Here is a 112310-nt window from a genome sequence, read left to right on the forward strand (position 1 = left end):
CTCGAGCGCCGGATTTCCCTGCAGCATCAGGTAAAGCGCCGGCAGCATCACGACCAGGCCGAGATTGTAGACGCCGTAGTGGATCATCGCCGTCCTGCGGGCAGCCTTCGCCGGGTTCAGCGCATAATAGCCGCCGAATATTGCACTGGTGACCCACCCCAGCAGGTTGATGTGCGCGTGAGCCGGAAACGCGCCGTGATCGCCTGAAATTGCCATCTGCAGGCCAGCTGCAATTCCCAGAATAAGAAAGACGATGGCTGTCTTGAAAAAAAGCTCCGAAACCTTAGGCATGTCATTCCCCCAAACCCGTTTTGCCGCCGCATCATGCCCTGGTTCCGGCGATCTTGCCAAGGGGACCGTCGGGCCGGCGGCACCATTTGCCGCCGGCCTGACGGCCCGTCGGCAGCCGGCCGCCGGGCCTGGCCGGTTGCGAGTCCAGCCGGCAAAAAATATGCGCTCACCCTAATTTAATTGCAATATCACCCGCCAGGCTTCCATGTCGTTCTCACTAAGGAAGTCCTGCACAATCGTGGTGCCATACGCGCCAAAGGCCTGCCCGTCAGTGTTCCAGCAAGGCCTCGCCGAACTTCTCCCACAGCTGCGCGCAATCTGTAGCTCTGAGGCTGGGGGTTCCGAGTGGGCCATATCTGATGACGGCGGCGTGAACATCATAGCCAACGATAGGTGCATTGGCGACAAAGTGGATAGCCTCGCCCAATCGGCGAGAGCCAATTGGCGCATCGGTTTTGTTGGTGATGTCGAAGACACCACGAATATCCGCTTCCTGGTTCCTGGCTGCCAAAGCAGCCGCCATTTCCCTTTCGTGCATCATCGAAATCTCTCCGATCGGTCTAAGTCTAAGAACCGCGGCTTGTGCCGGTCCGGCAGCTGACAACCGGCAAATCGAAGTGCCTTTTGCAGCATCTCGATTGGCTCTTGCTGCGAGCCACTCCGCCCGCTGCCGCGGCAAGCCGATAAGGCAACTGCCAGCGAAATCCGCAGGCACGTCCACGGTCGCATCAAACACGGCCCACGTGCCAGTCGGTTCCTGAACGGGCAAAAACCTCATAACAGCGCCTGCTAATATACTATGCCGACTGTGAGGACGAGACTTTTTCCTGCATCCACTAAACGAATGAGAGATGGTGTCGAAGTGCCGGGCGACGCTCGTCGAAAACAATCGTCTGCGACATCGCCAGGATCGGAGATGGGCCTGAGCCGGCCGCATTTTGGGAGTCGCCGCAAGGGACAAGCACAAGACGCAGCACACAAACGCGGCCAAATGTTCATCCACAATCGCGATTTCGTTGCGGATAGATGGTCTCGCCGCGCTTCAGCATCGCCACGAACGCCGCGATCTTCTTCTTGCGCCCGGCTTCGGTCTTCATGTTGTGGATGCGGAAGGCGAGCGCGAAGCGGTTTTGCCCGCTGAGCTTTGCCAGCATCTCTTTTGCCCTGGGCTCGGCGTCTATTGCCGCTTGGAGGTCGTCGGGGATCTTCATCTCCTTGCCGCTCTTGTAGGCGCGCGCCCAGCGGCCGTCGGCCTTGGCCGCATCGACCTGCCTCAGCCCGTGCTCGGTCATCCGGCCCTCCTCGATCAGCCGGGCGACATTGTCGACATTGATCTGGCTCCAGGTGCTCTTCTTGCCGCGCGGGGTGTAGCGCTGCAGATAGCTTTTGCCGTCGAACGCCTTGCGCACCGCGTCGATCCAGCCCCAGCACAACGCCACGTCGATGGCTTGCTTCGGCGTGATCGACGGCAGCCCCGAATCGAGCTTATGGATCTTGATCCAGACTTCGTCCTCGCTGTCGTGATGCTCGCCAAGCCAGGCATGGAAGCTTTCGGCATCCCTGAACTCGCGCACCTTGGCGGGGTCAACCTTCACGGGCGCCATCAGCCGATCCGCCGGTGACCCAGGCGCGTAACGACGCCGAACCGCGCCCTCATATCAGCTCCAAGTCCGATATCCGCAGGCCTGTTGATTCCCGCCGGCACGCATTCAGCCCGCACGATTGGGCGTGCCGAGGACATGGGATTTCCGGCGGCAGCATGACGCCGTCGAATGTCTGCATGAACATCGCCGCCGCAAAGAACGCGTCTCTTCGGTGGCGTCGCTGTGCCAGCCGAGCCGCTTGCCGGACTCGATCTCGTAGACAATGACCGGGGACTGGGTGGTGCCGTGCCCGCCGTAAACCGCGAAAGCGCCGGCCCATTTGACCGACGGATCGTCCACTGCCCAAACCGGCGAACGTTCGAGCCTGTCAGATGCGACGACTGCTGTCATGGCTTCGTTCCTCTCAGCGAATTGCGAACACGAATCTAGATGATTTTTCTAGTCTGCGTCAGCAAAACTGGCTGGCACCATTCCCTCGCCTACTGCGCGTGACGATTTGTCGGACCGCGATCCGACCTATTCTACTCTCGGGCCGGATCACTGGGCCGATTCCCCAATGCAACCAAGCCTTTACCCTTTAGCCACTTTTGAGTTGCCCCTGCGTTGCGTTCGTGGTCCGGTACAACCAGGGCGCTCAATGCGGCATTCGGCAACGGTCGCCTCACCGACCGTCAAGGCAACACACCGTCGAGCCAACACAGGAGATAGCAATGGGCATTTTCGACAGTATCAAAGGTGCGATTTTCGGAAACGCGGTTGCGGCCGAAGCGCCGCCGGCGCAACCGTCTCCCGCGCCTGCTTCGAGCACGGCCACCCAGCCGACGGCGCCTACCCGATCCGCCCCGGCTGCAACCCCGGCTCCGGCCGCGCCGGCCGCGCTGTCCTCTGCCCCGGACATCGCTGCCATTCTCGACAAGGCCGTGGCCGCGAAGGGGCAGAAGCTCAACTGGAAGAATTCGATCGTCGACCTGATGAAGGCCCTGAATATCGACAGCAGCCTTGGCGCCCGCAAGGAGCTTGCCCACGAGCTGAACTACACCGGCGATATGAACGACACTGTAACGATGAATCTGTGGCTGCACGACGCACTGATGAAAAAGCTGGCCGAGAATGGCGGCAAGCTTCCGAGCGATCTGGCCGCCTAGAGTCACAAGACAAGCAATTCCAGGAAAACCTGTGAACGGTTCCGGCCGGAGTTGCGTCACAAAAAAGACAGACCGATTCGGCGTTTGCGGGAAACGACGAACCGTTCCAGTCCTGCCCGCACCGTGGTTCTTGCTGCGCTGGCTTTCGGCCGCAACCGAGCAGACCACACTGCCAAGCATCAGACTGCCGGTAAATAAAATTGAGACCGATCCCGGCCGCCGGGATTGGGCCTATGGCGAAGTCGCATGGCACAAAAGCGCTGCCACCTCCCGCCCGGACTGCCTCCCGCAAAACCGACGATTTCGGTCGCTGCCCACGCGCTGGTAGGACCACCATTTTGCTGGCGAAACGCGACGTTCGGCGTATCATTCTCCCCGGAGAGAGTTCATGGTGGGAGGAAGCCGATGAACGTGGTGCAGAGGGTGACTGTCGCCGACTTGACGGCCCAAGAGCTTGTTTCATCTGCGCTTTCACGGTTCGGTGCCGGCGACACCATATCGACGAGGGCGATGCTGGACATCGTTCGCAGGACGGCCCCGGCCTGCGGCAACAGTGACGACGATCTGGTCGAGCTTATCGTCATGACGGCCGTTGGTAGGACCATGGGCGTCGTGTTCGACCATCGGTCCCAATAAAACAATCTGGAACGAACATCAGGCTGCGCCCAGGAGCAGTGGCGGGCGGTTGGCAGCGCCAAAGAGGCCAGCCTGTTTGTGCATGAAGGCCGGCCTGGCACGAAGCCCCTGCTTTGAACAAAACCGCTGCTCATGCCGGGTCATGCCCGAAGGCGGTATTGGGCGGCACGCTCGAAGGAACTCGCTGAAATCTTGCCCGTTATGCTCTCGTCGAGATGAGGAGAGCTGCCATGGCCGACGACAAAACCAAGACCGACAGTCGCGACCGCTCACGAGTGGCGGGCGGCGAAGACTACGAGGTACGTCACTTCGCCGAGGAAGCGGGCATTACCCCGGATCAGGCACGCACGCTGATCAAGCGCCACGGCACCGACCGCAAGGTGCTGAACGAAATCGCCGAAAGCATAAGAGCGTCGTAATGGCTGACAAGAAAACCGCAATGGCCGACCGCAAGACGCGCGATCCGGACGAAAAGGAGGCTCTGCGCCTGGCCGAAACCACCGACGTTTCGCCGAAGCAGGCGAAGGATCTGATGCGCAAACACGGCAAGGACAGCCAGAAGGTCGAGAAGGAAGCCAAGAACTTCAAGGCCGAGGGCTGAGCCGCCGAGCCGGTTGGACGCGGCACAGGGTTGTGGCCGCAATCCTGCAGCTTATCGGTTTTCTAACAAATTCGGCCTATCCCTTCCGCTATCGCGGCTCAGGGATGCCATATGCGCGGGATATCTGGTGAGGCGAAGCCGTCGATAGGCGATATACGGCATGTGAGGTTGGTATTTTGCCTGCTGGCGGCGGTCGTGATGGCGGCGGCGCTCCTCGCCTTTGCCACCTCCCTCCTGCAGGATCCTGATAGCTGGTGGCACATCAAAGTCGGCATGGATATCCTGGCAAGCCGCACATTCCCCACCGTCGACGTCTATTCCTACACTTTTGCCGGCCAGCCATGGATCGCCAAGGAATGGCTTAGTCAGCTTCTCCTTGCAATTGCCTTTGAAGCCGGCGGCTGGAGCGGCGTGGTGCTGCTGGCGACTGCAGTAATAGCGCTCACGATCTTCTTGACGTCGTGGTATCTCAGCGCGTGGTTGAAGCCGACGCTGGCGATAGGACTGACGCTGGTTCTCGCGCTCTTGATCGGGCCAATCTATGTCGCCCGGCCGCACATCTTTACCTTGCCCATCATCGTCGTCTGGACCGCCGGTCTTTTCCAGGCCGCACGCAACGAGAAAGCGCCGCCTTTGTGGCTGCTGACGCTGCTTTGCCTGTGGGCCAATCTCCATGCCACCTTCACCTTCGGTTTCGTCATCGCCGCCTTCGCCGGCCTCGATCTCGTCATGCGCACGCGCTTGTCGAACCCCCGGCTGCTGGCCAAGTGGATCGCTTTCGGGCTGCTTTGCCCGCTGGTCAGCCTGTTCAATCCCTATGGCGTCAAGGCCATACTCGCCACGTTCACGGTGGCCTATGGCAATGAGGCGGTGCCTTACATTGCGGAGTGGCAACCCTTCGACGCCTCGCGGCACACCCTCCAGGAGGTGGCCCTGCTGGTGGCGTTTTTCGGGCTGCTCGTGTCGAGATTGCGCATTGGCTGGGCCAAGGCGCTGTTCCTTGTCTTCACGCTGCACGCCTATCTCACCCACATACGGTTCATGTACTTGTTCTTTCTTCTTGTCCCGGTGGTCCTTGCCGTTGAGGTCGCGCAACAATATCCAGCGCTTTCAGCCGAGAAATGGGCGGCGGAAAGGCGCGACGGACTTGAACAATTTTTCGCACGGCAATTTTCCAGGATTTGCGCTGGACTTGCCGTTTTGCTGGTTTTGGCGGCTGCCGCCTTCACGACCTATCCGGTCGCGCCGAACCAGAAGACCTCGGCCAGGGACGCACTGGCCTTCGCCCAATCCCATAATCTGTCGGGCAATCTGCTGAACTCCTACGATTTCGGCGGTACGCTGATCTTCCATGGCATCAGGACGTTTATCGACGGCCGCGCGGATCAGCTCTTCCTGAATGGCTTTACGGAAACGGATGAGCAGACTGGGCACAGCCGGGGCAAGCCGATCCTGAAAGCCCAACTGGAGAAATATACGATAGGCTGGGCATTGTTGACCGCCGACGACCGCCGCATTCCGTTCTTTGACGAACTGGGCTGGAAGCGGGCCTATGCGGACGACTACGCGGTGATCTACACCCGCGCGGACTGAGCCCCGGCAGCTTCGCGCGCCGGTGTGCACATCCCTCCTGAAGCTGTGGCCAGCGCCGAGGCGGCCCGCAGACGCTCGCTGCCTACGTCAACGCGACGACGCTCGAAGGCGCGCAACAGACTATTGCGGTCGGGCCGGTCGCTTCCCAGGTTGCCATCAAGATGCTCGGCACCAATGGCGGCGGTTTCTTCAACGCCAATGCAGCACATCCCTTCGAAAATCCCGATGCAATCTCCAACCTGATCCAGATGGTGACGATCTTCGCCCTCGCGTGGCGTTGACCGATGGCTGCTCGATCTCGGTCTGCCCGGCATGAGCGGGCATGAGCTGCTCCGCAAATGGCGGGATGATGGCCTGGACATTCCCGTGGTTATTCTTTCCAGCCGCACTGATGAGGCCGGCATCGTCTCGGCCCTCGAACTCGGCGCCGACGATTATGTCACCAAGCCATTCGGTATGAACGAGCTTGTCGCACGCATCCGCGTCGCGCTTCGCCACAAGTTCCAACAGCAGGGTGAGAGACCGGTGTTCCAGACCGGCGACCTCTCCGTCGATCTGGTGAAGCGCATCGTCAAGGTCGAGGACAAGGAGATAAAGCTCTCGCCGAAGGAATATGACATCCTCCGCATCCTCGTACAGCATGCCGGCAAGGTTCTCACCCACCAATTCCTGCTGAAGCAGGTCTGGGGCGATTCCACCGACGTTCAATATCTCAGAGTCTACGTCCGGCAGATCAGGCAAAAGATCGAAAAAACGCCCGACCAGCCCCGCTATATCACCACCGAGACCGGCGCTGGATACCGGCTGCGCGAAGTCGATTGACGCGACGAGCATCCGAAGCCGAAATGCCTCTTCCAATCTGCTTCAAGTCAGCGGCGGCCATGGTGTCGCCGGACAAAAGCCCTATATTAAGGAAAGATCGGTTTTGTGCGGAATGAATGGATGTCACGGCTTCGTCTATTGACGTTTTTAGGGTCGGCAATGCTGACTTCGGCGATGCTGTCGGGCGTAAATCCTGCTGCATCGGCACAGGTCGTCAGTCCCGCCGACCGCAACGTGTTGATCCAGCAGGACCAGTTGCAGATGTTGGAGAACAGGCTGCGGCGGCAGCAATATCAGCAGCAGCAACAGCAGTACCGTGCCCAGGATCGCCAAATCCCAACACCGGAACGGCAGGAGGTGCCGCAGATGAGGCCAACTTGCCAGTTGCTGCCGTCGGGGAGCGGCTTTGTCAGCACCTGCCGCTGACGACAGCCCTTTCATTTATTTAGCCGACTTATATATTGTGGAAACCGCTCCGCTTGTGCCCCATTGAAAGCGGCCGACTTTGCAACGCTGCCCTTGCCGTTTGGGCACCGCCTCGACTGGATTATCGAATGGCAGCCAGCAAGAAGAAGGTCGTACGCAAGGCAAGGAAGGGCGCCCGGATTCGCCAGGTCGCGGCGATTCCGTTTCGGCTGAACGAGCATGGCGACGTCGAGGTGATGCTGGTTACATCGCGAACGACAAGGCGCTTTATTGTGCCGAAGGGCTGGCCGATGAAGGGCAAGAGCGGCCGCAAGGCGGCCACCATCGAAGCACAGGAAGAAGCCGGCGTTCTCGGCAAGACACTGAAACAGCCGGCCGGCACCTATTGCTACTGGAAGCGGCTGGCGAACCGCTTCGTCCGTGTCGACGTCGTCGTCTATTTGCTGGAGGTATCCGAGGAACTTGCCGACTGGGAAGAATCCAAGAGGCGTCAGCGTGCGTGGCTGGCGCCGGCCGACGCGGCGGTGCTCATCGACGAGCCGGATCTCTCGACGCTGGTGAGGAACGTCAGGATTCCCAAGCTGGAGTATAGTTCCAAAAAAAAGAATCCGGCTTTCGGAAAAGATCACGCTCAATAAAGGATCGAGGCTATCACGACTGGATCGGGATGGAATTGGCCACAGCGCCTGCCGCCGTCACTTGAATCGAAATCTCACTTGCCGCCGTCGCCCTCGGGCAAAGACCGCACCGGCGTGCCGGTATAGGCCCACAGCCATTCGCGCGGCAGCGGCCCCTTGTTGCGGTCGCTTTCCTGCGACTGTTCCCATGCATGTGCGAGGATGCCGACCGAGCGCGACAGCACGAAAAGGCCGCGCGTCAGCGGCGGCGGGAAGCCGAGCTCGCCGTAGATGACGGCCGTGGCGCCGTCGATGTTGAGCGGGATTTTTTTGCCCTTGCGCCGCGCCACCTCGGCCTCGATCGCCTCGGCGATGTCGGCGAAGCGCCCGCTGACGATGCCGCGCGCGGCAAAGTCGCGGGTTAGCTCGATGAGGCGGGGCGCCCGCGGGTCGACCGGATGGAAACGATGGCCGAGCCCGGGCACATAGCCGTTTTCCCCGGCAAGGAAACGATCGAGCCGCGCCGACACGGCGTCCGCAAGCGGCATGCCGGCGTCCAGTTCGGCAGCGATGTCTCCGTAGAAGGAGAGCGCCTGTTCGCCGGCGCCGCCATGCACATCGCCAAGCACGTTGACGGCTGATGCCATAGCACTGTTGATGGCGACGCCGCAGGTGATCGCCATACGGGCGATGGCGATCGACGGCGCCTGCGGCCCATGGTCGACGGCAGCACCCAGCGCGATGCCAAGCAGTGCCGCCTGCTCCTCGCTTGGCAGCTCGCCGCGCAGCATCAGCCAGATCATTGCCGGAAAACTGACGCGGCCGATCAGATCCTGGATCTCATAGCCGCGCAGCCGGATGACGCCGGGGCGCATCTCGATGATGCCGGTCTGCCACCATTCCTCGCCGCGTGCGCGACCAGTCTTGTTTTGCGTTCCGCTCATGCCTTCGCTCTTTTCCTGGCACGCGGCGGCAGGCCGGCAAAAACCTCGCCCATATGCTCGCCGAGTCCCGGCGGTGGCCTGCTCGGCAAAGGTGCCTCGCCATCGACCATGAAGCCGCCGCGCACCACGGTCAGCGGCTGGTCCATCCCGGACACAGCCGGGAAGCGCGCCGTCATGCGGCGCTCGATCACCTGTCGCTCCTGCAGTATCTGCTGGATTGTCAGCACCCGGCCTGCCGGCACGCCGGCGCGATTGAACGTCTCCTCCCAGGCGGCGGCCGAGCCGCTCGCCAAGGCATCCTCGATCAGCGCTTTCAATGCAATGCGGTTCTGCTTGCGGGTTTCTCGCTCGGCAAAGCGAACATCCGACGCCAGCTCCGGCCGACCGATCAACCGGCACAGTGTGACGAACTGCTCCTGCTTATTGGCTGCGATGTTGAGCAAGCCGTCGCCGGTGCGAAACGCGCCAGAGGGTGCGGCCGTCATATTTTCATTGCCCATCGGCTGCGGCTCGACATCCGCCGTCAGATAGTTCGACACCGGCCAGCCGAGCGCAGAAAGCGTGCATTCGAGCATCGAGACGTCGAGGAACGCACCCTCGCCTGTCGTCTTCTGCTTGACCAGCGCGGCGGTAATGGCGAACGCCCCGACCAGCCCGCCAAGCGTATCGGCGACGGGATAACCGACACGCAGCGGCGCCGTTTCCGGTGTACCGGTGATGCTCATAATGCCGGAAAGACCCTGGATGATCTGGTCATAGGCTGGATTGTCGCGCATCGGCCCGGTCTGGCCGAAGCCCGATATCGCACAATAGACAAGGCTTGGCCGGACCTCCTTCAGCCTGGTGTGGCCAAGCCCCAGCCGGTCCATGACGCCGGGGCGGAAATTCTCGACCAGCGCGTCGGCCGAAGCGACCAGATCGAGGAAGCGTTCGCGGTCGGCCTGCTGCTTGAGATCGAGCGCCACCGAGCGTTTGCCGGCATTCTGCGCCAGGAACGAAGCACCCATGCCCGCCCGGTTGAGCTCCGGAGAGGCGCCGAGCTGGCGCGCCAGATCGCCGCCTTGCGGCGTCTCGACCTTGATGACGTCGGCCCCGAGCAATGCCAGCTGGTAGGCGCAATAGGGGCCGGCCAACACATTGGTCAGGTCAAGGATGCGGATGCCGGAAAGCAGGTCTGTCATGACGTCGCGAACAGCTCAGGCATCGCCCGGCACGTGCTCCGGTCCACGCATGCGTCTGTGCTCGATGTAGGCCCAGATATGCGGGCCAACCAGCCCGATGAAGGCCAGCGTCAGCAGCGTCAGCGACAGCGGATGCTTGTAGAACACCGTCCAATCGCCGTTGGAGATGGTCATCGCGCGGCGGAACTGCGTTTCGGCAAGCGGCCCGAGAATCATGCCGATGATAACCGGCGCGGTCGGAAAATCGAAACGCCGCATCAGGAAACCGGCGGCACCGAGCAGATAGAGGATGACGAGGTCGGTCGGCGATTGCGAGATGCCGTAGGTGCCGACCGTGGCGAACACCAGGATGCCGGCATAGAGCTGCGGCGCCGGGATCTTCAGCAATCGGACCCAAAGCCCGATCAGCGGCAGGTTAAGGACGACGAGGATGACGTTGGCGATGAACAGGCTGGCGATCAGCCCCCACACAAGGTCGGCCTGCGTCGTCAGCAGCAGCGGCCCCGGATTGATACCGTAGCTCTGGAATGCCGACAGCATGATTGCGGCCGTCGCCGAGGTCGGCAGGCCGAGCGTCAGCATCGGCACCAGCACGCCGGCCGCGGATGCATTGTTGGCCGCTTCCGGTCCGGCAACGCCCTCGATCGCACCGACCGTGCCGAACTCCTCCTTGTGTCTGGAGAGTTTCTTCTCGATGGCATAGGAGAGAAAGGTCGGGATTTCGGCGCCGCCGGCCGGCATGGCGCCGATCGGGAAGCCGATCAGGGAGCCGCGCAGCCATGGCCTCCACGAGCGCGACCATTCGGCCGCGGTCATGTAGAGCGACCCTTTCAACGGCACGATCTCGTCCTTGCCGGCATAGCGGCGCGAGGCCATGTAAAGCGTCTCGCCAACGGCGAACAGGCCAACGGCGACGACGATGACGTCGACGCCGTCGAGCAATTCGCTCATGCCGAAGGTGAAGCGCGGCTGCCCCGTCTGCAGGTCGACGCCTATCATGCCGACGACGAAGCCGACGAACAGGCTGGTCAGGCCGCGCACCGACGACGAGCCGAGCACCGCCGAAACCGTGATGAAGGCCAGCACCATCAGCGAGAAATATTCGGCCGGGCCGAAGGCCAGCGCGAATTTCACGACGATCGGCGCCAGGAAGGCAACGCCGATCGTGCCCAGCGTGCCGGCGACGAAGGAGCCGATCGCCGAGGTTGCCAAGGCCGCACCGCCGCGGCCGGAGCGGGCCATCCGGTTGCCTTCCAGCGCGGTGACGATGGTGGCGCTTTCGCCAGGCGTGTTGAGCAGGATCGATGTCGTCGAGCCGCCATACATCGCGCCGTAGTAGATGCCGGCAAACAGGATGAAGGACGCCTCCGGCGCCACTTGATAGGTGATCGGCAACAGCAGCGCGATGGTCAGTGCCGGCCCGAGGCCGGGTAGCACGCCGATCGCAGTCCCCAGCGTGGTGCCGACCAGACACCATATGAGATTGATCGGCGAGAAGGCGACCGAAAATCCGTGCGCGAGATGGCCGAGCGTTTCCATGGCGTCAGCCCCTCAGCATGGCGACGACCGAATCGACGATCGCGTTCAGCTGGTTTTCGATGAAGCCGGCGCCGATATTGACGCCGAGCGCCCTGGCAAAGCCGAAATAGGCGGCCAGCGCCAGGATCAGCCCGAGCAGCACGTCACGCAGCGGACGCCGGCTGCCGAAACCGTGGCAGATGAGAACGAACATGATGACAGATGCCGCGGTAAAGCCGAGCGGCTGGATCAGCACGAGGTTGGCGATCAGTCCGAGGGCGACGATGCCCATCGCCTTCCAGTCGGTCGGCGTCGCCTTTTCGTCCTCCGGCTGCCAGCCGCCCCGCAAGGCGGCAATGATGAGCAGCAGCGACAGGATCACCATGCCGGTCATGGTGATGTAGGGAAAGACGGTCGGACCGACCTTGGAATAGAGCGGCGACACCGGGATTGCCAGCGTCTGCCAGGCAACCGCACCCGCACAGGCGAGGAGCCCGACGCCGATCAGCAGTTCGGGCACTGCAAGGCGCGGCGGCGCCGGCTGGTCGCTGGTGCTCATCATCGTCCTCCCAATGTCGGTCCCTTGGGGCCGGTTCTCCTTGGACCGGTCTCACCCGGCCGATCTCGGCGTAGTTTCACCTCCGGCGCCGCGTATGTCCATGCGGCTGGCGAAAGTCGGCGAGGGTTGGCGCAGGCTGCCACCCCTTGCCGAGAGCATCACGCTAGACCGAGGTCCTTGAGGATCGTCCCGATACGGGCCGTGTCTTCTGCGACGAATTTCGCGTAGTCGTCACCGGTGAGCAGGATCTGCGTCCAGTTGCGGTTCTTGCATTCGGTGGCCCAGGCGTCGCTCTTGGCCATGGTCTCGATCAGCTTGATCATTGCTGCCTTGTCGGCGTCCGAGACGCCGGGCGGTGCGAAGACGCCACGCCAGTTGAACAGCTCGACATCGATGCCTGCTTCCTTCATCGTCGGCGCATCGATCCCCTCCTGGCGTTTGTCCGCGGAGATGGCCAGCAGCCGCAGCGCACCCGCCTTGACCTGTTCGGCGAACTCGCCATAGCCGGAGATGCCGGCCGCGACCTGGTTGCCGAGCAGCGCCGAAAGCGCCTCGCCGCCGCCGGCGAACGGCACATAGGAAAGATTGGTGGCCGGAACACCAACGGTCTTGGCGATGAGGCCGAACAATATATGGTCCGAGCCGCCGGCCGAACCGCCAGCAACCGGAACCTGCGTCGGGTCAGCCTTGAGAGCAGCGACAAAGTCCGCGGCCGTCTTGAACGGGGAGGCGGCCGGCACCACAAGCGCCTCGAACTCGCCGGTGAGGCGGGCGATCGGCGTGACCTCGGTAAGGTTGTTGGCCGCCTTGTTGGCGATGATGGCGCCTACCATGACCATGCCGGCCACCATCAGCGCATTGCCCTTGCCCTTCCATTGGTTGACGAATTGCGGCAGGCCGACAGTACCGCCGGCGCCGCCGACATTGGTGATCTGCGAGCCGGAAATCAGTTTTTCGCTGCGCAGCACCTGGTCCATGGCGCGCGCCGTCTGGTCCCAGCCGCCGCCCGGCGCCGCCGGCACGAAAATCTGCAGCTGCGGCGCGTCCTGCGCGAAGGCGGGGACAAAATGCGATGCCGCGAGTCCGGCAGCACCTGCTGCCGCGGTGCTCATCAAGAATCGGCGTCTGTTCAGCATGGGATTCCTCCAAATCGCGACACCTCCTCCGGTGCCTGCCAGAAACGTGGCCTGACTTCAGACCCGCTCGATAAAATTCATGCAGAGTTTGCGTCCTCCTGTCAAAGACAGAACACGCCGCATGCGGCACAATCGGACTGTGCGATCTTCAGGCAGGCGAACTCGACGCCGGACGACGTGGCAGGCAGAGGCCAGACGGCGCCCGTCAGGGCTGCCGCTCCAGCAGGATGGTCGCCTTGCCTTGGTAGACGGTTCGCAGCACTTCGCCATAACCACATTTTGCCGCGACGTTCAGCGATCCGGTGTTTTCCGGATCGATGATGCAGACGGTCTTCGCGGCGCCGAACGTCTCGTCGCCCCAGGCAAGCACCCGTGCGACGACTTCGCTGGCCAGCCCGTGGCCATGCGCGCCCGAAACCAGAGCCCAGCCGGTCTCCGGAATGCCCTCGATCGACGGCGTCATGTCGCGTTTCAGATCGTGAAAGCCGGCCTCGCCGATGAAGCGGCCGGTCTCCTTTTCCTCGATCGCCCAAAAACCGTAGCCCAGAAGCGACCACAGGCCGGCGTGTCGTAGGAAGCGCATCCAGCTTTCCTCCCGCGTGCGCGGCTTCCCGCCGATAAAGCGGGTGACGACGGGATCGGCCCACATAGCGACATAGGCGTCGAAATCGTCAAGCCGGTGCGGCCGCAGGACCGTGCGCGAGGTCTCAAGCACTGGGGCGACAATTGTATGCGGACTGGCCATGGTCATGTCTCGTTTGTGTTGCCGGTGCCTAATGCAGGTCTTCCAAAAGGGGGACAGCGACACGCACGAGACGGGAAATCCAAATCCGTTGTGAAAAACAAGAGCCAAGGCTGTGTAGATCATCTTCCAGGCTGATGTGAATCCTGCCAGGCGGTGTTAGTTTTTCTCCGGTATTGGTTCAGGCGCGTTGGGTTTCGGCGCTGCCGTCCGACAGAGGGAATCCAGCATGGACACCACCGACCTTGTGCTTGCCATCTTCCATCATCTGCTGGTGTTTTCGTTGGCAGGCATCATCGGCGCCGAATTCGTCCTGATCCGCAGCGACTTGTCCGCCGCGACGCTGAAGCGGCTCGTCGGGATCGACCGCCACTACGGCATTATTGCCATGCTGATCATCGTCGTTGGCATCGGCCGCGTCGTCTATGGTCTGAAAGGCTGGGAATTCTACGTCTACAATTGGGGTTCTGGGCAAAGATGGCCGCCTTCGCCATTGTCGGCCTGTTGTCGATTATCCCGACCATCCGTTTCCTGTCCTGGAACAGGCAGGCGAGCGTCAGTCCCGGCTTCCAGGTTCCTGCGGTGGAGCTAGCGTCCGTTCGCACCTATGTCCGCACCGAAGCATCGATCTTCCTATTGATCCCGGTCTTCGCGGCGGCGATGGCGCGCGGCTACGGCTACTAGAATAGGTTGGAGGAAGGGCATTGCACGGCCCAACCTTCCCACTCATTTGCGCAGAGAAACGTGCAGTTTGCCGTTTGAGCGCGATTGTCATTTGTCGGGTTGCGCTAGTTATTGCTCCATCTACAGTCGTTTTTAGAGGAACCCGCGCAGCGGTTGGCAATCATATCCTGGGAGGAAACACGATGCGAAAACTCATCGCCGCGCTGGCTGTCGCTGCGGCCGCCATGCTTTATCCGTCGGCGGCTGGCGCGCAGACCTACCCCGAACGCACCATCACCATTGTCGTGCCGTTTTCGGCCGGTGGCCCGACCGACACCGTCGCGCGTCTTGTCGCGGAAGCTATGTCGAAAGACCTCGGCCAGCAGGTCATCGTCGAGAATGTCGGCGGCGCCGGCGGCACGCTCGGCGCCGGCCGCGTCGCAAATGCCGAGCCTGACGGCTACACGCTGCTCCTCCATCACATCGGCATGGCTACAAGTGCTACGCTCTATAGAAAGCTCGCCTACGACACGCTGAACGGCTTCGAATATGTCGGCCTCGTCACCGAGGTGCCGATGACCATCGTCGGCCGCAAGGATCTCGAGCCGACCGATCTGAAGGGGCTGGTCGACTATGCCAAGGCCAACAAGGACAGCATCACCGTTGCCAATGCCGGGATCGGTGCCGCCTCGCATCTGTGCGGCATGCTGTTCATGAGCGCCATCGGCACGCCGCTGGTCACCGTACCCTACAAGGGCACCGGCCCGGCCATGACCGATCTTCTCGGCGGCCAGGTCGATATCATGTGCGACCAGACGACCAATACCACCAAGCAGATTCAGGGCGGCACTATCAAGGCCTATGCCGTAACCTCGCCACAACGCCTCGATGTGCTGCCGGACGTGCCGACGACGATAGAAGCCGGCCTTCCCCAGGTGCAGGTCGGCATCTGGCACGGAATCTATGCCCCCAAGGGCACACCGGCCGAGATCACCGAACGCCTTTCGAAATCGCTGCAGGTGGCGCTGAAGGACCAGAATGTCGTCGCCCGATTTGCCGAACTCGGCACCAAGCCGTCGCCGGAGGCCGATGCCACGCCGGCCGCGCTCAAAGCTAAGCTGGAAAGTGAGATCGCGCGCTGGAAGCCGATCATCGAAGCGGCCGGCCAGTACGCCGACTAAAGGTTCTAACGGGGCGCCATCAGCGCCCCGTTTTTTTACACCGGCATCGGCACGCCCATGAGGCGAGCCGGGAGGACGCAATGAAACCTTTCGCAATCGACAGGACCAACGGCATATGCGCCGCGCTGTTGGTCTTTATTGGCGCCTTTTTCGCGCTGCAGTCGCTGGGCCTCGAAATCGGCACCGCCTTTCGCATGGGGCCCGGCTATTTCCCGCTCGTGCTGGCGATCGTGCTGATCCTGCTTGGCGCCGCCATCCTTGTCCAAGCGGTGCGTTTCGAGAGCGAGCCGATCGGTTACATTGCGTGGCGCGGCATGCTGTTTATCCTGCCTGCTCCGATCTTCTTCGGCCTGACGGTGCGCGGCCTCGGCTTCATCCCGTCGATCTTCCTGACGGCGCTGATCGCATCGTTCGGTAGCGGCCGCATGAGGCCGCTGACCGCACTCGTGCTGTCAGCTGGCCTGACGCTGTTCGCATTCGTCGTCTTCAGCTACGCACTCGGCCTGCCGTTCCGGCGTTTCGGCCCGTGGTTGCCACTGTCGTTGTGAGGAGATGAAATGGAACTCCTCAGCAACCTCGCACTCGGCTTTTCGACAGCCACATCTTTGGCAAACCTCGGCTTCTGCCTGATCGGCGTCCTTCTCGGCACGCTGATTGGCGTCCTGCCCGGCATCGGTGCCACCGCAACCATCGCCATGCTGTTGCCAATCACCTTCCAGATCGGCGACCCGGTTTCCTCTCTCATCATGCTCGCCGGTATCTATTACGGCGCGCAGTATGGCGGCTCGACCACCGCCATTCTCATCAACATGCCCGGCGAATCCTCGTCGGCCGTCACCGCAATCGACGGCTATCAGATGGCCAGGAACGGCCGCGCCGGAGCAGCCCTGGCGACCGCGGCGATAGGCTCGTTCTTTGCCGGCACGGTGTCGACCTTCCTCGTCGCCATCTTTGCCCCACCGCTGACGGCGATAGCGCTGAGATTCGGCGCGGCCGAGTATTTTTCGCTGATGATCGTCGGCCTGGTCTCGTCCGTCGCGCTCGCCCACGGCTCGGTCGTCAAGGCGCTGGCTATGGTCGTGCTCGGCCTGCTGCTGGGACTTGTCGGCACCGATATCTACACGGGTACGCCCCGCTTCACACTCGGTATCCGCGAATATGCCGACGGGCTGAATTTCGTCGCGGTGGCGGTCGGCGTCTTCGGCGTCGCCGAGATATTGCGCAATCTCGAAAACGAGCATGAGCGTTCCGTGCTGATCCGAAGGATCTCCGGCCTTATGCCGAGTAAAGAAGATTTTCGGCGCATGGCGGCTCCCATCGTGCGCGGAACGATCATCGGTTCGGCGCTCGGCATCCTGCCCGGAGGCGGCGCGATCCTTGCCGCCTTTGCGTCCTACACCGTCGAAAAGCGCGTCTCGAAAAACCCGGGGGAATTCGGCAAGGGCGCCATCGAAGGCGTCGCCGGACCGGAATCGGCCAACAATGCCGGCGCCCAAACCTCCTTCATCCCAATGCTGACGCTCGGTATTCCGGCCAACCCGGTAATGGCGCTGATGATCGGCGCGATGATCATCCAGGGCATCGTGCCCGGCCCCAATGTCGCCATCGAACAGCCCGCGCTGTTTTGGGGGATCATCACCTCGATGTGGATCGGCAATCTGATGTTGATTGTCTTGAACCTGCCGCTGATCGGGCTCTGGGTGAAACTCCTTACCATCCCCTACTACGTGCTCTTCCCGATCATCATGGCGTTCTGCTCGATCGGCGTTTACAGCGTCAACACCAATGTCTACGACCTCTATGCCGTCGCCTTCTTCGGCTTGCTTGGCTACCTCCTGACCAAGCTGCGCTGCGAACCTGCGCCGCTGCTGCTCGGCTTCGTGCTCGGCCCGCTGCTTGAGGAAAACCTGCGCCGCGCCATGATCCTCTCGCGCGGCGACCCAAGCACCTTCGTGACGCGGCCGATCAGCGCCAGCCTGCTCCTCATCGCGCTCGCCGTGCTCGTCATCGTCTTTCTCCCCGCGGTCAAGAAGAAGCGCGAAGAGGTGTTCGTCGAGGAGAGTTCCTGAACATGGATGTCGCCGCATAACAGGAACTTTAGATTCAGCTAGCGGGCAGTGGTTGCCGCTGCTCGGTCCTGAGTTGCTTCCACTGGCCCGAGCGGCCCGATCTCGACCAGTGGTGCAGGCACGCTGGTCGTCTTTTCCTTGGCCTTGCAGATATCGGCGATGACGCAGGCCGGGCAATCCGGCTTGCGTGCCTTGCAGACATAGCGGCCGTGCAGGATCAGCCAATGATGCGCATGCCGGATATATTCATCCGGAATGATCTTCAGGAAACCTTGCTCTACCTGTTCCGGCGTCTTGCCCGGCGCCAGGCCGAGCCTGTTACCGATGCGGAAGATGTGCGTGTCGACTGCCATCGTGTGCTGGCCGAAGGCGACGTTGAGCACGACATTGGCGGTCTTGCGGCCGACACCCGGCAGCTCGACCAGTTGATCGCGATCCTCAGGCACTTCGCCGCCATGGTCACGGATCAGCGCCTCGGACAGCGCGATGACGTTCTTGGCCTTGTTGCGCCATAGCCCGATGGTGCGGATATGGTCGCCGAGCTTGGCCTCGCCCAGCGCCAGCATCTTTTGCGGCGTGTCGGCAATTTTGAACAGCGCCCGCGTCGCCTTGTTGACGCCGGCGTCCGTCGCCTGAGCCGAAAGCACCACCGCCACCAGCAGCGTGAAGGGGTTGATATGTTCGAGTTCGCCTCTCGGCTCCGGCCGCTGAACGGAAAAACGGCGAAAAATCTCATGCACCTCGGCCGGGCTGTAAAGCACCCGCGATCTCGCCGGCCGCGGACGCGGCTTGGCGTTCGAGCCATCGCGGCGGCCGGGCAGCAGGTCTTTTTTGAGCGCGGAAGAGTTTTTGTGCTTGGGGCTTGTCATTGCCTTCCTATAATATTCCCCAATGAGCGACACAAACGCCTCATTTCAGGCCGACGAGCCATTCTTCCAGGCGCTGCTGACACCGCACCGGTCGCTGGGCAAGACCGGCTTTGCCATCCTGATGGGCGCACTGCTGTTCGGGTGGCTGGTGACCGGAGCGTTCTTTCTGTCGCGCGGCGCCTGGCCGGTGTTCGGCTTCTTCGGCCTCGACGTGATCGCCGTCTATATCGCCTTCCGTGCCAATTATCGCGCCGCCCGGGCTCGCGAGGAGGTGTCGGTGTCGCGCACCAGCCTCGATATCCGCAAGACTGCCCCGTCGGGCAAATCGGAATCACACCGCTTCAATCCGTTCTGGGCACGCTTTTCGATCGCGCGCCACGCCGAGATCGGCATCACCAGAATGGCGGTCGAGGCGCAAGGAAAAACCGTCTCGATCGGCGCCTTTCTCAACCCCGATGACCGCGAGAGTTTTGCCACCGCATTTTCGCGCGCTCTGGCGACCGCCAAGGCGCGCTGAGCCAGCGTTTCAGAACCGATAGCGCAACAGCCTGCCGATCTTGCGCAATGCTGGAATGTATTTCCAAAGGCGAACAAACAGTTTCGCGAGCCAGCGCATGCGAGCGGCATGTTCCGGCTTATAGGCAGGGATGTCCTCGATGAACCGCAGCTTCGGAACGGCTCGCTCCAATTCATGCGGGTTCTCAATGCTCCAATGGACCTCGGCGCCGGTGGCGCGGAAGGAGGAATTGAGGCGAATGATCTTCAGGCCCAGGCGACTATAGGCATCGAAAACCAGTTCGCCGCTCGAAAGATGTCCCACCAAACGAGAAAACAGTTGCTGCCCGTCCTCGGCGGCCAGGTAGGGAGTCAGGCCTTCCGCCACGACTATGGCCGGGCGATCCCGAGGTACTTCATTCAGCCATCCAGGTTCGGTGAGCGACGAAGCGATCAGGTGGTAGCGATCCCGCACGGGATAGAGCCTGCGCCTGAGGTCGATGACTTCGGGATAGTCGACGTCGAACCAGTCCACGCCGGCTGGCGGGTCGATACGGAATATGCGCGTGTCGAGCCCACACCCCAGATGCAGCACGATGGCGTCAGGATTTCGGGCGAGAAAGTCCTGAACGCAGACGTCCAGCGTCTTTGCCCTGATTGCCAGACCGATGCCGAGATTGTTGTCGACCTTGAGCCGTGAGAAATCATAGTCGATGTTGCGCACCGCCTCATCGGCAAAGTAGTCCCTGAGCAGCGAATTGGGCAGCCGGCTCTCCAGCGCCTTGCCGTAAAGTGTCAAAAGCAAAGTCTCCTTTGCCCCGGTCAGGTTTACTTTTTCACCAGCCACGACCGTCCTCCCCATTCAAAGCCAGCTCTATCTGGGTACATGCTGCGGGAAAGCAAGTTTCGGGTGGTGATCGCCGCCGCGAAGGACGATATTCGCACGCAAGGAGATACTGCCATGAACGCCCAAATGCCTCTCAAAACGACAGCAATCCTTCAGAAAGACATCACCCCTGAAGGCGGTGACTACGAAATCGTCCGTCGTGCCATCGAAAAGATCAGCCTCGACTATCGCGACCAGCCTTCGCTGGAAGTGCTGGCCGAGGAGGTCGGCGAGACGCCGACCGGGCTGCAGAAGCTGTTCACCCGCTGGGCCGGCTTGTCGCCCAAGGCTTTTCTGCAGGCCGTTACCCTCGATCATGCGCGCAAGCTGCTCGATGCCGGCATGCCGCTGCTTGAAACCTCGTTCGAGCTCGGCATGTCCGGTCCAGGCCGGCTGCACGATCTGTTCGTCACCCACGAAGCGATGTCGCCGGGCGATTACAAGACGCGCGGCGCCGGGCTCACCATCCGCTACGGCTACCATATCTCGCCTTTCGGCATCGCCCTGATCATGGTGACCGACCGCGGCCTCGCCGGCCTCGCCTTCAACGACCCGGGCGGCGAGCGTGCGGCCTTTGCCGACATGTCCAGCCGCTGGCCGAACGCTAGCTATGTCGAGGACATGGCTGCAACGGCGCCCTATGCCGCGCGCATTTTCGATCCGACGCTGTGGCGCGCCGACCAGCCGCTCCGCGTCGTCATGATCGGCACCGACTTCCAGGTCCGCGTCTGGGAAGCCTTGCTGCGTATTCCGATGGGCCAGGCCTGCACCTATTCCTCGATCGCCGCGCGCATCGGCGCACCGAGCGCCAGCCGGGCTGTCGGTGCCGCGGTCGGCGCCAATCCGATGTCCTTCGTCGTCCCGTGCCACCGGGCTCTCGGCAAGTCCGGTGCGCTCACCGGCTACCATTGGGGCCTGACCCGCAAACGCGCCATCCTCGGCTGGGAGGCGGGACAGGTCTCTTCGTGAATAGCCAAAGAATGGAACGATAGGAGCGATGTAAGGACCGCTGGGGTGACAAGCAGCGATCTTACGGAGTAGCTTCCCGCATGCGTTAGCGGGAGGCACTTCTTGATCGTCGTCATCGGCTCCATCAATCTCGACCTCATCGCCAGTGTCGACCGCTTGCCCGGTCCCGGCGAGACGGTGCGCGGCTCCGGTTTCGCTACTGCCCCCGGCGGCAAGGGCGCCAACCAGGCGCTGGCCGCCGCCCGCGCCGGGGCCAAGGTGCGCATGGTCGGCGCAGTCGGCAAGGACAGCTTCGCCGGCGAGGCTCTGGCGCTGCTGCGCGACAGCAAGATCGACCTGTCCGGCGTCGGCGAGACCTTTGCCTCTACCGGTACTGCGCTGATCATGGTCGGCGCCGACGGCGAGAACGTGATCGCTGTCGTGCCGGGCGCCAATGATTCGGTCGTGCCGGGTGACCTTTCCAAGGCCTTCCTGAAAAACGGCGACGTCGTGCTGCTGCAGCTGGAGATCCCGCTGCAGACCGTCGAGGCAGCACTCGACGCGGCAAGGACGGCCGGCGCGATCACAGTGCTCAACACCGCACCTTTCCACAGCGACGCTGCCGGCTTCCTCGGCAAGGCCGACTATCTCGTCGCCAACGAAACCGAGTTCGACCTCTATGGCGAGGCGCTGTCGTTGAGTGGCCGCGACCGCCCGGCGCGGATGCGCGACTATGCCTCGAGAACCGGCCGCACCATCGTCGTCACGCTTGGCCCGGACGGCGTTCTGGCGGCAACGCCGGACGATCTTCTGATGGTTCCGGCGCTGAAGATCACCCCGCTCGACACGGTCGGCGCCGGCGACACGTTCTGCGGCTATTTTGCAGCCGGGCTGGCAGCCGGCCTGCCGCTCGACCAGGCGCTTGCCCGCGCTGCCGCAGCCGGTTCTCTGGCCTGCCTTAAAGCCGGCGCACAGCCGGCCATCCCGCTGGCCAGGGACGTCGATGCCGCCCTGCAGAAATCCGCAGGCTAAAGCGGGATGACAGCCGTGCGCCCGACCACGAAGCATGCGGTGCCGCCCGCCGGCGACATCTGCCGCCTGTCTGCCGTGGAGCTTGCCGAGAAGATCAGACGCCGGCAACTTTCGGTACGCGAAGTGATCGCGGCATTCCTCGACAGGATCGAGGCGGTGAACCCGCTGGTCAACGCTATCGTTTCATTGCGCGAACATGCCGACATCCTGCGCGAGGCCGACAGCGCTGACGCCCATCTGGCGCGAGGAGGAGATACCGGATCGCTGTTCGGCCTGCCGATCGCGATTAAGGATCTTGCGCTGACAAAAGGCCTGAGAACCACCTTCGGCTCGCCGATCTTCGCCGATTTCGTGCCTGAGGAAGACGATTTCTTCGTCGAGCGCGTCCGCAAGGCCGGCGCGATCATCATCGGCAAGACCAACGTTCCCGAATTCGGGCTCGGCTCCAACACCTACAACACCGTGTTCGGACAGACGCTCAACGCATTCGACCCGGCGCTGACCGCCGGCGGCTCGAGCGGCGGTGCGGCGGTCGCGCTGGCGCTCGACATGGTTCCCGTTGCCGATGGCAGCGATTTTGGCGGCTCGCTTCGCAATCCCGCTGCCTACAACAATGTCTATGGGTTCCGCCCGTCGCAGGGATTGGTGCCGGCTGGCCCTGACCTTGATGTGTTTCATGCGCAAATGGGCGTCGAAGGGCCGATGGGGCGTAACGTGCGCGACATGGCGCTGCTGCTCGACGTGCAGGCCGGCTATCATCCTCGCGCGCCGCTGTCGCATGATAAGCCAGGCTCGTTTCTCCAAGGGGTGGAAACGCCGGCGGCCGGAGGGCGTATCGCCTGGCTCGGCGATCTCGACGGTCATCTGCCGGTCGAAGCAGGCATTCTACAGCTTTGCGAGGCAGCACTCGGCCGGTTCGCGGATGTGTCCTTCGAGGCCGAGCCGCTGATGCCGGAATTCGACTTCGAAGCGCTGTGGCAGGCCTTTGTAACGCTTCGGCAGGCGAGCAGCGGTTGTGCGCTCAAGGTGCACTACGATGATCCCTTGAAACGCAGTCTGCTGAAGCCGGAGGCCGTGTGGGAGGTGGAACATGCGCTTCGCCTCACCGCGCCGCAAATCCATGCGGCAACTGTGAGGCGCTCGTCCTGGCATCGAATGCTGCTGTCGCTCTTCGAGCGTTTCGACCTGATTGCGCTGCCAGCCGCACAGGTCTTTCCCTTCGACGTCGCCACCCTCTGGCCAAGGGAAGTGGCCGGGCGTGCCATGGACAGCTATCACCGCTGGATGCAGGTCTCAGCGCTCGCCACGCTGGGCGGCTGCCCGGCGATCAATGTGCCGGCGGGCTTCGACTCCAGGGGCAGGCCAATGGGCATGCAATTGATCGGGCGGCCGCGCGGTGACCCCTCCGTGCTGAGGGCGGCTGCCGCCTATGAGGCAACGCTGCCATGGCAGGCCGGCGCCTGCTGAAATCAGCTCCGCATTGTCGGCGCTTCGCCGACTTGCACGCAACTCATCGCCATGCATTGATCGCGACAGCACGCCGCACGAGCGGCATTCTGCGGAGGGAAAAATGTCGCTGGAACTCTACGCCACCTATGTCGTCGCCTGCATCGTCATCGTCCTGGTGCCGGGCCCGACGGTGACGCTGATCATTGCCAACAGCATACGCCACGGCTCGCGCGCCGGGCTCGCCAATGTCGCCGGCACCCAGGCCGGGCTGGCCATCATGATTGCCATTGTCGGCATCGGATTGACTTCGCTGATCGCCGGCATGGGACATTGGTTCGAGTGGGTCAGGCTGATTGGCGCTGCCTACCTGATCTGGATGGGCGTGCAGATGTTCCGCTCGAAAGGCAAGCTGAACGCCGATGGATCGGCAAAAAAACCGCGCGGTGGCTTTTTCCTGCAAGGCCTGCTGGTAGCAATCAGCAATCCAAAGACGCTGGTGTTCTTCGGCGCCTTCTTTCCGCAGTTCATCGCGCCTGAAGGCAATTACGCGTTACAGATCGGCGTCATGGGTCTCACCGCCATGATCTTCGCCGCAGTGTCGGATTCGACCTACGCGCTGGCCGCCGGCCGCGCCGGGCGCCTGCTGTCGGCCGGCCGCGTCAAGCTGCTGTCGCGGATCAGCGGCAGCTTCCTGGTCGGCGGCGGCCTGTGGCTGGCATTTTCCAAGGCGAAGTAACGGCACCTTTCCCTTCTCCCCTTGTGGAGAAGGTGGCCGAGCGAAGCTCGGTTGGATGAGGGGTGTTCCAGCTTGGCAATGACGGCACTCCGCCCAACCCATCAAGGGGGGATGAAAGACGGCCCTTAAAGCCGCCCCAGCCTTTCCAGCAACAGCTCGAAAAACGCATCGTGGTCGATGTCACGCATCACCATGGCGTTCTTCGGCCGCTTGGTCACGCCCCACCAGTCGATCACGGTCATGCCCATGGTAAGTTCTGATGCGGTTTCCACAGTGACATTGCAGTTGCGGCCCTTGAACAACTTCGGCTTCAACAGGTAGGCGATGACGCAAGGATCGTGTAGCGGGCCGCCGTCGGTGCCGTATTTTTCCTCGTCGAAACGTTCGAAGAATTCCAGCATGTCCGCGGTGGCCGTGCCGACCCGGGTGCCGAGCTTGCGGAAGGCCTTCGTGCGCTTGGCGGTGGTCAGCGCCTTGTGGGTGACGTCCAGCGGCATCATGACGATCGGAATGCCGGATTTGAACACGACATCGGCGGCGTGCGGGTCGACATAGATGTTGAATTCGGCGGTCGGCGTGACATTGCCGCCCTCGAAGAAGCCGCCACCCATCAGCACGATCTCCTTGATGCGCGGTGCGATCTTGGGCTCGCGGATCAGCGCCAGCGCAACATTGGTGAGCGGCCCGAGCGCGCACAGCGTGATCGTGCCGCTCTCCTCCCTCATCAGCGTCTCGACGATGAAATCGACCGCATACTCGTCCTGCAGCTTCATCTTTGGTTCGGGCAGTTGCGGTCCGTTGAGGCCGGTCTTGCCATGCACTTCCTCGGCGGTGACGAGTTCGCGCGCCAGTGGCCGGATGGCGCCTGCATAGACCTTGACGTCCGTCCGGCCGGCCAGTTCGCAGATCTTGCGGGCGTTTTTTTCGGTAAGTTTCAGCGGCACGTTGCCGGCCACCGCGGTGATGCCGACGATCTCCAGCTCGGTGCTGCCGAGCGCCAGCAATATGGCGACGGCATCGTCCTGGCCGGGGTCAGTGTCGATGATGATCCTGCGGGATTGGGGCATTTCAATTCCTTGTTTTGGCAAGTCTTTTTGGGCGGGACGTGTGACGGCTTGAAGTCTGCCGGGCGGCGGACCATATCAAGACCATAGGGAAAAATGCCATCCGGGTTTTTCCACTTTATGTCGCTCTTGAGAGGACACTGTAACATGAGCCGAATGACGCCTTTTTCCAGCCCGCTTCTCCTCGGTTTCGATTCCATGGAAAAGACGCTGGAGCGCTTGGCAAAGTCCGGTGACAGCTATCCTCCCTACAACATCGAGCGCCTCAGCGGTGCCGACGGCAAAACCGAAAGGCTGCGTATCACGCTCGCCGTCGCCGGTTTCGCGGAAAGCGATCTCGATGTCACAACGGAGGAGAACCAGTTGGTCGTGCGCGGCCGTCAGAACGACGACACCGAGCGCGAATTTCTCCACCGCGGCATCGCCGCGCGCCAGTTCCAGCGCTGTTTCGTGCTGGCCGACGGCATGCGGGTGATTGCGGCGGAATTGAAGAACGGCCTTCTGTCGATCGATCTCGATCGGCCGGAGTCCGAACGGCTGGTACGAAAAATAAACATATCGGTGAAAGACTGATTTTTGCCGATAGCTCTCATGCGGGATGGCCTTGAGCGGCGTCTCGCGGCAAGGAGGCTTGAAATGACCAGAACTAACGAAAATATCATCATGACCAGCGGCGAGTTCGCCCATCTCGGCGAAGGTTCGGTAGCCTATCTCAGGAAAGTGTCGAGCGACGATCTGCGCGGCCGTTTCCCGGGCCTCGGCGAAATCGCGCCGGGTCTGGAACTGTGGGCCCTGTTTGCCGCCAATGGCCAGCCGATCCTGCTTTCGGACGCTCGCGACCGGGCACTGGCTGGCGCGCTGGAAAACGATCTGACCCCGGTCGCTATCCACTAACGTCGTTATCCACTGACAACGGCGCCATCAACTGACACATATGGCGCAGCGATCTGGTTGGAAACGGACAGGGCCGCACACGGCGGCCCTTCAAGGGATTTAATCAAAACCTCAGGCGGCGTGCGAGGCCTGCGTGTCCGACAGCAGCGCGTGGATGGCCACGGCGTCGCGCGTGCCTCTGATCTTGGCAACCGTGTCGGCATCGCGCAGCACCCGCGCGATGCGCGACAGCGCCTTGAGGTGGTCGGCGCCGGCACCTTCGGGAGCCAAAAGCAGAAACACCAGGTCGACCGGCTGATCATCGAGGGCCTCGAAGTCCACCGGTGTCTCCAGCCGGGCAAAGACGCCGGCGATCCGCTTCACCCCGGCCAGCTTGCCGTGCGGAATGGCGATGCCGTTGCCGACGCCGGTCGAGCCGAGCCGCTCGCGTTGCAGGATGGTGTCGAACACCTCTCGCTCCGGAATGCCGGAAATCGCCGCCGCCCGTTCGGACAGCAATTGCAGCAGCTGCTTTTTGGAGTTCGCCTTCAACGCCGGCATGATTGCCGGAACGCTGACGAGATCGCTCAGATCCATGCTTGAAATCCCTTGTTCGCCTGCCGTCGCCAGTCCCACGCTCGCGTGCGGCTGGTTTTTACCCCTGCGCGACCTTGGCCGTGGACGGGTCGATCCAGCCGATATTCCCGTCCGGCCGGCGATAGACGATATTGAGATGGTCGTTTCCGGCATTGCGGAAGACCAGGACCGGGCTGTCCTTGGTGTCGAGTTCGATCACCGCCGACGCCACCGACATGGTCCGCAGCGTCATGGTCGATTCGGCGACGATGGCCGGCGCGAAATTCTCCGGTATGTCCTCCTCGTCGTCGGCTAGCGGCGCCATCACCGTATAGGCGACGTCGGTGAGCTCGCCGTTGCTATTGCCTGAATTGTGCGACTTCAGCCGGCGCTTGTAGCGCCTGAGGCGCGTTTCCAGACGATCTGCCGCGGTATCGAAGGCAAGCGTTGGATCCTGGGCATCGCCGGTCGCCTGCAGCGAAGCACCGGAGTCCAGCCGGATCATGCAATCGGCCGTGTAGCGCGACCCCGATTTGACGACTACGATTTGCCCTGAAAAGCCCCGATCGAAATATTTCCCGATCACTTCCCCGACACGGTCGTTGATGCGCGTACGGAACGCATCGCCGATATCCATGTGTTTTCCCGATATGCGCAGTGTCATCTGAAAACTGACCTTCCTTGCTCAGGCTTCAAACTGTCCCGAGTTTATACTCGTGGTCCGCGCGCACAAGCTTTTGCGGCGTCACTTGCGCCGATTTTAGATCCGAACTTTCCGGTTGATCACAAGCCGCCTTCTTGGCCGTCCCGTGGCCTACGTCGTGACGGACCATCTCTCGTGCGGGCATCGGCGAACTCAAATCCACTCGCTAGCCCGTCTCATGCGGGCGGGCTTCTAGCCACTTCGTTGCCGCTTGTCAATGAACTGCGAAAGCTGTGGAAATTCCGTCGGAGCTCAACGGCCGGCGCTGGCCAAAGCGCGTTTTTCGCGCCGTCGCTGCACCGAAGAGGGTATGTTCATGCCTTCCCGGTATTTGGCCACCGTGCGTCTGGCAATGTCGACGCCGCTTTCCCGCAGCATGTCGACGATGGCATCGTCGGAAAGCACATCGACGGCTTTCTCCTCGTCGATCAGCTGCTTTATGCGGTCGCGCACCGCTTCCGACGAATGCGCATCGCCGCCACCTGACGAAGCGATCGAGGCGGTGAAGAAATAGCGCAGTTCGAACACACCGCGCGGCGTCAGCATGTATTTGTTTGCCGTGACCCGGCTGACCGTTGATTCGTGCATGCCGATGGCGTCCGCCACTGTGCGAAGGTTGAGCGGCTTCAGGTGCCGCACGCCATGGACGAGAAAAGCGTCCTGCTGGCGCACGATCTCGGAGGCCACCTTGAGAATGGTCTTCGCCCGCTGGTCGAGGCTGCGCGTCAGCCAGTTGGCGTTCTGCAGGCATTCGGCGAGAAAATCCTTTTCCGCCTGGTTTTTCGCATGTGGCGTGACCTGGGCGAAATAGATGTGATCGACCAGCACGCGCGGCAGCGTCTCGGCATTGAGCTCGACCGTCCAGCTGCCGTCATTGGCTGCGCGCACCTCGACGTCGGCCACGATTGCGTCGCTGGCACCGCGCGAAAACGCCATTCCCGGCCGCGGGTCGAGCGCCCGGATCTCGGCCAGCATGTCGAGCAGATCCTCCTCGTCGACGCCGCAAATCCGCTTCAGCGTCTGGAAATCGCGCCGTGCCAGGAGTTCGAGATTGGCGATCAGCGCCTTCATCGCCGGATCGAGCCGGTCGCGCACGGCAAGCTGCAGCAACAGGCATTCGGCGAGGTCGCGGGCGAAGATGCCGGCGGGCTCGAATGTCTGGCAGACCGCCAGGACCCTTGCCACCGCCGTAGCGTTCGTGCCGAGGCGGGCCGCGATCTCGGCCATGTCGGCACGCATGTAGCCGGCCTCGTCGAGGCCATCGGCAAGCTCGCTGGCGATCAGGCGGGCCGCCGGATCGGCAAAGGCCAGCGCTACCTGCTCGCCGACATGGTCGCGCAGCGTGATGGCAGCCGCCGCCATGTCCGCGACGTCAAAGCCGTCGGAGGAAGAGGTGGAACCGTTGCCGGACGCCGATTTCCATTGCGCCGTCAGGTCGGGCCCGAGCCGCTCGCTCGTACCAGGATCATCGGGAAACAGGTTTTCCAGCGATGTATCGAGCTTTTCCGAGATCGCCTCGGCGCTCCACGCCGTCTCCGCTTCGAACCAGTCGCCGTCGGCAGCCGGTTCCGGTGCAGCGTCGCCCTTCTGCGCCTGGTCGCTGGCGGCGTCCTCCTGCGGTTCGGCACGTTCCAGCAGGGGATTGCGTTCGATCTCGTCGTCGATGAAGCGTTCCAGCTCGAGATGGGTGAACTGCAGCAGGCGGATCGACTGCATCAGCTGCGGCGTCATCACCAGCGACTGCGACTGTCGTAGCTGTAGTTTTGCCGCCAACGCCATGGTTCGGTTTCAAACGCTCCGTCTACGCACCCGCACTGCTGGAAGGAATTTTCCAGGCCAGCATAGAAACTGGCCCGGCTTTTGCTTGTCAAGGCGAGGAGCGGTAAAACTCGCCTGCCGACACGTTTTCAGGCAGAAAATTGAAGAAAAAGCTGCTGGACTACGCCGGAAATCCCGCTCGAACCGGAATTTCGCACTTAGAGCGTAAATCCCTCGCCGAGGTAAAGCCGCCGCACATCGGCATTTGCGACTATCTCGTCGGCCCGGCCATGGGTCAGCACCTGACCGGCATGGATGATGTAGGCGCGGTCGATCAGGCCAAGTGTCTCGCGGACATTGTGGTCGGTGATCAGCACGCCGATTCCACGTGCCGTCAAGTGGCGCACGAGCTGCTGGATGTCGGCGACGGCGATCGGATCGATGCCGGCGAACGGCTCGTCGAGCAGCATGTAGGCAGGGCGGGTTGCCAACGCACGGGCAATTTCGAGGCGTCGCCGCTCACCACCGGAGAGCGACAGCGACGGAGCCTTGCGCAGATGGCTGATGTGGAATTCCTCGAGCAATTCGTCGAGCAGCCGCTCACGCTCCTTGCGGCTCTTTTCGACCACTTCGAGCACGGCCCGGATGTTTTGCTCGACATTCAGGCCGCGAAAAATCGACGCTTCCTGCGGCAGGTAGCCGATGCCGAGACGGGCGCGGCGATACATCGGCATCGACGTGACGTCGAAACCGTCGATTTCGATGGTGCCTTCATCGACCGGCACTAGGCCGGTCACCATGTAGAAACAGGTCGTCTTGCCGGCGCCGTTGGGGCCGAGCAGCCCAACCGCCTCGCCGGCGCGCACGCCCAGCGTCACGCCGCTGACGACTTTGCGGCCCTTGTAGCTTTTGGTCAGCCCTTTGGCGATCAAGGTTCCCTTGAACTTTGCCGCTTCGACGGTGACCCTGGCCGGTGCCGCAAGTTTGCTGGCGGCGCGCCCTGGAAGACGCGCCAGCAGCGACGATATGCCGGTCATCAGGGTTTCGCTGCTCCAGACTTCGCCGGTGGCGTGATCGACATCATGACGCGGCCGCCGCAAGCGTCGACCTGGGCAAGGCCGCTCTTCATCTGCACGGTAAGCTTGCAGCCGACAAGCACGTTGTCGCCTTGCGAGAGCACGACCTTGCTGCCCGAAAGCACCAGCACTTCGGTCTTCATGTCGAAGGTGCCGCGGTCGCCGGTGGCAACCTGATCGTCCGATTTGATGTAGACCTTATCGTCGACCTCGAGATGGTCGATGTTAGCGGATCCGGTCATTGCCGCGGCACCCGCGGGCTGGGCACCTTTGGCGGCGCCTGCATCCCTGACGTAATAGACCGTCATTTTGCCGGCCTTGAGCACGGTTGGACCCTGGACGACGTTGACGTTGCCGGTGAAGACGGCGACGCTTTCCGCCTGGCGCACCTCGAGCTTGTCGCTTTCGATCTGGATAGGCTTGTCGCCCGACAGCCTGAGGCCGGACATTTGGCTGGTGGCACTGGATTGCGCCAGCGACGGCGCTGGCCCGAAGGTCAGCCCCAAGGGCAACCCAAGCGTTAACGCCGAGATCGCGGCGAGGCGCCGTGCCGAACTACTGAACCGCATTGGTTTCTCCGCTCTTTGCCTCGGCCGCCTTCAAACTGGCGGGATCGATGTCGACGCGCACCTTGTTCTCGAAAATCAGGACCTTGCCATTGTCCTGGACCGACATCGAATCCGCCCTGATCCGCGACCCGCCGCGGCTGACATCGACGGGTTCGCTTGTCTTCATAGTGCCTTCGGCCATGTCGAGATAGACTGATTTGAATTTTGCCACCACGCCATCCGTGGTCGACACGGTCACGTCGCTGGTCAGGCTGAACGTGTTGCCGTCGCGATCGTAGGTGCCGTGCGCAGCACCGATGGCGGCGGTGTTGTCGGCCGCAATCGGCAGCTTGGCCTTGATACCTTCCAGATCGATGATGCCCTGTTTGCTGACATCCTGTATGGCGCGCAGGGCTGTCATCGAATAGGGCAGGTTCTGCTTGGTGAAGCCGTTGAGCTTGGGATTGGCCATCACCAGCTTGCCATCGGCAAAGGCGCCGCCGTCGGCCTGCACCTCGATTGCAGCGGGTGCCATGAGATAGGAATAGACCGGAAACGCGACCGCGATCACGGCAGCGACCAGCGGTACGGCCAGCTTGAGGATCCGGACCCGGCGCGAATGACGCTGCGCAATGTCAAACGCGTCGACCCGCGCCCGGCCTGCGGCCTTGGGAGCCAACTCCGTCTCGGTGTTGGTCGGTTCGATTGGTCCCGCTAACATGACTGCTTCTTCTAAACCCCTGCCCGCCAGGCCGCCCTATAGGTGGGATGCCGGCGCCCTCAAGCAAGCACAAGCCGAGGAAAACCGCAAAAATGTGACAGCCGCCCCTGTACAACGAAAATGGCCCCAGCGCAGCCTGTACCTCATACCAGATATGGGCGCACAGTGTTAGAGCCTGTGGAACGTAACAGATTGAGGCTTGCCGCGAATGCCTAAGGCCTTTGGCGCAAGGCCGTCAGGAAACGGTAGCCGGGCGCGAATGGTTGCTTTAAAAGCATCTGCTCCCACCGACTACGAGGCTGACCATGGCATTGAGAGCCGACGACCTGATCGACCGCCGCCGCTTGCGCCGCAAGCTGACATTCTGGCGTATCGCGGCGATTATCGTCGCCGCAGCCGGGCTGATCGCCTTTTCGGCGTGGATCTATGGTGACGACTTCACCAGCGCGGCTGTCGACCACATCGCCAAGGTCAAGATCGAAGGTACCATCACCGAAGACGAAGAACTGATCAAGCGGCTGGAGGCCATCCGTCAGTCGCCGCGCGTCAAGGCTGTGATCCTGTCGATCGATTCACCCGGCGGCACTACCGTCGGTGGCGAGTCGATCTATGAGGCAGTGCGCAAGCTCGCCGCCGACAAGCCGGTGGTGGCCGAGGTCGGCACGCTCGCGGCTTCGGCGGGCTACATGATCGCCACTGCGGCCGACCATATTGTCGCACGCAAATCCTCGATCGTCGGCTCGATCGGCGTGCTGATCCAGTACCCGGACGTCAGCGGCCTCATGGACAAGCTCGGCGTCAAGCTGGAGGAGGTGAAATCCTCGCCCTTGAAGGCCTCGCCTTCTCCCTTCAAGCCGACCAATGACGACGAGCGCGCCATGGTCCGCAAGCTCATCCTCGACAGCTACGACTGGTTCGTCGGCATCGTCGCCGAGCGCCGCAATATGACCAAGCCAGAGGCGCTGGCGCTCGCAGACGGGTCGATCTTCACCGGCCGGCAGGCGGTCGCCAACAGATTGATCGACGCGGTCGGCGGTGAAGCCGAAGCGATCGACTGGCTTGCAGGCAAGGGTGTCGACGCCAAGCTCAAGGTGGTGGAATGGAAGGACACGGAAAAACGCGGTGGGTTCCTGTTCTCCAAGGCGATGGCGCAGACCGTCGGCGCTGCGCTTGGCCTGCCGGGCCATGGCGGCGACGTCCTTCACGAAATTGGAGCGGACCGCTTGTTTCTTGACGGTCTCGTTTCCGTCTGGCACCCTTGAGGAACCGCTTGGGACGAGTGAAAAACCAAATAAAATCATTCTGATAATTTCGGCGGCACTGCTTTCACGGGGAGCCTTTTCATGATCAAATCCGAACTTGTTCAGATCATCGCCACGCGTAATCCGCATCTTTTCCTGCGCGACGTCGAAAACATTGTCAGCGCTATCTTCGATGAAATCACCGACGCGCTTGCCGAGGGCAACCGGGTCGAGTTGCGCGGCTTCGGCGCGTTTTCGGTGAAAAACCGCCCTGCCCGCACCGGCCGCAACCCGCGCACCGGCGAATCCGTGGAGGTTGAGGAGAAATGGGTACCATTCTTCAAGACCGGCAAGGAATTGCGTGAAAGGCTGAACGGAGGCAAATAGGCGCGGCACCCGCCACCGCTCCTGCCTTTTCTTCCGAACGGAAAAACATGTTCAATCGCTTCATTCTCATCGTGGTTTTCGTGCCGCTGGCCGTCATCCTGATTGCGCTGGCCGTCGCGAACCGCGAACCGGTAGCCTTCACACTCGATCCGTTCAATCCCGGCAATCCGGCGCTGACGCTGACCGTGCCGCTCTTCATTTTCCTGTTCCTGGCGCTGGCTATCGGCATGATCGTCGGCAGCCTGGCGACCTGGATCAAGCAGGGCCGCTACCGCAAGCTGGCGCGCCAGCGCGGCGCCGAGGCCGAGAACCTGCGCCAGGCGGTCAGCCGCGCGCCCACCGCGTCGCAGAGCCCAGTCTTGCCGAAGCCGACGAACTGAGCCGCGGCTCGGGCCTGAGGCACAACCGGCCTAGTCTCCACGGAGCCTTTCATGCTGACCATTTCCGCCGCCGAGGTCGACCGCGCGCTGACCTTTTCCGGGCTGGTCGAGACGTTACGCGCCGCCTTTCGCGATGGCGCCGTGCAGCCGGTCAGGCACCATCACACGGTCGAGCGGCCCGATGGCGCCGCCTCGACGCTGCTTTTGATGCCGGCCTGGACCGACTTCAACGCAGCCGGCACCTCGGCCGATGGCCATATCGGCGTCAAGATCGTCACCGTGTCGCCTGACAACAATGCCGTTGGCAAGCCCGCGGTCATGGGGCTTTACCTGTTGCTCGACGGCGCTACCGGCGAGCCTCAGGCCTTGATCGATGGCCAGAGGCTGACACAGTGGCGCACGGCCTGTGCGTCGGCGCTGGCTGCCTCTTATCTGGCCCGCGAGGATGCATCACGGCTGCTGGTGGTCGGCGCCGGCGCGCTGTCGCCATTCCTTGCAAAGGCGCATTCGGCGGTGCGTCCGATCACGAACATCCGCATCTGGAACCGCACGTCGGCGAATGCCGAAAAGGTCGCGGCAAAATTGCGTGCCGAGGGTTTTGCGGCCGAAGCAGCAGGCGATCTCGACGCCGAACTCGGAAAGGCCGATATCGTATCGTCGGCGACCATCACCACCATGCCACTGATCAAGGGCGCACTCTTGAAGTCCGGCACCCATGTCGATCTCGTCGGCGGCTTCACGCCGGCGATGCGCGAAAGCGACGACGACGCGATTGCACGCGCCCGCGTCTATGTCGACACCCGCGCCGGCGCCACCAAGGAAGCCGGCGATATCGTCCAGCCGCTGGCCTCCGGCGTTCTGAAGCCGGAAGCCATCATCGCCGACCTCTATGAACTGGCGCGCGGCCAGAAAAAAGGCCGGCAGAACGACGACGAGATCACGCTGTTCAAGTCGGTCGGCGCAGCCCTCGAGGACCTCGCCGCCGGCATTGCCGTGTATCGGGCAAACGAAAGGGGAGTAGGGGAGTAGGAACCGCACTGATCGTGCGGCGCCGCGCCAGCTATGTTTCCTGTCACGTACTGCCCTACTGCCCTACTCCCTTTGCCAATAAACCCGCAGCCGGTGGCTGTCGGGATCAAGCGCGACGAAGGTGCGGCCGAAATCCATGTCGGTCGGCGTCTGCAGAATTTTCAGCCCGCGGCCGGCCCACTCGGCATGGGTGGCGTCGACGGCACCCGGCGTGTCCAGCGCAAAGACGATCTCGGCGCCGCCGCCCGCTGCCGCAGCGGCCGGCTCAACGGTGTGACGCGACCAGAGGCCGAGCTTGAAGCCGTTGTCGAGCACGAACAGCACGAAGGTCGGCGAGGTCTCGACCGGTTGCCGCCCAAGCAGCGCGCTATAGAAGGCGCCGCTTTGCTCAGGCTTGTCGACATAGAGGATGACGAAATTGGGCGGTGTCATGAATTGCTCTCCAGATGGTTTCGACTGGAGGAGAGCATAGCGTATGCCACTGCCAGATTCTGGCAGCAGTCTCAACTGAGCAGCAGCCTTAGCTTGGCGTGTCGAGCGTCGCCCGCCATTCTTTGAGCAGCACCTGACGGCGGCGCGGATAGCGCATCTCGGTGGCGTTGAGGCCGGATATCCGATCGGCGCGAAAGTGCCTGAAATCCTGGCGCATCTCGCACCAGGCCGCGACTACGCGCACCTTGTCGAAGAAGCCGAGTGCGAACGGCCAGACGGTGCGCTCGGAGGCAGCGCCGCCGGCGTCGCGATAGACAAAGCTCAGCTTGCGCTCCTCGCGGATTGCCTGCCGCACCACGCCGAGATCGATGCCTTCTGTGACCTCGGTGCGCGACCCGACCAGCAGCGTCGAGGCATCGAGTTCCTCGCGCAAATCGTCCGGCAGCACCGCCGCGATCTTGGCCAGCGCGTCGGTGGCGGCGTTCGCAAGCCGCCAGTCCGGCTGCTTGGCCACCCAGCGCGAACCGAGAACGATCGCCTCGATCTCCTCATCGGTGAACATCAAGGGCGGCAGCATGAAACCTGGCCTGAGCACGTAACCCAGCCCAGCCTCACCCTCGATCGGCGCACCCTGGCCCTGCAGCGTGGCGATATCGCGATAGAGCGTGCGGATCGACACACCCATTTCGCCCGCGAGGCTGCGGCCGCTGACCGGCCGGCGATGCCGGCGCAGGATCTGGATCAGGTCGAGCAGGCGTTCGGCGCGGGACATGGATCGCAACCCGGTTTGATGGATGTCCAATTTGAATGGACGATAGTGCGCCTGCCCTTTCGACGGCAAGCAAGACGATCGCCGACCGGAACGTCTGCGCCCTGACGCCGTTGTCTGGCCATTATGGATATACGCGGTTTTCTGTTGTTCTGGTCGGTTTTGACCGCCATCGTCGCGGCGCTCAGCCTTGGGCCGTCTTTCGCCCATGTGCTGGAATCGGTGCCGCGGCTGACCAGATGGCCGCCTTCGCTCTGGCGTGAAACCACTGTCTTTAACGCTCAGTTCCAATTCTTCGCGATTATCGGCGCACCGCTGGACCTGGCGGCAATCGTCTGTCCGGGCCTCCTCGCCTGGATGCTGCGCAGCGATCGTCCGGCATTCTGGTGGGTCTTGGCCGCCACCGTGCTCTACCTGCTAGCGCTTGGGGCGTGGTTTGCGCTGGTCAAACCGGCAAACGATGTCCTGGCCACTTGGGTACCTGGACCGATCCCAGGCAATTTCGAAACCATCCGGAGCCGCTGGGAAACCGGCCATATGGTCGTCACCGGCTTCAAGGCCCTTGGTTTCATAGCGCTCGCAATCGGCCTGCTGTCGATCAGGCGCGGCTGATCCGGTTGCGCACGTCGGCAGCCCTTTTGTTGCGCCGGTCAATGTGCTGTGGCAGAAGCGGCCAAGCCGCCGTCCGGAGATGCGCCTTCTTGAAACCTTTTCGCGACAGACGCCGCGACAGCCGACCGCCCGCAAAAGGCGGGGCGGAGCATGTCCGGCGGCGCGACGCCAGCCCAACCGCCGGTCCGGAGCCTAAACCGCAAGACCGGTCCGAGCCAAAAGCCGCGCCGCGCATGCTCTCGCGCCGCGATGGCGCGCTGCCTGCCGAACATTTGCCGCTGATCCTCGAAGTCGGCCCCAATCAGGACTACGCGCTGCTAGACAGTGGCGCCGGAGAAAAACTCGAGCAATACGGCCCCTACCGCATCGTTCGGCCGGAGGGCCAGGCGATCTGGCAAAAGGCTTTGGCGGCCAGGGACTGGGAACGCGCCGACGCCATTTTCACCGGCGATACCGACGAGGAAGGCATCGGCCGCTGGCGCTTCCCCAAGACGCCGCTCGGCGAGACCTGGCCGATGAAGCATGACGGCATCGAGTATCTCGGCCGCTTCACTTCGTTTCGCCATGTCGGCGTCTTTCCCGAGCAGGCCTCGCACTGGGACCACATGGCCGGACTGATCGCGGCGGCAAAACGGCCGGTGAAGGTGCTGAACCTGTTCGGTTACACCGGCCTTGCCTCCCTGGTGGCGGCGCATGCCGGCGCCGAGGTCACCCATGTCGATGCTTCCAAGAAGGCGATCGGCTGGGCACGCGAAAACCAGGAGATGGCTGGGCTGTCGCAAAAGCCGATCCGCTGGATCGTCGACGATGCCGTGAAATTCGCCGAACGCGAGAAGCGCCGCGGCAGCCGCTACGACATCATCCTGTTCGACCCGCCCGCCTATGGCCGCGGACCGAAAGGCGAGGTGTGGCAGTTGTTCGAGGACCTGCCGACGCTGACCGATATCTGCCGCGCGATCCTGACGCCGAAGCCGCTCGCCGTGGTACTGACCGCCTATTCGATCCGCGCCTCTTTTTTCGCGATCCATGCCCTGATGCGCGACACCTTCGCCGGCATGGGCGGCACGGTCGAGTCGGGCGAATTGATCATCCGCGAGAAATCTGCCGGTCGGGCGCTTTCGACCTCGCTGTTCTCGCGCTGGGTGGCCTGAATGAGTGCGTACGAACGGCACGCAGGCGCGCCAGGGCAGGTGAAGGAAGTCACTAGCCTCGCCAACCCGCTGATCAAGGACATCAAGGCGCTCGCGCTTAAGAAATTCCGTGACCAGCAGAATGCCTTCATGGCCGAAGGCCTGAAGCTGGTCATCGACGCGCTCGATCTCGGCTGGTCGATCAGGACATTGGTCTTCGCCAAGGCCGGACGTGGCAACGCGGCAGTCGAAAAGGTCGCGGCGCGCACGGTCGCCGCCGGCGGCACCGTCCTTGAAGTCTCGGAAAAGGTGCTGGTCGCCATCACCCGCCGTGACAATCCGCAAATGGTCGTCGGCGTGTTCTCGCAGAAATTGCTGTCGCTGAAGGACATCCGCGTCCAGGACGGCGATGTCTGGGTAGCACTCGACCGCGTCCGCGACCCCGGCAATCTCGGCACCGTCATCCGCACGGTCGACGCTGTCGGCGCCAGGGGCGTCATCCTGGTCGGCGAGACCACCGATCCCTTTTCGGTCGAGACGGTGCGCGCCACAATGGGCTCGATCTTCGGCGTGCCCGTCGCCAAGGCGCCGCACGAGGCTTTTCTCGCCTGGCGAAAGAACTTCCCCGGCCTCGTCGCCGGCACCCATCTCAAGGGTGCGGTCGACTACCGCTCGGTCGATTTTTCAAAAGGCCCGGTGCTTTTGGTGATGGGCAATGAGCAGCAAGGCCTGCCTGACCAGCTTGCCGCAAGCTGCGACAAGCTGCTGCGGATACCACAGGCCGGCCGCGCCGATTCGCTCAACCTTGCGGTGGCCACCGGCGTCATGCTGTTCGAGATCCGGCGCGACGCGCTGAAGCTCGGCCCGGAGGACGCCAGATCGTGACATCTCAAACCGTGAAACCGCAAACCATGAAGTCCTGGAGGCCGTATGCTCTTCTGGTCGTCGCCGCGATTGCGCTCGACCAGTGGCTGAAATACCTGGTCGAAACCGGCCTTGCCTTTCAGGAACGGCTCGACCTGCTGCCGTTCCTGGCGCTGTACCGCACCTACAACACCGGCATCGCGTTCTCGCTGTTTTCGTCCTTCGGCGACACCGGCCTGGTGGTCGTCGCCGTTCTGGTGGTCGCTTTCGTGCTCTATCTTGCGGCCCGCACGCCGCCCGGCCACCTGCTTGCCCGCATCGGCTTCGCACTGATCGTTGGCGGCGCGCTCGGCAACCTGATCGATCGCGCAATCTACGGCCATGTCATCGACTATATCCTGTTCCATACGCCGGTCTGGTCCTTCGCCGTCTTCAACCTCGCCGACGCCTTCATTTCCGTTGGTGCCGTGCTGGTCGTCTTCGATGAGCTCATTGGTTGGCGGCGCGGAATGTCGAGCGATTGACCTCACTCGCCTGGCGCCGCACATTCTGATCTGCAAGCCCGAGGAGAAAACATGCCCGAAACCTTCAAAGCCATCCTCGTTTCGCGCGACGCCGAGAAAAACCAGTCGGTCGCGGTGACCGAGCTTACAGAGGCAGACCTGATGGAGGGCGACGTCACCGTCGCGGTCGAGGCGACGACGGTGAACTACAAGGACGGCCTTGCGATTACCGGCAAGGCGCCGGTAATCCGCCGCTGGCCGCTGGTGCCGGGCATCGATTTCGCCGGCACCGTCATCTTGTCCTCCAATCCTGACTGGCGCAAGGGTGACAAGGTCATATTGAACGGCTGGGGCGTCGGCGAGACGCATTTCGGCGCCTTTGCAGGGCGCGCCCGCGTCAAGGGCGACTGGCTGGTGCCGCTGCCGGACGGAATGAGCCCGCATGATGCGATGGCGATCGGCACCGCCGGCTACACCGCCATGCTTTGCGTCATCGCGCTGGAGCGCCACGGCATCGTGCCCGATCGCGGCCCGGTGGTGGTGACCGGCGCTGTTGGTGGCGTCGGCTCGGTCGCGATCTCGATCCTGTCCAGCCTCGGCTATCATGTCATCGCCTCAACCGGCCGCGCTGCCGAAAGCCCCTATCTGATCGACCTCGGCGCCGCGGAAGTGATTTCACGCGACGAGCTTGCCCAGCCGGCAAAACCGCTCGCCAAGGAACGCTGGGCCGGCGGCGTCGATGCCGTCGGCAGCCACACGCTGGCCAACGTTCTGTCGATGACCTCCTATGGCGGCACCGTCGCCGCTTGCGGCCTCGCCGGCGGCATGGACCTGCCGGCCAGCGTCGCCCCCTTCATCCTGCGCGGTGTCTCGCTGCTCGGCATCGATTCGGTGATGGCACCCAAGGCGGTCCGCCTCGAGGCCTGGCGCCGCATCGGCACCGATCTCGATCACGCAAAGCTTGCCAGTCTGTCGACGAGCATCGGCTTCGACGGCATCATCGGCGCCGCGCATGACATCGTCGAGGGCAAGATCCGCGGCCGTGTGGTGGTGGACATGTGAGCCCCGGGGAAAAAGAGCGCGACCGCTAAAATTCGAACGATCAATCACAACCTTCGATAAGCTCTGTCTGGCAGGAGTTCCGTATGATTGCGGAACCCGGCATCAGAGCGGCGGAACCAGCCGAACGGGCCGACGGGACGGCCCCCGAGGCGCCAGGACGGCAGCTTGTCGCCGCGCCACCGCTGGCGCCGGAATTACCCGACGCCAACCGCGAACGCCTGTCCTTCCTGACGCTGGTCGCCATTGTCGTGCTGGCGGGCCTGTCGCATTTGACCGGAGCGCCGATCTTCATCACCATCGGCCTTTTGGCGACAGCCATGGCCGGGCTCGCCATGCATCTGCGCAACAGGCGCACCGAGCGCCGCGCAGTGGCCCTGCTCGATGCGACCACCGCCCGCAGCCGCGCTGAAATCGAGACGCTGGCCGACCGCATGTGGGAGATGCAGGAGAGCGAGGAGCGCTTTCGCGGTCTGATCGATGCACTGGGCGATCTCGTCGTCCACCGCGACCGCGACGGCCACATTGTCTACGCCAACAAGGTTTTCGCCGACCTTGTCGAAACCGACCAGCGCGAGCTGGCCGGCAAGACCCTGGCCGAATTAGGCATCGATGTCGGCATCGTCCCCGACGCCGCCTTTTCCGACCATGAGTGCCTGAGTTCCACCGACGTCGCCATTCGCACGCCGGACGGTCCACGCTGGTTCTCTTGGATCGAGCTGTCGGTGCGCGACAAGGACAGCGGCGCCGTTTCGCATCGCGCCATCGCCCGCGACATCACCGCCCGCAAGCGCGCCGAATCCTCGCTGATCACCGCCCGCGAGCGGGCCGAATATGCGAGCCAGGCCAAATCACGCTTCCTCGCCACCGTCAGCCACGAGATCCGCACGCCGATGAACGGCATCATGGGCATGGCCCGGCTTCTCGCCGACACCAGCCTTTCACCCGAGCAGCGGACCTATGTCGGCGCCATCTCGACCTCGGCCAGCGCGCTGCTGGCGCTGATCGAGGACCTGCTCGACTACTCCAAGATCGAGGCAGGCCGCTTCGATCCCGAACCGCAGCCGATGTCGGTGCGTGAGATCGCCGACAATGTCGTCGAGCTTTTGGCGGCGCGCGCTTTTGCCAAGGATATCGGCCTCGGCTGTCATGTCGAACCCGACGTGCCGCAGTTGATCACCGCCGACCCCGGCAGGGTCAGGCAGGTGCTGCTCAACCTCATCGGCAACGCCGTCAAGTTCACCGACAGCGGCGGTGTCCTGGCAAGCATCGCCCGCGTCCGCACCGAAACCACCGACCGCATCCGCTTCACCATCACCGACACCGGCCCCGGTCTGCGCGAGGAGGACATGGAGCGCATCTTCGAGGACTTTGAACAGGCTGACGGCACCTCGACCCGTGCGCATGGCGGTGCCGGCCTCGGTCTTGCCATTTCCAAGCGCCTGGTGACCGCCATGGGCGGCACCATCTCTGTTTCGAGCCGCCTTGGCCAGGGATCTGAATTCGTCTTCGAGATTCCCGCTATTTCCGCCGTCGAGGCGCCGCAGATCCGCGAGAACCCGCTGTCGGGCCGGCATGCGGTGATCGTGTCGAAGAACCCGGTCGAGGCCGAAGCCATCGCCCGCACCATTCGCGCCAATGGCGGCACGGTCGATCTGGCCACCGCCGCCGCCCAGGCCACCGCTTTCGCCGAGGGCTGTGACGTGCTGCTGATCGATGCTGCCATGGAGCAAAGCGACGGCAGGCTGCTCAGGCGCCTGCGCCAGAGCGGATTTGCCGAGTGCGAGGCAGTGACGCTGATCGCGCCGACCGACCGCGGCATGCTTGGCGAGTTCCGTGCCAATGGTTACGCCACCTTCCTGGCGAGGCCGGTGCGCGGCGAGACACTGCTGCGCGTGCTTTTGACCAGCCATGCACCGGTCATCGCCGAGCCGCAACTGCAAAGGCGCGGCGCGCAGGCCGGGCATGCCATTGGCGCCCGCCAGCAGGGCCTGTCGGTGCTGATCGCCGAGGACAACGACATCAATGCCATGCTGGCCCGCGCCACGCTGCTGAAGGCCGGGCATCGCGTGAAAGTGGTCGGCAACGGCAAGGCCGCGGTCGAGGCGGTCATCAGCACCGGCCACAAGCACCGCTACGACGTGGTGCTGATGGACTTGCACATGCCTGTCATGGACGGCCTGGACGCCATCGCCGCCATCCGCCGCCATGAGGAGGAGACCGCGGTGCCGCCGGTGCCGATCATGGTGCTGTCGGCCGACAGCCAGGAAAAGACCCGCCATGCCGTGCTCGCTCACGGTGCCAGCGGCTTCGTCACCAAGCCGCTCGACCCCGATGCCCTGGTTCATGCCGTCGAGGGGCAAGTGGCCGCCTGAGGCACAACATAGACGGTTGATAGATTACCCAGCCGACGAAGTATTGCCCGCAGAGCCGTATCACGGTACTGTCACAATCCTGTTGCACCTACACCGTATCCCCGTGCCAAGAGGGATGGCTCGAAGGAGAATCACTCGTGCATACAGTCATGCCGGAATGTGATGCTCGGCCGAACGCCAGCGGGCCTTTGCTCGTCGGCCGGAACGCCGATGCCGTCATAAAAGGCGCATCGCTCGGCCGCATCGGCAATCTCGAAGTGCGGCTCGCCCGCAACGAGGCCGAGATCGCTGCCGCGCAGGAAGTGCGCTACCGGGTGTTCTACGACGAGCTTGGTGCCAGGAAGGACCTGTTCCAGATGCAGGACCGCCGCGATGCCGATCGCTTCGATCCCCTCTGCGATCATCTGCTTGTGTTCGATACTTCGCTTTCCGGCCCCGAGCATCGCCGCATCGTCGGCACCTACCGCCTGCTGCGGCAGGAGATTGCCGCGGCGGCCGGCGGCTTCTATTCCGAAGGCGAATTCGAGCTGACCAAGCTGATCGCGCGGCATCCCGGCCAGCGTTTCCTCGAGCTCGGCCGCTCCTGTGTTCTGCCGGAATACCGCTCGAAGCGCACCATCGAGGCGCTGTGGCAAGGCATCTGGGCCTATATCAACCATTACGGCATCGGCGTGATGACCGGATGCGCGTCGTTCCACGGCACCGTGCCGGCGGCACATGCGGAGGCGCTGACCTATCTTGCCCACCACTGCCGGACGAATTCATCCTGGGACGTGCGCGCCGTCGCCGGGCGCTATTGTTCCATGGACCTGATGCCGATCGAGGCCGTCAACACCAAGGCGGCGATCGCCGCGATGCCGCCGCTGGTCAAGGGCTATCTGCGCGTCGGCGCGCGCATCGGCGACGGCTGCGTCATCGACCGTGAATTCTCGACGGTCGACGTGTTCGTGGTGATGCCGGTCAAGGAGATCGGTGCCCGCTACGTCAATTATTATGGCGGAGAAGCGCAGCGGTTTGCTGCCTGAGTAGGGCAGTAGGGGAGAGAAGGTAACGGCCGGAGTAGGCAATTGCTCTACTTTATCCGACGTAGCGTTAATCCCTGATCCCCTACTCCCCTAACCTACGCATCCTTCTCAGCTTGCTCATTCACCGGCCCCGGCTCCACCGGCGCTTCGCTCGCCACATGCTTGGGGCCGCCCTTGGCGACGCCGACCATGGCCGGCCGCAGCACACGCTCGCCGATCGAATAGCCGGGCTGCACGACCTGCACGACCGTGTTGGCCGGTACGTCGGGATTGGGCACCTCGAACATCGCCTGGTGGAAATTCGGATCGAATTTCTCGCCCTCAGGCTCAAGCTTCTTCACGCCGTGACGTTCCAGCGCCGACAGCATGGCGCGCTCGGTGATCTCGACGCCGTCGATCAGCGCCTTGAAACCGGCATCGCCCGAAGCCTTGGCCTCCTCCGGGATGGCATCCAGAGCACGGCGCAGATTGTCTGACACTGAAAGCATGTCGCGGGCAAAGTTGGCAACCGCATAGGCACGCGCATCGTGGACGTCGCGGGCGGTGCGGCGGCGCAAATTCTCCATGTCGGCCGCGACGCGCAGCGCGCGATCCTTCAGCTCTTCGTTTTCCTTCAGAAGCCGCACAAGCGCTTCATAGTCGCTGTCGACGCCGCTTTCCCTTGGCTCCGCGGCAGCCTCGGTCTTCTCGGCTTCATCGGGCGCGCGTTCGTCTTTTGCCTGGTCGCTCATCGCCGTTTCCCGTCATTTTCGAATGGTGTGGATTTGCGCCCGATATCGAGGTTTAGCGGCCAAAAATCAAGGGGCAAGCGCTACTGCAGCCGCTGTCGCGGCTTGATGGCGGACAGCGCAACCTTTCGAGTTTAATTCAAACTTTACCATACCGGACGGCTTTGCTTGCCAGGCTACTACAATGCGGGAACCATTTCTCTCCTGGAAGAGTTTCGAAGCCGACACAGGATTTTGGAAGATGTCCCGCACCAATGGCGAAAAGCGCGATGGGCTCGCCCTCGATATCCGGCGCCAGCTCGGCAATGAGACCACCAAGCGCTTCCTGCGCACCCTGCCGGCATTCCGCACGGAGACGGATATTCCCGACCGTCTGAAGAAATTGCTCGACCGCCTGGATGGCATCGAAACCAACATGGTCGGAGGCGGACGCCGTCGATAGGTGCCGTTGCCGGCGACGCGCCCGGCGACTGTGGCCGGAATTCGTCGCATCGCGCGACATTTACCCGCAGTAACTTTGCGTGATCTTCGTCTTGCGGCAGCGCCCTGCTCCGCCTATGTTTCATGATGAACATGATTTCCCCCGAAGCTGTGGCAAACAGCAAGCGCGCCTGGTTGAAAATCCTGTCGCGCTATAAAAAGCCCGACAGGCGTCGCAGCGCCGTCGAACTCGCCATCACCCTTATTCCCTTCGCCACGCTGTGGGCACTGTCCTCGGCCGCCTATGCCTATGGCCATTGGTGGGGTCTGGTCCTCATCCTTCCGGCCGCCGGCTTTCTGGTGCGGATCTTCATGATCCAGCACGATTGCGGTCACGGCTCCTTCTTTGCCAATCGCTATGCCGACGACTGGATCGGCCGTGTGCTTGGCGTGCTAACGCTGACGCCCTACGATTGCTGGCGCCGCGCCCACGCAACCCATCACGCCAGCGCCGGCAATCTCGACGAGCGCGGCACCGGCGACATCAAGACACTGACCGTCGCTGAATATCGGCAACTGTCGTGGCGAGGCCGGCTCGCCTATCGCCTCTATCGCCATCCGCTGGTGATGTTCGGCCTTGGCCCGATATGGATTTTCATGTTCGAGCAGAGACTGCCCTTGGGCATGATGCGGGGCGGCCTCACACCCTGGGTGTCGTCGATGTCCACCAACCTCGCCGTCGCGGTCATCGCCGCTCTGCTCATCTGGTTCGTTGGCCCCGGCGCGTTCCTGGTCGTGCATCTGCCGATCGTCATCCTCGCCGGATCGGCCGGCATCTGGCTGTTCTATGTCCAGCATCAGTTCGAGGAGACGGAGTGGACAAAGGACTCAGAGTGGGAATTCCAGCACGCTGCCCTGCACGGTTCGTCCTATTACGACCTGCCGCCGGTGCTGAACTGGATCACCGGCAATATCGGCGTCCACCACGTGCACCACCTCTCGGCCAAGGTGCCGTGCTACCGGCTTCCGGAAGTGCTGAGGGACTATCCGGAGCTGCGTGAGATCGGCCGCGTCACACTCCTCGACAGCCTGCGCTGCGTCAAGCTGGCGCTGTGGGACGAGAGCCGCAGCAAGCTGGTATCGTTCCGCGAAGCGCGGATCCCCGTGTAGGCGCACCGCCGCACCTAAAGCGCGTCGCGCTCGACCGGCCTCATGCGACGCGCTTTAGGTTCTTGTTTATGCATGCCGTTATCGCAAAACCGCTGAACACACTTTTGCGCGACATGCGTTAGGGGTGCGGCAGGCTCCAAAATTCCGAGCTTAAGCCGCCTGGCGTTGGTCGCGCATCAGGATCTCGCCCTGGCGGATCTCGGTGCCCAGCACTTTCAGGCATTCGCGCATGAAGGCGGCAAGGCCCGGCCAGCCCTTGGCCGACACCAGATTGCCATCGACATGGGCGCCGGTCGGCGCAACATCGATATAGATGCCGCCGGCCAGCGTGACTTCCGGTTCGCAATATTGCAGTGCCGCGACTTCGCGGCCGCGCACTACGCCGTCGACTGCGATCAGGATCTGCACGCCGTGGCAGATGGTGAAGATCGGCTTTCCCGTCTCATGGAAATGCCGCACCAGCGCCTGCACGCGTTTGTCGATGCGGATATATTCCGGCCCGCGCCCGCCCGCCGCGTAGACGGCATCGTAGTCGGCGGGATTGACCTCGGAAAACGTCTTGTTGAGGATGTAGTCGTGGCCGAGCTTTTCCGTATAGGTCTGGTGGCTCTCGAAGTCGTGCAGCGAGGTCTTCAGGATATCGCCGGCCTTTTTGTCGGGGCAAACGACATGGACCGTGTGGCCGACCGCATGCATGGCCTGTTCAAAGACGAAAATCTCGTACTCCTCGCTGAACTCGCCAACGAGCATCAATATCTTCTTGCCAGCCATACCCGGTTCCTCCCTTGTGGCCACATTTATTCGGATCGCGAAATAATGGGCTTATCCTAAGGCGGAGAGGCGCAAAATAAAAGGCTGAATCGGGAATGTGGTCCGACCAGACAGGCTTCTGGCCCTCTGGGGCGGATCAGCCGGGGCGCACCCGCCGCCAGGAATATTTCGGGCCTTTGGGCTCCGGCTTCACCGCCGGCTGATAGAACAGCGGCAGTCCGCCTGTGCGGCCTTGCTCAAGCCGCTTCAGCAGCACCGGGTGCAATATCTCGAATTCGTCGAAGCCGAGGCGCAGCATATGCGGCAGCTGGTCGATCAGCACCTGCCCGGTGGCGCGCATGGCGCCGGTGAAGTGGTAACGGCTGCGCAGCAATTCGCCCTTGGAGAACGAGCGGCCGTCATTGAACACCGGAAAGGCCAGCGCCACCAGTGACAGCTGGTCGAGCAGGCCGGCGATCTTGTCGAGCTGGTCGCCGGGCTGCAACAGCACGCCGATGCGTTCCTTCGCCGACCGCCGCACCTCCGGATCGAGGCCGAGAAACGCCTGCAACGGCAGGATGAAACGGCCATTGCCGACCAGCGCCTCGGCGCTTTCGGCATGAACCCACTCGTCCTCGCGGAACCCATCCGGTGTCCACAGCCGCGTGGCGTTTTCGGCTATCAAGTCGCTCATCAAGAAAATTCCCAAGTCCAAAGAGTCTAAAGTGCAAAACACCTCAGGGTGCGTTGAGATTCAGGTCAGGCCGAGCCGGAGCCGAAGGCGGGCGCGAAGCGACCAAACTGCGTGGCTTCCGAAAACCGGAGCGGAGCGTACTCTTTTGGTACGCGAGCACCGGAAGCGCAGGAAGCCGCCATTTGCAGGCCGGCTGAATATCAATATGCCCTAAAGTGAGGCGTCAGTCAGCGACCTTTCCAAACCCGACAAGTGGATGCCGCATTCGGTCTTGGCGTGCCCGGCCCAGCGGCCGCTGCGCGCGTCGTCGCCCGGTTGCACCGGCTGCGTGCATGGGAAGCAGCCGATCGACAGATAGCCATAGGCGACCAGCGGGTTTTCACGCAGCGCATGCGCGCGCATGTAGCCGGCCTGGTCCGATGTCGTCCAGTGCGCCAGCGGATTGATGCGGATGCGCGAGCCGACCGCCTCGAACACCGGGAGCGCTGCCCGGGTCGCCGCCTGGAAGCGCTTGCGGCCGGTGAACCAGGCGCGGAACGGCTCGACGCCGCGCGCCAGCGGCTCGACCTTGCGCACGTCGCAGCAGGCGTCAGTATCGGTCTCGTTCAGATTGCCGGTCGGGTCGATCCTTGCCAGCGCCGCATCGTCGGGCCTGATCACCCGGATATCGGTCAGCCCGAAATCGGCGGCCAGCGCGTCACGATAGCCGAGCGTCTCCTCGAAATGCTTGCCGGTGTCGAGAAAGATCACCGGCAGCGTGCGGTCGATCTCGGCGATCATGTGCAGCAGCACCGCCGAATCCGCGCCAAAGGACGAGACGGCGGCGATATCGCCATGAAAGAATTCCCGGGTCGACCGCTCGATGATCTCCAGCGGCTTCAGATGGCCGTAGAGCGCGTCGAGACCCGCCGCTTGGGCGGCGATGCCGGCCTCGACGTCGACGATACGGTCAAGCGGCCTTGGCTTCGCCAGCATAGAGCGCCTCCTTGAACGGCGCGGGACCGACACGGCGGTAGGCGTCGATGAATCTTTCATTTCTGTCCAGCCGAAGCCCGAGATAGGTCTCGACGATCTGCTCGATGGCATCGGTGATCTCTTCCGAACTGAAGCCGCGGCCGATGATCTCGCCGACCGAGGTGTTCTCGTCGGCCGAGCCGCCGAGCGTCACCTGGTAGAGCTCGGCGCCTTTCTTCTCGACCCCGAGGATGCCGATATGGCCGACATGGTGATGGCCGCATGCATTGATGCAGCCGGAAATCTTCAGCTTCAATTCGCCGATCTCGCGCTGGCGCTCCAGTGAGGCGAAGCGCCGCGAGATTTCCTGCGCCACGGGAATCGAGCGCGCCGTCGCCAGCGCGCAATAATCGAGGCCGGGGCAAGAGATGATGTCGCTGATCAGGTTGGAATTGGCCGTCGCCAGCCCGATATCGACAAGCGCGTCATAGACCGCCTTGAGGTCGGCCCGCGCGACATGCGGCAGGATCAGGTTCTGCTCGTGGCTGACGCGCAGCTCGTCGAATGAATATTTTTCGGCAATGTCGGCGACCGCTTCCATCTGGCTGTCGGAGGCATCGCCCGGCGTCTCGCCGATGCCCTTGAGCGAGATGGTCACCGCCGCGTAGTCGGGATGGCGATGGGTGACCACATTCTGGTCCAGCCATTCGGAAAAGCTCCTGGAGTCGAGGCGGGCAAGCTTGACCGCCTCGTCGCCTTCCGGCTGGTCGACAAGCGCCGGCGGCGCGAAATAGGCGTCGATGGCGCGGATGTCTTCTTCCGGCAGCCTCAGCTCGGCGTCCTTCAACTCCTGCCATTCGGCCTCGACCTGGCGGGTGATCTCCTCGACGCCGGTCTCATGGACCAGGATCTTGATGCGCGCCTTGAACTTGTTGTCGCGACGGCCGTAGAGGTTATAAACGCGCAGGATCGCCGTGCAGTAGGACAACAGATCCGCTTCGGGCAGGAAATCGCGGATCTTCTTGGCCACCATCGGCGTGCGGCCCTGGCCGCCGCCGACATAGACGGCGAAACCAAGCTCACCGGCGGCGTTCTTCTTCAGGTGCAGGCCGATGTCGTGCGTCTGGATGGCGGCGCGGTCGCGCTCGGCGCCGGTCACCGCGATCTTGAATTTTCGCGGCAGGAACGAGAATTCCGGATGCACCGAGGACCATTGCCGCAGGATTTCGGCATAGGGGCGCGGATCGGCAACCTCGTCGGCGGCTGCGCCGGCGAAGTGGTCGGCAGTGACGTTGCGAATGCAGTTGCCGCTGGTCTGGATGGCGTGCATCTCGACGTTTGCCAGATCGGCCAGGATCGCCGGGATGTCCGACAGCGCCGGCCAGTTGAACTGGATGTTCTGGCGCGTCGTGAAATGCCCATAACCCTTGTCGTATTTGCGGGCGATGTGGCCGAGCATGCGCAGCTGCTTGCTGTTCAGCGTGCCGTAGGGGACCGCGATGCGCAGCATATAGGCATGCAGCTGCAGATAGACGCCGTTCATCAGCCGCAGTGGCCGGAACTGGTCTTCGGTGATCTCGCCGGCAAGGCGCCGCGCGACCTGGTCGCTGAACTCGGCGACGCGGGCCTTGACGAAATCGTGGTCGAACTCATCGTAACGGTACATATTCAGGTCTTTCCGGGCGCGTCCGCCCGTTATTTTCTTCGTTCGAGCATGATCGGGATCATGCTTGTGTCATCTATGCCGCGCGCGCGGCATGCGGACGGGCCTGCTTGCCCAGATCGTTGCGGGTGGTCGGGCCGGCGGCACGGATCTTTTCGCGCAACCGGACCGCTTCGACCGTGCCGTTGGCCACTGTCACGTCGATCAGGTTGACGTCGACCACTTCGTTGGCGGCGGAGGCCTTGGCGCCGATCGCCTCCAGCCGGTCCTCGGCCGCCTTGTCATGGGCGATATCGGCATGGTCGATGGTCTCGGCCCAGCCGCCATTGGCGTACCAGACGGCTATGCCGTCGGCGAGGCGGTTAGCGGTCAGCACTTTCATTGGTTCACTCCTTGCGCCGCAGCACGGGCCACGCTTTGCTGCCTGTGTGCCGCCAGCGGCTCGGACCGTTCGAAATTGGCGCCGGCCACCGCGTCGCCGATGATGGTCATCACCGGGCCGCTGAGGTCGGCGCGCGCCTCCAGCGACGGCAGGTCGGCGAGTGTGCCGTGGAAACGGCGGCGGTTGGCAAGGCTGGCATTCTCGACCACGGCGACGGCCGTATCCGGCGACAGGCCGGCTTCGATCAGCCGGCCGGCGACCTCGGCGGCGACCGAGCGGCCCATATAGACGGCGACCGTCGCGCCGGAAATGGCGAGCTTTGCCCAGTCGGGCAGCGAATTGCCCTTGAGGTCATGGCCGGTGGTGAACACCATCGACGACGACACGCCGCGCAGCGTCAGCGGCAGTTCGAAATCGGCGGCGGCGGCGAAGGCCGCGGTGACGCCCGGAACCACTTCGTAGGCGACGCCGGCATCGCGAAGCGCCGCCATCTCCTCGCCGGCCCGGCCGAACACCAGCGGGTCGCCGGACTTCAGCCGCACGACACGCTTGCCGGCGTGGCCAAGCTCGACCAGCAGCGCATTGATCTCGGCCTGGCTCTTGGAATGGCAGCCCTTGCGCTTGCCGACCGGCAGGCGCTCGGCATCGCGGCGGCCCATGGCGACGATCGCCTCCGGCACCAGCGCGTCATGGACGATCACGTCGGCTTCCATCAGCAGGCGATGGGCGCGCAGCGTCAAAAGGTCCTCGGCGCCTGGACCGGCGCCTACAAGCGCGATATGGCCCGATGCCGGTTCTTTCGAAAGCAGCAGGCCGACGGCCGCATCATGCGCCTGCGAAAGCTCGCCGGCCTCGACAGCGCGGGCTGGCGCGCCGCCAAAGAAATCGCTCCAGAAGCGGCGGCGGGCATTGCCCTTCGGCAGCAGTCTTTCGGCGGTGTCGCGAAACGATGCGGCGAGCGCTGCGAGCGGACCGAGCGACGGCGACAGCATGCGGTCGATGCGGCTGCGCAGCATCTGCGCCAGCACCGGGCCGGCACCTTCCGTGCCGATGGCAATGGCAACCGGCGCGCGGTTGACCAGTGCCGGCGTGAAGAAATCGCATAGCTCCGGCCGGTCGACGGCATTGACCGGAATGCCCAGCCGGCGCGCATCCCCGGCAACGCGGCGATCGAGCGCCGCGTCGCCGCTGGCGGCAAACACCATCACCGCACCGTTGAGATGTGCTGCATCATAGGCGCCGGCGATGTGGGCGGCCCCCGTCTCGGCGATAAAGGCCAGCAGCTCCGGGCTTGTTTCATCGCTGACGATGCGCAGCACAGCGCTCGAGTGCGCGAGCAACCGCGCCTTGGCCAGCGCTTCCTCTGCGCCGCCGACAATGGCTATGGCTTCGCCCTCGACCCGCATGAAGACGGGAAAGGCATTGAGCTTGGGCGTGGCTTGCGGCATGACGAGCGGAATCCTGGAACCTTTTGTCAGTTCTACGCGGGGGCGCGAAAAACCAGAAGGCACCCACTCGCGCATCGCTTCGTAGCAGGCAATCTCTTTTCTGCAAGCATGAAGGCCAAGAGAAAAATATTCCACATTCAAATGCGGAGCAGATTGAAGCTGCTGTTGCAGCCCTTGATCCGCTGCCTTTTTAGCGGCCGGAGGAGCTAACCACAAACCAGATTTTTCTAAATTCTATCAATTTAGTAGATTAAGCCGCCGGATACTGGCGAGCGATCGACGGCAGCCCGCACTCTCGCCGACCCCCTGTCGGAGCACCGGGTCCGAGTGCCGGAACATTCCCGCCTCGGTACGCGTTTGCCCTATGGACCCGGGCCGGTCACACTCCTGCAGCAAAGGCCCGGCGGTGGGTTCGAAAATCAAAAAGGAGCGCCCCATGAGCAACGTCAGACTGAAACGCGGACTGTGGATCGTGGTGGCAGATGGCGAAAAGGCGCTGTTCCTCGAGAACCGTGGAGACGTCCAATATCCCGACCTTCAAGTCGTGCACGAGATGGAGCAGGAAAATCCGGCAACCCGAGAACAAGGCACGGACCGCCCCGGCCGCTACAGCGACGGCCCTTCCGTCCACCGCAGTGCGGTCGAGGACACCGACTGGCACCGTCTCGGCAAGGAGCGTTTTGCCGAAGAGATTGCCGACAGGCTCTACAAGCTCGCCCATCGCGGCACATTCAAGGAGATCGTGCTGATCGCGCCGCCGCCGGTGCTGGGCGACATGCGCAGGAAACTGCACAAGGAGGTCACCGACAAGTTAACGGCCGAAATTCCGAAGACGCTGACCAACCACAGCATACCGGATACGAGAGCCTGCTGCAGGCGACCTGATCGGGCATCGGCGGCGTGCAATTTCCTTATTAATCCCAGTCTGGGGCAGGTCCTCCCGTGAACGATGGGAGAGGGGTCGCCAGCGCTGGAGTTCCCCCTTCTCCCCGTTCTTCACGCGGAGAAGGTGCCCGGCCGGCGGGATGAGGGGCAGCGCCGACGATTGATAAAACTCAGCCGCTCAAACGTGCTGGCCGCCGTTGATGTGGATTTCCGAGCCGGTCACATAGGACGCCTGCTGCGAGCACAGGAAGAAGATGATGTCGGCGACTTCCGCCGTGGTGCCTAGCCGTCTCAGCGGGATGGTCTCGACGATTTTGTCCGTGCCCGGCGACAGGATCGCGGTGTCGATCTCGCCCGGCGCAATCGCATTGACGCGGATGCCGTGCGGGCCGAAATCATGCGCCATTTCGCGGGTCAGCGAGCCGAGCGCCGCCTTCGATGTCGCATAGGCGGTGCCGGCGAAAGGATGCACGCGGGTGCCGGCGATCGAGGTGACGTTGACGATCGAGCCCTTGGCCGATGCCAGTTCCTTGAACAATCCCCGCGCCAGCATGATCGGGGCGAAGAAATTCACCTGGAAGACGTCGCGCCAGACATGCATCGGCGTGTCGATCGAGTTCATGCGGCTGTTGCCGTCCTTGAGCTTCGGCGAGATGCCGGCATTGTTGACCAGCGCATGCAGCTGGCCGCCATGTGCTTCCAGGCGGTGACGAATCTCGGAGATCGCGATGCCGACATCCTCCTGGTCGGCGAGATCGACCTTGATATGGTCTTCCGGGCCGGCCGGCCACGGGCAGTCCTCGGCAAAGGCCTGGCGCGAGCAGGTGATGACGCGCCAGCCTTCGCGTGAAAAGCGCTTGACCGTGGCATGGCCGATGCCGCGGCTGGCGCCGGTCAGCACGATCGTCTTTCTGGTGTCGAGTTCAGCCATGTCGCTTGTCTCCAGGCGGACATGTAGCGGAACACGGTCGCGGTTGCGAGGGGGATCAGCCTCAGCCGCCCGTCAGAATATCCAATATCGAGGTCTGCCGCTTCTTGACCGGGCCGCCGACTTCGCCGGGCGGCACCGGGTGCTTGATCGATGCGGTGGCGCTGTCGACGCCCGGCATGGCCAGCCCGCCGGCATCGACCGTCTCGGCAGGACGCACGGGACGCGAGGCCGGCTGGGTAGCTGCTGTTGGGGGCGCCGATTGGCCGACGGAAGCGACCGGCGCCGGCGGCGCCGTGTCGGACGGTATGTCATCCGGGACGATGGTGTCGGGCGGCGTCGATTTCCAGGTTCCAGGCAGCGGCCGCACCGGCACGCCCTCATGCGCGGCGACCATGAACTCGTGCCAGGCCTGCGCCGGCAGCGCGCCGCCGGTGACCTTCTTCATCGCGCTGCCGTCATCGTTGCCGAACCAGACGCCGGTGGTCAGATTGGCTGTATAGCCGATGAACCAGGCGTCGCGCGAATTCTGGCTGGTGCCGGTCTTGCCGGCCGCCGGCCAGGCGAACGCCGCCTTCCTGGCAGTGCCGATCTCGACCGTGCCGGTCATCATCGAGTTCATCATACCGACGACGCCGGGCTTGACGACGCGCGGCGCACCGCCGCCATTGTTTTCGTAGAGCACCTTGCCGTCACTCGTCGTGACCCGGCGGATGAAATGGATGTCCGGCTTGTAACCGCCATTCGCGAAGGGAACATAGGCCGAGGTCAGTTCCAGCGGCGTCACTTCCGAGGTGCCCAGCGCGATCGAGGTGTTGGCCGTCAGCTCGGACTGGATGCCCATGCGGTGCGCCGCCTCGACCACCGCATTCGGCCCGACTTCCATGGTCAGCTGCGCGGCCACCGAGTTCAGTGATTTTGCCAGCGCCGTCGCCAGCGTCACCTTGCCGAAATATTTGCCGCCGTAATTGTCGGGCGTCCAGTTGCCGATCTTGATCGGCGCGTCGTTGCGCACGCTGTCGGGCGTGCGGCCGGATTCCAGCGCCGCCATATAGACGAACGGCTTGAACGCCGAGCCCGGCTGCCGGCGCGCTTCCGAGGCGCGGTCGAACTGGCTGGTCGAATAGTCGTAACCGCCGACCATCGCGCGCACCGCGCCGGAATTGTCGATCGACACCAGCGCGCCCTGGCTGACATTGAGTTTTTTGCCGCTCTGGTCGATCAGCCGGCGGATCGATTGCTCGGCGAGCTTCTGCAGCGTCAGATCGACGGTCGTGTCGACGACGATATCGCGGCGCACGTCGCCGATCAGGTCGGGTAGTTCTTCCATGATCGTATCGGCGACGTAGTTTTCCGAGCCGGTCCAGTACGACGGCGCGCGTGTCGCCGGCGCGCTCATCGCCGTGGTCTGCTCCTTGGCGCTGATCTTGCCCTCCTCGCGCATCGCAGCGAGCACCAGCTGCGCGCGCTGCTCGGCCGCCTTCGGGTCGCGCGCCGGCGACAGCCGCGACGGCGCCTTGAGCAGGCCGGCGAGAAGTGCCGCCTCCGACAGCGTGACGTCACGCGCGCTCTTGCCGAAATAGCGGCGCGAGGCTGCTTCGACACCATAGGCGCCAGAGCCGAAATAGACCCGGTTGAGGTACATTTCGAGGATCTGGTCCTTCGTATGCTTGTGCTCCAGCCAGAGCGCCAAGAGCACTTCCTGCACCTTGCGTTCCAGCGTGCGGTCCGGCGTCAGGAACAGGTTCTTGGCCAGCTGCTGGGTCAGCGTCGAGCCACCCTGCGAAAAATGTCCACCCAGCACATTGGTCACCATGGCCCGGGAAAGGCCGATCGGGTCGATGCCGAAATGCGAATAGAAGCGGCGGTCTTCGATGGCGATGACGGCCTCGGGAATATAGGGCGACATTTCGTGCAGGCCGACGGCCTCGCCGCCGCTCATGCCGCGATTGCCAAGCAGCTGGCCGTCGACCGAGACGATCTTGATGTTGGGGGCGCGATCGGGAATGGCCCAGGTGGTGGCCGCCGGCATTTTCGCGCCGTAATAGACGACGATGCCGGCAGTGGCGATGCCGCCCCAGATGGCCAGCACGAAGCACCAGTAGAACAGCCGGCCAAGCACGCCGAACACGCCGCGCCGGCTTTTGCCGCGCCCGCCACGAGACGGCTTGGCCTTGGTCGATTTGCGCTTTGCAGCGGCTGTACGGTTGCTCGGCACGACGCGGTCCTCCTCGCTCACCGAAAAACCGGCCGAGGATCTCGCCCCCGGCGATGCCTCGAAGCTGGGCTCGATGCGGTTGTCTTTCCGGTTCGCCATGCGCTGTGCTGTCTTCCCCATGCCTATGGCGTTCGGGTTGAAGACTAGATGCGGCGATTTAAGGGCGGGTTAAGTCGGGAAAAATCGAAGTAAAGTGTATTCAACCGTTTGCGGAGCAGGCGCGGCCCGCGACAGCGCCAAAGCCGGAAATGAAAAACCCGCCTCGGCGGGCGGGTTGTTGGAGCCAATGAGCACCATAGGGAAATTAGTAGCATAGCTGCCGGCACAAAGCAAGAACAAAATACGCGTTGCCGCACAATAATCGCTCGGTTGGCGCTGCCCCTCACCCTTACCCTCTCCTCGTGAAGGACGGTGCGAGGGGAGATCGCCGGCATTGCGGCCAAGCCCCTTCTCGCCGTTCTCACGGGGAGAAGGTCCCGGCAGGGGTTGAGGGGCAGCGCCGAGTTCGACCGTTGCGACAACCCTCAGTCGTCCGCGTCCGGGTCGTCGGAGGCCGGCCGCCAGCTGATTGGCTCGATCTTCCTTTGCGTATGGCCGTCCGTATAGGCCCACCAGCCGGCATCGCTTTCGTCCCAGTCGCCGCCGGCCGCCTTCAGCCGGTCGAGCGAACGGTATTGCGCGATGCTCTCGTTCATCACGCCGTCGCTGTCCTGCCAGTAGACGGTGATCTTGGAACCGTCCTTTGGTGCCGTCTCGATTGGTTTTCGCGCAGCCATTTCAATTCCTCCCGGCCGACGGCGTTAAAGTGCCAGAAGGCCATTAGCTGTGGGCGAAGATGTCCTCTTCATCCCAGCCCATCAGGTCGAGTTTCGCACGCGTCGGCAGGAAGCGGAAGCAGGCATCGGCCTCCCTGGTCCGGTTGTCGCGCGCCAGCCGCGCGCTCAGTACGTCGCGCAGCCGGTGCAAATAGAGCACGTCGGAGGCGGCATATTCGAGCTGCTCGGGCGACAGCGTCTCGGCTGCCCAGTCCGAGGATTGCTGCGCCTTCGACAGGCCGACCCCGAGAAGCTCGAAGCAGATGTCCTTCAACCCGTGCCGGTCGGTGTAGGTGCGCGTCAGCCGCGACGCGATCTTGGTGCAGAACACCGGCTCCGGCATGACGCCGAAGGCGTTGTAGAGCACGGCGAGATCGAAGCGGCCGTAGTGAAAAAGCTTGGTAATGCTGCGGTTCTTGAGCAGGCTGACGAGGTTCGGCGCCTTCTTCTGGCCGGGCGCGATCTGGATGACGTCGGCCGAGCCGTCGCCCGGCGAGATCTGCACGACGCAGAGCCGGTCGCGATGCGGGTTCAGCCCTAGCGTCTCGGTGTCGATGGCGACCGCCCCGACATCGTAATGCAGCAGGCCGGGCAGATCGTTTTTGTGGAAACGTATGTCGCTCATCGTCTTCTCCGGTCGCGGCCCCGTGCAGCGATGCGCGACGGACCGTGCCCGTCCTTGCCGCGATCCGGCGAAAAATCAACAAAAACTTGAGTCTGGCGCAATTTCAGCGTGTCAGCGCCTCGAGAATGCGCGCCCAGGAGCGCTGGCCCTTGTGGAAGGAGCTCATCTCGTACTTCTCGTTCGGCGAGTGGATGCGGTCGTCGTCGAGGCCGAAACCGACCAGCAGCGATTCCATACCGAGATAGGTCTGGAAATCGCCGACCACCGGGATCGACCCGCCGCCGCCGGTTATTACCGCCGGCTTCGGCCATTCGTCGGACAGCGCCTGCTTGGCCTTGGCCAGGAAGGGCGAGTCGTAGGAAAGCTGGATTGCCGGCGAGCCGCCATGCGGATGAAATTCGACCGAGCAGTCCGCTGGCACGCGCTGCCTGGCAAATGCCTGGAAGGCGGCGCGGATTTTTTCCGGATCCTGTTTGTGAACCAGGCGGAAAGAGACTTTTGCCGAGGCTTGCGCGGCGATCACCGTCTTGAAGCCCTTGCCGGTATAGCCGCCGATAATGCCGTTGAACTCGGCCGTCGGTCGCGCCCAGGTGAGCTCGAGCACCGAGCGGCCCTTTTCGCCGGACGGAATCGACAGGCCAACCGGGCCGAGGAAGGTCTCGGCCGTCTCGCCGAGCGACAGCCACGACTGCAATATCTGCGACGGCGTTTCCTCGACGCCGTCATAAAAACCTGGAATGGTGATGTGACCATCGGCATCGTGGATGTCGGCCAGGATCTTTGCCAGGATGCGGATCGGATTGGCGGCCGCACCGCCATAGAGCCCGGAATGCAGGTCGCGGTCGGCGGCAGTCACCGTGATCTCCTCGCCGACCAGCCCGCGCAGCAAGACGCAGATCGACGGCGTATCGCGGTCCCACATGCCGGTGTCGCAGACCAGCGCGAAATCGGCCTTGAGCTCATCCGCATTCGCCTCGAGAAACGGCTTCAGCGACGGCGATCCGGACTCCTCCTCGCCCTCGAACAGGATGGTGATTCGGCACGGCAATCCGCCATGCACCTGCTTCCACGCGCGGCAGGCCTCGACGAAGGTCATCAGTTGGCCCTTGTCGTCGGCCGCGCCGCGGCCGGTGATCACCTTGTGGCCGGGCCCGATCTCCTTGACCGCCGGCGCGAACGGGTCGCTTTCCCACAGCTCGATCGGATCGACCGGCTGGACGTCGTAATGGCCGTAAAACAACAGATGCGGCGCGCCCGCCGGCCCATCGTGATGCGCGACCACCATCGGATGCCCCGGCGTGTCACGCAAGCTGGCGTCGAAGCCGATCAGCTTGAGCTCGGCGACCAGCCATTCGGCGGCCTTGCGGCAGTCGGCGGCGTAGTCCGGATCGGTGGAGATCGACTTGATGCCGAGCAGGCCGAACAGCCGTTCCAGGCTCTGGTCGAAGTTCTTGTCTAGGCGGTCGAGAACAGGGGAAACTGCGGACATCTGGCGGGCCTTTCGATTCTGGCGGCAAATCTAGAGCCCATGCGGCGAAACGGAAAGCCCGCGACCGTTGGGCCACAGCTTCCTGTCCAACGGCAAAAAAATGCCGCCGTGGTGGAGGGGAACCACGGCGGCCTTTACTCGAAACGATGCGGCAGCCCGGAGAGGGGGGATAGGCTGCCGCAAGTGTCCGGGATAGGCGGGGGACGGGCCTTGCTCCGGACTTCGGCGAAAACTGCCGATGCGTTTTATCTGTGTCTGCGAACGTGGCGATTCAAGGGCACAAAAATTACACTTTTGTAACATAGGCGTGAGCGAACAAAGCTGCAGCCAGGCCGGCAGGGCCGGCCAAGTTCGCACGCCATTTGTCAGGGTGTTGCCGGAACCCTTGGTGGAAGCCGCCTTTGGCATGGACCGCGGCGCTGCGCCGCGCTATCCCTCGTGCCATGAAAAAAGGCGATCATCTCTTCCTTGTCGACGGCTCCGGCTACATCTTCCGTGCCTATCACGCGCTCCCGCCGCTGTCCCGCAAGTCCGACGGGCTGCCGACCAGTGCCGTGCTCGGCTTCTGCAACATGGTCTGGAAGCTGACGCAGGACGCCCGCAACACCGATGTCGGCATCGTGCCGACGCATTTCGCCGTGATTTTCGACTATTCGTCGAAGACCTTCCGCAACGACCTCTACCCCGAATACAAGGCCAACCGCTCGGCGCCGCCGGAAGATTTGATCCCGCAATTCGGCCTGATCCGCCAGGCGACCAGGGCATTCAACCTGCCGTGCCTTGAGACGGAAGGCTACGAGGCCGACGATTTGATCGCCACCTATTGCCGGCTTGCCTGCGAAGCCGGCGCCGACACCACCATCATCTCCTCCGACAAGGACCTGATGCAACTGGTCGGCCCAACGGTTGCCATGTACGACCCGATGAAGGACCGCCAGATAGGCGTTTCCGAGGTGATCGAGAAATGGGGCGTGCCTCCGGAGAAGATGATCGACCTGCAGGCGCTGACCGGCGATTCGGTCGACAATGTGCCGGGCGTGCCCGGCATCGGGCCGAAGACGGCGGCGCAATTGCTCGAACAGTTCGGCGACCTCGACACGCTGCTCGCCCGCGCCGGCGAGATCAAGCAGGACAAGCGGCGCGAATCGATCATCGCCAATGCCGACAAGGCGCGCATTTCGCGTGACCTGGTGAGGTTGAAGAACGACGTGCCGGTGACCGAAGGGCTTGACGAGTTCGTGTTGCATGCGCCGGACGGCCCCAGGCTGATCGGCTTTCTCAAGACCATGGAATTCTCGACGCTGACCCGCCGCGTGGCCGAAGCGACCGGAACCGACGCGGGCAATGTTCCAGCCACCCCCGTCACCATAGAGCGTGCCGATACCGCGCATGGTCCCGATATGGGTTTTGGCCTGCCCGCGGCCGCCGAGAGCGCACCGCCGTCGGACGAAGCGGCGCTCGAAGCCCCAGCTGCAGCCAAGCAAGGCGACACCCCATCCCTACTTTCGGCGCTTCGCCTGGAGGCTGCCACCACCCGCAAGATCGACACCAGCGCCTACGCCTGCATCCGCGACGCCGCGACGCTGAAGGTCTGGATCGCCGAGGCGATGGAGAGAGGCATCGTCGCGTTCGACATTAAGGCCTCCTCGCCCGATCCGATGCGGGCCGAACTGATCGGCCTTGCCATGGCCGTCGCGCCTGGCCATGCCGCCTATGTGCCGCTTGCCCATAAAAACGGCAATGGCGACCTGCTCGGCGGCGGCGCGGTCGAAAACCAGATCCCGGTCCGCGACGCGCTGGCGTTGCTCAAGCCGCTGCTCGAGGACAAATCCGTCCTCAAGATCGTGCACGACATGAAATACCGCCTTGTCGTCATGAGCCGTCACGGCATCGAGGTCGGCCCCTATGACGACACCATGCTGATCTCCTACGTGCTCGAGGCCGGCACCCACGGTGGCCACGGCCTGGAGGCGCTGGCCGATAAATGGCTCGGCCACGCGACCATTCCGCTGAAGGAATTGGCCGGTTCGGGAAGAAGCTTCGTCGGCCTCGATCAGGCCGACCTCGGCAAGGCGACGGCTTACGGCGCCGAGCACGCCGACGTCGCGCTCAGGCTCTGGCAGGTGCTGAAGCCACGGCTTGCCGCCAAGGGCCTGGTTTCGGTCTATGAACGGCTGGAACGGCCGCTGGTGCCGGTATTGGCGCGGATGGAACAGCGCGGCATCTCCGTCGACCGGCAGATCCTGTCGCGGCTCTCCGGCGAACTGGCACAGGGTGCCGCACGGCTTGAGGACGAAATCTACCAGCTGGTCGGCGAGCGCATCAACATCGGCTCGCCAAAACAGCTCGGCGACATCCTGTTCGGCAGGATGGGCCTGCCCGGCGGTTCTAAAACCAAGACCGGCCAGTGGTCGACCTCGGCGCAGCTTCTCGAAGACCTCGCCGCCGAAGGCCATGAATTGCCGCGCAAGATCGTCGACTGGCGCCAGCTGACCAAGCTGAAATCGACCTATACCGATGCGCTGCCCGGCTTCATCCATCCCGACACCAAGCGCGTCCACACCTCCTACGCGCTTGCCGCAACGACGACCGGGCGGCTGTCGTCCTCGGATCCCAATCTGCAGAACATTCCGGTGCGCACCGTCGAGGGCCGAAAGATCAGGACGGCCTTCATTGCCGACAAGGGCAACAAGCTGGTTTCCGCCGACTACAGCCAGATCGAGCTGCGCGTGCTCGCCCACGTCGCCGAAATCCCGCAGCTCAAGCAGGCCTTCGCCGACGGCGCCGACATCCACGCCATCACCGCGTCTGAAATGTTCAACGTGCCGGTCGAGGGCATGCCTTCGGAAGTGCGCCGCCGTGCCAAGGCGATCAATTTCGGCATCATCTACGGCATTTCCGCTTTTGGCCTCGCCAACCAGCTGTCGATCGCGCGCGAGGAAGCCGGCGACTACATCAAGAAATATTTCGAGCGTTTCCCCGGCATCCGCGACTATATCGATGCGACCAAGGCCTATGCCCGCGAGCACGGCTATGTCGAAACCATTTTCGGCCGCCGCATCCACTATCCGGAAATCAGATCGTCAAATCCTTCGGTCCGTGCCTTCAACGAGCGCGCCTCGATCAACGCCCGCCTGCAGGGCACCGCCGCCGACATCATCCGCCGCGCCATGATCCGCATGGACGATGCCCTGGAAAAAGCCAAGCTTTCCGCCCGCATGCTGCTGCAGGTGCATGATGAGCTGGTCTTCGAGACCGTCGAAGCCGAGGTCGAGGCGACGATCCCGGTCGTCTGCCACGTCATGGAGAACGCCGCCATGCCGGCGGTGTCGATGTCGGTGCCGCTGCACGTCGACGCCCGCGCCGCCGACAACTGGGAAGAGGCGCATTAACGTCCCGTCTGCAGCCGGCTAGCGCAATTCCAGGAAAGGTGTGAAACGGTTTTCCGTCCGGAATTGCGTAGAAACAAAGAGATAGAGCGGTTCGGCGTTTCCGTGAAACGATGAACCGCTTTAAGTCGCGATCCCTCCCACCCCCCTCTGTCCTGCCGGACATCTCCCCCGCAAGGGGGGAGATCGGATGTCGCCCCGGCTTTCGCCAACCGTCGGCGTTGCAAAAATGGGCGGTGAAATTGAAGCTGCCAATCTCCCCCCTTGCGGGGGAGATGTCCGGCAGGACAGAGGGGGGCGCTGTCCCGCCAGCATCTCGCGGCTTAGTAAGTCCTCAAGCCGCCTCGGCCAAACACTTCGCACATGTCCCACGAAACTCGATCACCGCCTTCTTGGCGGCGAAGCCGGTCGAGCGCACCCATTCGTCGAGCCGGTGGCCGACATCGTGGTCGGAGAACTCGGTCACCTGGCCGCAGGTGTCGCAGATGGCAAACGCCGTCATCGAATGGCTGTGGTCGTGCGGCTCGGCACAGGCGACGAAGGAATTGAGGCTTTCGAGCCTGTGCACGAAGCCGGATTTCACCAGCGTGTCGAGCGCCCGGTAGACCTGCAACGGCGCGCGAAAACCGCGTTCGCGCAGTTGGTCGAGCAACGTATAGGCGCTGAGCGGTCCGCTGGCGGCCTCGAGTTTCTCGAGCACGCAAAGCTGGTTCTTCGTCAGTACATCCCTTGCCGCCATGATCCCGTTCCAAGCCGCTCCGTGCCGATCGCTGCCATTAGGCATGCAATCCGGCCTCTTCCACTGAGATAGCGACGAACTGCCTTTTTTGCTACTGTTTGTATCGCAGCCGATGGTCGGCAGACCGGCGACGCCATATTCAAAATACTCACATCCTCGGCCAGGCTGGCCGTGCTTGGAAATTCGATCGGGCTTGGGGAAGCAATCATGATCAAAGTGACGCGGCGGACGCTGCTTGCCGGCACGTCCGCGTTGGCCGCTGCCGGCCTGGTGCCGTTTCGGGCATTCGCAGCGGCGCGCACCTACCATGCGCTGCTTGTTGCCTGCACCGATTATCCGAACCTGCCGAAGAAGAACTGGCTGATCGGACCGAAGAACGATGCCGGCCTGGTGCGCGATTACCTCCTGAAGTACACGCCCGCGCCGGTGAAGTTTTCAGCCGAAAACGTCGCGCTGCTCGCCAAGGATGTCGAAGGCGCCAACGGACCGCCGACACATGCGGCGATCAAGGCAGCACTCGCTGACCTTGCCGCCAAGGTCCAGCGTGACGATTTCGTCTACCTGCATTTGTCCGGTCACGGCGCGCAGCAGCCGGCGGCGAACAAGGGCGACGAGACGGACGGCCTCGACGAGATTTTCTTGCCGTCCGACATCGACAAATGGGTCAACCGCGAAACGGGCGTGCCCAATGCGCTGGTCGACAACGAGATCGGCACCGCGCTCGACGCTATCCGCGACAAGGGCGCCTTTATCTGGGCCGTATTCGACTGCTGCCATTCCGGCACTGCGACGCGCGCCGCCGAGGTCGACGATGAGCTGGAACGCAAGGTCGAGTTCGCCGATCTGGTCGGCGGCGACGACGCTGCCAGGGCGGCTGCGGTGAAAGCCTATCACGAGATTGCGTCGGCCGCGCCACGCGGCTTTGACGAGGACGGGCAGCGCAAGCCGGCCTTCAAGCTGACGCCGACCGGCGCCGAGCCGACCACCAAGGGCAAATTGGTCGCCTTCTACGCGGCGCAGACGGTGGAGACGACGCCCGAGATGCCGCTGCCCAAGGGCACGGCCGATGCGCCGCGTTTCGGCCTGTTCACCTTCACCATCCTGTCGAAACTGGCCGAGAACCCCAACATCACCTACCGCCAGCTCGGCCAGGCCGTGCTGCAGCAATATTCGGCGGACGGCCGCACCCGGCCGACGCCGCTGTTCGAAGGGGAACTCGACGCCCGCGTCTTCGGCACCGACAAGACAGACGCGGTCATGCAATGGCCGATCGTCATCGAGAACGACAAAGCCACGATCGGCGCCGGACTGCTGCATCGCCTCACCCCTGGCAGCAGGCTCGCAATATTGCCCTCGGCGCTGTCGCCGCTGTCCGACGCGCTTGGCTATCTCCAGGTGCAGTCGGCGAAAACCCTGGAAAGCCGGGTCAAGCCGGTCGAGTTCGGCGGCAAGCCGGCGCTCAAGCTGGCCGACATCCCCGCCAATGCCTATGCCCGGCTCGCCGAGCTCGCCGTCGACTACAAGCTCGTGATTGCGCGGCCGGCGGCGACCAACGGCCTCGAGAAAGAGGCCGCGCTGGCGAACTCGGTTCTCGACGATCTGGCGGCCAGGGAGAACTCAGGGTTCCACATCGCGCTGGTCGAGCCGGGCAAGAGCGCAGATCTGCGTCTCGCCGTGCTGCGCGAGAACGCCATTGCCGGCGCCGCAGAAGATGCCACCGACGCGCCGGCGCTGTGGTTTCTGCCGGCTTCGGGCGACATGACGCTCAAGGACGGCAGCAAGCCGCCGCTGATCGTCATTTATCCGGATGACCGCGAAAAGTTGGTCGATGCCGCGGCCAAGAACCTGACGAAAATGTTCCGCGCCATCGGCCTGTCGAGGCTGGCCGCCGCTTCCGATTATCGGCCGGAAGAGGTCAGCGTCGAGTTCCGGATCAAGCGTTTTGACAGCGACACGCTGCAGCCGATCGAACCGTCGACGGTGCCGCGTGTTTCGCCCGACGATCAGGTCCACGTGCTGGCCAGGAACGGTTCGACGAACCTGGTCGACATCAACGTGCTCTATGTCGGCTCCGACTATTCCATCCAGCATTTTCTTGCCGAGCGCCTGACCGAAGGCGCCGTGCTCGAGGAAGGCCTGTTCAAATTCACCGACACCAGCTTCGGCATGGAGCGGATGATCGCCGTCTTGACCGAAGCACCGCCGCAGAGCGAGAAGCAGGATCTGAGTTTCCTGGCGCAAGAGGCCGTTGTCTCTGTAACGCGCGGACTGGGACAACCAAACTTCTCCGATATGCTGGCCGATATCGGCAGGGCGCCGGCGACGCGTTCGGCCATGCGGCTCACCGACGACAAGGGGTCGAAGGGCGCCGTGATGATCTTCCCGATGGAGACGGTGCCGCGCGCCTGAGGCGGGGTCAGGTGCCCGGCCGGGCCTCTTGCCTAATCGGCTGATAATGAACATTCTTCGACCGCTGCTGTCGGCGGCCGAACGGAACGGATGAGGGCGTTCGTGAACAGGATCGTATTTTCGTGGCGCGCAACAACCGCCGGCCTTGTCGCCGGGCTGTTGCTGGCCGCCAATGCTTCGGCGGACGAGGCTTGCGGCCTTTGCGCCAAGGAGGTCGTCATCAACTCCGAACTGGCGAGTTGCTTTCTCGACCAATACGACCAGATCGCCAAGACCGGCAACACCGCCGTCGTGGTCGATCTCAGCAGCTGTACCTCACGCGGCGTGGTCGAACCGTTGCCGTCGCCGGGCAAGGCGGAGTTGGAGCCTGACGTGCAGTTCATCGTTTCGCGCGCGCAGCTGGATTGCCTGAAGAAGAAGCTGGAGACGCCGGGCATCGTGCTCGACCCGTCCGCCACCATAGAACTGGACAGCTGCGGATGACGAAAGCGGGGGGCAACGCAACGCAGCAGGCAGTGACGGCGCCGGCACTGCAAAAGAAGCCGGTGTCGCTGCCGGAAACCGTCGAAGGCCTGCCGTGGGTGAGCAATCACGAGGTCAAGAAGGAGGCGAACCCATTCACCGATCGCGACTGGCGCATGCTCGTCTATGCCTGGTCCGGATTGCTGGTGCGCCTGGCGATCATCTTCACCTTGATCTTTTCGGTCTACCAGTTCCTGGCGAACCAGGAGCAGAAGCGCGTCGAGCAAACGATGTCGCTGGTCGAGCTCTGGGAAAGCAAGGATTACCAGCAGGCGCAACGGGCCCTCAAGCAACGCCTGGCGGCGCTCAACGCCAAATACGGCAATCTGCTCAGTGCCAATCCGACGCCGACCGAGGAACAGGTGTTCAGACAACGCATCGGCATCGAAGCGATGAGCGCAACCGGCGGCGACATGCCGCTTGCCGAGTTCAGCGACAATTTCGACCGCATCGTCTATTTCCTCAACCGCCTTTCCTTCTGCGTCGAAGGCGGGCTGTGCTCGCGTGAGGTCGCCGACTCGTATTTCCGCGACTATGCCGCTTCCTTCTGGAGCTATTTTGCCGGCTATATCGACAAGGAGCGCAAGGCCGGTTCACCGACTTTCGCCCAGCCGATCGAGAACTATGTCCGCCAGGCGCCACCCTCGGCCCAGTCCAGATAATCCCGAAAAATGCGAAGCCGGCGACGGAAATGCTCCGCCGCCGGCTAGTTCTCCGCGATGATCGCGGCGGGAACTCTGCAGGCCTATTTGTACAGGCTGTTGATCCACTGGACGTTGATGGCGTTCAGACGCACGGCGGTGTTGGCATCCGGGCTCTCGGCCACGTTCACGCCGGTGATGACGCGCTGCTTGGAGCCATTGTCATAGGCGTAGACCGAGCTGCCGCTCGATCCCGGATAAGTGTCGCAGTCATACTGGAAATACTCGATGGCGATGTGTTCGGCGAGCACTTCGCAGGTCGCCTTCCACATCGTGCCCATCGGCTTGTCGCCGGGATAGCCGACGATGTTGGCGGTGAAGTCGCCGAGATCCACATAATTGGCATAGCCCAGCCAGCCGAGGTTGGTGCCGACATCCTGCTTCAAGGTGACGATGCCGAGATCCCATGGCACGACCGAGCCGTAAAAGCCCTGATAATTGTCGATGAAGCCCTGGACGATATAGGCGCTTTCATAGGTGAAGGCGCCGAACGGTGCGTCGTCGGCAGTCTTGCCGTTGAGAGCCGGCACGAACAGGATATCGTCCAGCCAGGCCTTGTCTTCGTGGCTGTAGAGACAGTGCGCCGCGGTGAGCACCGTGCGCGGGCCGATCAGCGTCGCCGAGCAGCTGCCATAGCTGCCGCTCTTCGATTTGCCTTCGAGGTAGCCGATCGCGGTGAACGGGTAGGTCTTGGTATTCTTGATCTGCTCCCGGTCGTCCGTCCCGAACACCTGGCGGCCTGCCTCTTCGCCTCCGCTCAGCCCGGAATTCTCGGACTTCTGTCCCTCGGCGGGCGCGTTCATTTCCTTGATGACAAGGTCCTTCAGCGTCTCGTTCGGATCGATCTTGATGTCCTTGCCATCGGCGGAGCGGCCGACGATGCCATAGGATTTGACGGCCGTTGCTTCGTCGGTGAGCGGCGCGGCGCGGTTCGCCTCGTCCTCGGTCAGTTTCGGCGGCGCGATCGGTTTCGCCCGGCCAGGCTTGTAATCGCCCGATGTCACGTCCCGCATGCTTTCGCCGTTGCCGGCATTGGCGGAACCTGGCTCGGCAGCCAAGGCAGGAACCGCCCACATTGCGGTGGAAAGCAACGCAGACGCAATAATACACTGTGTCAGTTTTGTCATGGTGAGACTCTCCCAAAAGTCAGCAAGGACTGGATCAAGATATAGAAATATTGTCGAGATCGTGGTGGCGCCGAAAAATGAAGTTGGTTGCCGGCGCCTTTACCAAGCCATTATTCAGTGCAGCCAGTCTAGGTCCCCGCCAAAAATGGCCGCGACGGTATACTGCCTAAAATAATCCAACATTGGCAACGACAAATTGCTTCCACATAGCCCGTGGGGGGTTATAGATTTGGGCGGGTTTGGCTCGACACCACGATTTAGCAAAAGTGGTACTCGGTTTTGTGACGGATCACGCTCCACATCGGTGCATATCGGCTCACCGGCCGGTTCCCCTTTCAGTGGATCACGCGTCGAGGCTGATCTGTCGGAACATCGTCTCAGGGGGCTCGAGGTGAAGATCATCCACAGGTTCAGACCGATTGCTGCCGCCTCGCTGCTTGCCATCGCGGCGGCCTTGCCGGTCGTCAATTCCGTTCATGCCACGGACGCGGCCGCCCGGCCCGAGGCGGCGATCTCGCCGATGAAACGCGTGGCCGAGGCCAGGGCAAAAGCCAAGGCGGAGAACCCCGGCGGCGCCGATCGCGTCTACGGCGGCAAAGAGGCCGAGAAGGGCGCCTATCCGTTCCAGGTGGCGTTGCTGACCACCGGCAAACTGGACGAAAGTCCGGCCTCGCAGGCGAATGCGCAGTTCTGCGGCGGCAGCCTGATCGCGCCGCAATGGGTGCTGACGGCGGCGCACTGCCTCAACGACGACGGCGAGCCGATTTCGCCTGACGTGGTCACCGTGCTCACCGGCGCCACCGATCTCAGCGAGGGCAAGCGCTACAAGGCGGTAGAAATCATCGTCAACGGGGGCTACAGCGAGCAGACGCTGGACAACGATCTCGGCCTGATCCGGCTGGCCGAGCCGGCCGATGCCCCGACCATCAAGATTGCCCGTGAGCCGACCCCCGACGCCGGCAAGACCACGGTCACCGGCTGGGGCAAGATGCAGGACGGAACATTTCCCACCGCGCTGATGGTTGCCGACCTGGACCTCCAGCCGAACGCAACCTGCAACAACGGCATCAAGGCGATTTATGCGCGTGATTTGAAGGCTGCGCTCGGCGAGCTCGCCCGCCGCATGCGCTACTCGGAAAGGGGCATCGAGGCGGCTGCCAATGCAATTGCTGCTGATATGGCCGATCCGCTGACCGGCAACATGATCTGCGCCGGCACCGCCAGCGGCGAGCGCGACGCCTGCAATGGCGACAGCGGCGGACCGCTGTTCATGACCGGCGCCGATGGTCCGGTGCAGGTCGGCGTCGTCAGCTGGGGCGAAGGTCCGGCCGACGGCAGCACCGCCTGCGGCCACCAGAACGCCTACGGCATCTACACGCGGCTGGCCAATTACACCGGCTGGATCGAGGAGAAGATGAAGACGGCAGCGCCTGCAGCGCCCAAAGCCCTCGGCACGGCGCAGAAGCCCGGCACGCCCTGACCGGTGTCATTTGCTGAATGACGGGGGAGCAATCCCGCCGTTTCTGCCCGGAATCTTAGGTTGGGACTAGAACCAGCGATCGCGGCGCTGGTCTGTGGCGGCCAAGGTGAGGCCCAGTAGCGCCCCTACGGCCGCCCCGAGTATGAATGCGGACGATACCGTGCCGGGATTCTCCTGGACGACCCCGGACACCGTCTGCGCCCTGTTGCGCAGCGCTTGTGCCGTCCGGGAGGCGCGCTCGGCAGCGCTGTCATACCAATCGCCGGCGTCTTCGATCGCCTCTTCCGCGCGTTCGGCCAAGGTCCGATTGATCTTGCTGATCTCGCGCTTCAGCTGCGCGACCTGCTTCTCCAGGGCTTCCTGAGCTTCACGTTGAGTCATCTTCGGTGTTGCGGATTCGTTCGGTTCGTCGGCCATGGTAATCTCCTTTGCTCAGGTTCGGCTCAACGGCCGGCCCGCTATCTAGGTTCCTCCCCAAAACGCATCTGTCCGGTGTTTGTTCGATGAGAGACCGGGTTTTGTCCGGCATGTGTGCGAAATCGGCCTGAACATAGGATCGTTCCGGCGCTCCCCGCGTTGGTGAAAACGCCACAAGGGAGGAACCGTCATGGACAACGATCGGCATGAAAGATTCGGCAGCGAGCCTATGAAATCTGGATGCGCGAGGGCCGCCCGGATGGCGCGCATGAGCGTCATTGGCAGCAGGCGAAGCAAGAGCTTGGCTACGATGAGACGACGACCGGCCAGGCTGATGATGACGCGGCCGAGCACGGTCCCACTGGAACGATCGCCAGTTCCGACGTTCTGACGGTCGAGGCACTGGCGATGCGCACCGGGATAACCGGTGATCAGGCGCAAGAGCTGATCGACAGGCTTGGCAACGACAGGGCGACGCTCGAGCAAGCCGCGCGGAACATCAAGGCAGCCGAAAGTTAGAGCCTGTTTGAGGAGAAATCCCCAACGTGCCTCTGGCGTGATTCATCGCACGCTCTTAGCGGCGCTCGACACCCTTTGCCGCCAGCATGTCGTCAACGGCTGCCGACATCAGAAATTCCGACAGCTGCTCGGCAGCTTCTGCGTTCGTTGAACCGGCACTGATGCCAATGGCGAAGTCGACGTAACTTTGGAGTTCTGCCGGAAACCGACCGACAAGCACGACCTCGGGAGCGGCCGCGAAAATCGAAGTCACGGGAACGACCCCCAACTCGGCTTCCCCACGGCCCACGGCTTGCGCTGTCTGCCCTCCTGGTATGGCCACCAGCTTGGGCTTCACCTCATCCGCTATCCCCAAACGTTCCAGCAAACCGGAGAAGTAGCCACCGCTGGTTCCTTCACTGGCGTAGGCGATCGATCTGGCGCCCTTCAACGCCTGTTCGAATGCTTCTACAGACGCGATATCGAGCGGCCGACTGCCTGCCTTGGCTGCCACCCCCATTGCTATCCGGCCAAACGCCACCTGGCTCCCCGTCTTGACCTTTCCCGAGGCAGTCAGATCCTGAACCAGGTCCGGATTGGTGATGACGAGGTCAAAAGCTTCCCCAGCTTCAATCTGCTTCTTTACTGTCGGATTGAGCTCCCACCTGACCGCAACCGTGAATCCTGTGGCCGTTTCGAACTGGGGTATGAGGGCTAGGATGGCGGGGCGGACCGCAATAGCGCCAAAAAGCCGGGTTTCCTGATTCATCGCCTAACCCCGAATCGGACGAAACGACCTTCTTGCAATACCCATCCACGGCTGCCCGGCCATTCTATGCTCAGCGTCGCGGAAGCCGTCACTGTTTGTCGACCGGATGCGGTCGTCGCCTACTTCCTCGGCGGCCCTTTGCGCTCGGCCGATGCCGCCCAGAGGTTGATGTCCGACTCGCGGGCAAAGGTGTCGATCTCGGCGAGCTCGGCATCGCTGAAGTCGAGCGCCTTCAGCGCCCCGACACAATCCTCGACCTGTTCCGGCCGGCTGGCGCCGATCAGCGCCGACGTCACCCTGCCCCTGCGCAGCACCCAGGCCAGCGCCATCTGCGCCAGCGTCTGGCCGCGGCGACGGGCGATGACGTTCAGCGCCTCGATATTGGCGATCGACTTGTCGTTGATGAATGCCGGGCGCAGCGACTTGCCCTGGCTGGCGCGGCTGCCATCGGGGATGCCGCCGAGATATTTGTCGGTCAGCATGCCTTGCGCCAGCGGCGAGAACACGATCGAGCCGACGCCAAGCCCCTCCAGCGTATCGAGCAAGCCATCATCCTCGACCCAGCGGTTGAGCATCGAATAGCTCGGCTGATGGATCACGCAAGGCGTGCCGAGCTGCTTCAAAATATCGGCGGCCTCGCGGGTGCGCTGCGAATTATAGGAGGAAATGCCGGCATAGAGCGCTTTGCCCGAGCGCACCGCGTGATCGAGTGCGCCCATCGTTTCTTCCAGCGGCGTGTCGGGGTCGAAGCGGTGCGAATAGAAGATGTCGACATAGTCGAGCCCCATCCGCTTCAGGCTCTGGTCGAGGCTGGCCAGCACATATTTGCGGCCGCCCCATTCGCCATAGGGCCCTGCCCACATTTCGTAGCCTGCCTTGGTCGAGATGGTCAGCTCGTCGCGATAACCGGCAAAGTCCGTCCGCAGGATCTCGCCGAACGCCCGCTCCGCCGAGCCGGGCGGCGGGCCGTAATTGTTGGCGAGATCGAAATGCGTGATGCCCAGATCGAAGGCCCTGCGCGTGATCGCCTGTTTGGTCCTATGCGGCGTGTCGTCGCCGAAATTGTGCCACAGCCCAAGCGAGATCGCCGGCAGCTTCAGGCCGGACCGCCCGCAGCGATTGTAGACCATCTTTTCGTAGCGGTTTTCGGCGGGAACATAGGGCATGAGAAATCCTCATATCGAAACGAGCCGACAGCTGCCGCCGCGATGACGGGCAAGTCGAGGCCGGCCCACCCTTAGCCTCTCCCCGTGCAAACGGGGAGAGGCTTTGTGCGGTGCTTGGGAGGTGCGCCGCCTACTTGGTTTTCTTCTTCGCCAGCAGCTCCTTCGCCGCCTTGACGCCGAGTGCTGCGGGCCGCTCGCAGCTGGTCTGCATGGCGACGAACTTTCCGGTCTCGCCCGAACGCAACAGGCCGGTCATGACGTCGACGGCATGCAGCGCCAGCTCCATCGAGCAGCGGTGCGGCCGGCCTTCCCTGATCGCGATCGCCATGTCGGCCAAACCGGCGGTGCGGTAGTTGGCCATCATGCCTTGCGAATGCATCTCGTTGGGCACGCCGAACGGATGCGGCCATTTCGGCAGCTTCTTCACCGGCTTGGCGGCTTCGGTGTAGCGCACTTCGCCGCCGAAGAAGTTCGGATCCGGCACGAACACCGTGCCCGCCTCGCCATAGAGCTCCATCGGCGCGTGGCCGTGGCTCCAGACATCCCAGCTGGTGTTGAGCGTCACCACGGCGCCGTTCTCGAATTCCAGCACGCCATGGATCGTCGTCGGCGTGGAGACCGGGATCTTTTCGCCGGCGCGCGGCTTCGAGCTGATGATGCGTTCCGTCATCGGGATCGAAGCGAAGGCGGCGACCCGCTTCACCGGCCCGATCAGCTGGATCAGGTTGGTGATGTAATAGGGTCCGATATCGAGCACCGGCCCGGCGCCCGGCTGGAAGAAGAAGTCCGGATTGGGGTGCCAATGCTCCATGCCATGGCTCATCACATGACAGGTGCCGCTGGTGACCTTGCCGAGCCTGCCGGTGTCGATCAGGTCGCGGACAAGCTGGTGCGCGCCGCCAAGGAAGGTGTCGGGGGCAGAGCCGATGCGCAGCCCCTTGCTTTCCGCACGTTTCTTCAGGTCGAGCCCTTCCTTGACCGACAGCACGAAGGGCTTCTCCGAATAGACGTGCTTGCCGGCGTCGAGGATCTGCTTCGACACCTCGTAATGCACCGCCGGAATGGTCAGGTTGACGATGATGTCGATATCGTCGGCCTTGAGCAGCCCCTCGACGGTCTCGGCGCGCAGCTTGAACTCCTTTGCCCGCGCTTTCGCCGCTTCCATGTTGATGTCGGCGCAGGCGCGCATCTCGATGCCGCGAAACAGCGGTGCCAGCGAGAAATACGCCTTCGAGATGTTGCCGCAGCCAATCACGCCGATCCCAAGTTTTGTTGCCATGCTGATGTGCTCCTAATAGGTCTTGGCGGCTGCGATGGAGCGGCGGGCGAAGCGCTCGATGTCGTTGGGGTTGTCCTGTTCCATGACGTAGTATTTCGCAGCGCTTTTGGCGCGCAGCGCCTTGATCAGGCCGGGCCAATCGATGGTGCCGTGGCCGACGTCGGACCAGCCGTCCTCGTCGAGGCCTTCGCCCGGCTTGGCCATGTCCTTGACGTGGACGGCAACGATGCGCTTGCCGTGCTTCTCGATCCAGGGCAGCGGATCGACGCCGCCGCGCACCACCCAGGCGACGTCCATCTCCCAGCCGATGTCGGGTGCGGAAGACAGGATATGGTCCTGCGGTACCGAGCCGTCGGCGAGCGCCTTGAATTCGAAATCATGATTGTGCCAGGCAAAACCATAGCCGGCTTTCCTGGCCGTTTCGCCGACCTTGGCCAGGCGTTCGCCGAAGCCGCGCCAGCCGGCCGCGTCGGCCGGCCTGAACTCGGCGTTGAGGAACGGGCAGATGAGCAGCGTGATGCCGAGCGCATCGGCCGTCCTGCGCACGCCGTCGAAATCCTTCTCGAGCGCGTCGATCGAGAAATGCCCGGTCGGCATGGCAAGGCCGTTCTTGTCGAGCTCGGCACGGAACGCCTTGGGATCGTCATAGACGCCGCCGAACCCTTCGACTTGGCTGTAACCAAGCTCGCCCAGCATTTTGAGCACGCCCTCCCAGGGCTGGAAATTACGCGCGCTGTAAAGTTGGAATGACCAGTTCATCGTCTCTGTCCGTTTCTTGGGGATGGTTAGTCTTGGGGGGAATGGAAAAGTCTTGGGAGGCTAAATCAGGCTCTAGAGGCGGTTACCTGTGGCGGCGTCGAACAGCGAGGCCCGCATCGGGTCGAAACCGATGCCGACCGCCTCGGCGTTGTTTGGCGTGCGCTCGGCTGTCACCCGCACCGTGAAATTCTGGCCGCCGAGCTTCAGCCAGACCAGCGTGTCGGAACCCATGGGCTCGACGACCTCGACATTTGCCGTGGCTGCGAACGGCCATCCCGTGCCGCTGTTGAACGCCACATGCTCGGGGCGGATGCCGAACACGGCCGGCCCCGGCACCGGGTCCTTTTCGAAAGCATAGGTGGCAAGCGGGATCCGCACATCCTCGGCAACGAAGTGCCAGTCGCCGTCCGCCTGCTCCAGCCTGCCGTCGAGGAAATTCATTGCCGGCGAGCCGAGGAAGCCGGCGACAAACCGGTTGACCGGCCGGTTATAGATGGTCTGCGGCGCATCGAGTTGCTGGATGACGCCGCCCTTCATCACCGCGATGCGGTCGGCCAGCGTCATCGCCTCGATCTGGTCGTGGGTGACGTAGATCATAGTGTTCTCGAGCTTGCGATGCAGCAGCTTGATCTCGACGCGCAATTCCGCGCGCAGCTTGGCGTCGAGGTTGGAGAGCGGCTCGTCGAACAGGAAGACGTCGACGTCACGCACAAGTGCGCGCCCGATCGCCACACGCTGGCGCTGGCCGCCGGACAGGGCCGCCGGCTTGCGATGCAAAAGCGGTTCGATCTGCAGGATCTCGGCGGCCCGGGCGATGCGCTTGGCAATCTCGTCCTTGGCGAGGCCGGCAACGCGCAGCCCAAACGACAGGTTCTTCTCCACCGTCATCTGCGGATAGAGCGCGTAGGACTGGAACACCATGCCGATGCCGCGATCCTTGGGCTCTTCCCAGGTGACGTTCTTGCCCTTGATGAAGATGCGGCCTTCGGAAACGTCGAGCAGCCCGGCAATGCAGTTGAGCAGGGTCGACTTGCCGCAACCGGACGGGCCGAGCAGCACGATGAACTCGCCTTCGGCGACATCGAGGTTGAGCGTCTGCAGCACCGATATCGCGCCGAAATTCAGCGACAGGTTCTGGATCGAGACGCTGGTGCCGTTTGCCCCCTTGCTGCCGTTTACCCCAACGCTGCCGTTTGCGTTCATCGCCATCATCCTTTCACCGCGCCGGCGGCGATGCCGCGCACAAACAATTTTCCGGACAGGAAATAGACGATCAGCGGCACCAGGCCGGTCAGGATGGTGGCTGCCATGTTGACGTTGTATTCCTTCACGCCTTGCACCGAATTGACGATGTTGTTGAGCTGCACCGTCATCGGATAGGTGTCGGGGCGGGTGTAGACGACGCCGAACAGGAAGTCGTTCCAGATGCCGGTCACCTGCAGGATGATGGCGACGACGAAGATCGGCAGCGACATCGGCAACATGATGCGGAAATAAATGCCCCAGAAGCCGGCGCCGTCGACACGCGCTGCCCGGAACAGTTCCTCCGGCATGGAGGTAAAGTAGTTGCGGAACAACAGCGTGAGGATCGGCATGCCGAAGATGGAATGGACGATCACCAGGCCGCTGAGGCTGCCGTAGAGGCCGACTTCGCGCAGGATGATGACGATCGGATAGATCATCACCTGATAAGGGATGAAGGCGCCGACGATCAGGATGATGAAGAAAGTGTCGGCGCCTTTGAAGCGCCAGTTGGCAAGCGCATAACCGTTCACCGAGGCGAGCGCGATCGACAGGATCACCGACGGGATGGTGATGCGCACCGAATTCCAGAAGCCACGCGACAGCCCGTCGCAGTTGAGCCCGGTGCAGGCGCTCGACCAGGCCTTGACCCACGGCTCGAAAGTGATCTCCATCGGCGGCGAGAAGATGTTGCCAAGGCGTATCTCGGGCATGCCTTTGAGCGATGTCACCACCATCACGTAGAGCGGCAAAAGATAGTAGAGCGCCACCACGATCAGCGTGCCGTAGAGGAAGATGTTATGGCGCGAGAATGTGTGGCGCGGCTTCGGCCCGCTCGGCCCGTAGGCTTCGAGCCCGCCGGCGCCGGCAATGGCGGGCAATGAAACGGTATGGTCAGACACGCTTCTTGCCTCCGAACTCGAGATAGGCCCACGGCACGATGACGATGATCACCGACAGCAGCATCATCGTCGAGGCGGCGAACCCTTGGCCGAGGTTCTGGGCGAAGAACATGTAATCATAGACATATTTGGCCGGGACTTCGGAGGCGATGCCGGGCCCGCCGCTGGTCTGGGCGACGACAAGGTCGTAGACGCGAACGATGTTGGAGGCGACGATGACCAGCGTGGTGATGAAGACCGGCCGCATCATCGGGATGATGATGAACAGATAGGTCTTCCAGGTCGGTATCCCGTCGACCCGCGCGGCCTTCCAGATATCCTCGTCGATGCCGCGCAGGCCGGCCAGCATCAGGCACATTATGAGCCCGGTGCCTTGCCAGAGAGCGGCGATCAATATGCCGTAGATGACGATGCTGGAATCATAGAGCGGATTGAAGCTGAAGCTCGTCCAGCCGAGGCTGCGCACCACGCCCTGGATACCGAATTCGGGGTTGAGCAGCCACTGCCAGACGAGACCGGTGACGATGAAGGACAGGGCGAAGGGATAGAGGAAAATGGTCCGGAACGTGTCCTCGAACCGGATCTTCTGGTCGAGCAAGGCAGCAAGCAGGAAGCCGATGACCAGCGAGAACACCAGCGACAGCACGCCGTAGATCAGCAGGTTCTCGATCGAGATCAGCCAGCGCGGCGTCGCCCACAGCCGATAGTACTGGTCGAGACCGACGAAGTGCAGCCGCGGCAGCAGCTTGGAATTTGTGAAGGAATACAACACCGTCCAGAGGGTGCCGCCGACAAAAATCACCAGCGCGGTGAAAATCATCGGGATCGAAGCGACTTTCGCATTGAGGTTGCGAAAGAGTTGGCTAGGGCGTTCGCTCTTGCTCATCTGCACAGCCGCGCTGGATCGGGTAAGGGCCGGAGGGTCAAGAGGCCTTGACCCTAGCTCCCGACCCTGCGTTCGCAGGGGCGGGAGTGAGGCGGTTGGTCGATCGCTCAATCGGCCGAACCGACAATGGCGGCGAAGCGCTTCTGCGCATCTTCCACGGTCATGTCCTGCTTGGCGAAGAACTCGGAGAACAGATCCTCCTTCTGCTTCTGCGTATCCTGCGAAAGCAGCTGGTCGGTCCAGGGGATGACATTGCCCTTGGCGAGAATTTCGAGCCCCTTCTTCATGCAGTCGTTCGCCGCCTTGAGGTCGACGTCGCCGCGCACCGGCAGCGAACCTTTCTTGAGATTGAAGGCGACCTGCGTCTTGGGATCGAGCAGCGTGTGGGCCAGCACTTCCTGTGCCTTCGATTTTTCGGGATCCTTCAGCAGCGGAAAGTAGAAAGCGTCGCCGCCGGTGGCGATGACCTCGTTGAGACCGAGGCCCGGAAGGCAAGTATAGTCCTTGCCGGCGGTCTGGCCGGCAACCTGGAACTCGCCCTGCGCCCAGTCACCCATGATCTGGCCGCCCGCCTTGCCGGTGATGACCAGATTGGTGGCCTGGTTCCAGTCCTGCACATTGGTGTTCTTCGCCATCTTGCGGGCGTCGTCCGCGGCCTTGAAGACCTTGGCGACTTCGGGCCCGGCGGCGAATTCGGCGTCCTTGTCCTTGTAGACCTTGAGGAAGGCATCGGTGCCGCCGACCGCCGCAAGCAGCACGTCGAAAGCGCCGGAGGCCTGCCAGGGCTGGCCGCCGACCGCAAGCGGCAGGATGCCTGCCTTTTCCAGCGCGGGCGCCGCAGCGACATATTCATTCCAGTTCTTCGGCACCGGCACGCCGGCCTTTTTGAAGGCGGCGTTCGACAGCCACAGCCACTGCCAGGAGTGGATATTGACCGGCACGCAATAGATCTTGCCGTCGAGGGTACAGCCGTCGAGCAGGCTCTTCGGCTGCACGATTTCCGTCCACTTTTCCTTGGTGGCGAGATCGGTGAGGTCGCGCATCAGCCCGGCCTGCACCAATTCTTCCGCCTGCCGGCCGTGATTGAACTGAGTCGCGCCCATCGGGTCGCCGCCGGTGATGCGGCTGATCATGATCGGCCGCGCCGTGCCGCCGGAACCGGCGATAGCGCCGTCCACCCAGTGATTGCCGGTTGCGTCGAAAGCCTTGGCGAGTTCGGCGACCGCTGCCGCCTCGCCGCCGGAGGTCCACCAATGGGTGACTTCCAGATCCGTCGCGGCCGCCGGGCCGGCAAATTGCAGCGCGACCGTCGCTGCCAGCGCAGCAGTCATGAGTTGGTATCGCATTTCGTTCCTCCCAGAATCTGAAACGTTACAGATTTTCGATACGGCAATTGCTTGAGGCGCGCAACCCCTCTGGCGAAGGTGGCATCAAGTTTTTTCGAAGCGCGAATAAAATCGCGCGGCTCGCTGGCCTGCCGCATCGCAACCAGAGAGGTTGCACTGCAAAATGCAATGCTGCGACGCCAGAAAGATCGGAAAAGCCCGTTCCAATCACGGTTTTGCGCCGATTGCAGCGCCGCTCGTTCCGCACCTGTCACCAGTGATGTGGCAATGGTCGTGACAATCTGTAACGTTTCAGTATATAGCGGTCTCATTCGGTGAAGGCCGCGGCGTGCCCGCGGTCGGCCGATTGCCGGGCTGTCCGGCAACTGCTATGCGCCTGACGGGCGGGACGAATGAACAGGCATCAAAAAGAGAAGGCCGACGAGGCGTCGGGCCAGGGCCGGCCGACGCTGAAGACGCTCGCCTTCATGACCGGGCTGGGCGTCACCACCGTGTCGCGGGCGCTGAAGGACGCCCCCGAGATCGGCGCCGAGACCAGGCGGCGCGTCCAGCTTGTCGCCAAGCAGATCGGCTATCGCCCCAACCGTGCCGGCGTACGCCTGCGCACCGGCAAGACCAATGTCATCAGCCTTGTGCTCAACACCGAGCACGAGATCATGAGCTTTGTCTCGGACATCATCTACGGCGTTTCGGAAGTCATCGCCGACACGCCCTATCATTTGATCGTGACGCCCTATTCGCGCTCGCAGGATCCGCTCGACCCGATCCGTTACCTCGTGGAAACCGGTTCAGCCGACGGCGTCATCATTTCGCGCACGCAGCCGAACGATCCGAGGGCCCGTTATATGCTGGAGCGCGGCATCCCCTTTGCCACGCATGGCCGCACCGATATGGGGCTGATCCATCCCTATCATGATTTCGACAATTACGCTTTCGCAGCCGAGGCGGTGCGCCATCTGGCCGGCCTCGGCCGCCGCCGGCTGGCTCTGTTGGCGCCGCCGGTCGAGCTGACCTATCACGGCCACACGCTCGCCGGCTTTGCCGATGCGCTGAGCGAGGTCGGCGCCAGCGAGATCCCGTTCAACACCGTTTCGATCGATCATTCGATCGAGCAGATCAGAATGCGGACGGCGCAGCTGATGCGCCGCGAAAGCCGCCCGGACGGTTTCATCAGCAGCGCCGCCGCCGCCACGCTCGCCATCGTCGCCGGCATCGAAGACGCCGGCCTCAAGCTCGGCCGCGATGTCGATGTGGTGTCCAAACAATCGTCGGAGCTTCTGCACCTGTTTCGCAGCGAATTGCTGGTCGTCAACGAGAACTTCCGGCTGGCCGGCGCCGAACTCGCCCGCTCGGTGCTGGGCTGGATCGGCGGCGCCGCCCCCGGCACCCTGCAGAGCCTGAGCGAACCGGGCGAAGTCCAGGCCTATCGCCGCCCCGACTAGGGCGGGATATGTTCAAATTGAAATGGGCTCCATCTATTTGCCTTAGCCGCATTTCTGCGACGCCAAGTGATTCCACTTGGCTGGAAAATGTGCGCTGCCGACGGCAACCTTGGGACCGAATGCTGTCCGTCCGATATGGGGACGAGATCACCAAAGAGCGGCCGTAGGAGCACGCGGCAGTCACGTTTCGGGACTAAGGGACTCATCACTCTTAATACCACGATGCAACAGCAGCTTGGACCGGCCATATTTGTTACGAATAGTGTCGATGTCGGATTGATCGCCCCGGCCTCGTCGTTCCAGAAAATGAAGGAGCAACGATATGTCTGAAAAGGAAGTCTTGTCTGTCATCCGGGGCCAGGAAGACGCAACTGCCAAGGGGGACGCCCGCGCCAACGTCGATGCCATGGACCCGGATGTCGTGGTTTTCGATCTGCCGCCGCCGCTTGCCTATAGAGGCGAACAGGCACGCGACATCGAAGGGATAAATGCTTGGTTTGCAACTTGGCGCAACGGCGTCACCGTTCACATGGCTGACCCGCAGCTCATGATCGACGGCGATCTTGCAGTGGCCTTCGGGCTGTCGCGCATGACTGGCATTAAGACGGATGGCACAGAGGTCGACTCCTGGAGCCGGCGAACCATCGTGCTAAGGCGCATCGGCGGTTCTTGGAAAATCATCCACGAACATGCCAGCTTCCCTATGGCAATGGACGGAAGTGGGCGCGCTGTGACGGATCTCTTGCCGTAGTTCCGGAACGCCTAACGTCCTCAACAGGGATGTCGGCTTCACGCGGCAAGGGTTCGTAGGCGAACGGTCGAATTGGCGGCCCGTTGCTGACAGTCAATCTTGGGGCCGAAAGCGGATTGGCAGCTCCGGGCCGCAGATCTTTAATTGCGGACATTTAGGTCGGCGTGGGCATCGTCGTGACCTGACCCGAAGCGGTCACGGGTCCGGTTGAGAGGCAACTGCCGCGAACAAGCGGTAGGGATAGATGGGACTCGCTCGTCAGTGGCGCTGCGCAGGAGAGCCAAGGCGTCGCGCGAGTCATACTCTCAAGAAGCGTGATCTGTGGTATAGAGGCCGGTGAGGGCACGCCGGAGGCGCCGGTCCTACCTGCCTCTGACCTGCGCCTGGCGTGTCGCGAATCTGAACTGAGGCTCAACATGGAGCGGAAGCTCGCTGCCATCCTTGCCATTGATGTTGTCGGTTACTCGGCGCTCATGGAGGTGGATGAAGCGGGCACCTTCGACCGGCTGAAACGGGGCCGCAAAGAGTTGTTCGAGCCGGAAATCGCGACGCGACACGGGCGAATCTTCAAGCTTATGGGAGACGGCCTGCTGGCGGAGTTCGGTAGCGTGGTGGATGCGGTCGAATGCGCGGTCACGCTTCAGCGCGGCATGACGGAACGTAACGCGAGCGTCGCCGAAGACCAGCGCTTCGAAGTCCGGATCGGAATCAACCTTGGGGAAGTGATCGTCGAAGGGGACGATCGCTATGGCGAGGGCGTGAATGTAGCGTCGCGCCTCCAACAACTCGCCGAGCCCGGTGGCATCTGCGTTTCGGAGAAGGTGTCCAAGGAGGTCAGGCAGAAGCTGGCGTTTGCGTTCGAGCCTATGGGCGAGCAGCGGGTGAAGAACATAGCCGAGCCGATATACTGCTATCGCGTCAACCTGCAGCTTCCGAGAGCCGCTCAGGTCGGGCGACTGGCATCGCTGGAATTGCCCGACAAGCCCTCGATCGCGGTCTTGCCTTTCACCAACATGAGCAACGATCCGGAGCAGGAAACCTTTGTCGACGGCTTGACCGAAGACCTGATCACCGACCTATCTCGCTGCGCCGGCCTCTTCGTCATCGCACGCAACTCGACCTTTGCTTACAAAGGGCGGTCGGTCGATGTGCGTTTGGCCGCGCGTGATCTTGGGGTGCGCTATGTGGTTGAAGGCAGCGCCCGGCGCGCCGCGGGGCGCGTGCGCATCAATGCGCAGCTGATCGACGCGATCGGCGGCGATCATATCTGGGCCGAGCGCTACGACAGCAGCCTCGAGGATATCTTTGCAGTGCAGGACGAGGTCACGGCCAAGATCGTCGAAGCCCTGGTCGGCCGATTGGCCGGACAGCCGGCGCGCAAACGGCCGACGAGTCTCGAAGCCTATGACCTCTGTGTACAAGCCCGCGGCGTCAGTTTTCAGACCGGGTTAGGCGCGCAGGAAGCGCGCATGCTGCTGGAGAAGGCGATCAGACTCGATCCCGACTATGCCGAAGCGCATAGCTTGCTGGCCCTCAATCTTTGGCTCGGCTGGCTGTTCTGGAACGAGCCGAAGGAAACCAACCAACCTCGCTCGCTCGCGGAAGCGCAGCAGGCAGTGGCGCTCGACCCTAACGATGCCGGGAACCGGTGGGTGCTGGGCATCATACTTGGTCACGAACGGCGTTTCGCGGAATCGGATGCAGAGTTCGAGGCGACTTTCAAGCTCGATCCCAATCATGCCGATGCCTGGGCGATGCGCTCGGATCTCATCACCTTGAGGGGCGATGCGGTCAAGGGCGTCGAATTCGTGAAGCGGGCGTTGCGGCTCAATCCGCGCCCTCCGGGGTGGTACCATTGGATGGCGGGCCAAGCCTATTATGCGCTCGGCGACTATCAATCCGCGGTCGAGGCTTTACGCAAGCCGGAAACCTACCGCACCACGTCGCGGCGCATGCTTGCGGCAGCCCTCGCGCAGCTCGGACGCCTGGATGAAGCCCGTCAGGAGGCGGAGTTCTTCATGATGAGCAATCCCCATTTCCGCATCAGGCACTGGGCGACATCGCAGCCATTCGACGACGAGGAAGTGCTCCAGCGCTTCGTCGAAGGCTACCGCAAGGCTGGCCTTCCCGACTAAAGAGCGCATCGCTTTGGATCGCCGGCTTGCTCTCGTCAGGACATAGGCTCGTCTTTTGGCTGTGAGGGCAAATGCCCGTGGGTTCCCTCGATCAATGTCCGTTGATGGCGCAACCACGATCTCCAGCGTGATCGCCAGCAAGGTCCGCTTTCAAGAAACTGCGAAGCCGATCTCTACGGCCGAGACCGGGCGCTAACCCGCCGCCCCACTCCCCCATGGGCCGTGGAAAGCGCCCTGCCCGTCGATGCGCTCGAAGCCGTGCGCGCCGAAGAAATCGCGTTGCGCCTGGATCAGGTTCGAAGTGCCGCGGCCATGCCGGTAACTGTCGAAATAGGCAAGTGCAGATGACAGGGCCGGCACCGGCGAGCCGGCTTCGGCCGCCCTTGCCACGACACGGCGAAGCGACGGATGTGCCTCCTGCATCAACGAGACGAAAGCCGGCGCCATCAACAGGTTGGTGGCCGCGTCGCCGGCGCCGAAGGCCTCCGCCATCGTATCCAGCAATTGCGAGCGTATGATGCAGCCGGCCCGCCAGATCTTGGCGATGACCGGCATCGGCAGGTTCCAGTTGAATTCCTTCGACGCGCCGCTCATCACCGCGAAGCCTTGCGCGTAGGCGGCGATCTTGCCGGCAAACAGCGCCAGCTCGAGATCGGCGAGCAGGGCGTCCCTGTCTCCGGAAATCCTGCTCACGCCGCCGCCATAGACCTTTTCGGCGGTCAGCCGCTCGTCCTTGATCGACGACAGCACGCGGGCCGCCACAGCCGCCTCGATCGCGGTGGCCGGAATGCCGAGCTGCTGCGCCTCGATCACCGACCATTTGCCGGTGCCCTTCTGGCCGGCGCGGTCGAGGATGATGTCGACCACCGATTTGCCGGTCTTAGGATCGTCGGCGGCCAGCACTTTGGCGGTGATCTCGATCAGGTACGAATTGAGCCGGCCCGTGTTCCACTGCGAAAACACCTCGGCGATCTCTTTCGGCCCCATGCCCAGGCCGTCGCGCAAGATGCCGTAGATCTCGGCGATCATCTGCATGTCGGCATATTCGATGCCGTTGTGGATGGTCTTGACGAAATGGCCGGCGCCGTCGGTGCCAAGCCACGCCGCGCAAGGCTCGCCCTTGAACTTGGCCGAGATCGCGGTCAGCACCTTTTCGACGCGCTTCCAGGACTCTTCGGTGCCGCCGACCATGATCGAGGGACCGTGGCGTGCGCCCTCCTCGCCGCCGGACACGCCCATGCCGATGAAGGTCAGGCCCGAATCGGCAAGCTCTGAGAAGCGCCGCATCGTATCGCGGAAATTGGCATTGCCGGCGTCGATGACGATGTCGTTGGCCGACAGCACGCCGCGCAATGCCGCGATCTGCTCGTCGACCGGCTTGCCGGCCAGCACCATGATGATGATCGGCCGCGGCGGTCGGATCGCGGCGGCCAGTTCTTCGAGGCTGTAGCAGGGCACCACCCTATCCTTGAGCGCGCCGGCATTTTCGACAAAGGCATCGGTGCGCGCCGCCGTGCGGTTGAAGACGGCGATGCGGTGCCCCTTCTCGGCAATATTGAGCGCCAGATTGGAGCCCATCGTGCCAAGGCCGATCAGGCCTATTTCGGCTTTTTCCATCGTTTCTTCCCTGCTTTCGGATCTTGTTGGTTTGAGCCCGCGATTGGGTTGGATGCCCATTCTTGATGACGATGATTGACGGGCCTTCAAGGCCGCGTCAACCGTCTCGCCGAATTGTGTTGCGCGGACCAGCGCTGTCTTCATGGCCGGATATCGATCGGCGCTTCGATCTTCACCATCTCGAAATCCGAGACCAGGATATCGAGCCGCGCCGTCCAGCGGCCGGCGACCGGAATGACGAGTTGGTCGACGCGCCAGGTGCCGTCGCCAAGCTTCGTCGCCGGGCGTTTTATCGGCTCGACGCCGGAATCGGGCTTTGACAGGACCAGCGTCACCTGCTTGGCGTCGAGCGGGCCGAAATCGCCGGTCATGATGAAGATCGAAGCGGCAACAGGCCCGGTATGGCCGGGCACAATGCTGAGATCAGCCATCGCCTGCAGCGTGTGGATATGCACCGATGCCGGCTGTGCGGCGACGATCGCCAGCACGCGCGGCGGCGGCGTGAAGCGCCAGCCGGCGGCAACGCCGAAGATCGCCAGCACGATCAGCAGCTCGATAAAGATCGAGCGGGCCAGCCGCCGCTGGACCTCCGTATTTCCTTCCTCAGCCAGGCCCGTAAGCTTGAAGCGATTGACGGCGGCGAGCGTGAACAGAAAGACGAGCAGCGCCAGCTTGAGCAGCAGCAGCCGGCCATAGGCAGTGTGGACCAGCGCCGACGGCGTTTGCACCTGGATGACGGCGAGCACGATGCCGGCTGCCGCAAGCACGGCCACGACGAACAGGATCGCTCGCGAAAACCGGCGCAGCAACGGCCCCGCTTTGTCCGGCTGCCGTTTCAAGGCAAGACCGAGCGGCGCCAGCGCCCCGGCCCAGACCGCGACACCAGTGGCGTGCAGAAATACCATCGGCCGGGTCAGCCATTGCGGCTCGGCGGCACTGGCATGCCCGCTGGCAGCAAGTGCTGCGCCAACGCCAACCAGTCCGGCCAAGGCCAGCGGCTTCGCGTCGGCGGGCGGCACGACCAGCGATAACAGGCTCAGGCCGAGCGCCATCAGCGCGATCAGCACCGTCCAGCCGAAGCTCGTGCCGAGCCTGGTCTGCCAGATGACCGGCTGCGCCAGCCGGGCAAGCGGCGCGCCGAGTGCATCCAGCCCCTGGAAACCGAGCGACAAGAGTGCGGCGGCCAGCCCGCACAGGATCGCAGCGACGATCATGTTCCGGCCGGATCGACCGCCTTGCGCCAGCCAAGCCTGCGCAAAGGCACCGCCGACGCCGAAAAACAGGCCGATATACAGAAAAACCTTGCCGATCCAGATCGCCGTTCGAAGCCCCCGGTCCACGGCATCCGAGGCGGCCGGCGCAGCACTCGGTGTGCCGACCGAGAACAGCACCGAGCCGCCGACCGGATGCCCGTCGGCGGAAATCACCCGCCAGCTCAGCACATGCGTGCCGGATTTCAGCGCCTGCGGATTGTCGATCTCGACGGTCTGGGCGCTGAGCCGGAAGGAGCTCAGCGGGACCGCCGTGCCGTCGGGCCGCACCAGCGTCAGCACCAGCGGTGAAACCGGCTCGCTGAAGGTCAGCGACAGCTGCGACGGGCTCTGCGCCAGCACCGCCCCGTCAGCCGGCTCGGCCTTGATCAGCGCCGCATGGGCGAAGGCGGGATCAGGCATGGCGATTACGGCGAGCAGCACGATGGCGGCCAGCAAGCCAGCCACAAGCCGGCCAGAACAGTTGCCGGCCATGCAAGCTTGCCGCAGGAAGGATGGCGCGCTCATATCACCGCCAAGAGCAGCGGCGCGCCCATCCGCCAAGCGCGCCGCCGGAGCTCACTTCTTCGGCAGCAGCTTGAGGCCGGGCGCCGGAAATTCCAGCGCATCCTCAGCCTGCCCGGCCGCCGGAATCTCGATCCAGCGATCGGCAACGCCGTCACATTCCTGCACCACCGGGAAATGCAGCATCTGGCCTGCCGGCAGGTCGGATGCCAGTGTCGCGCGAAAGACGAATTCGTCGTAGAATTCGTCCGGCAGGCTGCCGGCGCTCCAGTCGATCTCCTTGACGCCGCTGGTCACTGCCTGGCCGTAGAGCTGGTAGGACTTCTCGTATTTGCCGTTCTTGACCTGCAGCGTCCAACCCGGCTTCGGCATCGGTTTGACCGAGAGCACCCCTTCGGGGATCTGCACGCGCACGGCGGTCGTCGCCTTGCCCTCGCAGCCATGCGGCACCCGAAGAACCGCCTTGTAGGTCGAGCCCACCGCCGCCTCCGGCGTTTCGAGCGTGATGTGGGCAAAGGCCGCGCCGGTCCCGAGGACAAGAAGCACGCAGCCGGGCAAAAGAGATTTCTTCATGATGGTACCTCTCGAAGCGGCCAAGTCAGTGGTCGTCCTGCGGCGCCGCGCTGCCGATGCCTTGCACGGCGAATTCAATCTGCACGGGCCCGGCTTTTTCGAAGGTCAGTGTTGCGGAAAACATTTCGCCCTCCTTGGGCTGCCGCTTCAAATCCATGAACATCAAATGATAGCCGTTGGGCGCCAATGCGACCTTGCCGCCAGCCGGGATTTCGAGGCCGCCGGTGACCGGCCGCATGGTCATGACGCCATTGCTGACGCCCATCTCGTGCAGTTCGGCCTTGGCCGAAATGTCGGAGGTGATCGACAGCAGGCGATCCGGCGCATTGCCGGTGTTGGTGATGGTGAAGTAGCCGCCGGCTACCTTGGCGCCGGCTGGCGTGGCGCGCGACCAGGGGTGCCCGATCTCGAGATCGCCAAGCTTGAACTCGTGTGCCAACACGATCTGGACGCTGGCGAACAGGAGGGCAAGAACGCAAAGGGCGACGCCGAGACGCTGCTCGAAACGACCCAGTACGAAGCGCCTGCGACTGGATGCGGCAGCGCGAAAATAATGAGACATGATTGCTCCGTGGATTTTAAGGGACCGCGCCGACGGCCGGTCGCGAACGATGTCGATAAACGCGCCGGCAAAGGGTTGCGCGGCGCGAACCTGTGCGGATCAGGCCGTCGCCGGTGGTGCGCGCGGATTGGACGGAGTGCGGGCGCGGGCGAAATCGCGATGCCGAAATGCCGGCAGGATAAAGGCGATGGTTTCGACGGAAAGGCTGCGAGCCAGGCTCCCGGCGGCATCGGGCGGCGCGTAGACCGCCGAAACGAGGTTGCAACCAAGCATGCAGCAAGCCGGCATGTGCTGCTGATGCGGATCGCCGGCGGGGAGTTGCGCCGCACCATCATGGGTGCAGATCGTGTTGCCGAAAGCATCGAATTGCGAGGCGTTCGGCTCGCTGCCTGAAGCAAACGCGCCGAACATCGACTGGAGCACGAAAAGCCACGCCGCGGCGAACGCGACCGGCATGCTCCATCGTCTCGGGCGTATGGTCAAGAACCAGCCTCTTCACGCAGCAACGTCAGCTCTCTAGCACGGAGCCGGCGGCCGGAAAATCGCCAAAACGTTGCTGCGGCAACGCAACACAATCACGCGCGTTGCGGCTGCCTGCCCTCGGGAATGGACGTCAGCAGCGTGTGGCGGGCCGATTTCAGGTGCTTGCGGCAGGCGGCGTCGACCTTGGCGAGATCGCGCGATTTGAGCGCGGCGATATAGGCGAGATGCTCCTGGACCGCGACTTCGTTGCGCTCGCGCTCCTGCGCCTTGTTCCACTGGTAGTGGTAGTGAAAGATCATGGCGATGACGTCGTAGAAATCGACGATGAAGCGGTTGTGCGACGCCCGGTGGATCAGCCGGTGAAAGCGCTCGTCGAGCTCGGAGAATTCGTTGAAACGCACGGCGATCTCGCGCGCCAGCAGGCGATGCTCGTCCTCCAGGCGGTCGAGGTCGGCCCACACCGGGCTGTCCTCGGGCAGAGCGGCAAAGGCTGCGGCCGAGCGCAGTTCGAACATTTCGCGGATCTCGGTCAACTCCAGCGCGAAGGCGCGGGTAAAGCCTTTCAGCACCCAGTGGCTGTTGCGGCGCTTCTCGATCAGCCCAAAGCGCGAGAAGCGGATCAGGAATTCGCGCACGCTGGTAGTGCCGACGCCGATCTCGCGCGCCAGTTCGAGCTCGTTGATCTGCATTCCGGCTTCGGCACCGCTGGCAAGCAGCCGCCGCATGAAGGAACGCTCGATGATCTCGGCCAGCGTGTCGGTTTCTTCCTCGGGGAAGAAATCATCCGGCCGTGGCTCGCGCAGAACCGTCTTGCTGCGCTTGTTCCAGTCGATCAGCCCGGTCTCTTCCATGCGCGCAAGGATAGTGCGGACCGTCGTGCGGCTGACGCCGAGCAGCGTACCCAGTTCCGGCTCCGAAGGCAGGCTCCTGGTTTCGTCGAGCAGCCTCAGACCGCGATTATAAGCGTCCTTGTAAACGTTGTTGCTCTTCGACATCCCCTGCCCCGTGGCGCATTGGCGATTGCGGCCGGTTTGAAGCGTTTCGCGCGCATGAAATCGGAATCGCTTCGCAAAATACCATGCGCAACGCTAGTCTTGGTTGTAGAGCCTACTTCACGCATCCAAAAGACGCGTCGCGCTCTGGCGAAAAAACAATTGACGCAAAAATGTTTTTTCACGATAAAAGACATTATATGTTAAGAGCCGCGTGTCAATCCGCTCGCGCACCCAGGAACACACCCAGGAAGCTCCCGTGAACGCCGCAAACAGCATTCTTCTGTCTCCCGCCGACAATGTCGCGGTCGCCAACGGCCGCATCGAGATCGGCACCGCGCTGCCGGGCGGCGCCGTCGCCGCCGCGCTGATCGAGCCGGGCCACAAAGTGGCGATCAAGCCGATTGCGGCTGGCGAAGCCGTGGTCAAATACGCCCAGGCGATCGGCCGCGCCACGCAGGACATCGCGCCCGGCGAGCATGTCCATTCGCACAATCTGGTCTTCGAAAGCGGGCGTTTGCCCGTGGTGCCGCCGAGCGAGGCGGTGCATGCGACCGAGGCCGACCGCGCCCGCACCTTCATGGGCTACCGCCGCGCCGACGGCCGCGCCGGCACGCGCAACTTCGTCGGTATTCTCGCCAGCGTCAATTGCTCGGCCACCGTCTGCCACGCCATCGCTGACGCGGCGAACCGCACGCTTCTGCCACAATATCCCGGCATTGACGGCTTCGTCCCGATCGTCCACGGCCAGGGCTGCGGCATGAGCGCCACCGGCGACGGCATGATGGTGCTGCACCGCACGCTGGCCGGCTATGCCCGTCACCCGAATTTCGGCGGCGTGCTGATGGTCGGGCTCGGCTGCGAGGTCAACCAGCTCACCCTCTATGGCCAGAAGGGCGTTGCCGCGGGAAAACGCCATTTCAACATCCAGGAAGCCGGCGGCTCGCGCAAATCGGTCGAGAAGGCGCTGGTCGTGCTGGCCGAGATCGCCGAAGAGGTCGGCAAGCTTCAGCGTGAGCCGATCCCGGTCAGCGAGATCGTCGTCGGCCTGCAATGCGGCGGCTCCGACGGCATGTCCGGCATCACCGCCAATCCGGCGCTGGGTGCCGCGGTCGACATCCTGGCCGGCGTCGGCGGCATCGGCATCCTCTCCGAAACGACGGAGATCTACGGCGCCGAGCACCTGCTCGCCTATCGCGCCGCAACCCCCGAGATCGCCGCCAAGCTCGACGGCTATGTGAAATGGTGGGAAGACCACGTCGCCAAGCATGGCGCATCCATCGACAACAATCCCTCACCGGGCAACAAGCGCGGCGGCCTGACCACCATCCTGGAAAAGTCGCTCGGCGCGGTCGCCAAGGGCGGCCAGACGCCGCTCAACGGCGTCTTCGGCTATGCCGAAAAGGTCACCGGGCACGGGCTGGTGTTCATGGACACGCCCGGCTACGACCCGGTCTCGGCCACCGGCCAGGTGGCGGGCGGCGCCAACGTCATCGTCTTCACTACCGGCCGCGGCTCCTGCTTCGGCTGCCGGCCGACGCCGTCGATCAAGGTCGCCAGCAACTCGACTATGTACCACGCCATGGAAGAGGACATGGACGTGAATTGCGGCGTCATCGCCTCGGGCGAAAAGACCATTGCCGGCATGGGCCGCGAGATCTTCGAGCTGATCGTGGAGACAGCTTCGGGTCGCAAGACCAAGAGCGAGGAATTCGGCTACGGCGACAACGAGTTCGTGCCGTGGCATCTCGGCGCGACGCTCTAGGCCTTGCCGTCCGGGAAGTCGCGAGCACCTGACGTGAACGCCAGGTGTCACAGTTCGTACACCGCCAAAAGCGAATGTACATTCCATATTGACTGGTTGATGGAATTAATATTCCATGCGGGATATTGAAGCAGATTGGCAGCGGAGTTCCGACAGAAAAAATCTTCCATCAAGCCATTCGAAGCGGCCATCAAACAGCGCTTGCGCCGGCCGAGATGATACACTATCAAAATACCGTAAATGTTTTTTATTGATAAAGTTCCGTTTGGGCCGCGCCATCCGAATGGAGCTTCCGTAACATTCACCGGGCGACTTAGGGAGGACTCCTAATGAAATTCGTGACCAGCATTCTCAACCGCCGCGCCTTCGTGGCACTCGCAGCCGCGTCGATGCTTGCCGGCGTGATGCATTCGGCTCCGGCATCCGCGGCCGACGTGACCATTCCGATCATCGTCAAGGACACCACGTCCTTCTACTGGCAGATCGTTCTGGCCGGCGCCCGCAAGGCTGGCAAGGATCTCGGCGTCAACGTGCCGGAGCTCGGCGCCCAGGCCGAGACAGACGTCAACGGCCAGATCTCGATCCTTGAAAATGCCGTCGCCGGCAACCCGGCGGCCGTCGTCATCGCGCCAACCGAAGCCAAGGCGCTCGGCAAGCCGATCGATGAGGCCGCCACCAAGGTCAAGATCATCGGTATCGACTCCGGTGCCGACTCCAAGGCCTTCACCTCGTTCCTGACCACCGACAACATCCAGGGCGGCCGTGTCGCCGCTGACGGCCTTGCCGCAGCCATCGGCGAAGCCAATGGCGGCAAGGTCGAGGGCGACGTCGCCCTGATCACCGCGCTTCCGGGCGCCGGCTCGCTCGAACAGCGCGCCCAGGGTTTTAAGGAACAGCTCGCCACCAAATATCCCGGCCTCAAGCTGGTCGCCGACAAATACGCCGACGGCCAGGCCACCACCGGCCTCAACATCGCCACCGACCTGATCACCGCCAACCCCAACCTCAAGGGCATCTTCGCCTCCAATCTGATCATGGCGCAGGGCGTCGGTCAGGCGATCGCCGAGAACAATCTTGCCGGCAAGGTCGCGCTGGTCGGTTTCGACAGCGACGAGAAGCTGATCAAGTTCCTCAATGACGGCGTCATTTCGGCTCTCGTCGTTCAGGATCCGTACCGGATGGGCTATGACGGCATCAAGACGGCGCTCGCCGCCTCGAAGGGCGAGAAGGTCGAGGCCAATGTCGACACCGGCGCCAACCTGGTCACCAAAGCCAACATGAAGGATCCGAAGATCGACGCGCTGCTCAACCCCAAGCTCGACTGAGCATCGCCACAAGTGAACTGTTTCCAGGGCCTTTGCCCCGGAAACATCCCACTCGCGCCAATCGTCAGGCCATCTGGCGGGCCAATCTGGGAGGATTGTCATGATGTCGACGGCGCAGGAACTCCATCCGGCCCCAACGCTGGAACCGGGCAGGACCATCCTCGAACTCCGCGGCCTGGAAAAACGCTATCCCGGCACCCACGCGCTGAAGCCGGTCGACCTCGCCTTCAAAGCCGGCGAGATCCACGCCATCGTCGGCGAGAACGGCGCCGGCAAATCCACCCTGATCAAGCTTCTGACCGGCGTCATGCCGCGCACCTCCGGCGACGTCATCTGGGAGGGCAAGCCTGCCGCATTGGCAACGCCGCATGAGGCGATGGCGCTCGGCATCAATGCCGTGCATCAGGAAGTGGTCCTGTGCCGCCATCTCACCGTCGCCGCCAACATGTTCCTCGGCGAGGAGGATGCACGTTTCGGCATCCTGCAGCAGCGGGCGATGGTCAGGCAGGCGCAGAAGATCATCGACGACCTAGGCTTCGACCTGCCCGCGCATGTCATGCTGGGTGACCTGACCATCGGCCAGCAGCAGCTGATCGCCGCCGCCCGCGCCACCGTGCGCGGCACCAAATTCCTGATCTTCGACGAACCGACCGCCTATCTCACCCGCAAGGAGGCCGACCAGCTGTTCACGCTGATCCGCCGGCTGAAGGGCGAAGGCGTCACCATCATCTACATCAGCCATCGCATGGAAGAAGTGTTCGAACTCGCCGACCGCGTCTCGGTGCTGCGCGACGGCACGCTGGTCGGCACCAGGAACATTGCCGAGACCAATGACGCCGAGCTGGTCAAGATGATGATCAACCGCTCGATCGAGCAGGTCTACCACAAGGAGCATTTCACCCCTGGCGCGACCATCGTCGAAGCCAGGAACCTGTCGGGCAAGGGCTTCGAAAATGTCTCGATGTCTGTCCGTGCCGGTGAGATCGTCGGCCTCTATGGCCTGATCGGCGCCGGGCGCAGCGAGTTCGTCACCACGCTCTATGGCCGCCACCGCAAATCGGCCGGCCAGATCCTCTGGGAGGGCAAGGAGGTCAAGGTCAATTCCGAACATGACGCGATCAGGCTCGGCATGGCGCTGGCCCCCGAAAGCCGCCGCGACCAGGGCCTCTGCCTCAACCTGCCGGTCGGGCTCAACCTCAATCTGCCGATCTACAAGCGCATCTCGAGCAATCTGCTGATCTCGCGCGCGCAGGAAAAGGCGCAAGCCGATCGCCAGATCGCCGACCTGCGCATCAAGACGCCGACACGCAGCGCCCTGGCCTCCAGCCTGTCCGGCGGCAACCAGCAGAAGATCGTCATCGGCAAATGGCTCGCCCACGGCGCCAAGCTGTTCATCTTCGACGAGCCTACCGTTGGCGTCGATGTCGGCACCAAGGCCGAGATCTACCGCCTGTTCGGTGCGCTGCTATCCAAAGGAGCCGGCATCATCCTGATCTCGTCCTACCTGCCCGAGGTCTATGAACTCGCCGACACGCTGCATGTGTTCCGGCGCGGCAAACTGGTGGCTACGCACGGGTTTCGGACCGCTGATCACGAGGAGATCCTCACCCAGGCGCTGGCCGAGAAACAAGAAAGACCGGGAGGACGGATATGAGCACCGAGGCGATCGCTGCCGAAAGGCCGAAACGCAACTACAACGCCCTGTTCGGGCTGACACTGCTGGCGCTGCTGGTTCTTTTGTGGGTCATCCTGTCGGTGGCGACGCCGAGCTTCGCCTCGGCCAACAACATCTCGAACCTGTTGCGGCAAGGGTCGATGATCGCCATCCTGGCGGTCGGCCAGACCTTCGTCATCATCACCGGCGGCATCGACCTTTCCGTCGGCGCCGTGGTCGGCTTCGCCACAGTCATCGTCGCGATGCTGATCAACGCCGGAACACCGGTTTTCCTGGCCATCCTGATCACCTTGCTGGTCGGCGTCGCCATCGGCATGTTCCACGGCTTCGGCATCGTCAAGATGGGCCTCCCACCCTTCATCATCACCCTGGCGACGCTGACCTCGCTGCGCGGCATCGGTCTGTTGATGACCAACGGCAACTCGATCTCGATCAACAACGATGCCTTCCAGACGTTCTCGCGCAGTTCCTTCGTCGGCGTCCCCAATCTGTTCTGGATGGTGATCCTGGTCGGCATCCCGGCCTACATCTTCCTGCACCACAGCCGCTGGGGCCGCTATCTGTTCTCGGTCGGCTCCAACGCCGAGGCGTCGCGCCTGTCAGGCGTCAACGTCCAGCGCACCATCTATATGGCCTACACGCTGTCGGGGCTGTGCGCGGCCTTCGTTGGCGTGCTGCTTGCCTCGCGCATCGGCATCGGCAATCCGACACAGGCCGAGGGCTGGGAATTGCAGGCGATCGCATCCTCGGTTATCGGCGGCACCTCGCTGTTCGGCGCTGTCGGCTCAGTGCACGGGCCGCTGCTCGGCGCCTTCATCCTTGCCACCATCAACAACGGCGCCAATCTGCTCAACGTCAACGCCTTCTGGCAGCGCATCATCACCGGTGTGCTGATCATCGTCATCGTCTATTTCGACGGGCTGCGCCGCCGCGGCAAATAGACGGCCTCCCCACAACCGCCGGCCTCGCGACAGCAGAGCCGGCGGTGCCATGAACCGACTGGATTGAAGCATGAAAGCCGTCGTCTGCCGCTCGCCCGGCGAACTTGTCCTCGAAGATCGTCCGGCGCCTGGCGCGCCCCCGGCCGGCTGGGCGCTGGTCGCCGTCAGCCATGTCGGCATCTGCGGCACCGACTATCACATCTTCGAAGGCAAGCACCCGTTCCTCGCCTATCCCCGCATTATGGGCCACGAAGTTTCCGGCACCGTGATCGAGGTTGGTGAGGGCGTCGATCTGGCAATCGGCGAACCGGTGGTCGTCAATCCCTATCTCGCCTGCGGCAAATGCATCGCCTGCCTGCAAGGCAAGCCGAATTGCTGCGTCAAGATCGAGGTGCTCGGCGTCCACCGCGACGGCGCCATGTGCGAGCAAATCCTGGTGCCGGCGCAAAATCTTTATCCGGCAAACGGCTTGTCGCTGGCCGATGCTGCTGCCGTCGAATTCCTGGCGATCGGCGCGCATGCCGTGCGGCGCTCGCTGGCTGATCCAGGTGCGCGCACGCTGGTCATTGGCGCCGGCCCCATCGGGCTCGGCACGGCGCTGTTCGCCCGCATCGCCGGGCTCGACGTGACGCTGCTCGACATGAGTGCGGAGAGGCTGGGTTTCGCCGAAAGCGAACTCGGCTTCGCGACCCTCGACGGCTCGCAGGGCGCTGCTGCGGACCTGGTGAGGCAAGCAACCGACGGCGACGGTTTTGACATGGTTTTCGATGCCACCGGCAACACCCAGTCGGTGCAGTCGGCCTTCGCCCATGTCGCGCATGGCGGGGCGCTGGTCCTGGTCAGCGTCGTCAAGGACGACATCGCCTTTTCCGATCCCGAATTCCACAAGCGCGAGATGATGCTGATCGGCAGCCGCAACGCGCTGCGTGCCGATTTCGACCATGTCGCCGCCTCGATCCGCAACGGCGCGGTGCCGTTGGCAAAGCTCGTCACGCACCGCACGACGCTTGGCGAAACGCCGCACGATCTTGCCCGCTGGGCGCATGAGAAGTCCGGCCTGATCAAGGCCGTTATCCAGGTCGGATGATGCTGGCGCACCTCAAAGCGCCGACAGTTTGAGCTCGATCCGCTCGGCCGGGAAGCGCGACTCCGAAAACTGGATCGGCTGACCGTCGGGCGTGACGTTGACGGCGACCGTCACCAGCACGATGGCGCCGGGCTGCAGGTCGAGGTCCGCAAGGTCGGCCGCATCGGCATGGCGCGCCGACAACACCGTCGATTGCCGCAGATAGTCGTCAATGCCAAAACGTGCCAGCGATGCGGTGATCGAACCGGTTTCCGCCATGGCAGCATCGATGCCGGCAAAGCGCCTGGCATCGAACCAGCCGGCAGCGCGGGACACTGGCATTCCATCGGCTTCGCCGCGCGTTTCCAGACGTATCACGTCGGCCCCCTTTGCAAGGCCTAAGCTCTCTGCCACACGACGGTTGGCAGGCTCGACCGATGACGCAAGCAAGGTGATATGCCGGTCGGACGCCTGTCCTTGCAATCCCTCCGAAAAGCGGGTGCGGGCGCCGATCGGATATGACAGCCGCCTGCGCGACAGCACGAAGGTGCCCCGCCCCTGCTCTGCCCTGAGCACACCCTCCTGCACCAGCGCTGCAATGGCGCTGCGGACGGTGTGGCGGTTGACGCCATAGCGCTCGGCAAGTGCCACCTCCGGCGGCAACGCCGCATTTTCGGGAAAATCGCCGACGGAAATCGAATGCAGTATCTGATCGGCGATCTGCCGCCACAGCGCGACACCGCTGCGCCGCTCGATGCTGTTGGCTTGTCCGATCATTTTCTGCCCCAACCTTTGCGCCCCCTCTTCTCGCCCTTGTCATGCACCCGTCATAGACACGCATTAGATAATAGGTATAATTTGTATAATTGTCTATATCAATAGACAAATTTCGATGCAAGGGAATGTTAACCATGCGAGGACAGGAAGCCCGCGATCAGGCTGAGCGCAAGGCCGTTATGGCAACGCTGGCGCAATCGACCGGCGACGATATCGTCCGTCTGTGGAACGAAGCCGGCCTGCCTTCTGAGGCGGAACTCCTGCGCGGCCCCGAAACCGGCCTAGTGACCGTGCGTGGCCGCATCGGTGGCGGCGGCGCGCCGTTCAACGTTGGCGAGGCGACGGTCACCCGCGCCACCGTCCGGCTCGCCTCCGGACAGGTCGGCCACTGCTATGCGCTCGGCCGCGACAAGCAGAAGGCAAGGCTGGCGGCAATCGCCGATGCGCTGTGGCAGGACCCGGCTCACCGCAATGAGGTCGAGACCAGGCTCGTCGCGCCCTTGCGGGCGGCACTGGCCAAGGCCCGTGACCAGCGCCGCGCCGAGACGGCGGCGACCAAGGTCGATTTCTTCACCATGGTACGCGGAGAAGACTGATGGACATCGTGACCCAAGCGATTGAAGGCGGCTTTGCCGATCCGGTGTTCGACGCCCAGACGGTCTTCCGGGCAGTGATGGACGCGATGGCCCGGCCGGGCACACTGCAGCCCCTGCCGGTCTTTACCCGTCCACCGACGCCGCTGTCAGCCACCGCGGGCGCCATTGCGCTGGCGCTGTGCGATAACGACACGCCGCTCTGGCTCGACCCCGCCTTGCAGGCTTCAGCGACGGTGAAATCCTGGCTTGGCTTCCATACCGGCGCGCCGCTGGCCAACACCCCGGCCGACGCGCATTTCGCGCTGATCGCCACGCCGGCCGAGATGATGGCGCTCGACGGGTTTTCGCAAGGCACCCAGGATTATCCCGATCGCTCCACGACGCTGATCCTCGAGGTCAGCGATCTTGTCTCCGGCGCTCCGCTGCTGCTCGAAGGCCCGGGCATCGAGAAGACGGCGACGATCGCGCCGGCGCAAATGCCGCGCCATTTCGTCGAGCAATGGAAGCAGAACAACCAGCGCTTTCCGCGTGGCGTCGACATCATCCTCGCCACATCCGAAGCAATTGCCTGCCTGCCCCGCACGACGCGCATCAAGACGATGGAGGCATAGGATGTATGTCGCGGTAAAGGGTGGCGAAGCGGCCATTCGCAACGCCCACAAACTGCTTGCCGACCGCCGGCGCGGCGATCGTTCGGTGCCCGCACTTCGCCTCAACCAGATCGTCGAGCAGCTGGCGCTCGGCGTCGACCGGGTGATGAGTGAAGGTTCGCTCTACGACAGGGAATTGGCGGCACTCGCCATCGTCCAGGCGCGCGGCGACTTGATCGAGGCGATCTTCCTCATTCGCGCCTATCGCACCACGCTGCCGCGCTTCGGCTACACCAAGGCGGTCGACACCGGCACGATGCTGGTCGAGCGGCGGGTGTCGGCCACCTACAAGGACCTGCCCGGCGGCCAGTTGCTCGGCCCGACTTTCGACTACACCCACCGGCTGCTCGATCCCGAGCTTGCTGCAGGCGGCGAAGTCGCCGAGCCGGAGCAGCGTGCCGGCGAGGCGGAAGCCATGCCGCGCGTGTCGGCGATCCTCGCCCGCGAGGGCCTGATCGAGTCCGACGGCGACATGCCTGAAGATCATGTCCCCGGCGACATCACCCGCGAGCCGCTCGAATTCCCGATGGCGCGCGACATCCGCCTGCAGGCGTTGTCGCGCGGTGATGAGGGGTTTTTATTGGCGCTCGGCTATTCCACCCAGCGCGGCTATGCGCGCAACCATCCCTTCGTCGGCGAGGTCCGTATCGGTGAGGTCGAGCTGGAGCTCGACGTGCCGGAACTGCCTTTCGCGGTGCCGCTCGGCAGGATCCGCGTCACCGAGTGCCAGATGGTCAACCAGTTCAAGGGCTCGGCCAAGGCGCCGCCGCAATTCACCCGCGGCTACGGCCTTGTCTTCGGCCAGAGCGAGCGCAAGGCGATGGCCATGGCGCTGTGCGACCGCGCGCTGCGTGCCTCAGAGTTGGGTGAGGATGTCGTCGCCGCCGCCCAGGACGAGGAGTTCGTCATCTCGCATTCCGACAATGTCCAGGCGACCGGCTTCGTCGAGCATCTGAAGCTGCCGCACTATGTCGATTTCCAGGCCGAGCTCGATCTCGTGCGCCGCATGCGCGCCGAGCACGACGCCCGCGAGAACGCCGGCAAGGCCGAAGAGAAGAGAGAGGCCGCGGAATGACCGCACAACCGACCGACATCGCCACCTACAACTTCGCCTATCTCGACGAGCAGACCAAGCGGATGATCCGCCGGGCGATCCTCAAGGGCATCGCCATCCCTGGCTATCAGGTGCCGTTCGCCTCGCGCGAAATGCCGATGCCCTATGGCTGGGGCACCGGCGGTGTGCAGGTCACCGCTTCGATCATCGGCCCGGATGATGTACTCAAGGTCATCGACCAGGGCGCCGACGACACCACCAATGCCGTCTCGATCCGCGCCTTCTTCAAGAAGGTCGCCAATGTCGCTGTCACCACTGAGACGGCGAAGGCGACCATCATCCAGACTCGCCACCGCATCCCCGAGCATCCGCTGAGCGCGGGTCAGGTGCTGGTCTATCAGGTGCCGATCCCCGAACCTTTGCGCTTCCTCGAACCGCGCGAAACCGAAACACGCAAGATGCACGCGCTGGAAGAATACGGCCTCATCCATGTGAAGCTTTACGAGGACATCGCCAAACATGGCCGCATCGCCACCACCTATGCCTATCCGGTCAAGGTCGAGGGCCGCTATGTGATGGACCCGTCGCCGACGCCGAAATTCGACAATCCGAAAATGCACCGTTCGCCGGCTTTGCAATTGTTCGGCGCCGGCCGCGAAAAGCGCATTTATGCACTGCCGCCCTTCACCGACGTGGTCAGCCTCGACTTCGAGGACCATCCGTTCGAGGTGCAGACCTTCGACCAGCCCTGCGCACTGTGCGCGGCCGAGAACGTCTATCTTGACGAAGTTATCCTCGACGACCATGGCGGCCACATGTTCGTTTGTTCAGACACCGACCATTGCGAGAAGCGGCGCGAGCAAGGCCATCGCGGCCACCTTGCGCCTGAAACCCCTCTTGCCCTGGAAAAAACGGAGCCGGCGCAATGACCGACGAACCGCTGCTGCGCGTCTCTGCGCTGTCCAAATTCTACGGCTCGCGCGTCGGCTGCGAGAACGTCACCTTCGATCTGTGGCCGGGTGAAGTGCTGGCGGTGGTCGGCGAATCCGGTTCCGGCAAGACCACTTTGCTCAACTGCCTGTCGACAAGGCTACTGCCCAGCTCCGGCACCGCCAGCTACCGCATGCGCGATGGCCAATTCCGCGAGCTCTACCGCATGAGCGAGGCCGAGCGCCGCTTTTTGATGCGCACCGACTGGGGCTTTGTCCACCAGAACCCCGCCGACGGGCTGCGCATGACGGTGTCGGCCGGCGCCAATGTCGGCGAGCGGCTGATGGCGGTCGGCGACCGCCACTACGGAAAAATCCGAGCCACGGCGGTCGACTGGCTGTCGCGCGTCGAGATCGACGAGGACCGCATCGACGACGAGCCGCGCGCCTTTTCCGGCGGCATGCGCCAGCGCCTGCAGATCGCCCGCAACCTCGTCACCGGGCCGCGGCTGGTGTTCATGGACGAGCCGACCGGCGGCCTCGACGTCTCGGTGCAGGCGCGCCTGCTCGATCTGCTGCGCGGGCTGGTCACCGACCTCGGCCTGGCGGCCATCGTCGTCACCCACGACCTTGCGGTGGCACGTCTGCTGTCGCAACGCATGATGGTGATGAAGGACGGCCGCGTCGTCGAAAGCGGCCTCACCGACCGCGTCCTCGACGATCCGCGCGCCCCTTATACCCAGCTGCTTGTCTCCTCGATTCTGCAGGTGTGACGATGATTGCTCCGGCGTACCCCCCTCTGGCCTTCCGGCCATCTCCCCCTCAAGGGGGGAGATCAGCAGCTTTTATGTCGCGCCCGTTCTGCGACACAGGAGAATGGCGAAACCGAATGCGACAGCCAATCTCCCCCCCTGAGGGGGAGATGGCCGGCAGGCCAGAGGGGGGTGTTGGCCCGCAGACGAATGACGATTGGAGAACCCTCTGATGGCAACCCCGCTCGTTGTCTCCGACGTCGCCAAAAGCTTCACCATGCATCTGCGCGACGGCATCAAACTGCCGGTGGTCACCGGCGTCTCGTTCGCGATCAGGGCCGGCGAATGCTCGGTGCTCGGCGGCCCGTCCGGCGCCGGCAAGAGCTCGATCCTGAAAATGCTCTACGGCAATTATGCCGCCGACGAAGGCCAGATCATCGTCCAGCACGAGGGCGGGCTGATCGATCTCGCAACTGCCAGCCCGCGCACCGTGCTTGCCGTGCGCCGGCTTACCATCGGCTATGTCAGCCAGTTCCTGCGCACCGTGCCGCGTGTCTCGGCGCTCGATGTCGTCGCCGAGCCGCTGGTCGAGCGCGGCGAGGAGCGTGAGGTCGCGCGCGGCAAGGCACGTGCCTTGCTGGCGCAGCTGAACCTGCCGGAAAAACTCTGGGCGCTGCCGCCGGCGACGTTCTCCGGCGGCGAACAGCAGCGCGTCAACATCGCGCGCGGCTTCATCACCGAGCATCCGATCCTGCTGCTCGACGAGCCGACCGCTTCGCTCGACGCCAGAAACCGCGACGTGGTGATTTCCCTGATCGCCGCCAAGAAGGCCGCGGGCGTCGCTTTGCTCGGCATCTTCCACGACCACGACGTGCGCGAGGCGGTGGCCAACCGTATCATCGACGTGACCGCCTTCGCCGCCGGGAAAATCGCCGCATGACCAGGAAACTGTCGGAGGCACCGCTGATCCACGAGACGGCGCAAGTCGAGAACTCGACGCTTGGCCGCTGGACCGAGATCGCCGAGCGCTGCCGGATTTCGGAAAGTGCGTTGGGCGACTATTCCCACATGATGCAAGACTGCGGCGTCTGGTGCGCGACGATCGGCAAATTCGCCAACATCGCCGCCAATGTGCGCATCAACGCCACCAACCACCCGACCTGGCGGCCGACGCTGCACCATTTCACCTATCGCGCCTCGGACTATTGGGACGACGCCGAGCACGAGAGCGAATTCTTCGCCCAGCGCCGCGCCAAGCGCGTCACCATCGGCCACGACACCTGGCTCGGCCACGGCTCGACTGTCCTGCCCGGCATCACCGTCGGTGACGGCGCGGCGGTCGGCGCCGGCGCGGTGGTGTCGAAGGACGTCGCGCCCTACACCATCGTCGCCGGCGTACCGGCCAAGCCGATCCGCGAACGCTTCGACCGCCGCACCGCGGAGCGCTACCAGGCGCTCGCCTGGTGGGACTGGGACCACGCTCGGCTGCGCGCCGCGCTCGAGGATTTTCGGGAACTGTCGGCGGAGGCCTTCCTGGAGAAGTATGGCGGCTAAGGGTCGTGAAATGGTGAATGGGGGCAGCGGACAGGTTTCGAGGCTCAGGAAAGCCTTTCTTGTCACCATTCACCATTCGAGCCTCTCGTGCTGGATTGGCCGCGCCGCTCCAGGCTGTGGGCAGTAACAAAACTGACATCGTTCCGACACCGCAGGTTCATGCGGCTGCGCTAGCGAGGGTCAACAGACCTTCAATTGCGATTGGACTGGAGCCTGCACCATGTCAGCTACGCTCGAAATCCGCGGCGTCACCCGCCGGTTCGGCAAGAACACCGCCGTCAGCAATGTCGACATCGCGATCCCGCACGGTCAGATGGTCGGCATCATCGGCCGTTCCGGCGCCGGCAAATCGACGCTTCTGCGCATGATCAACCGCCTCATCGATCCCAGCCAGGGATCCATCCTGTTCGACGGCGTCGAAGTCTCCGGGTTGCGCGGCTCGCCGCTCCGGCGATGGCAGCGCGACTGCGCCATGATCTTCCAGCAGTTCAATCTGGTGCCGCGCCTGGACGTGCTGACCAATGTGCTGCTCGGCCGGCTCAACCACCGCTCGACGCTGTCCAACCTGTTCGGCATGTTCTCGCGCAGTGAATGCGCCGAGGCTGTTGCCGCCCTTGAGCGTCTCGACATCGCCCGCACCGTACTGCAGCCCGCCGGCACGCTTTCCGGCGGCCAGCAGCAGCGCGTTGCTATTGCGCGTGCCATGATGCAGCAGCCGAAGGTGCTGTTGGCGGACGAGCCGATCGCCTCGCTCGATCCGCTCAACGCCAAGGTGGTGATGGATTCGCTGCAGGACATCAATTTGCGCGAAGGCATCACCGTCATCACAAATCTGCATACGCTTGATACGGCCCGCAACTATTGCAACCGTATCATCGGCATGGCCGCCGGCAAGGTTGTCTTCGACGGCCCGCCCGAAGACCTCAACCGCGAGGCCGTGCGCATGGTCTACGGCGCCGACAGCAATGGCGGCGAAATCTCCGAGGCCATCACCTCGACCAGCGTCGCCATCAAACAGAAAATCGCGGCATCCGCCGGACCGCTCGAGCCCGTATTCCCTGGCTACTGAGAACGGCCTGATCGCCCGCCCGCGTCAAAGGCACTCGTCAAAAGTTCGAACGCTCCGGCGCGAAGCCGGAACCAACAGGAGAGAGATAATGTTCAGGAAGATGGTTTTTGGCGCGGTTTCATTGCTCGCCATCGCAACAAGTGCCGCTCACGCCCAGGATATCAAGGAATTCCGCATCGGCATCCTTGGTGGTGAAAATGAAGCGGACCGGCTGCGCAACTTTCAGTGCCTCGCCGATCACCTGAAGTCCGAATTCGGCTTCGAGAAGGTCTCGCTGTTCCCGGCCGCCGACTATGACGGCGTGATCCAGGGCCTGCTCGGCGGCACCCTCGATTTCGCCGAGCTTGGCGCGTCAGGCTATGCCAGCGTCTACCTCAAGGATCCGAACGCCGTGACCCCGATCCTCACCACCCAGCAGACCGACGGCGCGACCGGCTATTATTCGATCGGGCTCGCTCTGAAGTCGTCCGGCATCACCGACATCAAATCGGCCAAGGGCAAAAAGCTCGGCTATGCCGACCCGGATTCGACCTCGGGCTACCTGATCCCGCTGACCCAGATCCCGAAGGACACCGGCGCTTCGAACGAAACCTTCTTCGCCTCGACACAGTTCAATGGCGGCCATGAGAACAACCTTCTCGCCGTCCGCGACGGCAAGGTCGACGTGGCGGTTGACGATTCTTCGGGCATCGGCGACTTCAAGAACGGCTACACCTCCGGCACCTTCCACAAGGAAGTCGCCAAGGGCGCCGTCGACCCCAACGACTTCGTCGAAGTCTGGCGCTCCGGCCTGATCCCGAACGGCCCGCTGGTCGTGCGCACCGCGCTCGGTGGCGATATGAGCGCCAAGCTCGCCAACTTCTTCACCAGTCTGCCGGCCAAGGACAAGCCTTGCTTCGAGGCCATCGAAGGCGGCGATTTCACCGGCTACGTTCCGGTGAAGCCCGACTTCTACAGCGTCATCGTCGAAGCCCGCAAAGCCGCGATCGGCGGCTGAATGCAGTTGCAAAGGGCGGCCTTACCAGCGCCGCCCTTTTTGCATGCCCGATCATGACCATCTCAGCCACGATCCGTTCAGACGCGACCCGGCGGACAGCCGACTCCTGGCGACGGCAGACGTCCTTGCGCCGGTTCTACACGGCGCTCGGCATCGGTTTGCTGCTTATCGCCATGTGCACAGCCATGTGGTTTGCCGACGAGGCCAATGCCGGACATTTCTTCGATCGGCTGCCGCACATACTGGATTTCCTTAGCTGGCTTGTTCCCAAAGACTGGAACGACGTCTGGCGGGCGCTGTTCGACATCGCATCGCCGCACGACAAGGGCAGCCAGGAGTTCAACTTCCCGCTTGGCCGCGTCTATCTCTGGGGCGGTTTTTACCTACCCGAATATTTCGAGCTGATGCTCACCACGCTCAACGTGGCGCTGGTTTCCACTTTCATCGGCTTCGTCTTTGCGGTGCCGTTCTCGTTCATCGCCGCGCGCAATTTGACACCCAGTCCGGTGCTCAGGCTCGTCGTCAAGCGCTTCATGGAACTGCTTCGCGCCTTCCCCGAGATCGTCATTGCCGGCCTGTTCGCAGCCATCCTCTCGACTGGCCCGGTCGCGGCCATCATCGCCATCGGCCTGCATTCGATCGGCGCCCTCGGTAAGCTCTTTTACGAGATCAACGAAAACATCGACATGCGCGCCGATGAAGGCCTGCGCGCGGTCGGCGCCAACTGGTTCGAGCGCGTGCGCTTCGCCGGCCTGCCACAGGTGCTGCCCAATTTCATGTCCTACGCGCTGCTCAGGATCGAGATCAATGTCCGTATCTCGACCATCATCGGCGCGGTCGGCGGAGGCGGCATCGGCGAGGAGCTGAAGCTCTCCATCTCACGCGGCTTTGGCGCCAAGACGCTGGCACTGGTGCTGCTGTTGTTTACCACCATCTTCCTCGTCGACCAGTTCTCCGCCTGGCTTCGTCGCAAGCTCGTCGGCGAGCAGGCATTTATGATGAGCGCCTGACCATGATCCAAAAAGTGGATTCCGGTTTTTGGAAAAGATCTTGGCAAATCAACAAGAAGACTGCCCATGACCGCGATGACCGCCGATGAGATGCAGGCGATAGAGGAGCGCTTTCCCCAAGTGTTCCGACGGCCCTTGTACAAACGCTTCGGCCCGCTGGTGCTGTTCGCCGGCATCCTGCTCTACCTCGTCTATGCCTTGTGGTTCTTCAGCCTGCCGCAAGTGTTGAGGCAATCGCACTGGGAGCGCCTGCCGCTCTTCCTGACGCAATGGATCAGCTACGATCTGCAGCCGGAATTCCGTCTCGATCAGCCTCAGATCACACCCAAATACCCACGTTTTTCTGCACTTGGCGAAGACCCGCATCCCGACTGGGTCATCGCCAATGCCAACGGCTCCTACACCGTTCTGATCGACGGCCGAGCCAAATCCGTCACCTTCGACAAGGCCGAGGCAACGCTTGTCGCCAATGGCCAGGCGGTGCCGGTGTCGTTGACCAGCGGCAAGCCGGTGATAACCGGCCCGGTGCCGGACTGGATCACCGCGCATGACGATGAAATCGTCGCCCGGATGGGCTTTGCCGGCGAGGTTCGCATAACCGTCGATCGCGTCAAGGTCCGCAAGCGCTTTCTCGGCTGGGCGAATTTCGTCTTCGACACACGCTCGCCCTTCTTCGGCAAATCGCCCGGCGAGGTGGTCTCGTTGCTGATGTCCGGACCCCAGCTCAAGCCGGGCACATCGAACATTGCGCTGGCCGCCGATAATATCTGGAACAACGCCCAGTGGCAGCATGGCGACGTCTGGACGAAGCTGTTCCAGACCATCGTCATGGCATTTCTCGGCACCTTGCTCGGCGGCATCGTTGCCTTCCCGCTCGCCTTTTTCGCCGCCCGCAACATCACCCCGAGCGGCCTGCTTAGCCAGATGCTCAAGCGCTTCTTCGATTTCATGCGATCGGTCGACATGCTGATCTGGGCGCTGTTCTTCACCCGCGCCTTCGGCCCCGGCCCTCTGGCCGGCAGCGCCGCGATCTTCTTCACCGAGATCGGCACGCTCGGCAAAGTCTATTCGGAAGGCCTCGAGAACATCGACGACAAGCCGCGCGAGGGCATCCAGTCGACCGGCGCCAACGGCTTGCTGGTGCAGCGCTATGGCGTGCTGCCGGAAGTGATCCCGGTCTTCATCAGCCAGACACTCTATCAGTGGGAATCCAACACCAGGGGCGCGACGATCATCGGCGCCGTCGGTGCCGGTGGCATCGGCCTGAAGCTTTGGGAAGCGATGCGCACCAACTCCAACTGGGCCAATGTCTTCTACATGGTGCTCTTGGTCCTGCTCGTCGTTTTCATCTTCGACAACATTTCCAATTTGCTGCGCCGCCGGCTGAGCAGGACGATCCACGACTACAACAGGATCCAGGCTGAGCAGGGGTGACGGGTGCGGCATCGGGCTGGCCGATCGCTATGCAGCTTTCCTCCACCCGTTCTTAATGTGCCTGTAGCCGTCGCGGTAGACAGCTTCCGGGCCTTCGGAAAAGTCGCGCCACACCTTGGTGGCCGCGGCCAAGTCCTTCAGCGAACGCCCGAACGCCTCGATCGTCAGCCAATCGTCGTAGCCGCTCTTGCGGATGGCGGAGAAAGTCTCCTTCCAGGGAATATGGCCACGGCCCGGCACCCCGCGATCGTTCTCCGAAATGTGGATATGGACGATGTTGTTGCGGTTGCGCGTATAGGCGCCGATCGGGTCGGCTTCTTCGATGTTGGCATGGAAGGTGTCGTACATCGCCTTGATGTGCGGCCGGTCGATCGCGTCGATATGCTCCGACAAATCGTCCATCGTGTTGAGCAGGTAGCATTCGAAGCGGTTGAGCGCCTCCAGCCCGATGGTGACGCTCTTGTTGCCGGCATAGTCGCCAATGGCGCGTTGCGAAGCGATCGAACGTTTTTTCTCGGCCGCTGTCGGCCCGCTGCCGGAGAAGGCCCCGAGTGTCGAATGGAGCGGGCCGCTCAATGTGTTCGCGCCAAGCGCCTGAGCGCAGTCGATCGCCGATTTCATGTAGTCGATACCGGCCTTGCGCGTCGAGGCATCCGGCGAGATCAGGTTCATCGCCGGATCGCCCATCGCCGAGACGGCGGTGCGTTGCAGCCCGATACGGTCGAGCAGTTCGCCGAGTTTCCTGTAGTTGTCCGGCGTGCCGGAGAAGACCGGTATTTCGACGCCGTCGAAGCCGGTCGCCTTGATGTCCCTCAACAACGGCTCGTGTTTTTTCGAGACACTGGTCGTCCACAACAACATGCACATGCCGATTTTCATCGACGCCCCTCCCTTCATTCGCTCGATCGCCGGAGGGGTGATGAGATTCAGATCAGGCCGAGCCAAAAATGGTGGGTTCCGAGAACCGGAGCGGAGCGTGCTTTTGGTACATGAGCACCGGAAGCGCAGGAAACTGCCATTTGCAGGCCGGTCTCACCTGACTATCACCACCACCCTTCAGAGCTTCGTCCACGCCCCATTCTTCTTCGACGACTTCACGCAGGCCTCGATGAAGGCCATGCCCTCGACGCCGTCCTGCACGGTCGGGAAGACGACATCCTTGGCCGGCTTCCCGCCCTTCCGGCGCGCTGCACGAATAGCCCGCGCGGCTTCCTGATAGATGTTGGCGAAACCTTCGAGATAGCCTTCCGGATGCCCTGGCGGAACGCGGCTGACGCGCCCGGCGACGGGGAGCGCGCCGGCGCCATTACGGGTGATCAACTGCTTCGGCTGGCCGAACGGCGTGTACCAGAGATAGTTCGGGTCGGCCTGCACCCATTCGAGGCCGCCCTTCGAGCCGTAGATGCGCAATTTCAACCCGTTCTCGTGGCCGGGCGCCACCTGGCTTGCCCAGATCATTCCCTTGGCCGGGTGCGACCCGCCGACCGGCTTGAAGCGCAGCAGCACATTGATGTTGTCGTCGAGCAGCCTTCCCGGCACGAAGGCATCGAGATCGGCCGACAACGAATCGAGCTCCAGCCCGGAGACGAAACGGGCAAGGTTGTAGGCGTGCGTGCCGATATCGCCCAGTGCACCGCCGGCACCCGCCTGCTTCGGGTCAGAGCGCCACGCAGCCTGCTTCTGGCCGGTGGCGGCCAGGTCTTCGGTCAGCCAGTCCTGCGGATATTCCGACTGCACGATGCGGATATCGCCGAGCTGTCCCTTGGCGACCATCTCGCGTGCCTGCCGCACCATCGGATAGGCGGTGTAGTTATGCGTCAGCACGAACACCTTGCCAGTCTTTTCGACCAGCGCCGCCAGCCTCTTTGCCTCGGCTAGCGTCGTCGCCAGTGGCTTGTCGCAGATGACGTGGATGCCGGCCTCGAGAAAAGCTTTGGCGGCCGGCACGTGCACATTGTTCGGCGTGACGATGGCCACCACCTCGATGCCATCCGGCCGCCGGGCCTCCGCTTTGGCCATCTCGGCATAGGAGCCGTAGCTGCGCGCCGGATCGAGCCCCAGCTCGGCCGCCGAGGCCTTGGCGCGCTCCGGATTCGACGAGAGGGCGCCGGCAACCAGCACGAACTCGTTGTCCATGCGTGCCGCGATGCGGTGCACCGCGCCGATAAAGGCGCCTTGTCCGCCGCCAACCATGCCGTAGCGGATCGGACCGCCTCCCGTTTCCGTCTTCGATGCGCCAACCACGATTTTCTCCCTCGTCATTGAAATACCCCTCCCCTTGAGGGGAAGGTGGCCCGCAGGGCCGGGTGGGGTCGGTTCATGCCGAGCCTACGCCCAGCGACCCCACCCCGATCCGCTGTGCGGATCGACCCTCCCCTCGAGGGGGAGGGATATCTGTGCTAGATCCCCATCATGCCGCGCAGCACCTTTTTATCGGTCGTGCCGCCGGCGAAGTCGTCGAATGCTTTTTCCGTCACCCTGATGATGTGGTGCTGGATGAAGGGAGCGCCTTCGGCCGCACCATCCTCCGGGTGCTTGAGGCAGCATTCCCATTCCAGCACCGCCCATGAATCGTAATTGTATTGGGTGAGCTTGGAGAAGATGCCGCCGAAATCCACCTGCCCGTCACCGAGCGAGCGGAAACGCCCGGCACGGTTGGTCCAGCTCTGGTAACCGGAATAGACGCCTTGCCGCCCGGTCGGATTGAACTCGGCATCCTTGACGTGGAACGCCTTGATCCGCTCGTGGTAGATGTCGATAAATTCGAGATAATCGAGCTGCTGCAGCAGGAAGTGCGACGGGTCATAGTTGATGTTGCAGCGCTTGTGGCCGCCGACCGAATCGAGGAACATCTCGAATGTCGCGCCGTCGAACACGTCCTCGCCCGGATGGATTTCGTAGCCGACATCGACGCCGTTCTCGTCATAAACGTCGAGGATCGGCGTCCAGCGTTTGCCCAGTTCGGCAAATGCTTCCTCGATCAATCCCGCCGGCCGCTGCGGCCAGGGGTAGAGGTATGGGAAGGCCAACGCTCCGCAAAACGACACCGACGCCTTAAGCCCGAGATTCTTCGACGCCTTGGCGGCGAACTTCATCTGTTCGACCGCCCATTGTTGCCTGGCTTTTGGATTGTTGTGCACCGCAGCCGGCGCGAAGCCGTCGAACTGCGCGTCATAGGCGGGATGCACCGCCACCAATTGCCCCTGCAGATGCGTCGACAGTTCGGTGATCTCGACGCCGGCATCGGCGCAGATGCCCTTCACCTCGTCGCAATAGGCCTTGGAGGAGGCTGCCTTCTCGAGATCGAACAATCGGGCGTCCCATGTCGGGATCTGCACGCCCTTGTAGCCCAGACCAGCCGCCCATTTGGTGATCGAGGCCAGCGAATTGAACGGCGCGGCGTCGCCCGCAAACTGCGCCAGGAACAGACCAGGCCCCTTCATCGTCGTCGGCATCGGCATCTCCCTATGTTTCACGACCAAGCATAGCGCCGATTGAAAACAGGGCCAGCGTCTTTGGTCTCTTTGCACAGCGCGCTCAGCGCCGCTATTCTGGTATTACCAAATGCCGAAATCTGGTCAAGCCATTTGACGCGCCGCCGCAGTCCTGCAACCATGCCGAGTTAAGCCACATGTTTAAGTATAATCAATAGCATAGACAGGAGCCAACGCTTGATGGCAGCACTTCTTGCCGTCCAGATGAAATTACTGTAGACCTCCCATCAAGCCCAATTGGTCGAACCAGTTTGCAAAAAATGCTGGGACGCCTTGGGGAGGAATCATGCGGCGGCTTCGGCAGAGTGCGCCGCAGGCAAACTGGTACAGGCGATTCTGGGAAGGATAGACCATGCATCTTTCGACGCACAATTGGATGCGGGCGGAGCCGCTGGAAACGACGCTCAAGCGCATCAAGAAATTCGGCTATGAGTCGATCGAGATTTCCGGCGAACCCGAACAGTACAAGCCCAAGGAGACGCGCGCACTGTTGAACGAGTACGGCATTCGCTGCTGGGGAGCGGTGACGCTGATGCTGGGCGAGCGCAATCTCGCCGCCAAGGACCAGGGCCAACGCGAGCGGTCGGTGCAGTACGTCAAGGACGTGCTGACCATGGTCAGCGAGCTCGACGGCGAGATTATCACGCTGGTTCCCGCCACCGTCGGCAAGGTCGTGCCGGACGGCACCGAGGAAGAGGAATGGAAATGGGTGGTCGATGCCACCCGGGAATGCTTCACCCACGCCAAGAAAGTCGGCGTCAAGATCGCGGTTGAGCCGCTCAACCGCTTCGAGACTTATCTGTTCAACCGCGGCGCCCAGGCACTGGCGCTGGCCGATGCGGTCAGCCCCGAATGCGGCGTCTGCCTCGACGCCTACCACATCCACATGGAAGAATTTAACGTCTATGACGCCATCCGGCAGGTCGGCAAGCGCCTGTACGATTTCCATGTCGCCGACAACAACCGCTTCGCCGCGGGCCTTGGGCAGATCGACTGGCCGAAGATCGTCGGCACGCTGAAGGAGATCGGCTATGACGGCGCGCTGACCAATGAATTCGTCGCCCCCGTCGACCGCACGCCGGCTGCTCCCTATCCCGACATGGTCGAACGCAACCCCGTCGACATCTCGCCGGAGCAGCTGAAGTTCATTCAGGACCACGGCTCCAGCGTGCTCACGGAGAAATTCTACACCGACCAGATGCGCATCAACGCGGAAACGCTGCTGCCGCTGATCAAGTAGCCGAGCCGTTTGGAAAGAGCCCTTCCGCCTCACCGCGGCCGGGCCGAGGATGAACATGCGCATCAAAACGGTCCAAGCCTGGTGGGTCCGCATACCGATCGAAGTCGCGAAGCAGCACCGCAGCGACTTCGGTCAGGTGGCGACGTTCGACGCCGCTATCCTGCGCATCGAAACCGACGACGGGCTGGTCGGCTGGGGCGAAGGCAAGAATGCCGCCGGCAGCGCCGGCAGTTACGGCGCTCTCGTTCATTTGCTGAACTACGAGGTCGGCCCGCAGCTGGTCGGCCGCGACCCGGCCGACATCGGCGTCATCTGGGAGATGCTCTATAATGGCACGCGCCACGACAGTGCCGCTCGCGCCGGCCATGCCATGCCGCAACTGGCACGACGGGGCATGAGCATCGCCGCCATCAGCGCCGTCGACATCGCTTTGTGGGACATTCTCGGCAAATCGCTCGGCGTTCCGGTCTGGCGGCTGCTCGGCGGCCGCAAGCTGGACCGCATGCCGGCCTATGCTTCCGGCGGCTGGGCCACGGCGGAAGCCATCGGCGACCAGCTGCAGTCCTACATCGCCAAGGGCGGCTTCAAGGCGCTGAAGATGCGCGTCGGCGCGATGGACGGCGCCCCACATATCTCGGCCGCTCGCGTCCGCGCCGCAAGACAGGCGCTCGGTCCCGATATCGACCTGATGGTCGACGCGCACGGCACTTACACGGTGGCCGAAGCCAAGCGCTTCATCCATCTCGCCGGCGACCTCGATCTCGCCTGGTTCGAGGAGCCGGTGATCGCCGACGACAAGCCCGGCATGGCCGAGGTGCGCGCCTGCGGTTCGATCCCGATCGCCACCGGCGAAAGCGAGGCGACACGCTATGCCTTCCGCGACCTCGCCGTGTTCAAATCCGCCGATATCTTCCAGCCGGATCCGGCCTTTTGCGGTGGCATCAGCGAGGCGATGAAGATCGGCACCATCGCCAGCGCCTTCAATCTGCGCTTTGCGCCGCATCTTTGGGCCGGCGCGCCCTGCTTCTTTGCCGGGCTGCATGTCTGCGCCGCTTCGCCGGCGAGCTTCACCGTCGAATATTCGCTCGGCGCCAACCCGATGATCCACGATCTGATCGAAGAGACTGTCGAAGCAAAGGACGGTATGGTAGCGATCCCTGATAGACCCGGGCTGGGATTCACCATTTCGGAGCGGTTCCTGGAGGCGCACGCGCAACACGGCTGACATGAAAGAAAAGAACCTTCTCGCGGAACTCGCCGCCTATCTGTTCTCCCATTCCGACAAGGAGACCGGCCGCACGCCGTCGGAGCGCGAACTGGCAGAGCATTTCAGCGTCAGCCGCGGACAGATCCGCGAGGCGCTGGCCATTCTCGAGGCGATGCGCATCGTCGAGCGACGGGCGAAATCCGGCATCTACATCGATACGAAGCAGGCGAGCGTCGAGGCGATGGCGCTGTTCGCCCGCGCGGGCCTGCCGCTCGATCCCGTCCAGATCTACGAGACGGTCGAGTTGCGCAAGATCCACGAGATCAAGGCCGCCGAACTGGCCTGTTCACGCGCCACCGAGGAGAATTTCGCGCGGC

General features: G+C 63.1%; 114 protein-coding genes and 3 pseudogenes (2 of these 117 cut by a window edge). 62 read left to right on the forward strand and 55 right to left on the reverse strand.

Features of this window, described 5'->3' with window-relative positions:
* From NKH98_RS05150 to NKH98_RS05165, 4 genes are all read right to left on the reverse strand, one after another.
* Positions 1-291: the 5' portion of a heme-copper oxidase family protein gene (locus tag NKH98_RS05150; protein WP_254816852.1), read on the reverse strand. It extends 117 nt beyond the left edge of the window; 291 of the gene's 408 nt are visible here — the first part of the coding sequence; the start codon lies at positions 289-291; its stop codon lies off the left edge, out of view.
* 268 nt (positions 292-559) lie between these two features.
* Positions 560-832, reverse strand: a complete 273-nt coding sequence (locus tag NKH98_RS05155; protein WP_254816851.1) for a hypothetical protein — start codon at positions 830-832, stop codon at positions 560-562.
* Between the two features lie 454 nt (positions 833-1286).
* Positions 1287-1895: a YdeI/OmpD-associated family protein gene (locus tag NKH98_RS05160; protein ID WP_352896986.1), complete on the reverse strand. Its 609-nt coding sequence runs from the start codon at positions 1893-1895 to the stop codon at positions 1287-1289.
* A 105-nt stretch (positions 1896-2000) separates the two neighbouring features.
* On the reverse strand, positions 2001-2285 hold the full coding sequence (locus NKH98_RS05165) for a hypothetical protein (RefSeq protein WP_352799850.1): 285 nt from the start codon (positions 2283-2285) through the stop codon (positions 2001-2003).
* Positions 2286-2605: 320 nt separating this feature from the next.
* On the opposite strand from NKH98_RS05165, the gene NKH98_RS05170 reads away from it, so the two are divergent.
* The 9 genes and pseudogenes from NKH98_RS05170 (at position 2606) to NKH98_RS05210 (ending at position 7756) form a co-directional block, all read left to right on the forward strand.
* A complete protein-coding gene (locus NKH98_RS05170) occupies positions 2606-3040 on the forward strand; it encodes a DUF3597 domain-containing protein (protein WP_254816848.1) in 435 nt (144 codons plus the stop codon).
* 405 nt (positions 3041-3445) lie between these two features.
* The gene (locus tag NKH98_RS05175; RefSeq protein ID WP_254816847.1) at positions 3446-3676 is read left to right on the forward strand and encodes a hypothetical protein; all 231 of its coding nucleotides are present in this window, start codon (positions 3446-3448) and stop codon (positions 3674-3676) included.
* A gap of 230 nt (positions 3677-3906) precedes the next feature.
* On the forward strand, positions 3907-4095 hold the full coding sequence (locus NKH98_RS05180; RefSeq protein WP_292657372.1) for a DUF3606 domain-containing protein: 189 nt from the start codon (positions 3907-3909) through the stop codon (positions 4093-4095).
* A complete protein-coding gene (locus tag NKH98_RS05185) occupies positions 4095-4277 on the forward strand; it encodes a hypothetical protein (RefSeq protein ID WP_352896988.1) in 183 nt (60 codons plus the stop codon). Before NKH98_RS05180 ends, NKH98_RS05185 begins: the two co-directional genes overlap by 1 nt.
* Positions 4278-4388: 111 nt before the next feature.
* Positions 4389-5870 (forward strand): hypothetical protein, encoded by a 1482-nt coding sequence (locus tag NKH98_RS05190; protein ID WP_352896990.1) that lies wholly within the window; start codon positions 4389-4391, stop codon positions 5868-5870.
* A 59-nt stretch (positions 5871-5929) separates the two neighbouring features.
* Positions 5930-6139: pseudogene (locus NKH98_RS05195) on the forward strand (potassium-transporting ATPase subunit KdpA); the annotation flags it as partial.
* A 10-nt stretch (positions 6140-6149) separates the two neighbouring features.
* Positions 6150-6692, forward strand: a pseudogene (locus tag NKH98_RS05200) (winged helix-turn-helix domain-containing protein); the annotation flags it as partial.
* 159 nt (positions 6693-6851) lie between these two features.
* Positions 6852-7118: a hypothetical protein gene (locus NKH98_RS05205; protein WP_352687974.1), complete on the forward strand. Its 267-nt coding sequence runs from the start codon at positions 6852-6854 to the stop codon at positions 7116-7118.
* A gap of 128 nt (positions 7119-7246) precedes the next feature.
* Positions 7247-7756 carry an NUDIX hydrolase gene (locus NKH98_RS05210; RefSeq protein WP_352896992.1) on the forward strand — a complete coding sequence of 170 codons (510 nt, stop codon included), beginning with the start codon at positions 7247-7249 and terminating at the stop codon, positions 7754-7756.
* 74 nt (positions 7757-7830) lie between these two features.
* Here NKH98_RS05210 and NKH98_RS05215 read toward each other — a convergent pair whose 3' ends face one another.
* From NKH98_RS05215 to NKH98_RS05240, 6 genes are all read right to left on the reverse strand, one after another.
* Entirely contained in the window at positions 7831-8679 is an 849-nt protein-coding gene (locus NKH98_RS05215; RefSeq protein WP_254816836.1) for a citryl-CoA lyase, read from the reverse strand.
* Positions 8676-9860, reverse strand: coding sequence for a CaiB/BaiF CoA transferase family protein (locus NKH98_RS05220; protein WP_352896994.1), 1185 nt, complete (start codon positions 9858-9860; stop codon positions 8676-8678). The genes NKH98_RS05215 and NKH98_RS05220 overlap by 4 nt, the downstream gene beginning before the upstream one ends.
* Positions 9861-9875: 15 nt before the next feature.
* Positions 9876-11399, reverse strand: a complete 1524-nt coding sequence (locus tag NKH98_RS05225) for a tripartite tricarboxylate transporter permease (RefSeq protein ID WP_352896996.1) — start codon at positions 11397-11399, stop codon at positions 9876-9878.
* Between the two features lie 4 nt (positions 11400-11403).
* Positions 11404-11937, reverse strand: coding sequence for a tripartite tricarboxylate transporter TctB family protein (locus tag NKH98_RS05230; RefSeq protein WP_352476419.1), 534 nt, complete (start codon positions 11935-11937; stop codon positions 11404-11406).
* A gap of 158 nt (positions 11938-12095) precedes the next feature.
* Complete coding sequence (locus NKH98_RS05235; RefSeq protein WP_352476418.1) at positions 12096-13073, reverse strand: Bug family tripartite tricarboxylate transporter substrate binding protein; 978 nt, start codon at positions 13071-13073, stop codon at positions 12096-12098.
* Between the two features lie 205 nt (positions 13074-13278).
* Positions 13279-13818 (reverse strand): GNAT family N-acetyltransferase, encoded by a 540-nt coding sequence (locus NKH98_RS05240; protein WP_352896997.1) that lies wholly within the window; start codon positions 13816-13818, stop codon positions 13279-13281.
* A gap of 226 nt (positions 13819-14044) precedes the next feature.
* On the opposite strand from NKH98_RS05240, the pseudogene NKH98_RS05245 reads away from it, so the two are divergent.
* The 4 genes and pseudogenes from NKH98_RS05245 to NKH98_RS05260 all read left to right on the forward strand — a co-directional run bounded on the left by NKH98_RS05245 (position 14045) and on the right by NKH98_RS05260 (position 17728).
* Positions 14045-14499, forward strand: a pseudogene (locus NKH98_RS05245) (DUF2214 family protein).
* 182 nt (positions 14500-14681) lie between these two features.
* The gene (locus NKH98_RS05250) at positions 14682-15659 is read left to right on the forward strand and encodes a tripartite tricarboxylate transporter substrate-binding protein (RefSeq protein WP_254816829.1); all 978 of its coding nucleotides are present in this window, start codon (positions 14682-14684) and stop codon (positions 15657-15659) included.
* An 80-nt stretch (positions 15660-15739) separates the two neighbouring features.
* Complete coding sequence (locus NKH98_RS05255) at positions 15740-16207, forward strand: tripartite tricarboxylate transporter TctB family protein (RefSeq protein WP_352476416.1); 468 nt, start codon at positions 15740-15742, stop codon at positions 16205-16207.
* 9 nt (positions 16208-16216) lie between these two features.
* Positions 16217-17728: a tripartite tricarboxylate transporter permease gene (locus tag NKH98_RS05260; protein WP_352476415.1), complete on the forward strand. Its 1512-nt coding sequence runs from the start codon at positions 16217-16219 to the stop codon at positions 17726-17728.
* Positions 17729-17766: 38 nt separating this feature from the next.
* Here NKH98_RS05260 and nth read toward each other — a convergent pair whose 3' ends face one another.
* On the reverse strand, positions 17767-18597 hold the full coding sequence (gene nth / locus NKH98_RS05265) for an endonuclease III (protein ID WP_352476414.1): 831 nt from the start codon (positions 18595-18597) through the stop codon (positions 17767-17769).
* A 22-nt stretch (positions 18598-18619) separates the two neighbouring features.
* Between nth and NKH98_RS05270 the strand changes: the two genes are divergently transcribed.
* A complete protein-coding gene (locus NKH98_RS05270) occupies positions 18620-19114 on the forward strand; it encodes a DUF2244 domain-containing protein (protein WP_254816825.1) in 495 nt (164 codons plus the stop codon).
* Between the two features lie 9 nt (positions 19115-19123).
* Here the strand turns inward: NKH98_RS05270 and NKH98_RS05275 are convergent, their stop codons facing one another.
* Positions 19124-19939, reverse strand: a complete 816-nt coding sequence (locus NKH98_RS05275) for a class I SAM-dependent methyltransferase (RefSeq protein WP_352476413.1) — start codon at positions 19937-19939, stop codon at positions 19124-19126.
* A gap of 114 nt (positions 19940-20053) precedes the next feature.
* Between NKH98_RS05275 and NKH98_RS05280 the strand changes: the two genes are divergently transcribed.
* The 4 genes from NKH98_RS05280 to NKH98_RS05295 all read left to right on the forward strand — a co-directional run bounded on the left by NKH98_RS05280 (position 20054) and on the right by NKH98_RS05295 (position 24143).
* Positions 20054-20947, forward strand: a complete 894-nt coding sequence (locus NKH98_RS05280) for a methylated-DNA--[protein]-cysteine S-methyltransferase (RefSeq protein WP_254816823.1) — start codon at positions 20054-20056, stop codon at positions 20945-20947.
* Positions 20948-21049: 102 nt separating this feature from the next.
* Positions 21050-21958 (forward strand): ribokinase, encoded by a 909-nt coding sequence (locus NKH98_RS05285; RefSeq protein ID WP_352476412.1) that lies wholly within the window; start codon positions 21050-21052, stop codon positions 21956-21958.
* A gap of 6 nt (positions 21959-21964) precedes the next feature.
* The gene (locus tag NKH98_RS05290) at positions 21965-23425 is read left to right on the forward strand and encodes an amidase (protein ID WP_352802183.1); all 1461 of its coding nucleotides are present in this window, start codon (positions 21965-21967) and stop codon (positions 23423-23425) included.
* A gap of 103 nt (positions 23426-23528) precedes the next feature.
* A complete protein-coding gene (locus tag NKH98_RS05295) occupies positions 23529-24143 on the forward strand; it encodes a LysE family translocator (RefSeq protein WP_352476410.1) in 615 nt (204 codons plus the stop codon).
* Positions 24144-24268: 125 nt separating this feature from the next.
* On the opposite strand, the gene NKH98_RS05300 is transcribed toward NKH98_RS05295, so the two are convergent.
* On the reverse strand, positions 24269-25210 hold the full coding sequence (locus NKH98_RS05300; RefSeq protein WP_352476409.1) for a nucleoside hydrolase: 942 nt from the start codon (positions 25208-25210) through the stop codon (positions 24269-24271).
* 144 nt (positions 25211-25354) lie between these two features.
* On the opposite strand from NKH98_RS05300, the gene NKH98_RS05305 reads away from it, so the two are divergent.
* On the forward strand, positions 25355-25780 hold the full coding sequence (locus tag NKH98_RS05305; RefSeq protein WP_023675270.1) for an Hsp20 family protein: 426 nt from the start codon (positions 25355-25357) through the stop codon (positions 25778-25780).
* Positions 25781-25843: 63 nt separating this feature from the next.
* Positions 25844-26101: a BQ00720 family protein gene (locus NKH98_RS05310; RefSeq protein ID WP_023675269.1), complete on the forward strand. Its 258-nt coding sequence runs from the start codon at positions 25844-25846 to the stop codon at positions 26099-26101.
* Positions 26102-26212: 111 nt separating this feature from the next.
* Here NKH98_RS05310 and ptsN read toward each other — a convergent pair whose 3' ends face one another.
* From ptsN to lptC, 6 genes are all read right to left on the reverse strand, one after another.
* Complete coding sequence (gene ptsN / locus NKH98_RS05315) at positions 26213-26677, reverse strand: PTS IIA-like nitrogen regulatory protein PtsN (RefSeq protein WP_023675268.1); 465 nt, start codon at positions 26675-26677, stop codon at positions 26213-26215.
* Positions 26678-26735: 58 nt separating this feature from the next.
* Positions 26736-27320 carry a ribosome hibernation-promoting factor, HPF/YfiA family gene (hpf, locus tag NKH98_RS05320; RefSeq protein ID WP_023675267.1) on the reverse strand — a complete coding sequence of 195 codons (585 nt, stop codon included), beginning with the start codon at positions 27318-27320 and terminating at the stop codon, positions 26736-26738.
* A 291-nt stretch (positions 27321-27611) separates the two neighbouring features.
* Positions 27612-29138: an RNA polymerase factor sigma-54 gene (gene rpoN, locus NKH98_RS05325; RefSeq protein ID WP_352799817.1), complete on the reverse strand. Its 1527-nt coding sequence runs from the start codon at positions 29136-29138 to the stop codon at positions 27612-27614.
* A 197-nt stretch (positions 29139-29335) separates the two neighbouring features.
* Positions 29336-30154 carry an LPS export ABC transporter ATP-binding protein gene (gene lptB, locus NKH98_RS05330; RefSeq protein WP_023718959.1) on the reverse strand — a complete coding sequence of 273 codons (819 nt, stop codon included), beginning with the start codon at positions 30152-30154 and terminating at the stop codon, positions 29336-29338.
* Positions 30154-30762: an LptA/OstA family protein gene (locus NKH98_RS05335; protein ID WP_352649559.1), complete on the reverse strand. Its 609-nt coding sequence runs from the start codon at positions 30760-30762 to the stop codon at positions 30154-30156. Before NKH98_RS05335 ends, lptB begins: the two co-directional genes overlap by 1 nt.
* Entirely contained in the window at positions 30749-31462 is a 714-nt protein-coding gene (gene lptC, locus NKH98_RS05340; protein ID WP_352476407.1) for an LPS export ABC transporter periplasmic protein LptC, read from the reverse strand. The genes NKH98_RS05335 and lptC overlap by 14 nt, the downstream gene beginning before the upstream one ends.
* A gap of 305 nt (positions 31463-31767) precedes the next feature.
* On the opposite strand from lptC, the gene sppA reads away from it, so the two are divergent.
* The 4 genes from sppA to lhpI all read left to right on the forward strand — a co-directional run bounded on the left by sppA (position 31768) and on the right by lhpI (position 34499).
* On the forward strand, positions 31768-32724 hold the full coding sequence (gene sppA, locus NKH98_RS05345) for a signal peptide peptidase SppA (RefSeq protein WP_352737509.1): 957 nt from the start codon (positions 31768-31770) through the stop codon (positions 32722-32724).
* Positions 32725-32805: 81 nt separating this feature from the next.
* The gene (locus tag NKH98_RS05350; RefSeq protein WP_023675261.1) at positions 32806-33090 is read left to right on the forward strand and encodes an integration host factor subunit beta; all 285 of its coding nucleotides are present in this window, start codon (positions 32806-32808) and stop codon (positions 33088-33090) included.
* A gap of 47 nt (positions 33091-33137) precedes the next feature.
* Positions 33138-33470 (forward strand): LapA family protein, encoded by a 333-nt coding sequence (locus tag NKH98_RS05355; protein ID WP_352649557.1) that lies wholly within the window; start codon positions 33138-33140, stop codon positions 33468-33470.
* A gap of 51 nt (positions 33471-33521) precedes the next feature.
* Positions 33522-34499, forward strand: coding sequence for a bifunctional Delta(1)-pyrroline-2-carboxylate/Delta(1)-piperideine-2-carboxylate reductase (gene lhpI / locus NKH98_RS05360; protein ID WP_352897000.1), 978 nt, complete (start codon positions 33522-33524; stop codon positions 34497-34499).
* Positions 34500-34562: 63 nt separating this feature from the next.
* Here lhpI and NKH98_RS05365 read toward each other — a convergent pair whose 3' ends face one another.
* Positions 34563-34931, reverse strand: a complete 369-nt coding sequence (locus tag NKH98_RS05365) for a VOC family protein (protein ID WP_352506606.1) — start codon at positions 34929-34931, stop codon at positions 34563-34565.
* An 88-nt stretch (positions 34932-35019) separates the two neighbouring features.
* Positions 35020-35703: a helix-turn-helix transcriptional regulator gene (locus NKH98_RS05370; protein ID WP_352468341.1), complete on the reverse strand. Its 684-nt coding sequence runs from the start codon at positions 35701-35703 to the stop codon at positions 35020-35022.
* Between the two features lie 123 nt (positions 35704-35826).
* Between NKH98_RS05370 and NKH98_RS05375 the strand changes: the two genes are divergently transcribed.
* The 7 genes from NKH98_RS05375 to olsB all read left to right on the forward strand — a co-directional run bounded on the left by NKH98_RS05375 (position 35827) and on the right by olsB (position 43268).
* Positions 35827-36312: an anthrone oxygenase family protein gene (locus NKH98_RS05375; RefSeq protein ID WP_352897002.1), complete on the forward strand. Its 486-nt coding sequence runs from the start codon at positions 35827-35829 to the stop codon at positions 36310-36312.
* Positions 36313-36401: 89 nt separating this feature from the next.
* Positions 36402-37463: an RsmD family RNA methyltransferase gene (locus tag NKH98_RS05380; protein ID WP_352897003.1), complete on the forward strand. Its 1062-nt coding sequence runs from the start codon at positions 36402-36404 to the stop codon at positions 37461-37463.
* The gene (locus NKH98_RS05385; RefSeq protein ID WP_352897005.1) at positions 37464-38327 is read left to right on the forward strand and encodes a TrmH family RNA methyltransferase; all 864 of its coding nucleotides are present in this window, start codon (positions 37464-37466) and stop codon (positions 38325-38327) included.
* Positions 38328-38353: 26 nt separating this feature from the next.
* Positions 38354-38830 (forward strand): signal peptidase II, encoded by a 477-nt coding sequence (gene lspA / locus NKH98_RS05390; RefSeq protein ID WP_352897007.1) that lies wholly within the window; start codon positions 38354-38356, stop codon positions 38828-38830.
* A gap of 51 nt (positions 38831-38881) precedes the next feature.
* On the forward strand, positions 38882-39871 hold the full coding sequence (gene acuI / locus NKH98_RS05395; protein WP_352897009.1) for an acrylyl-CoA reductase (NADPH): 990 nt from the start codon (positions 38882-38884) through the stop codon (positions 39869-39871).
* 83 nt (positions 39872-39954) lie between these two features.
* Entirely contained in the window at positions 39955-42243 is a 2289-nt protein-coding gene (locus NKH98_RS05400) for a hybrid sensor histidine kinase/response regulator (RefSeq protein WP_352897011.1), read from the forward strand.
* A gap of 149 nt (positions 42244-42392) precedes the next feature.
* The gene (gene olsB / locus NKH98_RS05405) at positions 42393-43268 is read left to right on the forward strand and encodes a l-ornithine N(alpha)-acyltransferase (protein WP_023675251.1); all 876 of its coding nucleotides are present in this window, start codon (positions 42393-42395) and stop codon (positions 43266-43268) included.
* Positions 43269-43363: 95 nt separating this feature from the next.
* Here olsB and grpE read toward each other — a convergent pair whose 3' ends face one another.
* Entirely contained in the window at positions 43364-43999 is a 636-nt protein-coding gene (gene grpE / locus NKH98_RS05410; protein WP_352476397.1) for a nucleotide exchange factor GrpE, read from the reverse strand.
* Positions 44000-44237: 238 nt separating this feature from the next.
* Between grpE and NKH98_RS05415 the strand changes: the two genes are divergently transcribed.
* Positions 44238-44438, forward strand: coding sequence for a hypothetical protein (locus tag NKH98_RS05415; protein WP_352897013.1), 201 nt, complete (start codon positions 44238-44240; stop codon positions 44436-44438).
* 125 nt (positions 44439-44563) lie between these two features.
* Positions 44564-45586: a fatty acid desaturase gene (locus NKH98_RS05420; RefSeq protein ID WP_352897133.1), complete on the forward strand. Its 1023-nt coding sequence runs from the start codon at positions 44564-44566 to the stop codon at positions 45584-45586.
* Positions 45587-45736: 150 nt separating this feature from the next.
* Here NKH98_RS05420 and NKH98_RS05425 read toward each other — a convergent pair whose 3' ends face one another.
* The 6 genes from NKH98_RS05425 to cysG form a co-directional block, all read right to left on the reverse strand.
* Positions 45737-46357, reverse strand: a complete 621-nt coding sequence (locus NKH98_RS05425) for a DJ-1/PfpI family protein (protein WP_352897015.1) — start codon at positions 46355-46357, stop codon at positions 45737-45739.
* A gap of 136 nt (positions 46358-46493) precedes the next feature.
* The gene (locus NKH98_RS05430) at positions 46494-47030 is read right to left on the reverse strand and encodes a DUF934 domain-containing protein (RefSeq protein ID WP_352897016.1); all 537 of its coding nucleotides are present in this window, start codon (positions 47028-47030) and stop codon (positions 46494-46496) included.
* 210 nt (positions 47031-47240) lie between these two features.
* On the reverse strand, positions 47241-48005 hold the full coding sequence (locus NKH98_RS05435) for a phosphoadenylyl-sulfate reductase (RefSeq protein WP_254816800.1): 765 nt from the start codon (positions 48003-48005) through the stop codon (positions 47241-47243).
* Positions 47980-49650: a nitrite/sulfite reductase gene (locus NKH98_RS05440; RefSeq protein ID WP_352897018.1), complete on the reverse strand. Its 1671-nt coding sequence runs from the start codon at positions 49648-49650 to the stop codon at positions 47980-47982. Before NKH98_RS05440 ends, NKH98_RS05435 begins: the two co-directional genes overlap by 26 nt.
* A gap of 73 nt (positions 49651-49723) precedes the next feature.
* Positions 49724-50029: a DUF2849 domain-containing protein gene (locus NKH98_RS05445; protein ID WP_352702663.1), complete on the reverse strand. Its 306-nt coding sequence runs from the start codon at positions 50027-50029 to the stop codon at positions 49724-49726.
* Positions 50026-51477, reverse strand: coding sequence for a siroheme synthase CysG (cysG, locus tag NKH98_RS05450; protein ID WP_352897020.1), 1452 nt, complete (start codon positions 51475-51477; stop codon positions 50026-50028). Before cysG ends, NKH98_RS05445 begins: the two co-directional genes overlap by 4 nt.
* 436 nt (positions 51478-51913) lie before the next feature.
* Between cysG and NKH98_RS05455 the strand changes: the two genes are divergently transcribed.
* The gene (locus NKH98_RS05455; RefSeq protein ID WP_352897022.1) at positions 51914-52423 is read left to right on the forward strand and encodes a host attachment family protein; all 510 of its coding nucleotides are present in this window, start codon (positions 51914-51916) and stop codon (positions 52421-52423) included.
* A gap of 117 nt (positions 52424-52540) precedes the next feature.
* Here NKH98_RS05455 and NKH98_RS05460 read toward each other — a convergent pair whose 3' ends face one another.
* From NKH98_RS05460 to NKH98_RS05480, 5 genes are all read right to left on the reverse strand, one after another.
* On the reverse strand, positions 52541-53293 hold the full coding sequence (locus NKH98_RS05460; protein WP_352897024.1) for an SDR family NAD(P)-dependent oxidoreductase: 753 nt from the start codon (positions 53291-53293) through the stop codon (positions 52541-52543).
* A 61-nt stretch (positions 53294-53354) separates the two neighbouring features.
* The gene (locus NKH98_RS05465; protein WP_352897025.1) at positions 53355-55607 is read right to left on the reverse strand and encodes a transglycosylase domain-containing protein; all 2253 of its coding nucleotides are present in this window, start codon (positions 55605-55607) and stop codon (positions 53355-53357) included.
* A gap of 425 nt (positions 55608-56032) precedes the next feature.
* Complete coding sequence (locus tag NKH98_RS05470) at positions 56033-56284, reverse strand: hypothetical protein (RefSeq protein WP_352468327.1); 252 nt, start codon at positions 56282-56284, stop codon at positions 56033-56035.
* Positions 56285-56327: 43 nt separating this feature from the next.
* Complete coding sequence (locus NKH98_RS05475) at positions 56328-56948, reverse strand: ribonuclease D (RefSeq protein WP_023675237.1); 621 nt, start codon at positions 56946-56948, stop codon at positions 56328-56330.
* Between the two features lie 103 nt (positions 56949-57051).
* Positions 57052-58437, reverse strand: coding sequence for a M20/M25/M40 family metallo-hydrolase (locus NKH98_RS05480; RefSeq protein WP_352897027.1), 1386 nt, complete (start codon positions 58435-58437; stop codon positions 57052-57054).
* A gap of 443 nt (positions 58438-58880) precedes the next feature.
* Here NKH98_RS05480 and polA point away from each other — a divergent pair, with 443 nt between their 5' ends.
* Complete coding sequence (gene polA, locus NKH98_RS05485) at positions 58881-61829, forward strand: DNA polymerase I (protein WP_352897134.1); 2949 nt, start codon at positions 58881-58883, stop codon at positions 61827-61829.
* Positions 61830-62160: 331 nt separating this feature from the next.
* On the opposite strand, the gene NKH98_RS05490 is transcribed toward polA, so the two are convergent.
* Entirely contained in the window at positions 62161-62565 is a 405-nt protein-coding gene (locus tag NKH98_RS05490) for a Fur family transcriptional regulator (RefSeq protein ID WP_023675234.1), read from the reverse strand.
* 207 nt (positions 62566-62772) lie between these two features.
* Here NKH98_RS05490 and NKH98_RS05495 point away from each other — a divergent pair, with 207 nt between their 5' ends.
* From NKH98_RS05495 to NKH98_RS05505, 3 genes are all read left to right on the forward strand, one after another.
* Positions 62773-64974, forward strand: coding sequence for a caspase family protein (locus NKH98_RS05495; protein ID WP_352897029.1), 2202 nt, complete (start codon positions 62773-62775; stop codon positions 64972-64974).
* 102 nt (positions 64975-65076) lie between these two features.
* Positions 65077-65457 (forward strand): hypothetical protein, encoded by a 381-nt coding sequence (locus tag NKH98_RS05500; protein WP_352897030.1) that lies wholly within the window; start codon positions 65077-65079, stop codon positions 65455-65457.
* Positions 65454-66158, forward strand: a complete 705-nt coding sequence (locus NKH98_RS05505; protein WP_352897032.1) for a DUF4760 domain-containing protein — start codon at positions 65454-65456, stop codon at positions 66156-66158. The genes NKH98_RS05500 and NKH98_RS05505 overlap by 4 nt, the downstream gene beginning before the upstream one ends.
* An 83-nt stretch (positions 66159-66241) precedes the next feature.
* Here NKH98_RS05505 and NKH98_RS05510 read toward each other — a convergent pair whose 3' ends face one another.
* A complete protein-coding gene (locus NKH98_RS05510) occupies positions 66242-67324 on the reverse strand; it encodes a trypsin-like serine peptidase (RefSeq protein WP_352476384.1) in 1083 nt (360 codons plus the stop codon).
* A 391-nt stretch (positions 67325-67715) separates the two neighbouring features.
* Between NKH98_RS05510 and NKH98_RS05515 the strand changes: the two genes are divergently transcribed.
* Positions 67716-68804, forward strand: a complete 1089-nt coding sequence (locus NKH98_RS05515) for a S1 family serine peptidase (RefSeq protein ID WP_352897034.1) — start codon at positions 67716-67718, stop codon at positions 68802-68804.
* A 66-nt stretch (positions 68805-68870) separates the two neighbouring features.
* On the opposite strand, the gene NKH98_RS05520 is transcribed toward NKH98_RS05515, so the two are convergent.
* Complete coding sequence (locus tag NKH98_RS05520; protein WP_254816784.1) at positions 68871-69221, reverse strand: hypothetical protein; 351 nt, start codon at positions 69219-69221, stop codon at positions 68871-68873.
* 240 nt (positions 69222-69461) lie between these two features.
* On the opposite strand from NKH98_RS05520, the gene NKH98_RS05525 reads away from it, so the two are divergent.
* Entirely contained in the window at positions 69462-69740 is a 279-nt protein-coding gene (locus NKH98_RS05525) for a DUF2934 domain-containing protein (protein ID WP_352897036.1), read from the forward strand.
* Positions 69741-69795: 55 nt separating this feature from the next.
* Here the strand turns inward: NKH98_RS05525 and NKH98_RS05530 are convergent, their stop codons facing one another.
* The 9 genes from NKH98_RS05530 to NKH98_RS05570 all read right to left on the reverse strand — a co-directional run bounded on the left by NKH98_RS05530 (position 69796) and on the right by NKH98_RS05570 (position 78379).
* The gene (locus NKH98_RS05530) at positions 69796-70488 is read right to left on the reverse strand and encodes a molybdate ABC transporter substrate-binding protein (RefSeq protein ID WP_352897038.1); all 693 of its coding nucleotides are present in this window, start codon (positions 70486-70488) and stop codon (positions 69796-69798) included.
* A 119-nt stretch (positions 70489-70607) separates the two neighbouring features.
* On the reverse strand, positions 70608-71654 hold the full coding sequence (mgrA, locus tag NKH98_RS05535) for an L-glyceraldehyde 3-phosphate reductase (RefSeq protein WP_352897040.1): 1047 nt from the start codon (positions 71652-71654) through the stop codon (positions 70608-70610).
* Between the two features lie 130 nt (positions 71655-71784).
* Entirely contained in the window at positions 71785-72933 is a 1149-nt protein-coding gene (locus NKH98_RS05540; RefSeq protein ID WP_254816780.1) for a Gfo/Idh/MocA family protein, read from the reverse strand.
* Between the two features lie 12 nt (positions 72934-72945).
* Positions 72946-73692, reverse strand: a complete 747-nt coding sequence (locus NKH98_RS05545) for a sugar phosphate isomerase/epimerase family protein (RefSeq protein WP_352799768.1) — start codon at positions 73690-73692, stop codon at positions 72946-72948.
* Between the two features lie 72 nt (positions 73693-73764).
* On the reverse strand, positions 73765-74895 hold the full coding sequence (locus NKH98_RS05550) for an ABC transporter ATP-binding protein (protein ID WP_352897042.1): 1131 nt from the start codon (positions 74893-74895) through the stop codon (positions 73765-73767).
* Positions 74896-74900: 5 nt separating this feature from the next.
* Positions 74901-75836 carry a carbohydrate ABC transporter permease gene (locus tag NKH98_RS05555; protein ID WP_352897044.1) on the reverse strand — a complete coding sequence of 312 codons (936 nt, stop codon included), beginning with the start codon at positions 75834-75836 and terminating at the stop codon, positions 74901-74903.
* Positions 75829-76722 carry a carbohydrate ABC transporter permease gene (locus NKH98_RS05560; RefSeq protein ID WP_352897046.1) on the reverse strand — a complete coding sequence of 298 codons (894 nt, stop codon included), beginning with the start codon at positions 76720-76722 and terminating at the stop codon, positions 75829-75831. The genes NKH98_RS05555 and NKH98_RS05560 overlap by 8 nt, the downstream gene beginning before the upstream one ends.
* 107 nt (positions 76723-76829) lie before the next feature.
* Entirely contained in the window at positions 76830-78068 is a 1239-nt protein-coding gene (locus tag NKH98_RS05565; RefSeq protein ID WP_352897048.1) for an ABC transporter substrate-binding protein, read from the reverse strand.
* Positions 78050-78379: a hypothetical protein gene (locus NKH98_RS05570; protein WP_352897050.1), complete on the reverse strand. Its 330-nt coding sequence runs from the start codon at positions 78377-78379 to the stop codon at positions 78050-78052. The genes NKH98_RS05565 and NKH98_RS05570 overlap by 19 nt, the downstream gene beginning before the upstream one ends.
* 81 nt (positions 78380-78460) lie before the next feature.
* Between NKH98_RS05570 and NKH98_RS05575 the strand changes: the two genes are divergently transcribed.
* The 3 genes from NKH98_RS05575 to NKH98_RS05585 all read left to right on the forward strand — a co-directional run bounded on the left by NKH98_RS05575 (position 78461) and on the right by NKH98_RS05585 (position 82396).
* The gene (locus NKH98_RS05575; RefSeq protein ID WP_254816774.1) at positions 78461-79510 is read left to right on the forward strand and encodes a LacI family transcriptional regulator; all 1050 of its coding nucleotides are present in this window, start codon (positions 78461-78463) and stop codon (positions 79508-79510) included.
* 322 nt (positions 79511-79832) lie between these two features.
* Positions 79833-80261 carry a YybH family protein gene (locus NKH98_RS05580; protein ID WP_352476371.1) on the forward strand — a complete coding sequence of 143 codons (429 nt, stop codon included), beginning with the start codon at positions 79833-79835 and terminating at the stop codon, positions 80259-80261.
* Positions 80262-80677: 416 nt separating this feature from the next.
* Complete coding sequence (locus NKH98_RS05585; protein WP_352897051.1) at positions 80678-82396, forward strand: adenylate/guanylate cyclase domain-containing protein; 1719 nt, start codon at positions 80678-80680, stop codon at positions 82394-82396.
* A 192-nt stretch (positions 82397-82588) separates the two neighbouring features.
* Here NKH98_RS05585 and gnd read toward each other — a convergent pair whose 3' ends face one another.
* The 6 genes from gnd to NKH98_RS05615 form a co-directional block, all read right to left on the reverse strand.
* On the reverse strand, positions 82589-84013 hold the full coding sequence (gnd, locus tag NKH98_RS05590) for an NADP-dependent phosphogluconate dehydrogenase (RefSeq protein ID WP_352897053.1): 1425 nt from the start codon (positions 84011-84013) through the stop codon (positions 82589-82591).
* A 140-nt stretch (positions 84014-84153) separates the two neighbouring features.
* Positions 84154-85791, reverse strand: coding sequence for a copper resistance CopC/CopD family protein (locus NKH98_RS05595; RefSeq protein ID WP_352897055.1), 1638 nt, complete (start codon positions 85789-85791; stop codon positions 84154-84156).
* A gap of 51 nt (positions 85792-85842) precedes the next feature.
* Positions 85843-86361: a YcnI family copper-binding membrane protein gene (locus tag NKH98_RS05600; protein ID WP_352897057.1), complete on the reverse strand. Its 519-nt coding sequence runs from the start codon at positions 86359-86361 to the stop codon at positions 85843-85845.
* A 25-nt stretch (positions 86362-86386) separates the two neighbouring features.
* On the reverse strand, positions 86387-86923 hold the full coding sequence (locus tag NKH98_RS05605; RefSeq protein WP_352897059.1) for a copper chaperone PCu(A)C: 537 nt from the start codon (positions 86921-86923) through the stop codon (positions 86387-86389).
* Positions 86924-87022: 99 nt separating this feature from the next.
* The gene (locus tag NKH98_RS05610; protein WP_352897061.1) at positions 87023-87379 is read right to left on the reverse strand and encodes a DUF2946 family protein; all 357 of its coding nucleotides are present in this window, start codon (positions 87377-87379) and stop codon (positions 87023-87025) included.
* Positions 87380-87498: 119 nt separating this feature from the next.
* Complete coding sequence (locus NKH98_RS05615; protein WP_352476364.1) at positions 87499-88401, reverse strand: GntR family transcriptional regulator; 903 nt, start codon at positions 88399-88401, stop codon at positions 87499-87501.
* A gap of 256 nt (positions 88402-88657) precedes the next feature.
* Here NKH98_RS05615 and NKH98_RS05620 point away from each other — a divergent pair, with 256 nt between their 5' ends.
* The 5 genes from NKH98_RS05620 to NKH98_RS05640 all read left to right on the forward strand — a co-directional run bounded on the left by NKH98_RS05620 (position 88658) and on the right by NKH98_RS05640 (position 95191).
* A complete protein-coding gene (locus tag NKH98_RS05620; protein WP_352897063.1) occupies positions 88658-90163 on the forward strand; it encodes a UxaA family hydrolase in 1506 nt (501 codons plus the stop codon).
* Positions 90164-90492: 329 nt separating this feature from the next.
* On the forward strand, positions 90493-91488 hold the full coding sequence (locus NKH98_RS05625) for an ABC transporter substrate-binding protein (RefSeq protein ID WP_352897065.1): 996 nt from the start codon (positions 90493-90495) through the stop codon (positions 91486-91488).
* 100 nt (positions 91489-91588) lie between these two features.
* Positions 91589-93142 carry a sugar ABC transporter ATP-binding protein gene (locus NKH98_RS05630; RefSeq protein ID WP_352476361.1) on the forward strand — a complete coding sequence of 518 codons (1554 nt, stop codon included), beginning with the start codon at positions 91589-91591 and terminating at the stop codon, positions 93140-93142.
* Positions 93139-94104, forward strand: a complete 966-nt coding sequence (locus NKH98_RS05635) for an ABC transporter permease (RefSeq protein WP_352649512.1) — start codon at positions 93139-93141, stop codon at positions 94102-94104. Before NKH98_RS05630 ends, NKH98_RS05635 begins: the two co-directional genes overlap by 4 nt.
* A 70-nt stretch (positions 94105-94174) precedes the next feature.
* The gene (locus NKH98_RS05640; protein ID WP_352897067.1) at positions 94175-95191 is read left to right on the forward strand and encodes a zinc-binding alcohol dehydrogenase family protein; all 1017 of its coding nucleotides are present in this window, start codon (positions 94175-94177) and stop codon (positions 95189-95191) included.
* A gap of 12 nt (positions 95192-95203) precedes the next feature.
* Here NKH98_RS05640 and phnF read toward each other — a convergent pair whose 3' ends face one another.
* A complete protein-coding gene (gene phnF / locus NKH98_RS05645; protein ID WP_352506646.1) occupies positions 95204-95947 on the reverse strand; it encodes a phosphonate metabolism transcriptional regulator PhnF in 744 nt (247 codons plus the stop codon).
* A 134-nt stretch (positions 95948-96081) separates the two neighbouring features.
* Here phnF and phnG point away from each other — a divergent pair, with 134 nt between their 5' ends.
* The 11 genes from phnG (at position 96082) to phnE (NKH98_RS05700) (ending at position 105992) form a co-directional block, all read left to right on the forward strand.
* Positions 96082-96543: a phosphonate C-P lyase system protein PhnG gene (gene phnG / locus NKH98_RS05650; RefSeq protein ID WP_352897069.1), complete on the forward strand. Its 462-nt coding sequence runs from the start codon at positions 96082-96084 to the stop codon at positions 96541-96543.
* The gene (gene phnH, locus NKH98_RS05655) at positions 96543-97154 is read left to right on the forward strand and encodes a phosphonate C-P lyase system protein PhnH (protein WP_352649509.1); all 612 of its coding nucleotides are present in this window, start codon (positions 96543-96545) and stop codon (positions 97152-97154) included. The genes phnG and phnH overlap by 1 nt, the downstream gene beginning before the upstream one ends.
* Position 97155: 1 nt before the next feature.
* On the forward strand, positions 97156-98268 hold the full coding sequence (locus NKH98_RS05660) for a carbon-phosphorus lyase complex subunit (protein WP_352897071.1): 1113 nt from the start codon (positions 97156-97158) through the stop codon (positions 98266-98268).
* A complete protein-coding gene (locus NKH98_RS05665; protein ID WP_352897072.1) occupies positions 98265-99176 on the forward strand; it encodes an alpha-D-ribose 1-methylphosphonate 5-phosphate C-P-lyase PhnJ in 912 nt (303 codons plus the stop codon). The genes NKH98_RS05660 and NKH98_RS05665 overlap by 4 nt, the downstream gene beginning before the upstream one ends.
* Positions 99173-99949, forward strand: coding sequence for a phosphonate C-P lyase system protein PhnK (gene phnK / locus NKH98_RS05670; RefSeq protein ID WP_065009749.1), 777 nt, complete (start codon positions 99173-99175; stop codon positions 99947-99949). The genes NKH98_RS05665 and phnK overlap by 4 nt, the downstream gene beginning before the upstream one ends.
* 211 nt (positions 99950-100160) lie before the next feature.
* A complete protein-coding gene (gene phnL / locus NKH98_RS05675; protein ID WP_352897073.1) occupies positions 100161-100868 on the forward strand; it encodes a phosphonate C-P lyase system protein PhnL in 708 nt (235 codons plus the stop codon).
* Positions 100865-101482: a DapH/DapD/GlmU-related protein gene (locus NKH98_RS05680; RefSeq protein ID WP_352897074.1), complete on the forward strand. Its 618-nt coding sequence runs from the start codon at positions 100865-100867 to the stop codon at positions 101480-101482. The genes phnL and NKH98_RS05680 overlap by 4 nt, the downstream gene beginning before the upstream one ends.
* Before the next feature lie 220 nt (positions 101483-101702).
* Positions 101703-102551, forward strand: a complete 849-nt coding sequence (gene phnC, locus NKH98_RS05685; RefSeq protein ID WP_352737543.1) for a phosphonate ABC transporter ATP-binding protein — start codon at positions 101703-101705, stop codon at positions 102549-102551.
* A gap of 88 nt (positions 102552-102639) precedes the next feature.
* Complete coding sequence (gene phnD, locus NKH98_RS05690) at positions 102640-103548, forward strand: phosphonate ABC transporter substrate-binding protein (RefSeq protein WP_352476349.1); 909 nt, start codon at positions 102640-102642, stop codon at positions 103546-103548.
* 53 nt (positions 103549-103601) lie between these two features.
* Positions 103602-104558, forward strand: a complete 957-nt coding sequence (phnE, locus tag NKH98_RS05695; protein ID WP_352897076.1) for a phosphonate ABC transporter, permease protein PhnE — start codon at positions 103602-103604, stop codon at positions 104556-104558.
* A gap of 66 nt (positions 104559-104624) precedes the next feature.
* Positions 104625-105992: a phosphonate ABC transporter, permease protein PhnE gene (gene phnE, locus NKH98_RS05700; protein WP_352897078.1), complete on the forward strand. Its 1368-nt coding sequence runs from the start codon at positions 104625-104627 to the stop codon at positions 105990-105992.
* Between the two features lie 27 nt (positions 105993-106019).
* On the opposite strand, the gene NKH98_RS05705 is transcribed toward phnE (NKH98_RS05700), so the two are convergent.
* The 3 genes from NKH98_RS05705 to NKH98_RS05715 form a co-directional block, all read right to left on the reverse strand.
* Positions 106020-106871 carry a sugar phosphate isomerase/epimerase family protein gene (locus NKH98_RS05705; RefSeq protein ID WP_352897080.1) on the reverse strand — a complete coding sequence of 284 codons (852 nt, stop codon included), beginning with the start codon at positions 106869-106871 and terminating at the stop codon, positions 106020-106022.
* 177 nt (positions 106872-107048) lie between these two features.
* Positions 107049-108254: a Gfo/Idh/MocA family protein gene (locus NKH98_RS05710; protein WP_352897082.1), complete on the reverse strand. Its 1206-nt coding sequence runs from the start codon at positions 108252-108254 to the stop codon at positions 107049-107051.
* Positions 108255-108391: 137 nt separating this feature from the next.
* Positions 108392-109447: a sugar phosphate isomerase/epimerase family protein gene (locus NKH98_RS05715; protein ID WP_254816745.1), complete on the reverse strand. Its 1056-nt coding sequence runs from the start codon at positions 109445-109447 to the stop codon at positions 108392-108394.
* Positions 109448-109838: 391 nt separating this feature from the next.
* On the opposite strand from NKH98_RS05715, the gene NKH98_RS05720 reads away from it, so the two are divergent.
* The 3 genes in view from NKH98_RS05720 to NKH98_RS05730 are tightly spaced (at most 55 nt apart) and all read left to right on the forward strand, a layout consistent with a single transcriptional unit that may run on beyond the window.
* Positions 109839-110726 (forward strand): sugar phosphate isomerase/epimerase family protein, encoded by an 888-nt coding sequence (locus NKH98_RS05720; protein WP_023675190.1) that lies wholly within the window; start codon positions 109839-109841, stop codon positions 110724-110726.
* Positions 110727-110781: 55 nt separating this feature from the next.
* Positions 110782-111951 carry a mandelate racemase/muconate lactonizing enzyme family protein gene (locus tag NKH98_RS05725; RefSeq protein ID WP_352897084.1) on the forward strand — a complete coding sequence of 390 codons (1170 nt, stop codon included), beginning with the start codon at positions 110782-110784 and terminating at the stop codon, positions 111949-111951.
* Position 111952: 1 nt separating this feature from the next.
* A protein-coding gene (locus NKH98_RS05730; RefSeq protein WP_352897086.1) for a FadR/GntR family transcriptional regulator crosses the window boundary here: on the forward strand, positions 111953-112310 show its 5' portion. It continues 359 nt past the right edge of the window; only the first 358 of its 717 coding nucleotides appear in the window; it begins with the start codon at positions 111953-111955; the stop codon falls past the right edge of the window.

Source organism: Mesorhizobium sp. M0833 (assembly GCF_040319905.1).
Classification (GTDB): domain Bacteria; phylum Pseudomonadota; class Alphaproteobacteria; order Rhizobiales; family Rhizobiaceae; genus Mesorhizobium.

Coding starts and splice junctions, on each gene's coding strand:
- NKH98_RS05155 (WP_254816851.1), bottom strand. CDS start 832: ATGATGCACGAAAGGGAAATGGCGGCTGCTTTGGCAGCCAGGAACCAG.
- NKH98_RS05160 (WP_352896986.1), bottom strand. CDS start 1,895: ATGGCGCCCGTGAAGGTTGACCCCGCCAAGGTGCGCGAGTTCAGGGAT.
- NKH98_RS05165 (WP_352799850.1), bottom strand. CDS start 2,285: ATGACAGCAGTCGTCGCATCTGACAGGCTCGAACGTTCGCCGGTTTGG.
- NKH98_RS05170 (WP_254816848.1), top strand. CDS start 2,606: ATGGGCATTTTCGACAGTATCAAAGGTGCGATTTTCGGAAACGCGGTT.
- NKH98_RS05175 (WP_254816847.1), top strand. CDS start 3,446: ATGAACGTGGTGCAGAGGGTGACTGTCGCCGACTTGACGGCCCAAGAG.
- NKH98_RS05180 (WP_292657372.1), top strand. CDS start 3,907: ATGGCCGACGACAAAACCAAGACCGACAGTCGCGACCGCTCACGAGTG.
- NKH98_RS05185 (WP_352896988.1), top strand. CDS start 4,095: ATGGCTGACAAGAAAACCGCAATGGCCGACCGCAAGACGCGCGATCCG.
- NKH98_RS05190 (WP_352896990.1), top strand. CDS start 4,389: ATGCGCGGGATATCTGGTGAGGCGAAGCCGTCGATAGGCGATATACGG.
- NKH98_RS05205 (WP_352687974.1), top strand. CDS start 6,852: ATGCTGACTTCGGCGATGCTGTCGGGCGTAAATCCTGCTGCATCGGCA.
- NKH98_RS05210 (WP_352896992.1), top strand. CDS start 7,247: ATGGCAGCCAGCAAGAAGAAGGTCGTACGCAAGGCAAGGAAGGGCGCC.
- NKH98_RS05215 (WP_254816836.1), bottom strand. CDS start 8,679: ATGAGCGGAACGCAAAACAAGACTGGTCGCGCACGCGGCGAGGAATGG.
- NKH98_RS05220 (WP_352896994.1), bottom strand. CDS start 9,860: ATGACAGACCTGCTTTCCGGCATCCGCATCCTTGACCTGACCAATGTG.
- NKH98_RS05225 (WP_352896996.1), bottom strand. CDS start 11,399: ATGGAAACGCTCGGCCATCTCGCGCACGGATTTTCGGTCGCCTTCTCG.
- NKH98_RS05230 (WP_352476419.1), bottom strand. CDS start 11,937: ATGAGCACCAGCGACCAGCCGGCGCCGCCGCGCCTTGCAGTGCCCGAA.
- NKH98_RS05235 (WP_352476418.1), bottom strand. CDS start 13,073: ATGCTGAACAGACGCCGATTCTTGATGAGCACCGCGGCAGCAGGTGCT.
- NKH98_RS05240 (WP_352896997.1), bottom strand. CDS start 13,818: ATGGCCAGTCCGCATACAATTGTCGCCCCAGTGCTTGAGACCTCGCGC.
- NKH98_RS05250 (WP_254816829.1), top strand. CDS start 14,682: ATGCGAAAACTCATCGCCGCGCTGGCTGTCGCTGCGGCCGCCATGCTT.
- NKH98_RS05255 (WP_352476416.1), top strand. CDS start 15,740: ATGAAACCTTTCGCAATCGACAGGACCAACGGCATATGCGCCGCGCTG.
- NKH98_RS05260 (WP_352476415.1), top strand. CDS start 16,217: ATGGAACTCCTCAGCAACCTCGCACTCGGCTTTTCGACAGCCACATCT.
- nth (WP_352476414.1), bottom strand. CDS start 18,597: ATGACAAGCCCCAAGCACAAAAACTCTTCCGCGCTCAAAAAAGACCTG.
- NKH98_RS05270 (WP_254816825.1), top strand. CDS start 18,620: ATGAGCGACACAAACGCCTCATTTCAGGCCGACGAGCCATTCTTCCAG.
- NKH98_RS05280 (WP_254816823.1), top strand. CDS start 20,054: ATGAACGCCCAAATGCCTCTCAAAACGACAGCAATCCTTCAGAAAGAC.
- NKH98_RS05290 (WP_352802183.1), top strand. CDS start 21,965: ATGACAGCCGTGCGCCCGACCACGAAGCATGCGGTGCCGCCCGCCGGC.
- NKH98_RS05295 (WP_352476410.1), top strand. CDS start 23,529: ATGTCGCTGGAACTCTACGCCACCTATGTCGTCGCCTGCATCGTCATC.
- NKH98_RS05300 (WP_352476409.1), bottom strand. CDS start 25,210: ATGCCCCAATCCCGCAGGATCATCATCGACACTGACCCCGGCCAGGAC.
- NKH98_RS05305 (WP_023675270.1), top strand. CDS start 25,355: ATGAGCCGAATGACGCCTTTTTCCAGCCCGCTTCTCCTCGGTTTCGAT.
- NKH98_RS05310 (WP_023675269.1), top strand. CDS start 25,844: ATGACCAGAACTAACGAAAATATCATCATGACCAGCGGCGAGTTCGCC.
- ptsN (WP_023675268.1), bottom strand. CDS start 26,677: ATGGATCTGAGCGATCTCGTCAGCGTTCCGGCAATCATGCCGGCGTTG.
- hpf (WP_023675267.1), bottom strand. CDS start 27,320: ATGACACTGCGCATATCGGGAAAACACATGGATATCGGCGATGCGTTC.
- rpoN (WP_352799817.1), bottom strand. CDS start 29,138: ATGGCGTTGGCGGCAAAACTACAGCTACGACAGTCGCAGTCGCTGGTG.
- lptB (WP_023718959.1), bottom strand. CDS start 30,154: ATGACCGGCATATCGTCGCTGCTGGCGCGTCTTCCAGGGCGCGCCGCC.
- NKH98_RS05335 (WP_352649559.1), bottom strand. CDS start 30,762: ATGCGGTTCAGTAGTTCGGCACGGCGCCTCGCCGCGATCTCGGCGTTA.
- lptC (WP_352476407.1), bottom strand. CDS start 31,462: ATGTTAGCGGGACCAATCGAACCGACCAACACCGAGACGGAGTTGGCT.
- sppA (WP_352737509.1), top strand. CDS start 31,768: ATGGCATTGAGAGCCGACGACCTGATCGACCGCCGCCGCTTGCGCCGC.
- NKH98_RS05350 (WP_023675261.1), top strand. CDS start 32,806: ATGATCAAATCCGAACTTGTTCAGATCATCGCCACGCGTAATCCGCAT.
- NKH98_RS05355 (WP_352649557.1), top strand. CDS start 33,138: ATGTTCAATCGCTTCATTCTCATCGTGGTTTTCGTGCCGCTGGCCGTC.
- lhpI (WP_352897000.1), top strand. CDS start 33,522: ATGCTGACCATTTCCGCCGCCGAGGTCGACCGCGCGCTGACCTTTTCC.
- NKH98_RS05365 (WP_352506606.1), bottom strand. CDS start 34,931: ATGACACCGCCCAATTTCGTCATCCTCTATGTCGACAAGCCTGAGCAA.
- NKH98_RS05370 (WP_352468341.1), bottom strand. CDS start 35,703: ATGTCCCGCGCCGAACGCCTGCTCGACCTGATCCAGATCCTGCGCCGG.
- NKH98_RS05375 (WP_352897002.1), top strand. CDS start 35,827: ATGGATATACGCGGTTTTCTGTTGTTCTGGTCGGTTTTGACCGCCATC.
- NKH98_RS05385 (WP_352897005.1), top strand. CDS start 37,464: ATGAGTGCGTACGAACGGCACGCAGGCGCGCCAGGGCAGGTGAAGGAA.
- lspA (WP_352897007.1), top strand. CDS start 38,354: ATGAAGTCCTGGAGGCCGTATGCTCTTCTGGTCGTCGCCGCGATTGCG.
- acuI (WP_352897009.1), top strand. CDS start 38,882: ATGCCCGAAACCTTCAAAGCCATCCTCGTTTCGCGCGACGCCGAGAAA.
- NKH98_RS05400 (WP_352897011.1), top strand. CDS start 39,955: ATGATTGCGGAACCCGGCATCAGAGCGGCGGAACCAGCCGAACGGGCC.
- olsB (WP_023675251.1), top strand. CDS start 42,393: ATGCCGGAATGTGATGCTCGGCCGAACGCCAGCGGGCCTTTGCTCGTC.
- grpE (WP_352476397.1), bottom strand. CDS start 43,999: ATGAGCGACCAGGCAAAAGACGAACGCGCGCCCGATGAAGCCGAGAAG.
- NKH98_RS05415 (WP_352897013.1), top strand. CDS start 44,238: ATGTCCCGCACCAATGGCGAAAAGCGCGATGGGCTCGCCCTCGATATC.
- NKH98_RS05420 (WP_352897133.1), top strand. CDS start 44,564: ATGAACATGATTTCCCCCGAAGCTGTGGCAAACAGCAAGCGCGCCTGG.
- NKH98_RS05425 (WP_352897015.1), bottom strand. CDS start 46,357: ATGGCTGGCAAGAAGATATTGATGCTCGTTGGCGAGTTCAGCGAGGAG.
- NKH98_RS05430 (WP_352897016.1), bottom strand. CDS start 47,030: ATGAGCGACTTGATAGCCGAAAACGCCACGCGGCTGTGGACACCGGAT.
- NKH98_RS05435 (WP_254816800.1), bottom strand. CDS start 48,005: ATGCTGGCGAAGCCAAGGCCGCTTGACCGTATCGTCGACGTCGAGGCC.
- NKH98_RS05440 (WP_352897018.1), bottom strand. CDS start 49,650: ATGTACCGTTACGATGAGTTCGACCACGATTTCGTCAAGGCCCGCGTC.
- NKH98_RS05445 (WP_352702663.1), bottom strand. CDS start 50,029: ATGAAAGTGCTGACCGCTAACCGCCTCGCCGACGGCATAGCCGTCTGG.
- cysG (WP_352897020.1), bottom strand. CDS start 51,477: ATGCCGCAAGCCACGCCCAAGCTCAATGCCTTTCCCGTCTTCATGCGG.
- NKH98_RS05455 (WP_352897022.1), top strand. CDS start 51,914: ATGAGCAACGTCAGACTGAAACGCGGACTGTGGATCGTGGTGGCAGAT.
- NKH98_RS05460 (WP_352897024.1), bottom strand. CDS start 53,293: ATGGCTGAACTCGACACCAGAAAGACGATCGTGCTGACCGGCGCCAGC.
- NKH98_RS05465 (WP_352897025.1), bottom strand. CDS start 55,607: ATGGCGAACCGGAAAGACAACCGCATCGAGCCCAGCTTCGAGGCATCG.
- NKH98_RS05470 (WP_352468327.1), bottom strand. CDS start 56,284: ATGGCTGCGCGAAAACCAATCGAGACGGCACCAAAGGACGGTTCCAAG.
- NKH98_RS05475 (WP_023675237.1), bottom strand. CDS start 56,948: ATGAGCGACATACGTTTCCACAAAAACGATCTGCCCGGCCTGCTGCAT.
- NKH98_RS05480 (WP_352897027.1), bottom strand. CDS start 58,437: ATGTCCGCAGTTTCCCCTGTTCTCGACCGCCTAGACAAGAACTTCGAC.
- polA (WP_352897134.1), top strand. CDS start 58,881: ATGAAAAAAGGCGATCATCTCTTCCTTGTCGACGGCTCCGGCTACATC.
- NKH98_RS05490 (WP_023675234.1), bottom strand. CDS start 62,565: ATGGCGGCAAGGGATGTACTGACGAAGAACCAGCTTTGCGTGCTCGAG.
- NKH98_RS05495 (WP_352897029.1), top strand. CDS start 62,773: ATGATCAAAGTGACGCGGCGGACGCTGCTTGCCGGCACGTCCGCGTTG.
- NKH98_RS05505 (WP_352897032.1), top strand. CDS start 65,454: ATGACGAAAGCGGGGGGCAACGCAACGCAGCAGGCAGTGACGGCGCCG.
- NKH98_RS05510 (WP_352476384.1), bottom strand. CDS start 67,324: ATGACAAAACTGACACAGTGTATTATTGCGTCTGCGTTGCTTTCCACC.
- NKH98_RS05520 (WP_254816784.1), bottom strand. CDS start 69,221: ATGGCCGACGAACCGAACGAATCCGCAACACCGAAGATGACTCAACGT.
- NKH98_RS05525 (WP_352897036.1), top strand. CDS start 69,462: ATGCGCGAGGGCCGCCCGGATGGCGCGCATGAGCGTCATTGGCAGCAG.
- NKH98_RS05530 (WP_352897038.1), bottom strand. CDS start 70,488: ATGAATCAGGAAACCCGGCTTTTTGGCGCTATTGCGGTCCGCCCCGCC.
- mgrA (WP_352897040.1), bottom strand. CDS start 71,654: ATGCCCTATGTTCCCGCCGAAAACCGCTACGAAAAGATGGTCTACAAT.
- NKH98_RS05540 (WP_254816780.1), bottom strand. CDS start 72,933: ATGGCAACAAAACTTGGGATCGGCGTGATTGGCTGCGGCAACATCTCG.
- NKH98_RS05545 (WP_352799768.1), bottom strand. CDS start 73,692: ATGAACTGGTCATTCCAACTTTACAGCGCGCGTAATTTCCAGCCCTGG.
- NKH98_RS05550 (WP_352897042.1), bottom strand. CDS start 74,895: ATGAACGCAAACGGCAGCGTTGGGGTAAACGGCAGCAAGGGGGCAAAC.
- NKH98_RS05560 (WP_352897046.1), bottom strand. CDS start 76,722: ATGAGCAAGAGCGAACGCCCTAGCCAACTCTTTCGCAACCTCAATGCG.
- NKH98_RS05565 (WP_352897048.1), bottom strand. CDS start 78,068: ATGCGATACCAACTCATGACTGCTGCGCTGGCAGCGACGGTCGCGCTG.
- NKH98_RS05570 (WP_352897050.1), bottom strand. CDS start 78,379: ATGAGACCGCTATATACTGAAACGTTACAGATTGTCACGACCATTGCC.
- NKH98_RS05575 (WP_254816774.1), top strand. CDS start 78,461: ATGAACAGGCATCAAAAAGAGAAGGCCGACGAGGCGTCGGGCCAGGGC.
- NKH98_RS05580 (WP_352476371.1), top strand. CDS start 79,833: ATGTCTGAAAAGGAAGTCTTGTCTGTCATCCGGGGCCAGGAAGACGCA.
- NKH98_RS05585 (WP_352897051.1), top strand. CDS start 80,678: ATGGAGCGGAAGCTCGCTGCCATCCTTGCCATTGATGTTGTCGGTTAC.
- gnd (WP_352897053.1), bottom strand. CDS start 84,013: ATGGAAAAAGCCGAAATAGGCCTGATCGGCCTTGGCACGATGGGCTCC.
- NKH98_RS05595 (WP_352897055.1), bottom strand. CDS start 85,791: ATGAGCGCGCCATCCTTCCTGCGGCAAGCTTGCATGGCCGGCAACTGT.
- NKH98_RS05600 (WP_352897057.1), bottom strand. CDS start 86,361: ATGAAGAAATCTCTTTTGCCCGGCTGCGTGCTTCTTGTCCTCGGGACC.
- NKH98_RS05605 (WP_352897059.1), bottom strand. CDS start 86,923: ATGTCTCATTATTTTCGCGCTGCCGCATCCAGTCGCAGGCGCTTCGTA.
- NKH98_RS05610 (WP_352897061.1), bottom strand. CDS start 87,379: ATGCCGGTCGCGTTCGCCGCGGCGTGGCTTTTCGTGCTCCAGTCGATG.
- NKH98_RS05615 (WP_352476364.1), bottom strand. CDS start 88,401: ATGTCGAAGAGCAACAACGTTTACAAGGACGCTTATAATCGCGGTCTG.
- NKH98_RS05625 (WP_352897065.1), top strand. CDS start 90,493: ATGAAATTCGTGACCAGCATTCTCAACCGCCGCGCCTTCGTGGCACTC.
- NKH98_RS05630 (WP_352476361.1), top strand. CDS start 91,589: ATGATGTCGACGGCGCAGGAACTCCATCCGGCCCCAACGCTGGAACCG.
- NKH98_RS05635 (WP_352649512.1), top strand. CDS start 93,139: ATGAGCACCGAGGCGATCGCTGCCGAAAGGCCGAAACGCAACTACAAC.
- NKH98_RS05640 (WP_352897067.1), top strand. CDS start 94,175: ATGAAAGCCGTCGTCTGCCGCTCGCCCGGCGAACTTGTCCTCGAAGAT.
- phnF (WP_352506646.1), bottom strand. CDS start 95,947: ATGATCGGACAAGCCAACAGCATCGAGCGGCGCAGCGGTGTCGCGCTG.
- phnG (WP_352897069.1), top strand. CDS start 96,082: ATGCGAGGACAGGAAGCCCGCGATCAGGCTGAGCGCAAGGCCGTTATG.
- phnH (WP_352649509.1), top strand. CDS start 96,543: ATGGACATCGTGACCCAAGCGATTGAAGGCGGCTTTGCCGATCCGGTG.
- NKH98_RS05660 (WP_352897071.1), top strand. CDS start 97,156: ATGTATGTCGCGGTAAAGGGTGGCGAAGCGGCCATTCGCAACGCCCAC.
- NKH98_RS05665 (WP_352897072.1), top strand. CDS start 98,265: ATGACCGCACAACCGACCGACATCGCCACCTACAACTTCGCCTATCTC.
- phnK (WP_065009749.1), top strand. CDS start 99,173: ATGACCGACGAACCGCTGCTGCGCGTCTCTGCGCTGTCCAAATTCTAC.
- phnL (WP_352897073.1), top strand. CDS start 100,161: ATGGCAACCCCGCTCGTTGTCTCCGACGTCGCCAAAAGCTTCACCATG.
- NKH98_RS05680 (WP_352897074.1), top strand. CDS start 100,865: ATGACCAGGAAACTGTCGGAGGCACCGCTGATCCACGAGACGGCGCAA.
- phnC (WP_352737543.1), top strand. CDS start 101,703: ATGTCAGCTACGCTCGAAATCCGCGGCGTCACCCGCCGGTTCGGCAAG.
- phnD (WP_352476349.1), top strand. CDS start 102,640: ATGTTCAGGAAGATGGTTTTTGGCGCGGTTTCATTGCTCGCCATCGCA.
- phnE (WP_352897076.1), top strand. CDS start 103,602: ATGACCATCTCAGCCACGATCCGTTCAGACGCGACCCGGCGGACAGCC.
- phnE (WP_352897078.1), top strand. CDS start 104,625: ATGACCGCGATGACCGCCGATGAGATGCAGGCGATAGAGGAGCGCTTT.
- NKH98_RS05705 (WP_352897080.1), bottom strand. CDS start 106,871: ATGAAAATCGGCATGTGCATGTTGTTGTGGACGACCAGTGTCTCGAAA.
- NKH98_RS05710 (WP_352897082.1), bottom strand. CDS start 108,254: ATGACGAGGGAGAAAATCGTGGTTGGCGCATCGAAGACGGAAACGGGA.
- NKH98_RS05715 (WP_254816745.1), bottom strand. CDS start 109,447: ATGCCGACGACGATGAAGGGGCCTGGTCTGTTCCTGGCGCAGTTTGCG.
- NKH98_RS05720 (WP_023675190.1), top strand. CDS start 109,839: ATGCATCTTTCGACGCACAATTGGATGCGGGCGGAGCCGCTGGAAACG.
- NKH98_RS05725 (WP_352897084.1), top strand. CDS start 110,782: ATGCGCATCAAAACGGTCCAAGCCTGGTGGGTCCGCATACCGATCGAA.